103 protein-coding genes and 5 pseudogenes (1 of these 108 running past the window's edge) are annotated in these 112,803 nt (G+C 62.2%); 55 read left to right on the forward strand and 53 right to left on the reverse strand.

From position 1 onward, the window contains the following. Positions 1–8: 8 nt before the first annotated feature. Positions 9–242, reverse strand: coding sequence for a type II toxin-antitoxin system Phd/YefM family antitoxin (locus J5M73_RS10600; RefSeq protein ID WP_221178206.1), 234 nt, complete (start codon positions 240–242; stop codon positions 9–11). A 276-nt stretch (positions 243–518) separates the two neighbouring features. Between J5M73_RS10600 and J5M73_RS10605 the strand changes: the two genes are divergently transcribed. Further along, positions 519–905 carry a cytochrome c family protein gene (locus J5M73_RS10605; protein ID WP_115581395.1) on the forward strand — a complete coding sequence of 129 codons (387 nt, stop codon included), beginning with the start codon at positions 519–521 and terminating at the stop codon, positions 903–905. A gap of 31 nt (positions 906–936) precedes the next feature. Next, positions 937–2,067 carry a hypothetical protein gene (locus J5M73_RS10610; RefSeq protein ID WP_207815549.1) on the forward strand — a complete coding sequence of 377 codons (1,131 nt, stop codon included), beginning with the start codon at positions 937–939 and terminating at the stop codon, positions 2,065–2,067. Positions 2,068–2,137: 70 nt separating this feature from the next. On the opposite strand, the gene J5M73_RS10615 is transcribed toward J5M73_RS10610, so the two are convergent. Together J5M73_RS10615 and J5M73_RS10620 are read right to left on the reverse strand one after the other, a co-directional pair. Then, on the reverse strand, positions 2,138–2,833 hold the full coding sequence (locus tag J5M73_RS10615; protein ID WP_207815553.1) for a tetratricopeptide repeat protein: 696 nt from the start codon (positions 2,831–2,833) through the stop codon (positions 2,138–2,140). Positions 2,834–2,838: 5 nt separating this feature from the next. Then, entirely contained in the window at positions 2,839–3,504 is a 666-nt protein-coding gene (locus J5M73_RS10620) for a hypothetical protein (RefSeq protein WP_243433756.1), read from the reverse strand. A gap of 136 nt (positions 3,505–3,640) precedes the next feature. On the opposite strand from J5M73_RS10620, the gene J5M73_RS10625 reads away from it, so the two are divergent. Beyond that, positions 3,641–4,489 carry a hypothetical protein gene (locus J5M73_RS10625; RefSeq protein ID WP_207815555.1) on the forward strand — a complete coding sequence of 283 codons (849 nt, stop codon included), beginning with the start codon at positions 3,641–3,643 and terminating at the stop codon, positions 4,487–4,489. Positions 4,490–4,569: 80 nt separating this feature from the next. Here the strand turns inward: J5M73_RS10625 and J5M73_RS10630 are convergent, their stop codons facing one another. The 3 genes from J5M73_RS10630 to J5M73_RS10640 all read right to left on the reverse strand — a co-directional run bounded on the left by J5M73_RS10630 (position 4,570) and on the right by J5M73_RS10640 (position 7,206). After that, positions 4,570–5,853, reverse strand: a complete 1,284-nt coding sequence (locus tag J5M73_RS10630) for an OprD family porin (protein WP_207166918.1) — start codon at positions 5,851–5,853, stop codon at positions 4,570–4,572. A 240-nt stretch (positions 5,854–6,093) separates the two neighbouring features. After that, complete coding sequence (locus J5M73_RS10635; RefSeq protein ID WP_207166917.1) at positions 6,094–6,483, reverse strand: nuclear transport factor 2 family protein; 390 nt, start codon at positions 6,481–6,483, stop codon at positions 6,094–6,096. 27 nt (positions 6,484–6,510) lie between these two features. After that, complete coding sequence (locus tag J5M73_RS10640) at positions 6,511–7,206, reverse strand: DsbA family protein (protein WP_207815561.1); 696 nt, start codon at positions 7,204–7,206, stop codon at positions 6,511–6,513. 262 nt (positions 7,207–7,468) lie between these two features. On the opposite strand from J5M73_RS10640, the gene J5M73_RS10645 reads away from it, so the two are divergent. Further along, complete coding sequence (locus J5M73_RS10645; RefSeq protein ID WP_102862686.1) at positions 7,469–9,568, forward strand: TonB-dependent siderophore receptor; 2,100 nt, start codon at positions 7,469–7,471, stop codon at positions 9,566–9,568. 59 nt (positions 9,569–9,627) lie between these two features. Here the strand turns inward: J5M73_RS10645 and J5M73_RS10650 are convergent, their stop codons facing one another. The 4 genes from J5M73_RS10650 to J5M73_RS10665 form a co-directional block, all read right to left on the reverse strand. Then, entirely contained in the window at positions 9,628–9,828 is a 201-nt protein-coding gene (locus J5M73_RS10650) for a hypothetical protein (RefSeq protein ID WP_102862685.1), read from the reverse strand. A gap of 247 nt (positions 9,829–10,075) precedes the next feature. Beyond that, the gene (gene aguA / locus J5M73_RS10655; protein ID WP_115581389.1) at positions 10,076–11,182 is read right to left on the reverse strand and encodes an agmatine deiminase; all 1,107 of its coding nucleotides are present in this window, start codon (positions 11,180–11,182) and stop codon (positions 10,076–10,078) included. A 5-nt stretch (positions 11,183–11,187) separates the two neighbouring features. Continuing rightward, positions 11,188–12,066, reverse strand: a complete 879-nt coding sequence (gene aguB, locus J5M73_RS10660; RefSeq protein WP_102862683.1) for an N-carbamoylputrescine amidase — start codon at positions 12,064–12,066, stop codon at positions 11,188–11,190. A 270-nt stretch (positions 12,067–12,336) separates the two neighbouring features. Then, the gene (locus tag J5M73_RS10665) at positions 12,337–15,255 is read right to left on the reverse strand and encodes an aminotransferase (protein WP_207815563.1); all 2,919 of its coding nucleotides are present in this window, start codon (positions 15,253–15,255) and stop codon (positions 12,337–12,339) included. A gap of 241 nt (positions 15,256–15,496) precedes the next feature. Between J5M73_RS10665 and rfbB the strand changes: the two genes are divergently transcribed. The 7 genes from rfbB (at position 15,497) to J5M73_RS10700 (ending at position 22,688) form a co-directional block, all read left to right on the forward strand. Next, a complete protein-coding gene (gene rfbB / locus J5M73_RS10670) occupies positions 15,497–16,579 on the forward strand; it encodes a dTDP-glucose 4,6-dehydratase (RefSeq protein WP_102862681.1) in 1,083 nt (360 codons plus the stop codon). Further along, positions 16,576–17,451, forward strand: a complete 876-nt coding sequence (rfbA, locus tag J5M73_RS10675) for a glucose-1-phosphate thymidylyltransferase RfbA (protein ID WP_102882165.1) — start codon at positions 16,576–16,578, stop codon at positions 17,449–17,451. Before rfbB ends, rfbA begins: the two co-directional genes overlap by 4 nt. After that, a complete protein-coding gene (gene rfbC, locus J5M73_RS10680) occupies positions 17,448–17,993 on the forward strand; it encodes a dTDP-4-dehydrorhamnose 3,5-epimerase (RefSeq protein WP_102862679.1) in 546 nt (181 codons plus the stop codon). The genes rfbA and rfbC overlap by 4 nt, the downstream gene beginning before the upstream one ends. Beyond that, positions 17,990–18,871 carry a dTDP-4-dehydrorhamnose reductase gene (rfbD, locus tag J5M73_RS10685; protein ID WP_102862678.1) on the forward strand — a complete coding sequence of 294 codons (882 nt, stop codon included), beginning with the start codon at positions 17,990–17,992 and terminating at the stop codon, positions 18,869–18,871. Before rfbC ends, rfbD begins: the two co-directional genes overlap by 4 nt. Positions 18,872–18,905: 34 nt before the next feature. Next, positions 18,906–20,714 (forward strand): ATP-binding protein, encoded by a 1,809-nt coding sequence (locus tag J5M73_RS10690; protein WP_102862677.1) that lies wholly within the window; start codon positions 18,906–18,908, stop codon positions 20,712–20,714. 74 nt (positions 20,715–20,788) lie between these two features. Further along, the gene (locus tag J5M73_RS10695; protein WP_115581385.1) at positions 20,789–22,195 is read left to right on the forward strand and encodes a sigma-54 dependent transcriptional regulator; all 1,407 of its coding nucleotides are present in this window, start codon (positions 20,789–20,791) and stop codon (positions 22,193–22,195) included. Positions 22,196–22,232: 37 nt separating this feature from the next. Next, the gene (locus J5M73_RS10700; RefSeq protein WP_207815564.1) at positions 22,233–22,688 is read left to right on the forward strand and encodes a thioesterase domain-containing protein; all 456 of its coding nucleotides are present in this window, start codon (positions 22,233–22,235) and stop codon (positions 22,686–22,688) included. 142 nt (positions 22,689–22,830) lie between these two features. On the opposite strand, the gene cysQ is transcribed toward J5M73_RS10700, so the two are convergent. Continuing rightward, on the reverse strand, positions 22,831–23,658 hold the full coding sequence (cysQ, locus tag J5M73_RS10705; protein ID WP_102863054.1) for a 3'(2'),5'-bisphosphate nucleotidase CysQ: 828 nt from the start codon (positions 23,656–23,658) through the stop codon (positions 22,831–22,833). Between the two features lie 11 nt (positions 23,659–23,669). Then, on the reverse strand, positions 23,670–24,236 hold the full coding sequence (gene nudE / locus J5M73_RS10710; protein ID WP_102862674.1) for an ADP compounds hydrolase NudE: 567 nt from the start codon (positions 24,234–24,236) through the stop codon (positions 23,670–23,672). A 65-nt stretch (positions 24,237–24,301) separates the two neighbouring features. On the opposite strand from nudE, the gene yrfG reads away from it, so the two are divergent. Further along, positions 24,302–24,964: a GMP/IMP nucleotidase gene (gene yrfG / locus J5M73_RS10715; protein ID WP_102862673.1), complete on the forward strand. Its 663-nt coding sequence runs from the start codon at positions 24,302–24,304 to the stop codon at positions 24,962–24,964. Between the two features lie 61 nt (positions 24,965–25,025). Here the strand turns inward: yrfG and lysM are convergent, their stop codons facing one another. Continuing rightward, entirely contained in the window at positions 25,026–25,466 is a 441-nt protein-coding gene (lysM, locus tag J5M73_RS10720; RefSeq protein ID WP_207815565.1) for a peptidoglycan-binding protein LysM, read from the reverse strand. A gap of 136 nt (positions 25,467–25,602) precedes the next feature. On the opposite strand from lysM, the gene J5M73_RS10725 reads away from it, so the two are divergent. The 4 genes and pseudogenes from J5M73_RS10725 (at position 25,603) to J5M73_RS10735 (ending at position 29,894) form a co-directional block, all read left to right on the forward strand. Beyond that, on the forward strand, positions 25,603–26,490 hold the full coding sequence (locus tag J5M73_RS10725; protein WP_102862671.1) for a LysR family transcriptional regulator: 888 nt from the start codon (positions 25,603–25,605) through the stop codon (positions 26,488–26,490). A gap of 166 nt (positions 26,491–26,656) precedes the next feature. Beyond that, positions 26,657–26,764: pseudogene (locus J5M73_RS32160) on the forward strand (sulfurtransferase FdhD); the annotation flags it as partial. A 4-nt stretch (positions 26,765–26,768) separates the two neighbouring features. After that, on the forward strand, positions 26,769–29,117 hold the full coding sequence (locus J5M73_RS10730; RefSeq protein ID WP_207815569.1) for an FdhF/YdeP family oxidoreductase: 2,349 nt from the start codon (positions 26,769–26,771) through the stop codon (positions 29,115–29,117). Positions 29,118–29,420: 303 nt separating this feature from the next. Beyond that, a complete protein-coding gene (locus J5M73_RS10735; protein WP_102862669.1) occupies positions 29,421–29,894 on the forward strand; it encodes a YMGG-like glycine zipper-containing protein in 474 nt (157 codons plus the stop codon). A 180-nt stretch (positions 29,895–30,074) separates the two neighbouring features. Here J5M73_RS10735 and J5M73_RS10740 read toward each other — a convergent pair whose 3' ends face one another. The 4 genes from J5M73_RS10740 to J5M73_RS10755 all read right to left on the reverse strand — a co-directional run bounded on the left by J5M73_RS10740 (position 30,075) and on the right by J5M73_RS10755 (position 35,098). Continuing rightward, the gene (locus J5M73_RS10740; RefSeq protein ID WP_102862668.1) at positions 30,075–30,509 is read right to left on the reverse strand and encodes a thioesterase family protein; all 435 of its coding nucleotides are present in this window, start codon (positions 30,507–30,509) and stop codon (positions 30,075–30,077) included. Between the two features lie 112 nt (positions 30,510–30,621). Then, entirely contained in the window at positions 30,622–32,556 is a 1,935-nt protein-coding gene (locus tag J5M73_RS10745; protein WP_207815578.1) for an ATP-dependent DNA helicase RecQ, read from the reverse strand. Between the two features lie 171 nt (positions 32,557–32,727). Then, positions 32,728–33,858, reverse strand: coding sequence for a polysaccharide deacetylase family protein (locus tag J5M73_RS10750; RefSeq protein WP_115581380.1), 1,131 nt, complete (start codon positions 33,856–33,858; stop codon positions 32,728–32,730). Between the two features lie 67 nt (positions 33,859–33,925). After that, positions 33,926–35,098, reverse strand: a complete 1,173-nt coding sequence (locus J5M73_RS10755) for a tetratricopeptide repeat protein (RefSeq protein WP_207815580.1) — start codon at positions 35,096–35,098, stop codon at positions 33,926–33,928. Between the two features lie 233 nt (positions 35,099–35,331). On the opposite strand from J5M73_RS10755, the gene J5M73_RS10760 reads away from it, so the two are divergent. The 6 genes and pseudogenes from J5M73_RS10760 (at position 35,332) to J5M73_RS10785 (ending at position 41,085) form a co-directional block, all read left to right on the forward strand. Then, a complete protein-coding gene (locus J5M73_RS10760; RefSeq protein ID WP_110651152.1) occupies positions 35,332–35,685 on the forward strand; it encodes a DUF1493 family protein in 354 nt (117 codons plus the stop codon). Further along, a pseudogene (locus J5M73_RS10765) lies at positions 35,686–35,991 on the forward strand (HipA domain-containing protein); the annotation flags it as partial. It lies immediately after the preceding gene. 62 nt (positions 35,992–36,053) lie between these two features. Then, positions 36,054–36,908: a DMT family transporter gene (locus tag J5M73_RS10770; RefSeq protein ID WP_207815708.1), complete on the forward strand. Its 855-nt coding sequence runs from the start codon at positions 36,054–36,056 to the stop codon at positions 36,906–36,908. 402 nt (positions 36,909–37,310) lie between these two features. Beyond that, on the forward strand, positions 37,311–37,568 hold the full coding sequence (locus J5M73_RS10775; RefSeq protein WP_102862661.1) for a hypothetical protein: 258 nt from the start codon (positions 37,311–37,313) through the stop codon (positions 37,566–37,568). A gap of 385 nt (positions 37,569–37,953) precedes the next feature. Then, positions 37,954–38,892, forward strand: coding sequence for a DUF1837 domain-containing protein (locus J5M73_RS10780; protein ID WP_207815582.1), 939 nt, complete (start codon positions 37,954–37,956; stop codon positions 38,890–38,892). A gap of 3 nt (positions 38,893–38,895) precedes the next feature. Further along, positions 38,896–41,085, forward strand: a complete 2,190-nt coding sequence (locus tag J5M73_RS10785) for a DEAD/DEAH box helicase (protein WP_102862659.1) — start codon at positions 38,896–38,898, stop codon at positions 41,083–41,085. 71 nt (positions 41,086–41,156) lie between these two features. Here J5M73_RS10785 and J5M73_RS10790 read toward each other — a convergent pair whose 3' ends face one another. Both J5M73_RS10790 and hslO read right to left on the reverse strand, forming a co-directional pair. Continuing rightward, complete coding sequence (locus J5M73_RS10790; protein WP_060837041.1) at positions 41,157–42,701, reverse strand: phosphoenolpyruvate carboxykinase; 1,545 nt, start codon at positions 42,699–42,701, stop codon at positions 41,157–41,159. 179 nt (positions 42,702–42,880) lie between these two features. Next, the gene (hslO, locus tag J5M73_RS10795; RefSeq protein ID WP_016966988.1) at positions 42,881–43,783 is read right to left on the reverse strand and encodes an Hsp33 family molecular chaperone HslO; all 903 of its coding nucleotides are present in this window, start codon (positions 43,781–43,783) and stop codon (positions 42,881–42,883) included. Between the two features lie 99 nt (positions 43,784–43,882). Here hslO and J5M73_RS10800 point away from each other — a divergent pair, with 99 nt between their 5' ends. Next, positions 43,883–44,695, forward strand: coding sequence for a phosphatase PAP2 family protein (locus tag J5M73_RS10800; protein ID WP_102862658.1), 813 nt, complete (start codon positions 43,883–43,885; stop codon positions 44,693–44,695). A gap of 77 nt (positions 44,696–44,772) precedes the next feature. Here J5M73_RS10800 and J5M73_RS10805 read toward each other — a convergent pair whose 3' ends face one another. Then, the gene (locus J5M73_RS10805; RefSeq protein ID WP_016966989.1) at positions 44,773–45,177 is read right to left on the reverse strand and encodes a S4 domain-containing protein; all 405 of its coding nucleotides are present in this window, start codon (positions 45,175–45,177) and stop codon (positions 44,773–44,775) included. Between the two features lie 115 nt (positions 45,178–45,292). On the opposite strand from J5M73_RS10805, the gene J5M73_RS10810 reads away from it, so the two are divergent. From J5M73_RS10810 to rimK, 3 genes are read left to right on the forward strand one after another with little or no spacing between them, the layout of a single operon-like run. Beyond that, on the forward strand, positions 45,293–46,072 hold the full coding sequence (locus tag J5M73_RS10810) for an EAL domain-containing protein (protein WP_207815584.1): 780 nt from the start codon (positions 45,293–45,295) through the stop codon (positions 46,070–46,072). Between the two features lie 17 nt (positions 46,073–46,089). Continuing rightward, positions 46,090–46,572 (forward strand): ATP-dependent zinc protease, encoded by a 483-nt coding sequence (locus J5M73_RS10815; protein WP_007931742.1) that lies wholly within the window; start codon positions 46,090–46,092, stop codon positions 46,570–46,572. Then, positions 46,569–47,474, forward strand: a complete 906-nt coding sequence (rimK, locus tag J5M73_RS10820; protein ID WP_007931744.1) for a 30S ribosomal protein S6--L-glutamate ligase — start codon at positions 46,569–46,571, stop codon at positions 47,472–47,474. Before J5M73_RS10815 ends, rimK begins: the two co-directional genes overlap by 4 nt. A 129-nt stretch (positions 47,475–47,603) precedes the next feature. Here the strand turns inward: rimK and J5M73_RS10825 are convergent, their stop codons facing one another. Both J5M73_RS10825 and ompR read right to left on the reverse strand, forming a co-directional pair. Beyond that, positions 47,604–48,917 (reverse strand): ATP-binding protein, encoded by a 1,314-nt coding sequence (locus J5M73_RS10825; protein ID WP_016966991.1) that lies wholly within the window; start codon positions 48,915–48,917, stop codon positions 47,604–47,606. A gap of 105 nt (positions 48,918–49,022) precedes the next feature. Further along, on the reverse strand, positions 49,023–49,763 hold the full coding sequence (gene ompR / locus J5M73_RS10830) for a two-component system response regulator OmpR (protein WP_016966992.1): 741 nt from the start codon (positions 49,761–49,763) through the stop codon (positions 49,023–49,025). Positions 49,764–50,125: 362 nt separating this feature from the next. On the opposite strand from ompR, the gene J5M73_RS10835 reads away from it, so the two are divergent. The 7 genes from J5M73_RS10835 (at position 50,126) to tauD (ending at position 58,649) form a co-directional block, all read left to right on the forward strand. Next, entirely contained in the window at positions 50,126–52,450 is a 2,325-nt protein-coding gene (locus J5M73_RS10835; protein ID WP_115581375.1) for a Tex family protein, read from the forward strand. Further along, positions 52,450–52,833, forward strand: a complete 384-nt coding sequence (locus J5M73_RS10840; protein ID WP_011058654.1) for a PaaI family thioesterase — start codon at positions 52,450–52,452, stop codon at positions 52,831–52,833. The genes J5M73_RS10835 and J5M73_RS10840 overlap by 1 nt, the downstream gene beginning before the upstream one ends. Positions 52,834–53,048: 215 nt before the next feature. Continuing rightward, complete coding sequence (gene gshA / locus J5M73_RS10845) at positions 53,049–54,632, forward strand: glutamate--cysteine ligase (protein ID WP_102862654.1); 1,584 nt, start codon at positions 53,049–53,051, stop codon at positions 54,630–54,632. Positions 54,633–54,911: 279 nt separating this feature from the next. Continuing rightward, positions 54,912–55,889: a taurine ABC transporter substrate-binding protein gene (gene tauA, locus J5M73_RS10850; RefSeq protein ID WP_102862653.1), complete on the forward strand. Its 978-nt coding sequence runs from the start codon at positions 54,912–54,914 to the stop codon at positions 55,887–55,889. A gap of 27 nt (positions 55,890–55,916) precedes the next feature. After that, a complete protein-coding gene (gene tauB, locus J5M73_RS10855; RefSeq protein ID WP_102862652.1) occupies positions 55,917–56,711 on the forward strand; it encodes a taurine ABC transporter ATP-binding subunit in 795 nt (264 codons plus the stop codon). Further along, on the forward strand, positions 56,708–57,547 hold the full coding sequence (tauC, locus tag J5M73_RS10860) for a taurine ABC transporter permease TauC (RefSeq protein WP_207815586.1): 840 nt from the start codon (positions 56,708–56,710) through the stop codon (positions 57,545–57,547). The genes tauB and tauC overlap by 4 nt, the downstream gene beginning before the upstream one ends. 262 nt (positions 57,548–57,809) lie before the next feature. Further along, complete coding sequence (gene tauD, locus J5M73_RS10865; RefSeq protein ID WP_102862650.1) at positions 57,810–58,649, forward strand: taurine dioxygenase; 840 nt, start codon at positions 57,810–57,812, stop codon at positions 58,647–58,649. A 60-nt stretch (positions 58,650–58,709) separates the two neighbouring features. Here tauD and lpdA read toward each other — a convergent pair whose 3' ends face one another. Genes lpdA through J5M73_RS10905 form a run of 8 tightly spaced genes read right to left on the reverse strand, consistent with a single transcriptional unit; the run spans position 58,710 to position 67,418 of the window. Further along, entirely contained in the window at positions 58,710–60,164 is a 1,455-nt protein-coding gene (lpdA, locus tag J5M73_RS10870) for a dihydrolipoyl dehydrogenase (protein ID WP_102862649.1), read from the reverse strand. Then, entirely contained in the window at positions 60,161–61,087 is a 927-nt protein-coding gene (locus J5M73_RS10875) for an alpha/beta fold hydrolase (protein ID WP_180988552.1), read from the reverse strand. Before J5M73_RS10875 ends, lpdA begins: the two co-directional genes overlap by 4 nt. Positions 61,088–61,123: 36 nt before the next feature. Then, positions 61,124–61,321, reverse strand: a complete 198-nt coding sequence (locus tag J5M73_RS10880; protein ID WP_102862648.1) for a rubredoxin — start codon at positions 61,319–61,321, stop codon at positions 61,124–61,126. A 37-nt stretch (positions 61,322–61,358) separates the two neighbouring features. Continuing rightward, positions 61,359–63,338 carry an alpha/beta fold hydrolase gene (locus J5M73_RS10885; protein ID WP_102862647.1) on the reverse strand — a complete coding sequence of 660 codons (1,980 nt, stop codon included), beginning with the start codon at positions 63,336–63,338 and terminating at the stop codon, positions 61,359–61,361. A gap of 18 nt (positions 63,339–63,356) precedes the next feature. Then, positions 63,357–63,677: an acyl carrier protein gene (locus tag J5M73_RS10890; RefSeq protein WP_102862646.1), complete on the reverse strand. Its 321-nt coding sequence runs from the start codon at positions 63,675–63,677 to the stop codon at positions 63,357–63,359. Between the two features lie 51 nt (positions 63,678–63,728). After that, positions 63,729–64,685 (reverse strand): acyl-CoA desaturase, encoded by a 957-nt coding sequence (locus J5M73_RS10895; RefSeq protein ID WP_207815587.1) that lies wholly within the window; start codon positions 64,683–64,685, stop codon positions 63,729–63,731. A 31-nt stretch (positions 64,686–64,716) separates the two neighbouring features. Then, positions 64,717–65,625, reverse strand: coding sequence for a fatty acid desaturase (locus J5M73_RS10900; RefSeq protein ID WP_207815591.1), 909 nt, complete (start codon positions 65,623–65,625; stop codon positions 64,717–64,719). Next, on the reverse strand, positions 65,622–67,418 hold the full coding sequence (locus tag J5M73_RS10905) for a fatty acyl-AMP ligase (protein WP_242553896.1): 1,797 nt from the start codon (positions 67,416–67,418) through the stop codon (positions 65,622–65,624). The genes J5M73_RS10900 and J5M73_RS10905 overlap by 4 nt, the downstream gene beginning before the upstream one ends. Before the next feature lie 367 nt (positions 67,419–67,785). Between J5M73_RS10905 and J5M73_RS10910 the strand changes: the two genes are divergently transcribed. Further along, the gene (locus J5M73_RS10910) at positions 67,786–68,832 is read left to right on the forward strand and encodes a helix-turn-helix domain-containing protein (protein ID WP_243433758.1); all 1,047 of its coding nucleotides are present in this window, start codon (positions 67,786–67,788) and stop codon (positions 68,830–68,832) included. Positions 68,833–68,851: 19 nt separating this feature from the next. Here J5M73_RS10910 and J5M73_RS10915 read toward each other — a convergent pair whose 3' ends face one another. Continuing rightward, entirely contained in the window at positions 68,852–70,447 is a 1,596-nt protein-coding gene (locus J5M73_RS10915; RefSeq protein WP_207815594.1) for a DHA2 family efflux MFS transporter permease subunit, read from the reverse strand. Positions 70,448–70,524: 77 nt separating this feature from the next. Between J5M73_RS10915 and J5M73_RS10920 the strand changes: the two genes are divergently transcribed. Further along, positions 70,525–71,724, forward strand: coding sequence for an HlyD family secretion protein (locus J5M73_RS10920; protein WP_102862640.1), 1,200 nt, complete (start codon positions 70,525–70,527; stop codon positions 71,722–71,724). A 105-nt stretch (positions 71,725–71,829) separates the two neighbouring features. On the opposite strand, the gene mgrA is transcribed toward J5M73_RS10920, so the two are convergent. The 3 genes and pseudogenes from mgrA to J5M73_RS31850 all read right to left on the reverse strand — a co-directional run. Next, positions 71,830–72,867 (reverse strand): L-glyceraldehyde 3-phosphate reductase, encoded by a 1,038-nt coding sequence (gene mgrA / locus J5M73_RS10925; protein WP_207815598.1) that lies wholly within the window; start codon positions 72,865–72,867, stop codon positions 71,830–71,832. Positions 72,868–72,902: 35 nt separating this feature from the next. Continuing rightward, positions 72,903–73,896: pseudogene (locus J5M73_RS31845) on the reverse strand (LLM class flavin-dependent oxidoreductase). Positions 73,897–73,943: 47 nt separating this feature from the next. Beyond that, a pseudogene (locus tag J5M73_RS31850) lies at positions 73,944–74,048 on the reverse strand (LysR family transcriptional regulator); the annotation flags it as partial. A gap of 174 nt (positions 74,049–74,222) precedes the next feature. Here J5M73_RS31850 and J5M73_RS10930 point away from each other — a divergent pair. After that, on the forward strand, positions 74,223–74,480 hold the full coding sequence (locus J5M73_RS10930) for a hypothetical protein (RefSeq protein ID WP_102862638.1): 258 nt from the start codon (positions 74,223–74,225) through the stop codon (positions 74,478–74,480). A 9-nt stretch (positions 74,481–74,489) separates the two neighbouring features. Here the strand turns inward: J5M73_RS10930 and betT are convergent, their stop codons facing one another. Together betT and epsC are read right to left on the reverse strand one after the other, a co-directional pair. After that, on the reverse strand, positions 74,490–76,451 hold the full coding sequence (gene betT / locus J5M73_RS10935; protein WP_162884165.1) for a choline transporter BetT: 1,962 nt from the start codon (positions 76,449–76,451) through the stop codon (positions 74,490–74,492). 488 nt (positions 76,452–76,939) lie between these two features. Next, positions 76,940–77,866, reverse strand: a complete 927-nt coding sequence (gene epsC / locus J5M73_RS10940; RefSeq protein WP_102862636.1) for a serine O-acetyltransferase EpsC — start codon at positions 77,864–77,866, stop codon at positions 76,940–76,942. 189 nt (positions 77,867–78,055) lie between these two features. Between epsC and J5M73_RS10945 the strand changes: the two genes are divergently transcribed. From J5M73_RS10945 to J5M73_RS11000, 12 genes are all read left to right on the forward strand, one after another. Next, positions 78,056–79,051: a D-cysteine desulfhydrase gene (locus J5M73_RS10945; protein WP_102862635.1), complete on the forward strand. Its 996-nt coding sequence runs from the start codon at positions 78,056–78,058 to the stop codon at positions 79,049–79,051. Positions 79,052–79,369: 318 nt separating this feature from the next. Beyond that, positions 79,370–80,167 (forward strand): cystine ABC transporter substrate-binding protein, encoded by a 798-nt coding sequence (gene tcyJ / locus J5M73_RS10950; protein ID WP_102862634.1) that lies wholly within the window; start codon positions 79,370–79,372, stop codon positions 80,165–80,167. Further along, positions 80,167–80,832, forward strand: a complete 666-nt coding sequence (gene tcyL / locus J5M73_RS10955; RefSeq protein WP_092318582.1) for a cystine ABC transporter permease — start codon at positions 80,167–80,169, stop codon at positions 80,830–80,832. Before tcyJ ends, tcyL begins: the two co-directional genes overlap by 1 nt. A gap of 4 nt (positions 80,833–80,836) precedes the next feature. After that, positions 80,837–81,589, forward strand: coding sequence for an L-cystine ABC transporter ATP-binding protein TcyN (gene tcyN / locus J5M73_RS10960; RefSeq protein ID WP_102862633.1), 753 nt, complete (start codon positions 80,837–80,839; stop codon positions 81,587–81,589). A gap of 55 nt (positions 81,590–81,644) precedes the next feature. Next, on the forward strand, positions 81,645–82,031 hold the full coding sequence (locus J5M73_RS10965) for a DUF2750 domain-containing protein (protein WP_060842165.1): 387 nt from the start codon (positions 81,645–81,647) through the stop codon (positions 82,029–82,031). 373 nt (positions 82,032–82,404) lie between these two features. After that, the gene (locus tag J5M73_RS10970) at positions 82,405–83,646 is read left to right on the forward strand and encodes an SfnB family sulfur acquisition oxidoreductase (RefSeq protein WP_207166899.1); all 1,242 of its coding nucleotides are present in this window, start codon (positions 82,405–82,407) and stop codon (positions 83,644–83,646) included. 39 nt (positions 83,647–83,685) lie between these two features. Then, on the forward strand, positions 83,686–84,885 hold the full coding sequence (locus J5M73_RS10975; RefSeq protein ID WP_207166898.1) for an SfnB family sulfur acquisition oxidoreductase: 1,200 nt from the start codon (positions 83,686–83,688) through the stop codon (positions 84,883–84,885). Next, a complete protein-coding gene (locus tag J5M73_RS10980) occupies positions 84,885–86,252 on the forward strand; it encodes an LLM class flavin-dependent oxidoreductase (protein WP_207166897.1) in 1,368 nt (455 codons plus the stop codon). The genes J5M73_RS10975 and J5M73_RS10980 overlap by 1 nt, the downstream gene beginning before the upstream one ends. A 210-nt stretch (positions 86,253–86,462) precedes the next feature. Then, a complete protein-coding gene (locus tag J5M73_RS10985; protein ID WP_207815600.1) occupies positions 86,463–87,272 on the forward strand; it encodes a MetQ/NlpA family ABC transporter substrate-binding protein in 810 nt (269 codons plus the stop codon). 1 nt (position 87,273) lies between these two features. Further along, on the forward strand, positions 87,274–88,398 hold the full coding sequence (locus tag J5M73_RS10990; RefSeq protein ID WP_207815609.1) for an ATP-binding cassette domain-containing protein: 1,125 nt from the start codon (positions 87,274–87,276) through the stop codon (positions 88,396–88,398). Continuing rightward, complete coding sequence (locus J5M73_RS10995) at positions 88,388–89,032, forward strand: methionine ABC transporter permease (protein ID WP_207815610.1); 645 nt, start codon at positions 88,388–88,390, stop codon at positions 89,030–89,032. The genes J5M73_RS10990 and J5M73_RS10995 overlap by 11 nt, the downstream gene beginning before the upstream one ends. Positions 89,033–89,196: 164 nt before the next feature. After that, positions 89,197–89,823: a class I SAM-dependent methyltransferase gene (locus tag J5M73_RS11000; protein WP_207815613.1), complete on the forward strand. Its 627-nt coding sequence runs from the start codon at positions 89,197–89,199 to the stop codon at positions 89,821–89,823. 99 nt (positions 89,824–89,922) lie between these two features. Here J5M73_RS11000 and J5M73_RS11005 read toward each other — a convergent pair whose 3' ends face one another. From J5M73_RS11005 to J5M73_RS11015, 3 genes are read right to left on the reverse strand one after another with little or no spacing between them, the layout of a single operon-like run. Beyond that, positions 89,923–93,003 carry an efflux RND transporter permease subunit gene (locus J5M73_RS11005; protein WP_102862625.1) on the reverse strand — a complete coding sequence of 1,027 codons (3,081 nt, stop codon included), beginning with the start codon at positions 93,001–93,003 and terminating at the stop codon, positions 89,923–89,925. Next, positions 93,000–94,070 carry an efflux RND transporter periplasmic adaptor subunit gene (locus J5M73_RS11010; RefSeq protein WP_102862624.1) on the reverse strand — a complete coding sequence of 357 codons (1,071 nt, stop codon included), beginning with the start codon at positions 94,068–94,070 and terminating at the stop codon, positions 93,000–93,002. Before J5M73_RS11010 ends, J5M73_RS11005 begins: the two co-directional genes overlap by 4 nt. Continuing rightward, positions 94,067–95,161 carry an efflux RND transporter periplasmic adaptor subunit gene (locus tag J5M73_RS11015; protein WP_102882724.1) on the reverse strand — a complete coding sequence of 365 codons (1,095 nt, stop codon included), beginning with the start codon at positions 95,159–95,161 and terminating at the stop codon, positions 94,067–94,069. Before J5M73_RS11015 ends, J5M73_RS11010 begins: the two co-directional genes overlap by 4 nt. Positions 95,162–95,433: 272 nt before the next feature. Between J5M73_RS11015 and J5M73_RS11020 the strand changes: the two genes are divergently transcribed. After that, positions 95,434–96,594 carry an AAA family ATPase gene (locus tag J5M73_RS11020; protein WP_207815615.1) on the forward strand — a complete coding sequence of 387 codons (1,161 nt, stop codon included), beginning with the start codon at positions 95,434–95,436 and terminating at the stop codon, positions 96,592–96,594. A 114-nt stretch (positions 96,595–96,708) separates the two neighbouring features. Here the strand turns inward: J5M73_RS11020 and J5M73_RS11025 are convergent, their stop codons facing one another. The 7 genes from J5M73_RS11025 to J5M73_RS11055 form a co-directional block, all read right to left on the reverse strand. Next, positions 96,709–97,593: a transporter substrate-binding domain-containing protein gene (locus J5M73_RS11025; RefSeq protein WP_060837002.1), complete on the reverse strand. Its 885-nt coding sequence runs from the start codon at positions 97,591–97,593 to the stop codon at positions 96,709–96,711. Next, the gene (locus tag J5M73_RS11030) at positions 97,590–98,372 is read right to left on the reverse strand and encodes an amino acid ABC transporter ATP-binding protein (RefSeq protein ID WP_102862621.1); all 783 of its coding nucleotides are present in this window, start codon (positions 98,370–98,372) and stop codon (positions 97,590–97,592) included. The genes J5M73_RS11025 and J5M73_RS11030 overlap by 4 nt, the downstream gene beginning before the upstream one ends. Then, positions 98,369–99,028, reverse strand: coding sequence for an amino acid ABC transporter permease (locus tag J5M73_RS11035; protein ID WP_011058612.1), 660 nt, complete (start codon positions 99,026–99,028; stop codon positions 98,369–98,371). The genes J5M73_RS11030 and J5M73_RS11035 overlap by 4 nt, the downstream gene beginning before the upstream one ends. After that, positions 99,009–99,674, reverse strand: a complete 666-nt coding sequence (locus tag J5M73_RS11040; protein WP_207815617.1) for an amino acid ABC transporter permease — start codon at positions 99,672–99,674, stop codon at positions 99,009–99,011. Before J5M73_RS11040 ends, J5M73_RS11035 begins: the two co-directional genes overlap by 20 nt. A gap of 566 nt (positions 99,675–100,240) precedes the next feature. Next, positions 100,241–101,023, reverse strand: coding sequence for a MetQ/NlpA family ABC transporter substrate-binding protein (locus tag J5M73_RS11045; protein ID WP_102862619.1), 783 nt, complete (start codon positions 101,021–101,023; stop codon positions 100,241–100,243). 303 nt (positions 101,024–101,326) lie between these two features. Continuing rightward, on the reverse strand, positions 101,327–102,247 hold the full coding sequence (locus J5M73_RS11050) for a sigma 54-interacting transcriptional regulator (RefSeq protein ID WP_102862618.1): 921 nt from the start codon (positions 102,245–102,247) through the stop codon (positions 101,327–101,329). A 58-nt stretch (positions 102,248–102,305) separates the two neighbouring features. Continuing rightward, positions 102,306–102,887 carry an alpha/beta hydrolase gene (locus J5M73_RS11055; RefSeq protein WP_102862617.1) on the reverse strand — a complete coding sequence of 194 codons (582 nt, stop codon included), beginning with the start codon at positions 102,885–102,887 and terminating at the stop codon, positions 102,306–102,308. Between the two features lie 281 nt (positions 102,888–103,168). Here J5M73_RS11055 and J5M73_RS11060 point away from each other — a divergent pair, with 281 nt between their 5' ends. Beyond that, positions 103,169–104,143, forward strand: coding sequence for a TerC family protein (locus J5M73_RS11060; protein WP_102862616.1), 975 nt, complete (start codon positions 103,169–103,171; stop codon positions 104,141–104,143). A gap of 102 nt (positions 104,144–104,245) precedes the next feature. On the opposite strand, the gene J5M73_RS11065 is transcribed toward J5M73_RS11060, so the two are convergent. The 5 genes from J5M73_RS11065 to J5M73_RS11085 form a co-directional block, all read right to left on the reverse strand. Continuing rightward, positions 104,246–104,647, reverse strand: a complete 402-nt coding sequence (locus J5M73_RS11065; protein ID WP_102862615.1) for a biopolymer transporter ExbD — start codon at positions 104,645–104,647, stop codon at positions 104,246–104,248. A 1-nt stretch (position 104,648) separates the two neighbouring features. Next, positions 104,649–105,374 (reverse strand): MotA/TolQ/ExbB proton channel family protein, encoded by a 726-nt coding sequence (locus J5M73_RS11070; RefSeq protein WP_102862614.1) that lies wholly within the window; start codon positions 105,372–105,374, stop codon positions 104,649–104,651. A gap of 55 nt (positions 105,375–105,429) precedes the next feature. Then, on the reverse strand, positions 105,430–106,251 hold the full coding sequence (locus J5M73_RS11075) for an energy transducer TonB (protein WP_207815620.1): 822 nt from the start codon (positions 106,249–106,251) through the stop codon (positions 105,430–105,432). Between the two features lie 419 nt (positions 106,252–106,670). Next, complete coding sequence (locus tag J5M73_RS11080; RefSeq protein WP_016963092.1) at positions 106,671–106,994, reverse strand: hypothetical protein; 324 nt, start codon at positions 106,992–106,994, stop codon at positions 106,671–106,673. Positions 106,995–107,173: 179 nt separating this feature from the next. Beyond that, positions 107,174–108,046 (reverse strand): LysR substrate-binding domain-containing protein, encoded by an 873-nt coding sequence (locus tag J5M73_RS11085; protein ID WP_102862612.1) that lies wholly within the window; start codon positions 108,044–108,046, stop codon positions 107,174–107,176. Positions 108,047–108,154: 108 nt separating this feature from the next. Between J5M73_RS11085 and J5M73_RS11090 the strand changes: the two genes are divergently transcribed. From J5M73_RS11090 to J5M73_RS11105, 4 genes are all read left to right on the forward strand, one after another. Next, positions 108,155–108,817: an ankyrin repeat domain-containing protein gene (locus J5M73_RS11090; RefSeq protein ID WP_115581359.1), complete on the forward strand. Its 663-nt coding sequence runs from the start codon at positions 108,155–108,157 to the stop codon at positions 108,815–108,817. 28 nt (positions 108,818–108,845) lie between these two features. Further along, positions 108,846–109,307 (forward strand): nucleoside deaminase, encoded by a 462-nt coding sequence (locus J5M73_RS11095; RefSeq protein WP_207815622.1) that lies wholly within the window; start codon positions 108,846–108,848, stop codon positions 109,305–109,307. After that, the gene (locus tag J5M73_RS11100) at positions 109,294–110,499 is read left to right on the forward strand and encodes a CynX/NimT family MFS transporter (RefSeq protein ID WP_207815624.1); all 1,206 of its coding nucleotides are present in this window, start codon (positions 109,294–109,296) and stop codon (positions 110,497–110,499) included. Before J5M73_RS11095 ends, J5M73_RS11100 begins: the two co-directional genes overlap by 14 nt. A gap of 151 nt (positions 110,500–110,650) precedes the next feature. Next, complete coding sequence (locus J5M73_RS11105) at positions 110,651–111,127, forward strand: DUF6392 family protein (RefSeq protein ID WP_207815626.1); 477 nt, start codon at positions 110,651–110,653, stop codon at positions 111,125–111,127. A 148-nt stretch (positions 111,128–111,275) separates the two neighbouring features. Here J5M73_RS11105 and J5M73_RS11110 read toward each other — a convergent pair. Together J5M73_RS11110 and J5M73_RS11115 are read right to left on the reverse strand one after the other, a co-directional pair. Further along, positions 111,276–112,208, reverse strand: a pseudogene (locus J5M73_RS11110) (type II toxin-antitoxin system HipA family toxin); the annotation flags it as partial. Beyond that, a complete protein-coding gene (locus J5M73_RS11115) occupies positions 112,208–112,459 on the reverse strand; it encodes a helix-turn-helix domain-containing protein (protein ID WP_016963101.1) in 252 nt (83 codons plus the stop codon). The gene J5M73_RS11115 and the pseudogene J5M73_RS11110, both read right to left, overlap by 1 nt. Before the next feature lie 305 nt (positions 112,460–112,764). On the opposite strand from J5M73_RS11115, the gene J5M73_RS11120 reads away from it, so the two are divergent. Next, positions 112,765–112,803, forward strand: the beginning of a protein-coding gene (locus J5M73_RS11120; protein WP_060842147.1) for a hypothetical protein. It continues 540 nt past the right edge of the window; the window shows 39 of its 579 coding nt (coding positions 1–39); it begins with the start codon at positions 112,765–112,767; its stop codon lies off the right edge, out of view.

The following is a 112,803-nucleotide window of genomic DNA, read 5'->3' on the forward strand; positions in this document are numbered from 1 at the left end:
ACTATTGCCTACTTGAAGCGAGCCTCCATGTCCTCAAGGCTCACTGTGTTCTGTTCGTCCAAAGTGGACAGGCGCTCAATGGCCAAACGCTCAGCGCGAAGATCTTCGAGTTCGTCCTGCAAAGCTTGGTAGGCGTCTACACCCACCAGCACAGCTGCTGGCTCGTTATCCTTGAAAATCACCAAATGAGTGACTTCACCGCTCGTAACTTCCTTCAGTTTCGCGCTAAAGCCTCGAACCATCGCTGTAGCGGACACTGCCTGCTCAGCTCGGTCTAGGAGTGCACTCATGCTCTATTGCCTCGATTCATCACTCAGTTCGTTCGTCTTTGTCAGTTCATTATCAGTCGGTATTGCGGCACGCGCACCCTCAATATACGCAATATTATGCATACAACAATACACATCAAAAAAATAACGATGAACGGAACCACATGTGAACCTAACTGTTTTGGCTATCCATCTGCACCGCACTTCATGCTCCAATACCCGCCGATCCCCGTTGTACACAGGCCGCCCATGAAGTCCATTTCCCTATCGATCCTGACCCTGTTGCTCCACTCCCTGCTGTTCAGCGCTCCGGCCCTGGCCGGCGACGCCGAGGCCGGTGGCAAGCTGTTCAAGCGCTTGTGCAGCGGCTGCCACAATATAGGGCCTTCGGTGCGCAGTTCGTTCGGGCCGCAGCTCAACGGCATCATCGATCGCCCGGCAGGCAGTGCCACGGACTATCAATACTCAACGGCCATGAAGTCGTCGGGCATCGTCTGGACCCGGGACAAGCTCATCCAGTACCTGGAAGATCCAAAAGCCGTGGTGCCCGGTACACGGATGATTTTCTGGGGGCTGAGCGATGAAGAAAAAATCGATAATCTGCTGGCCTATCTGCAGACCTTCCCTTCCCCCTGATCCGAGCTCGTTTGCCTACAAGGATGTTTTGATGAAATTTGCTCTGCCGTCGCTCGTCGTCACGGGCCTGGCCCTGGCTGCGTGCATGTCCCAGGTGCAGGCCGCCGGTTTTGACTGCGCCAAAGCCTCGACCCTGGTGGAAAAAACCGTCTGCGACACGCCGACCCTGTCCGCCAAAGACGATGAGTTGAACCGCCGTTATCAGGCGCTCAAGCACCTGCAGGTGTTTCGCCTGTTGCAAACCCAGTGGCTGCGGGAAGTGCGCGACACCTGCATCGACAGCGACTGCCTGGAGTCCGCCTACCGGGCCCAGGTGAAGATGCTCGGGCTGTTGCCGATCCCTCCGGCGCCCGGCAAGGACGAGCTGCTGCCCATGGATCCCACCCGTCAGTACCGCCTGCAGGACCCTGATGACTGGCAGCGCTTCACCCTGGCCAGGTTCACCGCCGCCCCGCCCCAGGGCGATCAGCAGATCGTCGACGCCCAGGTGCTGGAGGGCGTGCTGCATGTGGTGCTGTTCGTCGGTCAGTACCAGAAGGGGCAGGAAGGCTATGTCGGCACCCTCTACGAATACGCCGATGACCAGCCCGGCCTGCACCCCATCGCTCGGGATATCGGTTTTGTCGGCTGGGCCCTGCCGGGGGCCAACGATCAGGGCCAGCGCTTCGCCGGGATCGTTGACGGGGTGTTTTACTACCGCCAGCGCAGCGGCGGCGAGCTGCAGCAGGGCATGCGCTATCGCCTGGGCTCGCGCAGTGCTCCCGAAGCCAGCCAGCAGGTGTTCCAATCGCTCTCCAACACCCTGCGCCATGCCCGGGCGCGGGTCGGCCAGGATCTGAATCAGGAGAACTACAGCCTGTCCCTGGACTACGACCGGCAGAGCAATAACACCTACTCCGAGAACGTCACCGAGCACAATGAGGTCGAGGCCGGCTGGAGCATCGTCAATCCCACCTGGAGCGAAACCCGCCCGGTGATGTACTTCGATAACGAAGGGCCGCGGGCCTGTATCTGGCGGGTCGACGTGCAGCACAAGGTGCTGTCCAAGATCGTCCCGGAGCATGAAGCGATTTCAGCCCGTCCTGTGGATATCCATGGCCGTGAGGCGGTGGTGTACCTGGAAGGCGATCAGCTGAAGTTCGCGATCAATCCGGATGACTGATGGGCAAGGTTGCTGAACAAAAAGGCTCGCCAAACGGCGAGCCTTTTTCATTGCGTCGGCAAGGCTCTGCTCAGGGCAGGCTGATCTGGTATTCGGCCAGCTTGGCCTGGTGCTGCGGTTCGACGTACTTCTGGTCCACCCGCTTGGCGAACTGGGTAAAGTCGGCGCGGGCATCGTCGGTCAGGCCCAGTTTTTCGTAGGCCAAACCACGATGGTAGAAGGCCCAGGCATAGTCCGGCTGCTTTTGCAGACCGGCGCTATAGGCTTCAGCCGCCTCACGGTATTGCCCCAGGTCGTAGAGGGCCTGGCCCAGGTGGTAGTAGGTCGGCATGTTGAAGCCGCTGCCCTTGCCCGCCTCGCCCAGGTTGGCGTCGAGGTTGGACTGCACCAGTTGCAGGGCCTTTTGCGGGTTGCCCGACTCACGATAGAGACGGCTCAGGTCCAGCACCGCACGGGCATCGGGTTTGGGCCCCAGTTCGATGGATTTTTCCTTGGCGCTGATGGCTTCCGGGTAACGCTTGAAGCTAGCGTAGGCGTCGGACTTCAGCCAGTACACCAGGCTCTGCATCGGCTTGGACAGTTGGTTTTTCGACAGGCACAGGTCGGCCTCTTGCAGCACCACATCGAACTTCTCGGCCTTGGAGGCCTGGCCCACCAGGCGGCAATGGGCGTAGTTGATCTGGTCCTGGCTCTGCAGGCTGGCACAGCCAGTGACGGCAAGGGCACACACAAGCAGGATCGACCCGCGTACAGACAATGAAGGCATGTTGTTCAATCCAGCAGGTGAGCGTTGAGGTCAGGGCGATAGACCTGCAGCAGTGGCGCGGTAACCGTGCCCTGCAGGCTGCAGAAGATCGTGGTGCGACCTGAGATCGGCGCGCTGGCGATGCCTTTGTCGATGCTCAATACCCGCTCGACGAAACCGAACGGCGTGGCCACGCCGCCGCCGACCAGACCTTCGGTGCGCCAGCTGTCGATAGGGTCGCCCACCCGGCGGATCTCCACCCGGACCATGGCGCTGCGGTCTGCCTTCAGGCGGTGGTTGTCCACCAGCAGAGGTTTGAGCGCTGCGGCCACTTCACGGGGCTCACCCTCGGCAATAAACCCCCAGAACAGCAGGTTACCCACCGACTTCAGCGACTGGGCTTCGTTGTAGTAGCCCAGCAAGCGCACGCCGTTGACCAGCAGCGGCTGTTCGAACGCCTGGTAGCGGCCGCCTTCCTGCAAGGGGTTCAGGATCTTGGGCGCACTCACCGCACCGTACTTGGCCACGGTCAAGGTCGCGGCCGGCAGTTGGGCGGTGTTCAGGCTCTGGAAAAACTGCGCATCGCAGCGTGAGAACTGGCTGAGCAACTGCTCGGATGCAGTCGCTGGCTGGCCGTGGGCGATGCTGGCGACGCTCAGCAGGCACAGGCCGGATAACAGGGTACGGAACATCGAAATCATCCGTGACAGGAAGGAGCCGCGGACTGTAGCAAGATTGATATCGACCAACCACTCGCCGAAAATCCCGGTGCCCCGTGACCAGGCCATTCATGGCCAGACCTGCCTGCCCCCCAAGGACCACCCGCAGATGGAACTGTCAGAACGACTACTGAAAATCCTCAAGAACAACCCCAGCTGGATCGGGCGGGTGTATGAGTCATTCATCATTTCGGCGATCAAGGACTTCGAGCGCAACAATCCGCCGGCCCATAGCCCTGACTTTAAGCCAGAGACCAACCGTAGGCCTTACGGTTACCTGCACAACAAGCTGTTTGACCCGGTCAGCGAAGACAATGGCGAAAGCGATGTGGCGGATATTTACTTTGGCTATCCGCAACCGCTCCTGGATTCGTGCAAGGTCACCACTGACCCCCTGACCGAAGACACAGACTGGTTCTGCCGAACCACCTGGAACGGCTGGGCGGTGGAGGTCAAAACCAAGCTCGTCGACAAGACAGAGCGACCTCTTCGTCACCTGGCCTATGCCAACGAACTGAAAACTGCGCTGCCGGTGTCTCCCAAGGCAGCCTGGATGCAGACCCGCAATGGCAAGGAATTAGCCAGTAATCAACTCAAACGACGCTGGGCAGACCTCTACGTTTATATCCTCTACCAACTCGACGACGGTATTCCGGACTTCACGGGCGCTACCGGCACCTACATCATGGTGATCCCGACCTTCATCTTGAATGAAGCATTGAAAGACACTGGCGAAAACGCGGAGACCATACAGCTCAACAAGCTCATGAAGGTTCTGGCCCCTCACCACCTGCGCTACTTCACCTACCTGACGGAACACATTCCAGGGAAAATGCTTCATCTCGCCAGCGAACATTGGCAAGAAATGTTTGCCTACAAGCGCGAAGGCGACGCCTTGAAAAGACAGTGGTACGAAAACATCCACCTGCCCTCTCTGGCAAAACCCCGCAAGCGATAACCGAACATGAAAAAGCCCCGAACCAGTCGGGGCTTTTTTGCACGGCAACCACCCAGAGTCAGGTGGTGATCAAGCGCTCATCAGAACACGTTGATCGGGTAGTCGACGAACACGCGCAGTTCGTTGCCACCTTTGTTGTACTCATACGACTTCTGCGACACACGCAGAACCGAGCTGCGCACTTTGATGCTCAGGTCCTTGGCCGGGCCGCTCTGCACCACGTACTTGAGCTGGTTGAAGATTTCTCGCTCGCTGCCACCCGTGCTGTTGACGGTGGTGATGTTGTCGCCACGCACGTAGGCCACGTTGTAGGTCAGGCCCGGTACGCCGAAGGCGCCGAAGTCCAGACCGTAGCCCAGTTGCCAGCTGCGTTCGTCTTCCGCGTTGAAGTCGGACCAGTAGGAGTTGGCCAGGTAGATGGTGTTGCCGCCATCACCCACATAGCCGGACTTCTGATAACCGCCATAGGCGTAGCCCAGGTGGCTGTCGCCGGTGCTGCGCTGATGGGCGACGGTGAACGAGTGCGGGCCAGTGGCGAAGGTAGCCGCCAGGCTCCAGATCTTGTTGTCCTGGCCGCCGGCGTTGAGGCCCTTGGCGAAGGATTTGTCCAGCTTGGTGCGGTAACCGTTGAAGTCCAGGGTCAGGGACTGTTCGGTGGCCAGTGGGAACACGTAGTTCAGGTTCACGTATTGTTTCTTCAGCACGTCTTCGACGTCGGAAGCGTACAGCGCGCCCTTGAACTGTTCGGTGAACTGGTAGCTACCGCCCAATACGTTGATCGACTTCAGACCGCCACTGTCACGGCCTTCGGCGCTCTTGCGCGATTCGGCGGTGAAGTGACCGGCGTTCAGCTCCAGGCCCTTGATCTCCTTGGAGGTGATCAGGGTGCCGGTGTAGCTTTCCGGCAGCAGACGCGAGCTGTCGTAGTTGAGTACCGGCAGGGCCGGCATCTGGTCACCGTAGGTCAGCACAGTGTTGGACAGGCGGAACTTGACCGCCGCACCGAACTTGCTCAGGTCATCGGCGGCGTTGCCGCTGTCGCCTTGCTTGAAGAAGTCGATACCGCCAGCGCCGCTGCGGCCCTTGCCGCCGTCCAGGCGCAGTGCGTACAGGCCGAAGGCGTCAACGCCCACGCCCACGGTGCCCTGGGTGAAACCCGAGGAGAAGGTGCCGATGGCAGCCTGGCCCCACTCGGCCTTGTCCTTGTTACCGTCTTTGTAGTCACGGTTGATGTAGGCGTTGCGCAGCAGCACTTTCAGGCTGCTGTCTTCGACAAAACCCTTGGCATCGGCCTGGCCGTCGGCCATGGCCTGTGTAGCGCTCAGAATCCCCAGTGCAATCAAGCAGATCCGCTGTTTCGACATTTTATTTTCCTTATTACGGTTTGATGACGCGCTGTGAGCTCTTTCGGCTATGGCGTTTGAACGCTCTTCTACCGTCGAAACAAAAAAGCCCGACCGCGGGTGATCGCGACGGGCCTTTTATTATTCTTAAATATGGCTCTTGGCCACAGGCGTTGGGGGCGAATCCTATCTGCGCCCTGAACAACGTGTCAATTTCGTGAATCGTCTTTGAATAGCTGAAAATATTCTAAGAACTGCGGGCTAGAGCATTGCCAGCTGCACGCTATGGCTGTCGACGAATTGTTCGAAGTGGGTGACTTTGCCGTTTTTGAGGGTCCACAAATGGGCCACTCGCACATCGATCGGCTTGCCCGAGGCCTTGTAGATGCCTTGGTAGTTGCCATAGGCGAACACCTTGTCGCCCTGGGCCACATAGTCTTCCACCTTGAAGGTGAAGTCCTGCCATTCCGAGCCCAGGCGCTTGAAAACATGCTCCAGCACCGCCTCGAAACCGACGTAGGTGCCGGCATAGGGAAAGCCCGCCGCTTCGGTCCAACGCGCATCCGGGGCCAGGGCCGCAGCGGTGTTGCGCGCATTTTCCTGGGAGTTGGCACCTTCATAGGTGCTTTTGATCAACGCTAGGTTATCCATGGGTGACTCCACGCAGGTCAGGTGAGATCAAAGCGCACAACCGTCCAGGCCACAGGCCTGGAGCGCGCCATCTTGAGGGGCATTAGTGGCGCCCTGGGAAGCCTTCAACCACTGCGCGAAGGCCTCGGGCTTGCCCAGCCAGGGGCTGATGTCGAGCAACTGATAGCGACCGTCCCGCTCCAGCGCCAGGGTTGGGAAACCCTGGCCGCCAACTTTGGCCAGCAGCGCCCGGCTGCTCTTTATATGCTCGTCCAGCTCAAGGGCCACCGCCTGATCGTAGGCGACGGCGAACGGTTGTGGAGCAAACCCCAAGGTCTGCGCCAGTTCCAGCAGGACGTCGCGATCAGCAATCCGCCGGCCCTCCAGGTAATGAGCCGTCTGCAGGCGCCCCAGCAATTCCAGTCCACGACCGCCCTGGGCCTCGGCGGCCAATACAGCAGCGATCGGCGGTGCCGAGTCGAACACCGCCGAGTGGTCACGCAGCAAGCCCTCGAAATAGGCCTCGCCAAAAGGTTGCCCTGTGTACTCGGCGATGCGTCGGTCATGGGGCATGACGTAATCACGCAACTGCGGCGACACCGGCTGGCGGTTGCGACCGGTCATCATGCCACCGGCATGGGCCACCACCGGCACCACTGCCTGGGCAGCCTGGACCAGTGGCTTGGCGCCATAGCACCAACCGCACAGCGGGTCATAAATGTAGTGAAGGGTGGCCGAGGACATAAGGGACTCCAACAGGATCTTGAGTATTCGATGGCCCGCAGACTATGCCCCGCACGCCAGGGGAAAAACCTCGAAATGGCTTTTAGTCTGTTGCTGTATCCGGTCGAATCAGTCTGTTTAGCCTGTGTATGCGGGCAGATACGGCGCCGACACAATTAGAAACAATAGAGCAAAGGAACTTTTAGCGAATAATTAACATAAGTAAATAGCACGCATTATCATTCGCGCCCCTTGACTCACCTTCCTTTCGGATGCGCTTCAGATGCCTGCCCATTTCCGCCTTACGCCCCTGTCACTGGGACTCTGCACCCTGCTGACCGCCGGTTTTGCCTGTGCTGCCAGCACCACCCTGCCAACGACCTCCATCAGCGCCGAAGCCGAGGCCGACCCCGACGATCCCCGGGTCAAGGAAGTCAGCACCGCGACCCGCACCGCCACCGCTGCGCGCTATGTGCCCCAGGCCATCGACACGATCAAGACCGCCAACGTCCTGGACTACGGCCACAACGATCTGGGCAGCGCCCTGAGCGGCATTCCCAACGTCAGCAGCGGCTCCGACACCCGCTTCGACAGCCTGCGGATTCGGGGTTTCGATGCCAGCAACGACTTCTACCTGGACGGCATCCGCGACGACAGCCAGTACGTGCGCGACCTGCACAACATCGAGCGCATCGAAGTGCTCAAGGGCCCGGCGGCCGTGCTCTACGGCCGTGGCAGCCAGGGTGGCATCGTCAACCGGGTGAGCAAGCTGCCGGAGTTCGGCCGCCGCTCCAGCGTCGAAGTCCAGGGCGGTAGCCAGGACCTGCGCAGCCTGTACGCCGACCTCAGTGCCGATCCGACAGAGAACCTCAGCCTGCGCCTGAACCTGGGCAACCAGGACCAGAACAGTTTCCGCGACGGCGTCAGTGGCAATCGCCAGCTGTTCGCACCGTCCATGAGCTGGCAACTGACCCCGGAGCTGAACTGGCTGGTGCAGTACGAATACAGCCGCTACAACCGCACCCCGGACCGCGGCATCACCAGCCTCAACGGACGCCCGGCGAACGTCGGCCGGGAAACCACCTACGGCGACCACCGCGACTACATCGACGACAAATCCCAGTCCTTGCGCTCCAAGCTGACCTACGAGCTCAACGACAGCTGGCAACTGCGCCACACCCTGGCCGTGTTCAAGCTCGACAGTGACTTCGACAACACCTACCAGACCGGCTACAACGCCAACACCGGCAAAGTGCAGCGCCAGCGCTGGCAGCAGGATCTGAAGACGCGCAACATCTACAACAACACTGAGCTGGAAGGCCGCTTCGACACCTTTGGCCTGGAACACCGCCTGCTCACCGGCATCGAGATCGGCAGCCAGCGCCGCGACCCGATCCTCTACAACGCCGCCACCACAGGCCCCGGCAGCCAGGCGGTTCCCGCCGTGGATCTGTACAACCCCAATCCCTACCAGAGCCACACCGGCCGCATGCAGGTCTCCAGCAACAACCACACCGAGGTCGAAAGCCGAGCGCTCTACGTGCAGGACCAACTGCGCCTGAACGAGCAATGGCAATTGCTCGCCGGCCTGCGCTACGACAACTTCGATGTCGAGACCACCAACCGCCGCACCGGGGTTTCCGATAGCCGCAACAGCCACAGTGTCAGCCCGCGTCTAGGGGCAGTCTGGACGCCACTGGAGCACCACTCGTTCTATGCCTCGTGGAGCAAATCGTTCTCACCGGTGGGTGGCGGCCTGATCGGTATCACCCCGAACGCCGCCGGTAACGGCAACGACCTGAGCCCGGAGCTGACCCGGCAGAAGGAAGTCGGGGTCAAGAGCGATTGGCTGGACGAGCGCCTGAGTACCACCCTGGCCGTGTACGAACTGGAGCTCTACAACCGTCGCACCACCGATCCGCTGGATCGCAACATCATCCTGATGACCGGCCTGCAACGCTCCCGGGGTATCGAGTTGACTGCCAACGGCAAGCTCGTCGGCAACTGGTACTTGCGCGGCGGCATCGGCCTGCAGGACGCGGTGGTGGTCAAGGACAACAACGGTTTCGAAGACAAGCGCGTGAACAACGTGGCCAAGCGCAATGGCAGTCTGTTCATCACCTGGAAACCGGAACTGGGCTGGTACGCCGAGACCGGCCTGACCCTGGTGGGCGACCGCTACGCCGATGGCGCCAACACCGTGGTGCTGCCGGGCTACGGCCGTTGGGACGCCCTGGCCGGCTACCGGCACAAGGACTGGGACGTTCGCGCGGCGCTGAACAACATCGCTGACCGCGAGTACTACAGCTCCGCCACCAGTGCCTTCCAGATCCAGCCGGGGGAGCCCCGTAGCCTGGTGGTCACTGGCAACTACCGCTTCTAAACGACCGGCCAAAAAAAAGCGCTGCCATCCCGGCAGCGCTTTTTACAATCCGTCGTTTTCTATCCTTTCACCACATCCCACAGTGCCTGCAGTTCCGCCTCGCTGAGCAATCCAGCGGGGTAACGCTCAACGATGATCCGGCGCGGATCAGGTTCCCTGATCTGACGCGTTCCATTGGACTTCAACCATTGCGCCAGAACCTGCAGCGACTCGTTATTCATTGCCAAGGGATGGGGTGCCCGCTCGCTGACCATATTCATTCCAGCGCTCTCTCCTGGTATCTGAGCGGCCTAACTTATCCAAGGTTTATGACAGAACAACAAAAGTTCCACCTGTCTCAGAATCACCACGAAGCAGATACAAGAGCTATGCCAAAGTGCCAGGTGGCTCGACGTACGGCCATGAAAAAGCCCGCAACCCAACTGGGCTGCGGGCTTGCTGAAAAGCACCCGGTGCGGAATCGGTCCGACGCCGTCAAACAGGCAACACCATCTGTTACAACGGCACTCAAATTCGCTGCGGCGCGGGCTGCTGTTGGGTAAGGCAATGGATATTGCCGCCACCCAGTAACAGTTCGCGCCCCGGCACCATTACCACTTCATGCTTGGGAAACAATTCCTGGAGGATGGCCTTGGCCGGGGCGTCCATCGGGTCGTCAAAACTCGGCGCAATGATCCCGCCGTTGACGATCAGGAAGTTCACGTAGGAACCCGCCAGGCGCACGGAGGGATTTCGCTCCTGGCTGCCTTGCACGGCATCGACACCGGCGCATTCCTCTTCGGTGGCATACAAGGGACCGGGAATCGGCATCTTGTGCACCTTGAAAGTGCGGCCCTTGGCGTCGCGGGTGTTTTCCAGCACCTGCATGGCCGCTCGGCAGCGGGGGTAGTTCGGGTCCTGGGGATCGTCGGTCCAGGCCAGCAGCACTTCGCCCGGGCGCACGTAGCAGCAGAAGTTATCCACATGGCCGTCGGTTTCATCGTTGTACAGGCCATCCGGCAGCCAGACGATCTGCTCCACCGCCAGGTGCTCGCGCAACACCGCCTCGATCTGCTCACGGGACAGATGCGGGTTGCGGTTGTGATTGAGCAAGCATTCCTCGGTGGTGATCAGCGTGCCTTCGCCGTCGACGTGAATCGAACCGCCCTCGAGCACGAAGCCTTCGGTGCGGTACTCCTGGCAACGCTCGATCTCCAGCACCTTGCTGGCCACCTGCTCGTCACGGTTCCACGGCGCATAGAGGCCGCCTTCGAAGCCGCCCCAGGCGTTGAAGCCCCAGTGCACACCACGCACTTCGCCGCTGTGGTTGATGACGAAGGTCGGACCGGTGTCGCGGACCCAGGCGTCGTCGCTGGACATCTCCACCACGCGGATGTTGGGTACGTCCAGCCGCGCCCGGGCGTTTTCATACTGGCCCGCGGAGACGGCCACGGTCACCGGTTCGAAGCGGGCAATGGCCTTGGCCACCGCCGCGTGGGCGGCCTGGGCCGGCTTGCCGCCCAGGCGCCAGTTGTCCGGACGCTCGGGCCAGATCATCCAGGTCTGGGTCTGGGTCGCCCATTCGGCCGGCATGTAGAAACCGTCGGCGCGCGGCGTGCTGTGCAAAGTGCTCATAGTGTTCAGGACTCCAGGGAACCGTCGAGGGTTTTCAGCGCGCCATAGAGGTTCGGACGACGGTCACGGAAACTGCCCCAGGCGCTGCGGATGTGCTCGAGCTCGTCGAGGTCGAAGCTGTGCACAAGGATACCTTCTTCGGTTTGGTTGAGCTCCTGAACCTTCTCGCCGAACTGATTGGCGATAAAGGACGAACCGTAGAAGGTGATGTCGTAACCGTCCTGCTCTTCGTTGCCGATGCGGTTGCTGGCGATCAACGGCATCAGGTTGGCCCCGGCATGCCCCTGTTGCACTCGCTGCCAGTGGTCGCGGGAGGAAATGCTCTGATCATGGGGCTCGCTGCCGATGGCGGTCGGGTAGAAGAGGATTTCCGCGCCTTGCAACGCCATGCTGCGGGCGCACTCGGGGAACCACTGGTCCCAGCAGATGCCCACGCCGATCTTCGCGTAGCGGGTGTTCCACACCTTGAAGCCGGTATCGCCCGGGTTGAAGTAGTACTTCTCGTGGTAGCCGGGGCCGTCCGGGATATGGCTTTTCCGATAAATCCCCAGGTTGCTGCCATCGGCATCGATGATCGCGATGCTGTTGAATCGCGCACGCCCCGCCAGCTCGTAGAAGCTGATGGGCAGCACCACTTGCAACTCCCGGGCAACTTTCTGGAAGTGCGCGATGGCGACGTTGCTATCGACCGTGGTGGCCAGTTGCAGGTAGTCCGGGTTGGGCTTCTGGCAAAAATACGGGGCCTCGAACAATTCCTGGATCAGGATGATCTGCGCACCTTTGGCGGCGGCTTCACGGACCAGTTTTTCGGCGGTTTCCAGGTTGGCCTCAAGGTCCCAGGAACAAGCCATCTGGGTAGCGGCGACGGTAACGATTCGGCTCATGGAACAACTCCCGGGCAATGGACGCGGTCGATGACAACGGATTAGGAAAAGGACGGGGCACGACAAGGTCGCGCCTGACGACGGCCACTTTATATCCGATAAATATCGACTTTAAAAGCCACAGAATTCTTAAGCGCGCAAAATATCCGGCAAAATACCGATAACAATCGAATAGGCATAAACACATTCGCCGGCAAGCCGGCCCCCACAGAAAGGTGTAGGAGCCGGCTTGCCGGCGAATGGAGATGAACGCAAGCGAACGACGATCCCTTACAGATCTTCGCCCAGCACCTTGTCCAGCATGTCGACGAAGAAATCCACGCTCTGCCGGCTGGTGACCATCGGCGGCTTGATCTTGAGGATGTTCAGGTGATCGCCGGTGGGCTGCATGAAGATCCCCAGTTCCCGCAGGCGATCGCACAGCAGGGTGGTCTCCTCGGTGGCCGGTTCCAGGGTCTGGTGATTGCGGATCAGCTCCAGCCCCAGGTAGAAACCGGAGCCATGCACCGCACCCACCAGGGGATGCAGATCCTTGAGCGCCTCCAGGCGTTGCCTGAAATGTTCACCCACCACCCGTGCGTTCTCCCAGAGGCCCTCCTCCTGCATCACATCCAGCACGGCGATGCCGATGCGGCAACTGACCGGGCTGCCACCGGATGAAGAGAAGAAATAGCCCTCGGCCTCCAGCGCCTCGGCAATCTCGCGACGGGTGATCACCGCCCCAAGGGGCTGACCGTTGCCCATGCCCTTGGCCATGGTGATGATGTCCGGCACCACGCCCTGCTCTTCAAAGCCCCAGAAGAACTTGCCCATGCGGCCATAGCCCACCTGGACCTCATCGGCGATGCACACGCCACCCCGGGCCCGAACCCGTTCGTAGACTGCCTGCAGATAACCCGGCGGCAGCGAGATGCCCCCGGCATTGCCGTACACGGGCTCACAGATGAACCCGGCCAACTGACGATGCTGCGCCTCCAGCTTGTGCAACTGCTGGTCGACGCTGCGCAGGTACTGCGGTGTGCTGTCCTGGCCGCGGAACTCGCCGCGATAGGTGTTGGGCGCCGTCACCGGGTGCACCCAGTCGGGACGGCTGGTGAGGGCCTGGGGATTGTCGGCGATGGAGGTCGACACCGCGTCGGCCGCCACCGACCAGCCGTGATAGGCCTCCAGCACGCTGAGCATGTCGCGCCCGCCGCTGTAGGCCCAGGCCAGGCGGATCGCCAGGTCATTGGCCTCGGTGCCGCTGTTGACCAGGAACACCCGGTCCATGGAATCCGGCGCCAGGGCCAGCAGGCGCTCGGAGAATTCGGCGATCGCCGCATAGTGAAAACGCGAGTTGGTATTGAGCAGCGACCATTGGCGCGCCGCCTCGGCGGCCATGCGTGGGTGACCGTGGCCGAGCACCGCGACGTTGTTGAGCATGTCCAGATAGGACCGCCCTTGCATGTCGATCAGGTGATTGCGCCAGCCGCGCTCGATCCGCGGCGGGTCGACGTAGTAGTGCTTTTGCGAGCGGGCAAAGCTGGCATCGCGTCGCTCCAGCAGGGTCTGCGGGTCCAGCTCCGGCTCGGCATCACAGGCCAGCCCCAGCAGCGCGGCCGGAGAGGGGCACAAGGCCTGCCAGGCTGGCGCGCGGGAAGGGGTACAGAACAGCGGCGGATCCAGCTCGGCCGCTCGACACAACTGCACCTTGAGCCGACCGTCGGCTACCACGGCCCCCAGCACCTGCCCCTTGACCAGGGCCGCCCCCGGGTGCAACGACGGCTCGACGCCCCACAAGCGCACGCTCAACGCCGGGCCATCCAGGCGCAGCAGGCCGTTCTCGGCACGGTGCAGCACACCGGCGAACGGTGCTTCTACCGGCGTGCCTGCCGGTACTTGCAACTGCACATGCAACGGGCAGGTTTGCGGCTCCAGGGCGCTGTCGGGGCAGGTCCGCGACAAGCGGTACTGGCCATAGCGACTGGCGGCCAGGCCATGGGCAACAGCGGCTTCGGCCAACAGACGATCATCAATCCCCGGCTGCTCCCAATTGCCGGCTTCGAAGTGCGGGCTGAGCACTCCCAGGTCGATCAGGGCGAACTCGCGCCCTACCAGGCTCGGCAGCAGCGGGACAAAGCCGTCACTGCCAATGGCCGGCAGCGACTCCCCGACAGCGCTGAGAATGGCCGCTTCCATGAACTCGAAAGACACGGAGCTGGCGACCCGGAAAATCTCCCACTCGTGGTGCAAATTGGCGCGGCTGTAGGCGTTGCCCGGATCGATGCTGACCTGCTGCTCGCCACTGAGCACCAGCACCGCGGCGCGGGCCACGATCAATGGCCAGAGCGCCAGCAGCTCGGCCCGTTGCAGCGGGTTGACCTGGTGATAGGCCTGGATCGCCGGCAGGATGCGCAGCGGATCGCCCTCGGCGTGATGCAGCAGTGCGGCGCACGTCACCGACAGATCGGTGATGCGCCAGGTACGGATCAGGTCGCCGAAATCGATCACCCCCTGCAACTGCCAACGGCGCGCGGCATCCCGCTGCCAGACCACGTTGTCGTCGGTGATGTCCATGTGGATCGCCTGCACCGGCAATTGCTCCTGCAAGAGCTGCAGCCGACGTTCGGCGCGCTGCGCGGTGTCAGCGATCAAGGCCCGTTGCTGCGGGTCCTGGATGACTGGCAACAAATGCCCGATCAGCGCCTGGGCATGCCGGGCATCCCATTGCAGGGTGCGTTCGAGCCCCGGATGCTGGAAACCTTCCAAAGCCAGGTCCATCTGCCCGCAGAGCCGGCCCAGGCCCGCCACCAGCTCGTTCCCCAGGTGCGGCAGGTGGGTCAGGGAGCGACCCTCTATATAGTCGAGCAACCGCACGTGCAGCACTTGCCCGGCAATCTCCAGGGACAGCAGGTCCGCACCGTTTTTGGCCGGAATCACCCTGGGCACTCGCAGATCGGGGTATTGCTGCAGGTGCTTGAGGCCCGCGTGCTGCGCTTGCAACTCCAGGGCCGAGTAGTCGCCACGGCAGATCTTCAGGACAAAGCGGCCCTGGGGACTGTCGAGGCGATAGTTGAGGTCCTGCTGGCTGCCCAGAGACTGCAAGGTGCCTTGCAGACCGTAATGGGTTTCCAGCAGCTCCAGCGCTTGCTGTGCAGTGACCTGTGGGCTGGGCAGACTGGCGCGGTGGATCAAGGTGGCGAGCAACATGCAACGATCCCTGGAATTGTTATAAGCCGCTTATATCGCCATTGCCCAAGGCGTTACGCAAGCCCAAAGAACGGGAAACAGACAGGCACCGCCCCCGCCTCAACCCTGCACTTTGCGAAATTTCCGACCGTTCGCGGTGAAATCGACTGATGGCGCCTCTTGCACCTCAGGCGTCATGTCGACAAGCTATGCTGCATTTTTTGCAGTAAATGATCGTTTTCAAGGACACAGGCCCTCCAACATGCGCATTCTCGTCACCGGCGGAGCCGGATTCATCGGCTCGGCTCTGGTCCGCCATCTGATCCAGCACACAGAACACGAAGTGCTGAACCTCGACAAACTGACCTACGCAGGCAACCTGGAATCGCTGCACAGCATCGCCAGCAACAGCCGCTACGAATTCGTCAAGGCTGATATCGTCGACCAGGCCACCGTCAGTGCGGTGCTCGCACGCTTCCAGCCCCACGCGATCATGCACCTGGCAGCCGAGTCCCATGTCGACCGCTCCATCGACGGGCCGTCCGACTTCATCCAGACCAATATCGTCGGCACCTACAGCCTGCTGGAGGCAACCCGCGCTTACTGGCACAAACTGCCCGAAGCGGAAAAGGCCGCTTTGCGCTTCCACCATATTTCCACCGACGAGGTCTATGGCGACCTGCATGGCGTCGACGACCTGTTCACCGAAACCACGCCCTACGCCCCCAGTTCGCCTTACTCCGCCAGCAAGGCTGCGTCCGACCATCTGGTCCGCGCCTGGCAGCGTACCTACGGCCTGCCGGTGCTGATCACCAACTGCTCCAACAACTATGGCCCGTTCCACTTTCCCGAGAAGTTGATCCCTCTGGTGATTCTCAACGCCCTCGCAGGCAAGCCGCTGCCGGTCTATGGCAATGGCCAGCAAGTGCGCGACTGGCTGTACGTCGAGGATCACGCTCGCGCGCTGTACAAGGTGGTGACCGAGGGTGTGGTCGGCGAGACTTACAACATCGGCGGCCATAACGAGCAGAAGAACATCGACGTGGTACGCGGCATCTGCAGCCTGCTGGAAGAGCTGGCCCCGCAAAAACCCCAGGGCGTTGCCCACTACGCCGACCTGATCACCTTCGTCCAGGACCGCCCGGGCCACGACCTGCGCTACGCCATCGATGCCGGCAAGATCGAGCGGGAACTGGGCTGGGTGCCAGAAGAAACCTTCACCAGCGGACTGCGCAAGACTGTGCAGTGGTACCTGGAAAACCTCGAGTGGTGCCGTCGAGTACAGGACGGCAGCTACCAGGGCGAACGCCTGGGTTCCACCGACATCAAGGATCTGATTGCATGATTAAAGGCATTGTTCTGGCGGGCGGCTCCGGCACCCGTCTGCACCCCATCACCCTCGGTGTCTCCAAGCAACTGCTGCCGATCTACGACAAGCCGATGATCTATTACCCGATCTCGGTACTGATGCTGGCCGGCATCCAGGACATCCTGATCATCTCCACCCCCCAGGACTTGCCGCAGTACCGCAACCTGCTGGGTGATGGCAGCCAGTTCGGCGTGCGCTTCAGCTACGCCGAACAACCTTCACCGGATGGCCTGGCCCAGGCGTTCCTGATCGGCGAAGAGTTCATCGGCAATGACCCGGTGTGCCTGATCCTGGGCGACAACATCTTCCACGGACAGTACTTCGGCGAACAGCTGTGCGCTGCCGCCAAGCGCAATTCCGGCGCTACGGTGTTCGGTTACTGGGTCAAGGACCCGGAGCGCTTCGGGGTGATCGACTTCGACAGCGAAGGCCGCGCCCTGTCTATCGAAGAGAAACCCAAGAAACCGAAATCCAGCTACGCGGTCACCGGCCTGTACTTCTATGACAACGACGTGGTGCAGATCGCCAAGGCAGTCAAGCCGTCGCCCCGTGGCGAACTGGAGATCACCGACGTCAACAACGCCTACCTCAAGCGTGGCGATCTGCATGTGGAGCGCTTTGGCCGGGGCTTTGCCTGGCTCGACACCGGCACCCACGATAGCCTGCTGGAGGCCTCGCAGTACGTGCAGACCATCGAGCACCGTCAGGGTTTGAAGGTCGCCTGTCTGGAGGAAATCGCCTACCAGAACCAATGGATCAGCCGTGAGCATCTGCTGGAGCGCGCCGCCTACTTTGGCAAGACCGGCTATGGCCAGTACCTCTTCACCCTGGCCGGGGAGACGCAATGAAGGTCATCCCCACCGACCTGCCCGGCGTGCTGATCATCGAGCCCAAGGTGTTCGGCGACGAGCGTGGGTTTTTCTACGAGAGTTTCAATGCCAAGGCCTTCGCCGACGCCACCGGCCTGAACCAGCCGTTTGTCCAGGACAACCATTCACGCTCGGCCAGGAACGTCCTGCGCGGCTTGCACTACCAGATCGAACATAGCCAAGGGAAACTCGTGCGGGTCATTGCCGGTGAGGTGCTGGATGTGGCCGTGGACATTCGCCGTGGTTCGCCCAACTTTGGCCGCTGGGCCAGCGTCCGCCTGTCCGCCGAGAACAATCGTCAACTGTGGATACCCGAAGGTTTTGCCCATGGTTTCGTAGTGCTCAGCGACTTCGCCGAGTTCCTCTATAAAACCACCGATTACTACACGCCATCCGCTGAGCGCTGCATTCGCTGGGACGACCCGACCCTGGCAATCGATTGGCAGTTGCAGGAGCCGCCAACGCTCTCCGCCAAGGACCAGAATGGCAAAAGTCTGAAAGAAGCCGATCTGTTCCCATGAGCACTCCCCTGAAAATCCTCATCAGCGGCCAGCACGGCCAGGTTTCCCGCGAGCTGCAGCAGCGGCTCGGCGACCTGGGCGAACTGGTGGTCCTTGGTCGAGACCAACTGGACCTGAGCCACCCGGAACAGATTCGCCAGCAGGTCCGCGCCATTGCTCCGCATCTGATCATCAACGCCGCCGCCCACACCGCCGTCGATCAGGCCGAAAGCGAGCCGGAGCTGGCCTTTGCGATCAACGCCACGGCCCCCGGGATCTTCGCCGAGGAAGCCCGGGCACTGGGTGTGCCACTGATTCACTACTCCACCGACTACGTGTTCGATGGCCGCAAGGACACGCCCTACGTAGAGGAAGACGAGCCCAATCCGTTGGGGGTCTACGGCCAGAGCAAGCTGGCGGGCGAACGGGCCATCAACCTGGTACAGGGCCAGCACCTGATCCTGCGCACCAGCTGGGTCTATTCCAGCCATGGCAAGAACTTCCTGCTGACCATGCAGCGCCTGCTGCAGGAACGACCCGAGCTGCGGGTGGTGGCCGACCAGATCGGCGCGCCCACCTGGGCCGGCACCATCGCCAACAGCACGCGCGCCCTGATCGAACGCTGGCAGTCCGGGAATCAAGGCGCCTGGGGCACCTACCACCTCACCGCCCACGGCGAGACCTCCTGGTTCGGTTTCGCCCAGGCCATCGGCGAACAGTTGCTGGCCCTGGACAAGCCTTGCGCGGTGCTCGAAGCCATCCCCTCCAGTGCTTACCCGACCCCGGCTCCCCGGCCGCTGAACTCACGCCTGGACTGCAGCCGCCTGGCTCGCGAATGGGGCGTGACCCAGCCGGACTGGCGCAGCGCACTGCGCGAGTGTCTTGCCGAGCAGGGCTAGGCATAATGCGCCTGTATCCACAGGCGCCCTTTCCATGACCGCACCTCTTCCCCGTCGTCCCCGCTGGCGCAGCCTGGCCCTGCTGGCCCTGTGCCTGGCGCCGTTGCTGTGGCCGCTGGAGCACTTGGCCGAGCGCTACTATCGCAACGAGCTGACCAGCCAGAATCGCCAGACCCTCGACCTCTACGTGGCCAACCTGCTGGGCACCCTGCACCGCTACGAAGTGCTGCCGCAGATCCTCGGCGACCTGCCGGCACTGCGGGCGGTGCTGGGGGCCCCGGACGACGGCGTGACCCAGGGCAACGCCAACCGCCTGCTGAAAAACATCAGCGCCCAGACCGGCGCCGAAGTCATGTACCTGATGGACACCAACGGCAAGACCCTGGCGGCCTCCAACTGGGACAAGCACGACAGTTTCGTCGGGCGCAATTTCGCCTTCCGCCCCTATTTCAGCGAAGCCATGGCCGGACGCCTGGGACGGTTCTTCGGCCTGGGCACCACCTCGGCCAAGCGTGGCTACTTCTTCGCCGCTGCAGTGCGCGACGGCGAACGGATGCTGGGCGTGCTGGTGGTCAAGGTGGACTTGGACCATACCGAAAGCCTGTGGGGCAAGACCCCGGAACAATTGCTGCTGACCGACCACAATGGTGTGGTGATCCTCACCTCGCGCCCTGAATGGCGCTTTCGTGCGACCCGGCCACTGAGCGACGAGGAACGCCAGGCCATCGTCGCCATCCAGCCCTACCCAACCCGGGATCCGCGCCCACTGAACCTCAATCCCGATGCCTGGCTGACCCAGACCCAGCAGATCGAGGAAACCCGCTGGAGCGTCAGCATCCTCGCCCCGCGCACCCTGATCGATCGCCCGGTGCGCACCGTGGTGGCGGTCGGCGCCGCTGCGCTGCTGGTGCTGATGCTGCTGCTCGGCCTGATGATGCAGCGCCGCCGCCACTACCTGGAGCGGATCGCCTTCGAAGCCAAGGCCCGGCGTGAGCTGGAAAGGCGCGTAGCCGAACGCACCAGCGATCTGGAGAGCCTCAACCGGCGCTTGAAACAGGAAGTGCTGGAACGCGAAACCGCCCAACAGGAACTGGTGCGCGCCCAGGACAATCTGGTCCAGGCCGGCAAGCTCTCGGCCCTGGGCACCATGTCGGCGAGCATCAGTCACGAACTCAACCAGCCCCTGGCCGCCATCCGCAGCTACGCGGAAAACGCCGAAGTGCTGCTGGACCACCAACGCACCGATGACGCCCGGGGCAACCTCAAGCTGATCAGCGAACTGACCGGGCGCATGGCCTCGATCATCGCTCACCTGCGGGCCTTCGCCCGGCGCGATCACCACGCCCCGGAAAGCGTCGCCCTGCAACCGGCCCTGGACGATGCCCTGGCCCTGCTGGCCAAGCGTCGCCGGGCCATGGAAGTGGAACTGATCCGCGACCTGCCAGCCGCTACCCTGTGGGTCGAGGCCGGGGAAACCCGCCTGCGCCAGGTCCTCGGCAACCTGCTGGCCAACGCCCTCGACGCCCTGACCGAAAAGGGCCCGCCGCGCAAACTCTGGCTGAGTGCCGAGTCCACCGCCACAGGCGTCAATCTGTACATCCGCGACAACGGCCCGGGCTTCTGCATGGAGGCGCTGGGCCGCGCTGGCGAGCCGTTCTACACCACCAAGACACGGACCCAGGGCCTGGGCCTGGGCCTGGCGATCTGCGACACCCTGATGCGCGCCTTCGGCGGTGAGCTGTCGTTCGCCAACCACCGTGAAGGCGGCGCCCTGATAACCCTGCGCCTGCGTGCCGGGGCCCCCGGCGTCAGCCTGCAGCCCTCCGAGGACCGCGGGGTATGACGCGCAGCGGCAATCACCTAGCAACCACGCCCGGCCCGGCGTTGCCGGCCACGACACGACCTGGAAATTGAGCGATGACCCGTCCCGACAGCCTCGACCCTCAGTTGCAAGTGGTGTTGATCGACGACGATCCGCACCTGCGCCAGGCCCTGAGCCAGACCCTGGACCTGGCCGGGCTCAAGGTGCTGTCCCTGGCCCAGGCCCAGGGCCTGGCGCCGCGCCTGGAGCGGGACTGGCCGGGGGTGGTGGTCAGCGACATCCGCATGCCCGGCATGGATGGACTGGAACTGCTCAACCAGCTGCACGCCCAGGATCCGGAACTGCCGGTGCTGCTGATCACCGGTCACGGCGATGTGCCCCTGGCGGTGCAGGCGATGCGCGCCGGTGCCTATGACTTTCTGGAAAAGCCCTTCGCCAGCGATGCCCTGCTCGATAGTGTGCGCCGCGCCCTGGACTGGCGGCGCCTGGTGCTGGACAACCGCAGCCTGCGCCTGGCCCTCAGCGACCGCCAGGAACTGAGCGCGAGGCTGGTGGGCCAGTCAGCGCCGATGCTGCGCCTGCGCCAGCAGATCGGCGCCCTGGCGGCGACCCGCGCCGATGTGCTGATCCTGGGTGAAACCGGCGCCGGCAAAGAAGTGGTAGCCCGCGCCCTGCATGACCTCTCGGGGCGGCGCAACGGGCCATTTGTGGCCATCAATGCGGGCGCTCTGGCCGAGTCGGTGGTGGAAAGCGAACTGTTCGGCCACGAACCGGGGGCCTTCACCGGCGCGCAGAAACGCCGCATCGGCAAGTTCGAATTCGCCAACGGCGGCACCCTGTTCCTCGACGAAATCGAAAGCATGAGCCTGGATGTCCAGGTCAAGCTGCTGCGCCTGCTGCAGGAGCGGGTGGTGGAACGCCTGGGGGGCAACCAGCTGATCCCCCTGGACATCCGCATCATCGCCGCGACCAAGGAAGACCTGCGCCAGGCCGCGGACCAGGGCCGCTTCCGCGCCGACCTCTACTACCGCCTGAACGTGGCCCCGTTGCGCATTCCACCGCTACGCGAGCGAGGCGAGGACATACTGATGCTGTTCCAGCACTTTGCCGACGAGGCCAGTACCCGCCACGGCCTGCCACCCCAGGAACTGCAACCCGGGCATCGTGCCCTGCTGTTGCGGCATCGCTGGCCGGGCAACGTGCGGGAACTGCAGAACGCTGCTGAGCGCTTCGCGCTGGGTCTGGAACTGGCCCTGGACAACAGCGAGCCGGAGCAGGCTGCCATCGCCTCCCCGACGTTGATTGCCGGCGGTCTGAGCGAACAGGTGGAACACTTCGAAAAGAGCCTGATCGCCGCCGAACTGACGCAACCCCACAGTTCGATGCGTAGCCTTGCCGAAGCCCTGGGCATTCCGCGCAAGACCCTGCACGACAAGCTGCGCAAACACGGCCTGAGCTTCGCCGACAGCGGTGCCAGCCAGCCCGGCGATGAGTCCGAATGAACCGCACCATCCACCCTTCCACCCTTGAGGCCCGTGCATGAACCGCGACAGTCGCTACCTGGAATCCATCCTCCACCACGACATTCCCCTGACCCGGGACATGGGCCTGAAGGTGCTCGACTGGCAGGCGCAGCAACTGCGCCTGCAACTGCCGCTGGAGGCCAACGTCAACCACAAGAGCACCATGTTCGGCGGCAGCCTGTACTGCGGTGCGGTGCTGGCCGGTTGGGGCTGGCTGCATTTGCGGCTCAAGGAAGAAGGGATAGATGACGGGCATATCGTCATCCAGGAAGGCCAGATCAGCTACCCGCTGCCGGTCACCGGCGATGCCGTGGCCATCTGCTCGGCACCGGAAGACAAGGTCTGGAAGAAATTCCTTGCGATGTACCAGCGCCACGGTCGTGCCCGCCTGACCTTGCACAGCCGTGTGGTCAACGTCGGCAGCGAAGACGACGCCGTACGCTTTGCCGGTCAGTACGTCCTGCACCGCTGACCCGTTTCGGAACCTGCTCAACTCTGTAGGAGCTGGCTTGCCAGCGAAGAGGCCGGAAATTCTTGCACAGGGCTCAAGGGCCCCTTCGCCGGCCAGCCGGCTCCTACACAAAAGGTGGCAGAGGCAAGTCGCCGTGGGGCGATCAGGCGCGGGCCAGCTCCAGCAGTTTGCCGCGCCACGCCGCCTTGGCCGGTAGCGCCAGGAAGAAGCCGTTGAGCAACGACTCCCGGGGGGGATAGCAGAACGGCGCACCGGCAAGATCCAGCACTTCGCCACCCGCCCCTTCGAGTACACCCTGGGCCGCCGCGGTGTCCCATTGGGAAGTCGGCGCCAGGCGCGGATAACAGTCGGCTGCGCCTTCGGCCAGCAGGCAGAATTTCAGCGAGCTGCCGATATTGGCCAATTGCAATTCACCCAGGGCCGCGCTCAAGCCACCCAACAAGCGCTCCTGCTCCGGGCTCGAATGGCGCCGACTGGCCACCACGGTAAAGGCCTCGCCAACACCTGGCTGTTCACGCACCTGGATCGCTTGCGGCGCTTGCCCCTGATCCACACGCCAGGCGCCAAGGCCAGCACCACCGAGATAACAACGGCCATTGGTGGGCATCGACACCACGCCAAACACCACCCGCCCCTGTTCGATCAGGGCGATGTTGACGGTGAACTCTTCACTGCCGGAAATGAACTCCTTGGTACCGTCCAGCGGGTCCACCAGCCACCAGCGCTGCCAACCGGCGCGAGTGGCCTGGGGAATGTCGGCATCTTCTTCGGACAGCACCGGGATGCTCGGGTCCAACGCCGTCAGGCCAGCCACGATCAAGTGATGGGCCGCAAGGTCGGCGGCGGTCACCGGCGACTCGTCAGCCTTGTGGTTGACCGCCACGTCGGCGCGCCAGAACGGCAGGATCGCCTCGCCAGCGCGCAAGGCCAGCTCGGCCACCGGTGCCAATAAAGGATGGGGAAAATTCATCGAAGTCATGCTCATGCTGGAAAGGCTCCGCGCTGGCTCAGCAGGTCGCGGGTCAGGTACAGCGCGGCCAGGGCCCGGCCTTCGCTGAATTGAGGATTCTGCGCCAGGCTGGCCAGCTCACGCAGGTTGACCTTGTCGACCCGCATCGGCTCCGGCTCATCGCCCTCCAGGCGCTCTTCATACAAATCGGTGGCCAACACCACCTGGATCTTCTGGCTCATGTAGCCCGGGGACAGCGACAGCTCGGTCAGATGCTCCAGTTGCCGCGCGCCAAACCCGGCTTCCTCCTTGAGTTCACGCTCGGCCGCCGCCAGCACATCTTCACCCGGCTCGATCAGGCCCTTGGGCAGTGACAGCTCGTAGGCGTCGGTGCCGCCGCAATACTCCTCCACCAGCACCGCATGCTCGGCATCGAGCATGGCCACGATCATCACCGCGCCATAACCGGCCCCTTTGCCCACCAGGCGCTCATAGGTGCGCTCGACGCCATTGGAAAACCGCAACTGCACCTCTTCGACACAGAACAGACGACTGGTGGCGACGATCTCGCGGGCGAGTACAGTGGGTTTCTGGCGCATAGCGGGCTCCTTGGCGATAGCGGGTTACTATACAGACTGTTTTCTTACCGCTGGAGAAGTGTTCAATGGCCCTGCTGCCCTGGTGCGATATCGATACCGTCCTGCTGGATATGGACGGCACCCTGCTGGACCTGCACTACGACAACCACTTCTGGATGGAACACTTGCCCCAGCGTTACGCCGAATTGCACGGGGTCAGCCGGACCATGGCCGAGCTGGAACTGCAACCGCTGTTCGAACGCAACGCCGGCCAGTTGCAGTGGTATTGCCTGGATTTCTGGAGTACCGAGCTCAAACTCTCGGTGCGTGAACTGAAGCTGGAGACGGCTCACCTGATCGCCCTGCGACCGGATGCCGACACCTTTCTCGCGGCGATCAAGAAGGCCGGCAAGCGGGTGATCCTGATCACCAACGCTCATCGTGATTCCTTGTCATTGAAGTTGGAACGGATCGAGCTGGCGCCTTACTTCGAGCGCCTGATCAGTTCCCACGACTACGGGTTCCCCAAGGAGAATCCACAGTTCTGGGATGCACTGCAGGCCGATATTCAGTTCGATCCGGCCCGCAGCCTGTTTATCGACGACACCCTGCCGATTCTGCGCAGCGCGCGGGATTTCGGCGTAGCGCAGTTGCTCGCGGTGAGCCAGCCAGACAGCCGCAAAGGGCCGAAGGATACGGCGGAGTTCGCGGCGGTGGGAGATTACCGGGAATTGATCGAAGGGCTGTGAAAGCCTTCGCGGGCGATCCCGCTCCGGCACTGGGAGCGGCATCGCCGGCGAAGAGGGTCGATCATTCAGGGATGCGCAACACCTGGCCCGGGTAGATCTTGTCCGGGTGGGACAGCAGCGGCTTGTTGGCCTCGAAGATCTTGTTGTACTTGTTGGCGTCACCGTATTGCACCTTGGCGATGGCGCTCAGGGTATCGCCCTTCTTCACAGTGACGAACACCGCAGAAACCACCACGGGACCGATCACCGTAATCTGGTCCTCGACACTGCTGACACCGGCGATGTTGCCCAGGGCCAGAAGGATTTTTTCCTTCTCTTCCTGGCTCGCCACTTCACCGCTGACGATCACCTTGTCGCCTTCCACCGTGGCGTGAACATTGGGATTGCCCAGGCCGACCTTTTCGATGTGCTCCTTGAGCTGCTCGCTGGCATTGGCATTGCCCGGGGTCAGCAGGTCGATCAGTTTTTCACCGGCTTCTTTCACAAAGCTGAAAATGCTCATGTCGCACACTCCTTGGTTGATAGATCCAGACGCGAAAGACTAGACCAGCCTGGAACAATGAGGTTCCCGGGCGACCAGTGACCCAAGGCCCGGCCACCACGGTAGAATCCCGGCCTTTTGCCGCTCCGGAGCGAAGATGGACCTCAAGCAGCTGAAATTCCTCATCGCCCTCGACGAAACCCGCCACTTCGGCCAGGCTGCCGCGCGCTGTCATATCACCCAGCCAACCCTGTCCATGCGCCTGCGCAGCCTCGAGGAAGAACTCGACCTGCCCCTGGTCAACCGCGGCCAGCGCTTCGAAGGCTTTACCGCTCCTGGCGAACGGGTGCTGGCCTGGGCCCGGAGCGTCATGACCGCCTATGACGGCTTGCTGGCCGAGGCCGCCGCGTGCCGGGGCAATCTGGTGGGCACCCTGCGCCTGGGAGTGGTGCCGCTGTCGAGCTTCGACCCTCTGCCGTTGATGCAGCGCCTGCATGCCGAACACCCAAACCTGCGCTTCGAACTCTCGTCACTGAGCTCGGAGCAGATCCTCGAACAGTTGGCGAGCAATCGTCTGGACCTGGGCGTGTCCTACCTGGATCGCCTGGACAGCGAGCACTTCGACTTCCTGACCCTGGACCCGACCCACATGGGCCTGCTCTATGACCAGCGGTATTTCAGCTTCGGCGAACAGCCCCTGAGCTGGGAGGCGCTGATCGAGTTGCCCCTGGGCCTGCTCACCAGCGGCATGCACTTTCGCCAGTCCATCGACCACCACTTCCACATTCGCGGGCTGCAGCCGCAACCGGTACTGCAGACCGACGCCGTCCATCAATTACTGCGCATGGTCCACGGCGGCCTGTGCTGCGCAGTGATGCCCCTGGACAGCGGCCTGGAGATCGTCACCGAACACTTGCGCCTGCATCCCATCGCCGACGCCCAGACCCTGGCCCGCCTGGGCCTGATCATGCGCCGCAGCGCGCCGCGCTCAGCCCTGGCACAAGCCTGCTTTACCCTCTACCAGGAATCCTTCAGCCCTTCTTGATCGACGCCATCTATCAATAGATCAGTACTAGCAATTAGACGCGACACAATGCCGCGCTTAGTCTTGGGACCCGATGGCCGCTGGTCCCTCATTCAATGCCAGCCCCGGCAACTCCCGCCCTCGCGCTCGGCGCCAGCCAGACCCACAGACGCCTTGAGCGCCCGCCAGCGCAGACACCCGCCAGGCCGGGCAATGGCCGCGTCATCACCGCCTCAACCTTGTCCACCTGCCGCAGAACCGTGCGCCGCGGGTCCACAGCCCCGCGATGGAGAACCCCTGTGAGTACACACAACCAAGCCGATCAGACACCCGTTGCCCGCTACAAGCCTTACAAGGGCCCGGCCGGTGGCTGGGGTGCCCTGATCAGCGTGGCCCAGGCCTGGCTGACCAGCGACAACGCCCTGAAGAACATCCGCATGATGCTCAAGACCAACCAGAACGGCGGCTTCGACTGCCCGGGCTGCGCCTGGGGCGATTCGCCGGAAAGCGGCATGGTCAAGTTTTGCGAGAACGGCGCCAAGGCGGTGAACTGGGAAGCCACCAAGCGCCGGGTGGACGCGGCCTTCTTCGCCAAGCACAGCGTCACCTCCCTGCTGGAACAAAGTGATTACTGGCTGGAGTACCAGGGCCGGCTGACCGAGCCGATGCGCTACAACGCCGAAACCGACCGCTACCAACCCATCAGCTGGGAAAACGCCTTCAGCCTGATCGCCCAGCACCTGAACGACCTGCCCAGCCCGGACATGGCCGAGTTCTATACCTCGGGCCGGGCCAGCAACGAAGCGGCGTACCTGTATCAACTGTTCGTCCGCGCCTACGGCACCAACAACTTCCCCGACTGTTCGAACATGTGCCACGAAGCCAGCGGCGTAGCCCTGGCGCAAAGCGTCGGGGTCGGCAAAGGCACCGTGACCTTCGACGACTTCGAACATGCGGACGCGATTTTCGTCTGGGGCCAGAACCCCGGCACCAACCACCCGCGGATGCTCGAACCGCTGCGCGAAGCGGTGAAACGCGGCGCCCAAGTGGTGTGTATCAACCCGCTGAAAGAGCGTGGCCTGGAACGCTTCCAGCACCCGCAGAACCCGCTCGAAATGCTCACCAACGGCAATCGCCCGACCAACACCGCCTACTTCCGCCCGGCCCTGGGCGGCGACATGGCGCTGTTGCGCGGCATGGCCAAGTTCCTCCTGCAGTGGGAGCGTGATGCGCAGAAAGCCGGCGCAGAATCAGTGTTCGACCACGACTTCCTCAATGCCCACACCGCCCACGTCCTCGATTACCTGGGCACCCTCGACGACACCCCTTGGGAGCAGATTGTCGAGCAGTCCGGCCTGACCCTGGTGGAAATCGAGCAGGCAGCGCGCATGTACGCCAAGGGCAAGAACGTGATCATGTGCTGGGCCATGGGCATCACCCAGCACCGCCACTCGGTGCCGACCATCCAGGAAATCGCCAACCTGATGCTGCTGCGCGGCAACGTCGGCAAGCCCGGCGCCGGGCTGTGCCCAGTGCGCGGCCACAGCAACGTACAGGGCGACCGCACCATGGGCATCAACGAGCGCCCGCCGGTGGCCTTCCTCGATGCCCTGGAGCGGCGCTTCCAGTTCAAGGTCCCTCGGGACAACGGCCACAACGTGGTCGAGGCGATCCACGCCATGCTCGAAGGCCGCTCCAAGGTGTTCATCGGCCTGGGCGGCAACTTTGCCCAGGCCACCCCGGACAGCCCGCGGACCTTCCAGGCCCTGAGCAATTGCGACCTCACCGTGCAGATCAGCACCAAGCTCAACCGCAGCCACCTGGCCCACGGCAAGGACGCGCTGATCCTGCCGTGCCTGGGTCGCACCGACATCGACCTGCAGGCCGGCGGCCCGCAAGCGGTGACCGTGGAAGACTCCTTCAGCATGGTCCACGCCTCCAACGGCCAATTGCAGCCACTGTCGTCGCAGATGCGCTCCGAGCCGTGGATCGTTGCGGGCATGGCTGCCGCGACCCTGGGCAGCCAGCCGGTGGACTGGAACTGGCTGGCGGCGGATTACGGGCGTATCCGCGACCTGATCGCCGACACCATTCCCGGCTTCAAGGACTTCAATGAACGACTCAAGCACCCGGGCGGTTTCTACCTGGGCAACAGCGCCGGTTCGCGCCAGTGGAACACCCCTTCGGGTCGGGCCAATTTCCGCGCCAACCTGCTGCCCAAGGACCTGATCCACGAACGCACCCGGGCCACCGGTCAACTGCCGGACCTGATCCTGCAATCGATGCGCTCCCACGACCAGTACAACACCACCATCTACGGCCTCGATGACCGCTACCGCGGGGTCAAGGGCCAGCGCGACGTGCTGTTCGCCAACGAAGCGGACATCATCCGCCTGGGCTTCAAGCCGGGGCAGAAAGCCGACATCGTTTCCCTGTGGGATGACGGCCGCGAGCGTCGAGTCAAGGGCTTCACCTTGCTGGCCTTCGACATCCCGGCCGGCCAGGCTGCCGCCTACTACCCGGAAGTGAACCCGCTGGTGCCCCTGGAAAGCACCGGCGACGGCAGCCACACCCCGACGTCCAAGTTCATCGCCATCCGTCTGGAAGCGGCCAGCGACAACGGCCTGATCATGGCTCGCTCGGCCTGATTCCTGGCTTGAGGGCCTCTTTGCTGGCAAGCCAGCGCCTACCGTTAGCGCGTGAATCGTAGGCGCCGGCTTGCCTGCGGTTCAAAGCCGCTGCACAGCCTTGAACCGCAGGCACAAAAAAGGCCGCTTTGTTAACAAAGCGGCCATTGCGAAGTAGCTAAAGACCGGCGAAATTCACTTAAGTTCCGCAATAAAAACAGTAAGTTACGAGATTGTGTACAACTCGTGCTATTCGTCGGATTTCGTTTGTAAGCGGCGTGGTCCGGCCTCAGGATCGCGCCGTCATCCCTTTGAGGCTCCTGTATGAAGTTCTCCTCGATTCTCTTGTTGTCCCTTGGCCTGGTCAGCGGCGTTGCCTCTGCCGGTGGCACCGTTGAAGCCGGTGTGGGCGGCGCATTGGGTGGGGTTCTAGGCTCGGTGGTCGGTCAGCAGATCGGCGGCAACACCGGTTCGGCCATTGGTGCGGCCCTGGGCGGTGCCGGCGGTAGCGCGGTGGGTGCGGACAAACGCAGCCGTGGCCAGGCAGCCATCGGTGGCGCCCTGGGCGCAGCCGGCGGCAACGTGGTGGGCCGCAGCATGGGCGGCAATACCGGCAGCCTGATCGGCGCCGCGGCAGGCGGTGGCGCCGGCGGTGCCCTGGGCAACTACATGGGCAACGAAAGCGCCCGGGAAGATCGCGACTACCGTGGCCGCGATGACCGCCGCTACTACCGCGACGGCCACCGTGGCCGTGGTCATGCCTACGGGCATCGCAAGCACCGTCACTATCGCGACTGACCCCCCGCCCTGTAGCCGCTGCCGCAGGCTGCGCACGAGGCCTCAGGCCTCGCCAAGCCAGGTGCTGCGGTGGGTCAGTTGCCCCGTGGATTGAGGTTTGGCGCCTCCTGCGCAGCTGATCGCAGCCTTCGGCAGCGGCTACAAGTGCCAGTGCCGGGGGTTGAGATCGAGTATCGAAGTTCACGCCAGCAGCAGGCGCTCCAGAGCCGCTCGCAATGCGGGCGGAATCGGCACCGGCTGGTTCGACCGCCGATCCACGAATACATGGACGAAACGCCCCGCCGCACAGGCATCCGCCTCTCCCGCCTTGAACACCGCCAGTTCGTACTGCACCGAACTGTTGCCCAGCTTGCCGACCCGCAGGCCGATCTCGATACGTTCGGGAAAGGCGATGGACGCAAAGTAGTCGCAGGCCGAGCTGACCACGAATCCCACCACCTCGCCATCATGGATATCCAGCCCGCCCTGTTCGATCAGGTAGGTGTTCACCGCCGTGTCGAAGAAGCTGTAGTAGGTGACGTTATTCACATGGCCGTAGACGTCGTTGTCGTGCCAGCGGGTGATGATCGGCTGGAAGTGGCGATAGTCGCCACGTTGCGGCATAGGCTCGGACATCGGGGCTCTCTCCCTTGGATTGAAGGCCGGGCGATCGGTTGATCGCCCGGCATTTCACCGCAGACAGCCAAGCCTGGGCAAACCCTTTTGCGTCCATTGCGCCGGTGGCTTGTCAGGCGGCCAGATGAGCCTCGCACCACTCCCGCACGGCGGCGTAAGGGTAATCCTCCAGTGCCGCGAAACCGGGAATGCTGCGGGCCTTGAGCTTGGTGAACAAAGGCACGCTGATGCCGCAGAGAAAACGCGTCAGCCGCTCTGCTCCCGGCACATCGCCGGTGTGCTGCTGATGCCTGTGGATAAAATCGCCGCACAACCCGTTGAAGTTTTTATCCACAAGCGCGGGCAACACGGGTGGCTCCGGCAGTCGTGCCACCTGGCCGTGACAGACCGAGCAATGCCCACAACGCTGGGGCGCCTGATCGTCACCAAAATACTGCGCCAGGCGGTGCCCCAGGCACTGCTCGGTGGCGAACAGGTCGAGCATGGCGTGAATCCGCGCTATTTCGCTGCCCTCGTGCCGGGTGAAATAAGCATGCAGATCAGTGCTCAAGGCAGCGGCATCGAAGTCGGTTTGCAGCAGGCTGTAGACCTCGGTCATCTGCTTGCTTTCCAGCTCCACCCAACCCTTCTCCTGGAAGTAATCCAGGGCCTTGACCACCCGGGTGCGCGGCGCCTGGTACTGCTCGTAGAGCGCGTCGAAGTTCACCGTGGCCCAGGTCCGGGCCCGGCTGGAGGTGTTGATGATGGCCTGGACAAAGTCCCGGCGCTCGCCTTCGAAACGCGCCAGCAAGGCCTCGGGTTCCAGCAGCAACTTGAAGCGGTACTCGGCGAAGTAGGCATAGCGTGGGGCGATCAGGCCCCGCAGTTCCAACTGCACCAGCAGGGTCTTGAGCGGCAACTGGCGAACGTTGCTCTGGTCCGCCAGGGGCCCGAGCAGGAACTCCCACTGTCCGTCCGGCACCGACGCCTGCAACTCATCCAGCACGCAGCGGATGCCGCTCAGCTCCGGGGTGTCGCCATAGACGAAGTTCTCCAGCACGTTGAGGCTGTCGCGGTTGGCCAGCACCAGGCAGTCCGAAGGCTGGCCGTCGCGCCCGGCGCGGCCGATTTCCTGGCTGTAGTTCTCGATGGACTTGGGCAGATCAAAGTGCACCACGTTACGGATGTCGCTCTTGTCGATGCCCATGCCGAAGGCGATTGTCGCGACGATGCAGTTACTGCGCCCTTCCATGAACCGGCGCTGGATCGACTCACGCTGCTCGTGGGGCAGACCGGCGTGGTAGGCCTCGGCGGCGATGCCCTGGTGACTCAAGTGCTCGGCGATCTGCTCGGCGGTCTTTTGCAGGGTCACGTAGACAATGCTCGGCTGCCCGGCCCGCTCACCCATCCACTGCACCAGGCGCCGGCGCTTGTCCGCGCCGCGCACCGGCTCCACCAGCAGGTTGAGGTTGGGCCGGTAGAAGCCGGTGGTCACCACGTCAGCGGCATCAATGGCGAACTTGGCCTGCATGTCGGCGATCACCTTGGGCGTCGCCGTGGCCGTCAGCAGCAGGGCCTGGGGAATGTTGAACTGGCGCTGGTAGTCCGGCAGTTTCAGGTAGTCGGGACGGAAGTTGTGGCCCCATTCGGAAATGCAGTGAGCCTCATCCACCACCAGCAGGGAGATGGGCACCTGCTGCAAAAAGTTGCGGAAGCGCTCGTTCTTCAAACGCTCCACCGAGATCATCAGGATCTTCAGTTCACCGGAGCGGGCCCGAGCCATGACGTCATTGGCTGCATCACGGCTCTGGGCCGAATCGATGCTGGCGGCGGCAACGCCATGACGCTGGAGAAAGGCCAACTGATCCTGCATCAACGCCAGCAGCGGCGAGACCACCAGGGTCAGGTGCGGCAGCAGCAAGGCCGGCAATTGGTAGCACAGGGACTTGCCGGAGCCGGTGGGAAAGATCGCCGCCGCCGAGCGCCCAGCCAGCACCGCACTGACTGCGGCCTCCTGGCCCGGACGAAACTGTGGATAACCGAAGACCTGTTCGAGGGTGCTGTGCATAAGGGTCACTCCTTTGACCGCTGACCTGTCCTTGAAGACTAGCGGCACAGGTCGGCGGTTCGAGAAAAGGTCGCGGGAAAACAGATACCGGATGATACCGGGCGGGAGCACTTTCACCGGTAAGCCGGCTCCTACCCAGGAGTCGGCTTACCGACGATAGGGAGCCTGGGCCTAGCGCAAGGTTCGGCAGTCCAGCCATTGCACACCATTGTGCCGATTGGCCTCAAGCAGTGCCGGCACCGCCTGGGCGGCCTTGGCGTGGGTGTCATGGAACAGGATGATGCCGCGCCGCCAGAGCAGCATCAGGGTCTGCACCCGCTGGGCTGCGGCTGCGGCGCTGACCTTTTTGCTCCAGTCCTGGGAGTCGATGTTCCACAGCATCAGTTGCAGCCCCTGGGCCTTGAAGAAGTCGGCACTGTCAGCGCGTCGCTGCCCATAGGGCGGACGAAACAGCGGCTGGTATTCATCCGCCAGAGTGCGATTGGCCAGGTTTGCGCTGTGGATCACCGAATGCTGCCACTCGCTCCACGAGGCGTGGGACTTGTGTTCCCAACCGTGTACACCCACACACTGGCCATCGTACAACTGGCGCATCTGCCCTGCCGAAGATTGACTCAGGCGCGCCTGAAACGAGTCCCCCAGAACAAAGAACAGGCTATGCAGATCCTTGGATCGCAGCACATCGATCAGTTGATCGGTATGCCCACCCCGCAGGCTCGGCCCGTCATCGAAGGTCAGCAGGAACTCCCGGTCCGCCAGCTCGTCCCCCAGGCGTTCCGTCGGCCCCATGCGCTGGATCTCGCTGCTGACCACGGTGAACAGCGCCGCCAGGCGCAGTTGCTCATTCAGGTACAGCTGATGAAACCGGGTGCTGGCCTCGGCCCACGCCCCATAAGTGGATTTACTCTCCCCGGTAAAACTGGCCACCAGTTGCCGCAGCTCACCGAGATTGCGTACAGGGAGGCAGAACGGCGTACCTTCACAGTCCCGGCTGGCCAAGCGGTAGTTGTTCAACAGCAACTCCCAGAAGCGCTGGCGCACCTGATTCACTGACTTCAGATCCAGTTGCCTGACTCCTAGCCGCTGCTTCAAGGCCTGTTCATCCAAGGCTTCGCTGGCCAGCAGCGCTTTGCCGAACATCAGAATCTCGCCCCGTGAGGCGGTGTCGAATTCCGCGGTGCTGGTCAGGGCATTCGGCCAGCCACTGCGGTCGATGGTGGCGAACACCTGCGGCCCGGCCGCCCGGGCCACGCCGCTGGACAGACACAGCGCCAGCAGCCAGGGGAGAACACCAATTCGCATACCAACCTCCATAAATGCACAACGCGCCACTGTCGGCGCGTTGTGGAGATAACTTCTGCCTGTGTGATCAGCGGTTTTGCAGCCGCTCTATGGCCTTGTCGTACACCGGGTTGGCCTTCTGCTCCCGGGCCTTTTGGTAGTGCTCAAGCGCCGTGGCCAACTGCCCGGCGTCCTCGTAGATGCGCGCCATGTCGTAGTAGGCACTGGCGCGAATGGTCGATGCGGCCGGGCCACTGGCCAGGGCGATGGCCTTGCGGTCCGCGACTATGGCGTCGTCGGGGCGGCTGTTCTTGCGATTGGCCAGGGCCAGGTTGCTGTAGGCCTGGGCAAAGCCCGGCTCCAGCTCGATGGCTTCGCTGTAGAAGATCCGCGCCCCGCCGAAATCGCCCTTGCGGTAAGACTCCTCGCCCTTGAGGTTGAGGCTCTTGGCATCCACCGGCCCGAAGTCCGCACCCACCACTTCATCGATGGACTTGGCATTTTCCAGCAGCGGGTCGAGCACGCTCATGACCGATTCCGGCTCCTCGCTGCCTAGCAGCAGCCGATCGATATCCTGCAGGCGGCCATCGGCGGTCAGGCGAAACACCACCCACAGATTGCCCTTGCGGTTCTGCGGCACGCGGTAGCTGCGGATCAGCGCAGCGCCTTTATAGACAAAGACCCGAGCCTGACTGCGGCCCAGGCGCAACGCTTCGTAGGTGGTGCTGTTGGTGAAGTCGTGCACGGCAAAAACGTAGGCGTCGCCCGGCACACGCTGGTCGATGGTGATGGTCTCCGGCCGGCTGCTGTCGCTGCTGTCCGATTCCAGACGAGCTCCGGGTCCCTTGCCGGTGGCGAAGTACAACAGTTTGTGGGGATAACTCAGGTGGGCATCGAGGTCCTCCCCCGGCGCGCTCCAGCTCAGCACTATCCGCAGGCTTTCCGGGTTGTCCAGCACCGGGCTCAGGGCGTAGTTGAGCCCCTGGCAAGGACACTTGACCCGCAGGTCGGCGTAACCGGCCTTACGGATCAACAGCTCACTGGCCGGCGAATCGGCCACCTGGGCCGCCAGGGTGACCCGGCCCTGGGCATCGGTGCTACCTGCTACCTGAGTCGCGCCCTGTTGCAGCTGCACCTGGACATCGGCCAGTGGCGCGCCCTTGGCCACCGCGTCCAGCACTTGAATCGACAGGGCCTGAGCCTGTACCGAACCCGCCAGCATCCCTAGCCACAACAGCGCCGCGAGGCGAAAAAAAGCCATAACAAAATCCCTGTAGATAAGGATGACCGGGCCTCTGCCCCGGCCCACCAGCCAGCGGCGAACCATACACAGTTTTGCCCGCCAATGCTCGGTCCAACCAGGGAAATACCGGGCAAAAAAACAGTGCCGATCTCTCGAAATGGCCCGCTGGCGCAACCACTTGGTGACTTGCAACTCAGCCGGAGAATCACCGTACACTGCACCTTCTCAAACGCCGCAAGTGAACTCCGATCATGCAACTGGCCCCCGGCTTTCCCGACGACGCCACCATGCGCCAACTGCTGCAGTTGCTGCATGAAGAAATCGGCCTGCCCGAACGCAAGACCCTGCGCCTGAGCACCGCCATCAACCTCGACCTGGGCTGCGACGGCGCCGACGCCCGGCATTTGCTGCAGGCCCTGGAAGAGCAGTTCGTGATCGATTTTGTCGACTTCGACAGCTATCGCTACTTCCAGCCAGAAGGCTTCGACCCATTCCAGAAACGCCGGGCCAAGGGCCGGGGCGACAAGGTGCCGCTGACCATCGGCATGCTGTACCAGGCGATCAGGCAACAACGCTGGGACACCCAGGTGCTGGAAGCGCTCTAACTGCGCAACCATGGCTTCATGCTCGAACCCGGGCGCGGCTGGCGCCTGTCCCCGGCCTACGACGTGAACCCCTGCGCCCAGGCCAGCGGGCTGAAACTCAACATCAGCGAAGCCGACAATGCGCTGGACCTTGATCTGGCACGGGAAGTAGCGGCATATTTCCGCCTCGGTCGTGCCGAGGCAGAAGGCATCATCGAACACTGCCAGAGCGTGGTTCGCCAATGGCCCACCCTGGCCCAGGCCCTGGGGCTGTCCCGGCGTGAACAAGAACGCATGGCGCCGGCGTTTCGACTCGCACAGCAGTAAACAGCACGGCCGTTGGACTCCTCCAACCCGTCAATCGACAAGGACAGTCAGTGGACGTATTGATGGGCTTGCTCGCCGCCCTGCTCTGGGGCGGCACCGATTTTCTCGTGGGGCTCAACGTCCGCGCCGTGGGCGTGAAACGGGCAGTGTTCTTCAGCCAGAGCCTGGGGTTCACCCTGATGAGCCTGCTGCTGGTGATCTTTCCCGCCATCCTCTACAAGGCCCTGGCCGCGCCCGCGCAAGTCTGGCTGATGGGCGTGCTCGCCGCGGCCTTTACCGTCTCCGGCGCCCTGGCCCTGGGCAAGGCCTTCGCCCTGGGCAAAGCCTCCATCGTCGCCCCATTGGTGACCTCCTACGGCGTGGTCACCACCCTGCTGTCCTGGGCCAGTGGCGAACAGATCAGCCTGCTGCAACTCATGTGCATCCTGTTGTGCGTGATCGGCGTCATCCTCTCCAGCCTGCACTCGGACAGCAAACTGCCCCACAGCACCGCCGCCGGCCGCTCGATCTTCTTCGCCCTGCTCTCGGCCGTTCTGTATGGCACCAGCTTCTGGCTGCAGGGCCGCTACACCCTGCCGCAACTGGGGCCGATCAGCATGCTCTGGCTGGGTTACGCGGTGGGCAGCGCAGTAATGCTGCTGATGGTGCTCAAAGTCGCGGACGGGCTGAAGATCCCGCCGCTGAAGAACTGCGGCCTGCTGGCCTCCACCAGCCTGATGAACCTGGGCGCGTTCTTCGCCTTTTCCTGGGGCGCCATGAGCGGCTCGGTGTCGGTGGTGACGGTGATCAGCACCCTGTCCGGCGGCATCGCCGCGGTGCTGGGCTATGTGTTCTTCAAGGAGCGGCTGACGGCGGTGCAAGTGACCGGCGTGGTGCTGGTGCTGCTGGGGGCGTTGGTGTTGCACCTGAAGACGTGAGGCGAACGGCTATTCGCAGCCCATAAAAGACATGCCCTACAGAGTGCGTCGAATTGGGCTGATGGAGCCCCCTGAGCGATCGAACCTATAGTTCGGACATCGCTGAAAATTTCAGCGAGCGGGTTTGGTCACCCGACAACAGCACACATAACTGTCATGATGCGCACCGCCATCTCTATGGCTGTGTAGCGCAATGCTATGGCGGCTGTGTGTGGGACGCCCTAGGGCGTGCCGGTTGCTGTTCCGGTTGACCAACCCGCGCACAGTCCGCCACCTATCGTTTGGTCACGATGCTGGCGGTTACTTAACAGCAAAGTGGGTAATCGACATGTCCAATAAAACTTCTGTCACTCCGTCAGCGCGACCGTACATATTCACTTCAGCTGTCTCAGGAGGTGAGCAATGGATCGCTATCTAGCCCTCAAGAGCAATTTTACGGATACACCGGTACTTTTTATCGATAGCCATGCCTGTAGGGTGGACATCCAAACCTGTGCGCAACAGCGCCTAAAAGCAACCGCCGACCTGCTTGAAACACTGACGTGCCTCAGCTTTTATCAGGCTGATCCCAAAGACATCACTCACATCGTTAACGCCCTGTATCTTCTGGCACAAGATGCATGCGATTTACTGGAAACAGCACAGCTAGAAATGTGTTGAGAGCCTAATAGCCCCGCGCTACGGTGCGGGGCCCTACCCAGTCATAAAAGCCAAATATTGGTGCTATCTAACACGCCCTCTCTCACAAGAATTACCTATCTCTTCCTACTAAATCCTTCCTTCTACCAAAGTCTGGTCCGCGCTTTGTCGCCAGACGCTGGCAAAACGACATCCCCTGGGTTTAATCTCTACCTCGGCATGCAGTATTAGTAAGCCATACTGAAGGCAAAATCAGTCAAGGAAGAGAAAACTGTGATAACACACCAAGTCGAAGCTTTTTATCCGAGATTGGTTCATATAAAAATAATTAATGAACAATCTATTTGTCGAGAAAAAAACCCAGATATAGACATCAAGAAAATCAAATTAAAAAGAAGACCTAAAAATGTCTAGACCCTTTAAATCCAACGGAGTCATTGAAGAGTTTTTTTCAGAAAACAACCTACGATGCTACATCGTAGGTTATGACTTAGAGGACCACGGCGGACAGTCTTATCGGTGGAAACCTCTGGTGAAAACAATAATATCAGCCATTCATGAGTTTGCATTTGGCTTACATGAAAGCGCTATAACCGATAATACAGAAACTGTCGAAAAAGTGGTGGAAGCCGCAAAATCAATATACAAAATAGAAAATTTCGAGAATGTAAAAAATATATATCTAAACGGAAAACATATAGCTGACGACATTGAAGACAAATATCTTAGACGAGGAGAGTTCGGAGAACTTATACTACACCTTCTTCTTAGGGACTATCATCAAACAATCCCGCTGTTGTCAAAAATATATTTCAAAGACTCTTACGGATTTACTGTGCACGGTTTCGACTCTGTACATATAAACCCCAACACAAAAACACTATGGCTTGGGGAGTCAAAGCTTTATATAGACCCAGTACTAGGTGTAAAAGCGCTAATAGAAGACCTTAAAGAACACATCACATCCGACTACTTGAATTCAGAATTCAATATAATCACAAAAAAGACAAAACACTTTGACTTCCACCCAGATGTTAATTACTGGACAGAAAAACTATCAACAAGTGAAAAACTTAAAACAAGATTAAATAGCATCGTAATCCCTATGCTTTGCACATATAGCTCGAAGTCATTTGCAAATCATAACGATGATGAACTAGAGATTTTCAAAAAAGATTTAACAGCTGAGATAAATACGCTCCAACAAGTTTTTTTAGAAAAAAATGATCACCCACTAAGAGAAAAAATCAACATTCTCCTGATGTTTTTTCCAGTCAAATGCAAAAATGAACTGGTCAAAAGGCTTCACACAAAACTGTCGCTATTACAAGCAGTCGGAGATTAAGACATGGACGTCGCAGACTTAGTTAGTCATATCGAAAAAAAAGAAACATTTAACTTTGACGAAACCTTCCACATATACAAAGAATGCTCAATCCTATTATCAAGAAATAACGACAACAACGAGCTAATACTAGCAACTATTGAGCACAGAGAAAAATTCTCTAACAAACTAGATGACATATTAACGGATTTAATAGAAGCCTATGGGTTATACCCATATCTAAAACGCGAAAATCTTAGTCCAACCTCTACGCATTCAGAAATTAGAGAGGCCTATCATAAATCTGATACAGGAACCAACCTAAGTTTTCATGAGGCCCAGAAACTAATATTTGAAAAAATAAAAAAGTCGAAAAAAAACTTAATAGTCAGCGCTCCGACAAGTTTTGGAAAAAGCCTTCTTATTGAAGAGATTGTTGCTTCAAATAATTACAAAAATATAATCATAATCCAACCAACACTAGCACTGCTTGACGAGACCAGAAAAAAACTATCCAAATACAGAGAAGTGTACAAGACGATTGTACGAACCACACAGGAACCGTCAGCCACTTTAGGAAACATTTTTCTTCTTACAGCAGAACGCGTTAACGAATATCAATATTTCAATCAAGTAGATTTCTTGATAATCGATGAGTTTTATAAGCTCAGTGCACAGAGAGATGACGAACGTTCAGACTCACTGAACAATGCCTTTCATCACATATTGAAAGAATTCAATTGCAGATTCTATTTACTCGGCCCAAATATAGATGGAATCTCTCAGGGCTTTGAAGAAAAGTACAATGCTGAATTCATTAAAACTGATTTTAAACTCGTAAGAAATATAGAAATAGATATATATAAAGACCACATAGGCAAGTTTGGAAGCAGGGGTGCTAAGAAACTATATAAAGAAGAGACCCTATACGAATTACTAGACAAGCTTTCAAAAAATCAAAATATAATCTACTGCTCATCCCCCCGTAAAGCTCGCCAACTATCATATGGCTTCTACAAACACCTGCTACTCAAAAAAACAACACAAAAAGAAGAGCTAAGTATAATCCCTTGGATACAGCAAAATGTCTCAGAGAAATGGTCACTTATAGAGTTCTTAAGGTATGGCATTGCCTTTCATGATGGCGCACTTCAAAAACATATAACGTCCTCTATCATCGACTACTTTGAAGAGGGCGCTATAAACTTTTTATTCTGCACAGCAACAATCATAGAGGGAGTAAATACAAGTGCGAGGAATGTGATTTACTTCGACGATAAAAAAGGTGACAACCCCATCGATTATTTTGATTATTCAAACATCAAAGGTCGGGCAGGCCGGATGATGAAACATTACAGTGGCTACATCTATAATTTCAGCCCGCCGCCAAGCAAGCAAGAAACTTTTGTAGACATCCCGTTCTACGAGCAAAGTCCAATTTCAAATGAAGTACTAATCCAGCTAGATGACAATGAAGTCATAGATAAAAATAGCGAACAGTACATAAATCTTAAAAAAATAGACCCTTCCGAACTAAATATATTCAAAGAAAATCAAATACATATAAAAGGACAGCAATTCGTTTTAAATAGACTCAGAGAGGAACTAGCTAGTAATTATGAGCTTATAAACTGGACAACATACCCTAGCAAAGCCCAGCTAGAATATACATTAGGTATGGCTTATGATTTTCTTGCTCAAGAACATGAAAAAAGCCGAACAATGTCCAAGAAGAGACTCATAACTCTTACATCTATTTATAGCTTCCATGAGTCCATATTTCCAATAATAGAAAATATATACAACTTTGAGTTAACAAGAGCCAAAGAGGATGCGTCAAAACAAGAAATCTGGGATGCTGCAATTAGAGATGGCTTTCAAATATTAAGGCACTGGCTAAAATACAAAGTACCGAAATGGCTGATCGTTATGAATAGCCTTCAAACATATATTTGTTCAGAACGAGGCTGGAAGCCCGGCAACTATCTTCACTTTGCAAGTCAAATAGAAAACGATTTTCTAAGAGGTAACCTTTCTATTCTTGATGAGTATGGAATCCCAAAATCCGCAATTGAAAAACTCAGTAAATACATTCCAGAAAATGCAAACGAAGAAAGTGTCATAAATATAATTAAAAAATCAGCATGCTATAAAAATAGTGAGTTCCTTACATACGAAAAAGAAAAAATAATTGGTGTAGTTGGCACGTCTTAACTTTCTTTCTGTCCTTTAACTCATACAAAAAAGCCGCCCCGAGGGGCGGCTTTTTCATGGCAGGCCGAAGCTTACAGCTTTGGACCTGCAGCCTTGATCGCGTCGCTCACGTCGAACTTCTTGAAGTTCTCGATGAACAGGCCGGCCAGGGCCTTGGCGGCTTCGTCGTAGGCGGCTTTGTCAGCCCAGGTGTTGCGTGGGTTGAGCAGGCCGGTTTCGACGCCCGGTACGGCTTTCGGCACGTCCAGGTTGACGATGTCCAGGTGCTCGGTCTCGGCACCGATCAGCGCGCCGCTCTGGATCGCTGCAATCACGCCACGGGTGGTGGGGATGTTGAAGCGTTTGCCGACGCCGTAGCCACCGCCGGTCCAGCCGGTGTTGACCAGGTAGACCTTGGAGCCGAAGCCGCGGATGCGCTTGATCAGCAGCTCGGCGTATTCGCCCGCCGGACGCGGGAAGAACGGGGCGCCGAAGCAGGTGGAGAAGGTCGACTTGATGCCCGAGCCCGAACCCATTTCAGTCGAACCCACCAGCGCGGTGTAGCCGGACAGGAAGTGGTAGGCGGCTTGTTCTTCGCTGAGGATCGACACCGGTGGCAGTACGCCGGTCAGGTCGCAGGTCAGGAAGATCACGGCGTTAGGCTCGCCACCGAGGTTCTTCGGTGCACGTTTTTCGATCAGCTCGCGCGGGTAGGCGGCGCGGCTGTTCTGGGTCAGGCTGTCGTCGGCGTAGTCGGCTTTCTTGGTGACCGGGTCGATCACCACGTTTTCCAGTACGGCGCCGTGCTGGATGGCTTTCCAGATCACCGGCTCGTTCTTTTCCGACAGGTCGATGCACTTGGCATAGCAACCGCCTTCGATGTTGAACACCACGCCCACGCCCCAGCCGTGTTCGTCGTCACCGATCAGGTAACGGCTTTCGTCGGCCGACAGGGTGGTCTTGCCGGTGCCCGACAGACCGAAGAACAGGGTCACGTCGCCGTCTTCGCCCATGTTGGCGGCGCAGTGCATCGGCAGCACGTCGGCAGCCGGCAGCAGGAAGTTCTGCACGGAGAACAGGGCTTTCTTCATCTCACCGGCGTAGCGCATGCCGGCGATCAGCACTTTCTTGGCCGCGAAGTTGAGGATCACGGTGCCGTCGGAGTTGGTGCCGTCGCGCTCAGGCTCGCAAACGAAGTTTGGCGCGTTGAGGATCTGCCATTCGTCTTTGCCACCGGCGTTGTACTGCTCGGGGTTGATGAACAGGCAACGGCCGAACAGGTTGTGCCAGGCAGTCTCGGTGGTCATTTTCACTGGCAGGTAGTGCGCCGGATCGGAACCTACATGCACGTGGGAAACAAAACGCTCGCGCTCGCCCAGGTAGGCTTCAACGCGGTCCCAAAGGGCGTCGAACTTGGCCGCCGGGAACTTGCGGTTGATCGGGCCCCAGGCTATAGCGTCCTGGGTGGTGGGCTCTTCAACGATGAAACGGTCCACTGGCGAACGGCCGGTACGATGACCGGTGCGAACCACCAGAGCGCCGGTATCGGCCAGTTCGCCCTCACCGCGGTTCAGGGCTTCTTTGACCAGATCATCCACACTCAGATCGGTGTACACGGCGTTATTGGCTTGCGTCATGAGGTTCCCCGTCGGCCATTGGCCGAGTGCTCCAAACGTTTTGTAGTAGAAACTCGCGCACTACTACCGCGAAAAAAGTGCGCCGGATTATGCCAGAAAAGCCCAAAAATAGTAGGGTCCTCCCGTCAGTACGGCGTAATTCCGGCGTTTGCCAGGTGATTTACCTGCGCTGAACCGTTTTAGTGACGAGTATCTGACGGCGTGTCGACGCCCGCACCAGCAAACAATTGCGTGATATCGGCGGCATCGAACAGATAACGCTCGTTGCAGAACTGGCAATCGATCTCGATGCTGCCGCCATGTTCCACCACCAGCTCCTGAGCATCTTCGAGCCCCAGGCTGACCAGCGCATTGCCCGAACGCTCGCGGGAGCAGCTGCAGCGGAAGCGCAGCGGTTGCACGTCGAACAAGCGCACGGCTTCTTCGTGGTACAGGCGGTGCAGCACGGTTTCGTTGTCCAGGCTCAGCAGTTCATCGGCGGTCAGGGTGCTGGCCAGGGCGGTGAGGTGCTGCCAGTTGGCTTCGCGCTCTTCCGGATCGCGCAGGCGGTCGGCAGGCAGTTGTTGCAGGAGCAGGCCGCGGGCATTGCGGCCGTCGGCGTAGAGCCAGAAACGGGTGCCGGTCTGTTGCGACATGACGAAGTAGTTGGTGAAGCATTCGGCCAGGGTGGCGCCGTCCAGGTCGACGATGCCCTGGTAACGCTGGCCCTGGGTCGGGTCCACGGTCAGGGCGAGGACGCCGTTGGGCATCATGTCGGCAAGGGTCGCGTCAGGGGCGATCTGCGACGCGTCGTAGCGGGCCAGGCCGCGGATCTCGCGGTTGCTGGAGCACTCGATCATCAGCAACGGCACCGGGCCTTCGGAGCGGGCCTGGAGAATCAGCAAGCCATCGAACTTCAAGGTGCCAACCAGCAACGATGCCGCCGCCATCAGCTCGCCGAGCAGTTGTGCCACCGGCTCGGGATAGGCGTGTTTGGCAAGGACTTCAGCGTAACTGCGCTCCAGCGCCACCAGCTCGCCGCGGGCGTCGCTCTCATCAAAGATGAAGCGTTGAGTGAAGTCGGTATCCGGCAAATCAGTCATAGGTCTGGGTATCTGAATGATGACAAAAAGGTTACAAGCACCGAAAATTGCGGTTTTGCACCATGAAGGTGCAGTTTTTGCGGTGATTGGAGATATTTTATGAACAATCCGGGTTTGTTCCAAGCAAGGTGGAACCTCGGCAAGCTGGTTCTGTGCAATTTACTCCCTTTGGCCCTGCTGGGATTCTGGTTGTGGCCGACCGGACAGATGTACTGCCTGATGTTCGACGAGTGGCTGTTCCGTCACCTCAACACTCCCCTTGCAACCAACTCCACCTGGCTGCACATCTGGGCCGTGGCCAGCCTGCGCCCCTTCGATATCGTGGTGGGCCTGATCATGCTCGGCCTGCTGATTCGCGGTGATTGGGTGTTCAAGGCGGTGGACGTGCGCCGGGCGTTTTTCGGCTTCCTGTCGATCCTGATTCTTATGGTGGTGATTCGCGCGCTGTTTTCCAAGTTGGTGGCGCTGATGAATTGGCAACACAACAGCCCGTCCATGGTGCTCGAAGGCGCCGTGCACATGAGCGACTACTTCCCAGGCTGGGAGAAGACCTGGGAACTCAAGGACCGCTCCAGCCAGAGCTTCCCCGGCGACCACGCTTCGGTGCTACTGATCTGGGGCCTGTTCATGGGCATGTTCAGCCGCAGCGTCGGCCAGTTCCTGATCGTCTGGGGCCTGACCCTGCTGTTCATGATGCCGCGCCTGGTGGCGGGCGCGCACTGGGGCCAGGACGACTACATCGGCGGAGTGCTGTTGGCGGTGCTGGCCCTGGGCTGGGGCTACTACACGCCGTATGCGGCGCGGATGTCGAACTTCCTGCTGCGCCTGACACACCCGCTATTCAAACTGATGACCCGGATGCCGGTGCTCTCGCGCATGAGTGTGGTCCGCTCCAGCAGCCTGCTGCGCTGATCAGACCTGTAGGAGCCGGCTTGCCGGCGAATGGACCCGTGAAGGACGCCTTCGCCGGCAAGCCGGCTCCTACGCTTTCACTCGTGACTGCTGCCGTGGAATTTGAATAGATCACGGCGCTGCTTCTTGCTCGGTTTGCCGTCGGTGCTGACCCCCAGGGCGCCAGCCTTGCGCTGGGCTGCCGCGGTTTCACGCTTGGCGATGCTGGCTTCGGTTTCCGTGTAGAGCGTCTGCGCTTCGGGCGCGCCACGACGGACGATGGAAAGTGCCTGGACCACCACGGTGCGCTCGTCGAAGCCGGCGCGAATCTGATACTCGTCGCCTACCCGCGGCTCCTTGCCCGGCTTGCAGCGCTCGCCACGGTGATGCACCTTGCCGCTTTCAATAGCCGCCTTGGCCAGGGCGCGGGTCTTGTAGAAGCGCGCCGCCCACAGCCATTTATCCAGACGAACCTTGTCCTCTTCTTCCTGCTTGTGCGCCACTGGAATTCCTCTTGCTGAAAAATGTCGCAACTGTACGGCCCGCCTACGGGCTCTCATAAATCCTGTCACTCACCTAAAATAACCCAGGTTGCGTCCTGACACGCGAGGAGTCCCCGTGACTGATTTCCCCACTTCCCTGACCTCGCCGGACAAGCGCTGCGAAGGCTGCCAAAAAAGCCCGCCACTGGGTTTCGATTTTTCCTTCGCCTATCAACCCATAGTCGATCTGCGCGACCGTTCGATCTTTGCCCATGAAGCCCTGGTGCGCGGGGTCAATGGCGAAGGCGCCCACACCGTGCTGGACAAGGTCGACGACAGCAACCGCTATCGTTTCGACCAGCGCTGCCGGACCCTGGCCATCACCACGGCCGCGCAGATGGGGATGCAAAGCCACCTGTCGATCAACTTCATGCCCAACGCCGTGTACCGTCCGGAACTGTGCATCCGCACGACCCTGGAAGCCGCCCGCGCCCAGCACTTTCCCCTGGACCGGCTGATTTTCGAAACCCTGGAAAGCCAGCACGTAGATAACAGTCGCCATTTGACCCATATTCTGCGTGAATACCGCGAATTCGGCTTCAAGACCGCCATCGATGACTTCGGCGCGGGGTACTCGGGGCTGAACCTGCTGGCGAATTTCCAACCCGACCTGATCAAGCTCGACATGGCGCTGATTCGCGATGTCGACCAGGATCGCGTACGCCAGGCGATCGTTCGCGGGATTGTCACAATCTGTGCGGAGTTGGGCGTTACAGTCATTGCCGAAGGCATTGAAAGCGCTGGTGAACGGGACTTTCTCAGCGACTGTGGAATTTATCTGATGCAGGGTTACTGGTTCGCCAAACCTGCATTCAAAGCCCTGGCCGAGGTCCCGGTCGCGGCCTGGAAAAGCTAATTGCGGATTTCCCCTATTTGAAGACTTTTGACCATTTGACCGTTGTCGGTCTGCGCGAGTGGGTGGCGCTTCCTGATCTGGGAGTGGCCGGCCTGCGCGCCAAGATCGATACCGGAGCCAGTACCTCCAGCCTGCATGCCACCGAGATCGAGCCCTTCGAGCGCGACGGTGAACAGTGGGTGCGTTTCAATGCCCATCTGGGCAGCGTGGTGCAGTTGCGTCACCGGCGTTGCGAAGCGCCGCTGGTGGCGATGAAGACCATTAAAAGCTCCAACGGCCAGGCTCAGGTGCGCTATGTGATCAGCACCACCCTGGCCCTGGGCGATCGCGTATGGCGGGTGGAATTCACCCTCGCCTGCCGCAAGGCCATGCGCTATCGCCTGCTGCTGGGTTCCAAGGCGCTGATCGACGGCCAGTTGGTGGTCAATCCGGGCATCAAATACGTACAAGACAAACCGGTGTTCCCGGTATCCACTACCTCTGCCACAGGTGTTGCATGAAGATCGCTGTGCTGTCGCGTAACCCGCGTCTGTATTCCACTCGTCGTCTGGTCGAAGCCGGCACCGAGCGTGGCCATGAAATGGTAGTGGTCGACACCCTGCGCGCCTACATGAACATCGCCAGCCACAAGCCGCAGATCCACTACCGCGGCAAGCCCCTGGAAGGCTTCGATGCGGTGATCCCGCGGATCGGTGCCTCGGTGACCTTCTATGGCTGCGCGGTGCTGCGCCAGTTCGAAATGATGGGCGTCTTCCCGCTCAACGAGTCGGTGGCCATCGCCCGCTCCCGGGACAAACTGCGCTCGCTGCAGTTGCTGTCGCGGCGTGGCATCGGCCTGCCAGTGACCGGCTTTGCCCACTCGCCAGACGATATTCCCGACCTGATCGAAATGGTCAACGGCGCGCCCCTGGTGATCAAGGTACTGGAAGGCACCCAGGGCATCGGCGTGGTGCTGTGTGAAACCGCCACCGCAGCGGAATCGGTGATCGAGGCCTTCATGGGCCTGAAGCAGAACATCATGGTCCAGGAGTACATCAAGGAAGCCGGCGGCGCCGACATTCGCTGCTTCGTGGTGGGCGACAAAGTGATCGCGGCGATGAAGCGCCAGGCCAAACCGGGTGAGTTCCGCTCCAACCTGCATCGCGGCGGCAGCGCCAGCCTGATCAAGATCACCCCGGAAGAACGCATGACCGCACTGCGGGCGGCCAAGGTCATGGGCCTGAGCGTGGCGGGGGTGGATATCCTGCGCTCCAATCACGGGCCGCTGGTGATGGAAGTCAATTCCTCGCCAGGCCTGGAAGGCATCGAGACCACCACCGGCAAGAATGTGGCAGGGATCATCATCGAACACATCGAGAAAAATGGCGGGCCGAACATGACCCGGACCAAGGGTAAGGGCTAAGGGGTACGCTCGATCGGCGGCCCCTGTAGCCACTGCCGCAGGCTGTGACCGGCTGCGCAGCAGTCGCGCTTGCGGGCCGCGCAAGGGCCTTCGGCCCTTATCGCAGCCTGCGGCAGCGGCTACAGGTGTTCAGTCCGCATCGCGTGGCAGCAACAAGCCCAAAGGCAAGCGCACTCGCGCTTCGAGGCCGCCATCGGGACGGTTGCGCAGTTCGACGTTGCCGCCGTGCATGGCGGCAATCCGCTTGACGATGGCCAGGCCCAGGCCGGTGCCCTTGCCACCCCGGGCACGGTCGCCACGGGTGAAGGGGTTGAAGATCGCTTCCAGCTCAGAAGGGTCGATCCCCGCGCCGCGGTCCATCACACTCAGCACCACATACGGCGCATTGGTGTCACCGGACACATAGGCCGCCACTTCGACATCCGTTCCCGCGTGATTCAAGGCGTTGCCAATCAGGTTGTTGAGCAGGCGCTTCATCGATACCCGACGCAGCGGGAACGGCTGGATCGGCTCCAGGCGCAGGTGCACCCGTTCCTGGTTCTGGTTGTAGGGCGCGGCCACCTCACGCACCAGATCGCTCAAGTCCACTTCTTCCACCGACTCGTCGCGGCCGTCGCGGATGAAGGCCAGGAACTGATCGAGAATGGCGTCCATGTCCTCGATATCCCGCACCATGTCGTCGGTCAGGTCGGTGTGCGCGCCCATCAACTCCAGCGACAGGCGCAGGCGGGTCAGCGGCGTGCGCAGGTCGTGGGACACCCCCGCCAGCATCAGTTCCCGTTCACGCCCGGCCTGCTCCACATCCTCGGCCATCTGGTTGAAGGCGCGGTACACCTCGGTCATCTCGCTCGGCGTATCGCTGATCGGCAGGCGCACGCTGCGCCCCTGACCCAGTTGCCGGGCGGCGTAGACGAGGCGCTTGAGCGGTTGGTTGAGCTGGCTGACGAAGATCCACGCCGAGGCGGTGGATAACAGGCCGATGGCCAGGAACCAGCCCAGCACGCTCCAGATCTTCTGCCCCCGCAGCGGATGCGGATACAGCGGCACCTTGAGCCAGCCATCCCCCAGGCTCGGGGCACGTACCCAGAGCGCCGGCGGTGCATGCATGCGCAGGCGCACTTCGGTGTCGGCGCCCAACTCGGCCTGCATCTGCCGCTGGTAGATCTCGCTGTAGGGCCAGTGCTGCTCGCCGGCCGGCACGCCGCTGCCCACCACCTTGATCAGCCCGGCGGCTTCGGCGATCTGGTCGCGGTTGGATTCGTCGGCGGCCCAGTAGGCGCGCAGGGTCAGGGCCACGCCGTGGCTGTATTGCCGGTCCACCAGCACGTCCTCGTTCATCAACAGATAAACCAGGGTCAACGCCTTGGAAAACAGCACCACGATCAGCACCAGCCACAGGGTGCGGGAGAAGAAACTCTGGGGGAACCACAGCGGGGTTTTCATAACAGCCAATACACACTTTGCAGGAGCGGCTCGCGCTCGCGGAGTGGCAGAATGCGAACGCCCGGGTCGTTACCGGCCCGGGCGTTTGCTCCTACAAATCACCTATCACTTGGTCGCGGTGCCATCCGGCACGAAGACATAACCCACGCCCCAGACGGTCTGGATATAACGCGGCTTGGAAGGGTCGGGCTCGATCATCCGCCGCAGGCGGGAAATCTGCACGTCGATGGAACGCTCCAGGGCATCCCACTCGCGGCCACGGGCCAGGTTCATCAGTTTGTCGCGGGTCAGCGGCTGGCGGGCATTCATCACCAGGGCCTTGAGTACCGCGAACTCACCGGTGGTGAGCATGTGCACTTCATCGCCACGCTTGAGCTCGCGGGTAGCCAGGGACAGTTCGTAGTCACCGAAGGTCACGCTTTCGTCTTCGCTGCCCGGCGCACCCGGCACCGGAGCCGACTGACGACGCAGCACGGCCTTGACCCGGGCCATCAGTTCGTCAGGGTTGAACGGCTTGGCCAGGTAATCGTCAGCACCCAGTTCCAGGCCCTTGATGCGGCTCAGCTCGTCGCCCTTGGCGGTGAGCATGATGATCGGAATCTGGTTGTTGGCACTGCGCAGTCGGCGGCAGGCGGTCAAGCCGTCTTCGCCGGGCAGCATCAGGTCGAGGACCACCAGGTTGAACACTTCGCGACCCAACAGACGGTCCATTTGCTCGGTGTTCGGTACCGCGCGGGCACGGTAGCCCTTGCTGACGAAAAAACGCTCCAGCAGGCTGCTCAGCCCCGGATCGTCGTCAACAATAAGAATTTTTTCGCCTTCAGCAGTTTGTGCAGTGCTGCTCATTGGATGCTCCTCTAATCTCGGTGCGCATTATGGCGTAGCTGCCGTTATACGCACCGTGTGCATTGTTAGCAGATTTTTCCTCTATCGCCAGCAAACCCGCTGTCGGCCTGAGGCCGGCGATCACCCCGAAGACCGTAACGCTGGGTATAATGCGCCGCCTTTTGTGTTGGGCAATATCTGATCAGTACGCCTGCGGCCGGTTTTTTTTATTTGCCTGGGCCGGCAGTATTTTTTCGATTTCACGGGTCAACAGCCAGCCTTTTGATCCAGGTGGCGGCGCATGCCAGGCCGCTCAACCAGACCCGCCGGGCCTCAACTTCCGTGCCCGCGGGCCTGCTTTCACACATTTGTCAGGTGGTTTTATGGACAGCATCAACAGCCGCATTGCCGAGGAACTCGGCGTACGCCCACAACAGGTCGAAGCGGCCGTCGCTCTATTGGATGAAGGCTCCACCGTGCCCTTCATCGCCCGTTACCGGAAAGAGGTCACCGGCAGCCTCGATGACACCCAACTGCGTCATCTGGAAGAGCGCCTGCGCTACCTGCGAGAACTCGACGAACGGCGGATCAGCATCCTGGCCAGCATCGAAGAGCAGGGCAAGCTGACCCCGGAGCTGGCTCGCGACATCAAGCTGGCCGACACCAAGACCCGCCTCGAAGACCTGTACCTGCCTTATAAGCAGAAGCGCCGCACCAAGGGCCAGATCGCCCTGGAAGCCGGCCTCGGCGAACTGGCGGATGGCCTGTTCAACGACCCAAGCCTGACTCCGGAAGCCGAAGCCGCGCGCTTCGTCGACGCCGACAAAGGCGTGGCCGACGTCAAGGCCGCCCTGGAAGGCGCCAAGTACATCCTCATGGAGCGCTTCGCCGAAGACGCGGGTTTGCTGGACAAGCTGCGCAACTTCCTCAAGCAGGAAGCCACCCTCAGCGCCCGCGTGGTGGCTGGCAAGGAAGAGGAAGGCGCCAAGTTCCGCGACTACTTCGAACATGACGAACCGCTGAAAAGCATGCCGTCGCACCGCGCCCTGGCGATTTTCCGCGGCCGCAACGAAGGCATTCTCAGCTCCGCGCTGAAAGTCGGTGACGAGCTGCCGGGCACCATGCACCCCTGCGAAGGCATGATCGGCCAGCACGTGGGCATCCAGAACCAGAACCGTGCCGCCGACAAATGGCTGGGTGAAGTGGTGCGCTGGACCTGGAAGGTCAAGCTCTACACCCACCTGGAAACCGACCTGCTGGGCGAATTGCGCGACAACGCGGAAACCGAGGCGATCAACGTCTTCGCCCACAACCTGCACGACCTGCTGCTGGCCGCTCCGGCCGGCCCGCGCGCCACCCTGGGCCTGGACCCGGGCCTGCGCACCGGCTGCAAGGTGGCGGTGGTGGATGCCACCGGCAAGCTGCTGGATCACGCCACGGTCTACCCCCACGTGCCGCACAACAAGTGGGACCAGACCCTGGGCATCCTGGCCGCGCTGTGCGCCAAGCACTCGGTGGACCTGATCGCCATCGGCAACGGCACCGCCAGCCGCGAGACCGACAAGCTGGCCGCCGAACTGATCAAAAAATACCCGGCCATGAAGATGACCAAGGTCATGGTTTCCGAAGCCGGTGCATCGGTGTACTCGGCCTCGGAGCTGGCGGCCAAGGAATTCCCGGACCTGGACGTGTCGATCCGTGGCGCCGTATCCATCGCCCGCCGCCTGCAGGACCCCCTGGCGGAACTGGTGAAGATCGATCCGAAATCCATCGGTGTCGGCCAGTACCAGCACGACGTCTCGCAACTGAAACTGGCCCGCGGCCTGGACGCCGTGGTCGAGGACTGCGTGAACGCCGTCGGCGTCGACGTCAACACCGCTTCCGTGGCCCTGCTGGCGCGGATCTCCGGCCTGAATGCGACCCTGGCGCAGAACATCGTCAGCCACCGCGACGAACACGGCGCGTTCAAGACCCGCGCCGCGCTGAAAAAGGTCGCCCGCCTGGGTGAGAAAACCTTCGAACAGGCCGCCGGCTTCCTGCGCGTCATGAATGGCGACAACCCGCTGGACGCCTCGGCGGTCCACCCGGAAGCCTACCCGCTGGTGCAGCGCATCGCCGCCGACACCGGCCGCGACATTCGCTCGTTGATTGGCGACAGCGGCTTCCTCAAGCGCCTGGACCCGAAAAAGTTCACCGACGAAACCTTCGGCCTGCCCACCGTCACCGACATCCTCCAGGAACTGGACAAGCCCGGCCGCGACCCGCGTCCGGAGTTCAAGACCGCCGAGTTCCAGGACGGTGTGGAAGACCTCAAGGACCTGCAACTGGGGATGATCCTCGAAGGCGTGGTGACCAACGTCACCAACTTCGGTGCCTTCGTCGACATCGGCGTGCACCAGGACGGCCTGGTGCACATCTCGGCGCTGTCGGAGAAGTTCATCAAGGACCCGCGTGAAGCGGTGAAGGCCGGTGACGTGGTCAAGGTCAAGGTCATGGAAGTCGACATTCCGCGCAAACGCGTGGGCCTGTCGATGCGCATGAGCGACACCCCGGGCGAGAAGATCGATGGCGCCCGTGGTTCCCGTCCAGGCTCGGCGCCGCGCTCCTCTCAGGGCAACGCACCACGCAAGGAAACCACCGCGGCCGCTCCGAGCAACAACGCCATGGCCTCGCTGTTCGCCAACGCCAAGCAGTTGAAGAAACGCTGATGCAGATCCCTGCCGGCCTGACCGAAAGCGCCTTCAGCCAATTGCTCGGCTGCCGTCTGCAACGCCTGGAAACCGGCGAGGCGGACGTCGCCCTGGAGCTGACCCCACAACTGCGCAATCGCGGGCAAAAGCTGCACGGCGGGGCGATCTTCAGCCTGGTGGACATTGCCATGGGGCTGGCCTGTTCCAGCACCCACGGCTTTGACCAGCAGAGCGCCACCATCGAGTGCAAGATCAACTACATCCGCGCCGTAGCCGAGGGTGAAGTGCTGTGCCGGGCCAAGGTGATCCACCCCGGCCGGCGCACCCTGGTGGTGGAAGCGGACGTGATCCAGGGCGACAAACTGGTCGCAAAAGCACAAGGCACCTTCGCCGTCCTATAGCTCCCTGTCATGAATTTGGGTTAATTTCGGCGCTGCGAAAGCGGCGTCGGAGTTTTTTGCCTGCGCTAAAGCCAGATTCAGGGATGAAGGATTGGCGTTTTCAAGCGAGTCGGCTTGACTCAAAAACCAGGCGAAAACGCCAGTTTTAACTTCACCCTTGTAGACCGTCCTGCCCACCCCCATATTGGGGCGACTGACGCGTGAAGGAATCCAACTTGAGCGAACTTCTCAACCGCCGCCTGGCTCTGCTCGGCGAGCGCGCTAACCTCTCCCTGCTCGAGCAGTGCCTGCACGGTATCGAACGTGAATGCCTGCGTGTTACCGGCGAAGGCCGCCTGGCACAGACCCCGCACCCGGAAGAACTGGGTTCCGCGCTGACCAACGAACAGATCACCACCGACTATTCCGAGTCGCTGCTGGAGTTCATCACCCCGGCCCTCACGGACCCGGCGGACACCCTGGCCAGCCTCGACAAGATTCATCGTTTCGCCTACAGCAAGCTCGGCAACGAGTACCTGTGGAGTCCATCGATGCCGTGCCCGTTGCCGGCCGAGGAAGACATCCCGATCGCCTATTACGGCACCTCCAACATCGGTCAGCTCAAGTACGTGTACCGCAAGGGCCTGGCCCTGCGCTACGGCAAGACCATGCAGTGCATTGCCGGAATCCACTACAACTTTTCCCTACCGGAACAGCTGTGGCCGCTGCTCAAGCAAGCCGAAGGCTTCGTCGGCAGCGACCGGGACTACCAGTCTTCGGCCTATATCGCGCTGATCCGCAATTTCCGCCGCTACAGCTGGCTGTTGATGTACCTGTTCGGTGCTTCGCCGGCCCTGGACGCGGGCTTCCTGCGCGGCCGCTCGCACCAGCTGGAGCAACTGGACGCCGAGACCCTGTACCTGCCCTACGCCACCAGCCTGCGCATGAGCGACCTGGGCTACCAGAGCCAGGCCCAGGCCGGCCTGACCCCTTGCTACAACGATCTGAACAGCTACACCGACAGCCTGCGCAAGGCCGTGGCCACGCCCTACGCGCCTTACGTGGCGGTCGGTACCCACAAGGATGGCGAGTGGGTGCAACTGAACACCAACATCCTGCAGATCGAAAACGAGTACTACTCCAACATCCGTCCCAAACGCGTGACCTACACCGGTGAGCGGCCGATCCAGGCGCTGATGGCCCGGGGCATCCAGTACGTCGAAGTGCGTTGCCTGGACATCAACCCGTTCCTGCCCCTGGGCATCGACCTGCAGGAAGCGCGCTTCCTCGACGCCTTCCTGCTGTACTGCGCGCTCAACGACAGCCCGCTGTTCGAGAACAACGAGTGCGGCAACGCCACCTCCAACTTCCTCGCCGTGGTCAAGGAAGGCCGGCGTCCGGGCCTGCAACTGCAGCGCCAGGGCCAGCCGGTGGAGATGAAGGAATGGGCCGCCGAACTGCTGGAGCAGATCGCGCCACTGGCTGCCCTGCTCGACCAGAGCCACGGCAGCAACGTGCACAGCAAGGCCCTGGACGCCCAGCTGGCCAAGGTCAAGGATTCGTCCCTGACCCCATCGGCCCAGGTGCTGGCGGCCATGAGCGAGCACAAGGAAAGCTTCAGCCAGTTCTCCCTGCGCCAGAGCCAGGTGCATGCCGAGCACTTCCGCAGCCAGGCCCTGAGCAAGGAAGAGCAAGCCGCCTTCGAAGACGCGGCGCGCAAATCCCTGGAGCAGCAGACCGAGCTTGAGCAAAACGAAGTGGGTGATTTCGACGTGTTCGTCGGCGCCTACCAGGCCAGCATCCTGGCCATCAGCAACTAGGGCCATGGCGAGGGTGCCTGCTCCCGCTAGGTCGGCCGGCCTTCCGCGGCGCAGCCCCTCCCAAACCGGGCGACCGGGTATTCCTGCATAAGCGCGTGGCCTGAGCTGGGGGCCGCGTTGCAGCCCGGCGAGAGCCGGCGCCCTCGCCATAACACTTGTCTGGCTACGGCCACGAATTTCACCTCATAAGCTAATGCAAATAAGTTATTTATTTCTGCATTCTTAGATCATTTAGTCTCCTCCCACGCCGATCACCGGCCGCCTATGAGGAGCCCCCCCATGAAACTGCATTTCCCCCTTCGCCTCCTGGCGGCCGCGTCCCTGGCCGCTGCGAGTTTCTTTGCCCAGGCGGCTGACGTCACCGTCGCCTACCAGACCACCGTCGATCCGGCCAAGGTCGCGCAAGCCGACGGCAGCTACGAAAAAGCCACCCAGGCCAAGATCAACTGGCGCAAATTCGACAACGGCGCCGACGTCATCGCCGCCATCGCTTCCGGCGATGTGCAGATCGGCTACCTGGGCTCCAGCCCGCTGACCGCCGCCATCACCCGCAAGGTGCCGGTGCAAACCTTCCTCATCGCCACCCAGATCGGCGCCGCTGAAGCCCTGGTGGCCCGCGACGGTTCCGCGATCAACAGCCCTCAGGACCTGATCGGTAAAAAAGTCGCCGTGCCCTTCGTTTCCACCGGCCACTACAGCCTGCTGGCGGCGCTGAAGCACTGGAACATCGACCCCTCGAAAGTGCAGATCCTCAACCTCGCGCCACCGGCGATCATCGCCGCCTGGAAGCGCGGCGATATCGACGCCACCTACGTCTGGGACCCGGCCCTGGGCGTGGCCAAGGAAAACGGCAAGGTGCTGATCACCTCCGGCGAGCTGGCCAAGTTCGGCGCGCCGACCTTCGACGCCTGGATCGTGCGCAAGGATTTCGCCGAGAAGCACCCGGAAATCGTCACGGCCTTTGCCAAGGTGACCCTGGAGGCCTACGCCCAGTACCGCAAGGACCCACAAGCCTGGCTGGCCAACCAGGGCAACGTCGACAAGCTGGTCAAGCTCTCCGGGGCCAAGGCCAGCGATATCCCGCTGCTGCTGCAAGGCAACGTCTACCCACTGGCCGCCGACCAGGTGCTCAGCCTCGGCGCCCCGACCACCAAGGCCATCACCGACACCGCGGTGTTCCTCAAGGAGCAAGGCAAGGTCGAAGCGGTGCTGCCGGACTACGCCCCCTACGTCAGTGCCAAGTTCATCCCTGAATAACCCGCGACCGGACAGGAGATAGCCGTCATGGCCTTGCTACAACTGGAGCGCATCAGCGCACAGTACCCCGGCGCCGCCGAACCGGTGCTGGCGGATATTTCCCTGACCCTGGGGCCACAGCAACTGCTGGTCGCCCTGGGTCCCTCCGGCAGCGGCAAGACCTCGCTGCTGAACCTGATTGCCGGGTTCGTCGACCCCAGCGCCGGGCGCATCAGCCTCGACGGCGTGCCGGTCAAGGGCCCCAGCGCCGAACGTGGCGTGGTGTTCCAGGACGACGCCCTGCTGCCCTGGCAGGACGTGCTGGGCAACGTCGCCTTCGGCCTGGAACTGGCCGGCGTCGCCCGGGACCTGCGTGAAGCCCGGGCGCGGGAGATGCTTGCCCTGGTGGACCTGGCCGGCTTCGACAAGCGCCGCATCTGGCAACTCTCCGGTGGACAGAAACAGCGCGTGGGCCTGGCCCGCGCCCTGGCTGCCGACCCGCGCGTGCTGTTGATGGATGAACCCTTCGGCGCCCTGGATGCCTTCACCCGCGAGCAGATGCAGGAGCTGTTGCTGCAAGTCTGGCGGCGCACCGCCAAACCGGTATTCCTGATCACCCACGACATCGAGGAAGCAGTGTTCCTGGCCACCGACCTGATCCTCCTGGCGCCCAACCCGGGGCAGATCGTCGAGCGCCTGAACCTGGACTTCGGCCAGCGCTACGCCGCCGGCGAATCGGCGCGGGCGATCAAGTCCGACCCGTTGTTCATCGAAACCCGCGAACACGTGCTGTCCCGGGTGTTCTCCCAACGCAGCGCCACCCAGCAGCAGGAGCGCCCATGAGCAGCTACGAGATTCCCGCCACCACCACCCGCGATGCCAAGCCGAAAGCGCCCCAGCCAGTGCGTCGTAGCCTGAGCACCCGCTGGATCAGCGTGCTGACCCTGATCACCCTGCTGGCCCTGTGGTGGGCAGTCACCGCCAGCGGCCTGATCGAACCGCTGTTCCTGCCACCGCCTGCCGCCGTACTGCAAAAAGGCTGGTTGCTGGCCACCAGCGGCTACATGGATTCCACCCTCTGGCAGCACCTGGCGGCGAGCCTGGAGCGCATCGGCCTGGCCCTGGGCTTTGCCGTGCTGACGGCGATTCCGGTGGGCATCGCCATTGGCGCCAACCGCATTGCCCGCGGCGTGCTCGACCCGTTGATCGAGTTCTACCGGCCGATTCCGCCCCTGGCCTACCTGCCGCTGATCGTCATCTGGTGCGGCATTGGCGAGCTGTCCAAGGTGCTGCTGATCTACCTGGCGATCTTCGCCCCGATCGCCATTGCCACCGCCACCGGCGTGCGCACCGTCGACCCGGCCAAGCTGCGCGCCGCGCAGTCTTTGGGCGCCACCCGGGCCCAGCTGATTCGCCACGTGATCCTGCCCAGCGCCCTGCCGGACATTCTCACCGGCGTGCGCATCGGCCTGGGCGTGGGCTGGTCGACCCTGGTGGCGGCGGAGCTGATTGCCGCCACCAGCGGCCTGGGCTTCATGGTGCAATCCGCGGCGCAGTTCCTGGTCACCGATGTGGTGCTACTGGGGATACTGGTGATTGCCCTGATCGCCTTCGCCATGGAGATGGGCCTGCGCGCCCTGCAACGCAAGCTGGTGCCCTGGCACGGCCAATCCCACTGACCTGCCTGCCCCGCACGCGGTTCACCTGTAGCCGCTGCCGAGCCCTGGCGAGGCTGGGACCGAGCGCGTAGCGCTCGCAGCAATCGATGAGGAAGACCTCGTTGCATGGGTTTGCATCTACTGCGCCGCCGTTCGCAGCCTCGCCAAGGCTCGACAGCGGCTACAGGGTCACGACACCACCAGCGCAACCGTTTTTTTAGTTTGATGCCGATAAACCGAATCCGACCACGCCGAGCGTTCGGCGCCGTACAAGAGAACCACCATGAGCCTGACCATCACCCCTTTAAGCTCCGCCCTCGGCGCCCAGATCAGTGGCGTCGATATCAGCCAGCCGCTCAGCGTCGAACAGCGCGACGCCATCGAGCAGGCGCTGCTCAAGCATCAGGTACTGTTCTTCCGCGACCAGCCAATCACCCCACAGCAACAGGCGCGCTTCGCCGCCCACTTCGGTGACCTGCACATTCACCCGATCTACCCCAATGTGCCGGAGCAGCCGGAAATACTGATCCTCGACACCGCTGAAACCGACGTGCGTGACAACGCCATCTGGCACACCGACGTGACCTTCCTGCCAACCCCGGCCCTGGGCGCGGTGCTCAGCGCCAAGCTGCTGCCGCCGTTCGGCGGCGACACGTTGTGGGCCAGCGGCATCGCCGCCTACGAGGCGCTGTCCGAGCCCATGAAGAACCTGCTGCAGGGCCTGACCGCCACCCACGAGTTCATCAAGTCCTTCCCTCTGGAACGCTTCGGCAACACCCCCGAAGACCTGGCGCGCTGGGAGGAAGCCCGGCGCAAGAACCCGCCGCTGTCGCACCCGGTGATCCGTACCCATCCGGTGAGCGGGCGCCAGTCGCTGTTCGTCAACGACGGCTTCACCACCAAGATCAACGAACTGTCCGAGAGCGAAAGCGCGGCCATCCTCAAGCTGCTGTTTGCCCACGCCACCCGCCCGGAGTTCACCATCCGCTGGCGCTGGCAGGAAAACGACGTGGCGTTCTGGGACAACCGTGTGACCCAGCACTACGCCGTAGACGACTACCGTCCACAGCGCCGGGTGATGCAGCGCGCGACCATTCTTGGGGATGTGCCGTTCTTTCGCTGAAACGCGGGGAGATGCAGCAGGCCCCGGCCCCGCTGGATGAGCGAAGCCGGGGACCGCGGGCTATTTGACGCTGGAGGGAGCTTTCTTCTTGCGATTGCCGATATGAATCGCCTGGCCATTCACCGACAAGGCGGCTTCATGCAGGGCTTCGGACAGGGTCGGGTGGGAGAACACCATCATTCCCAGGTCTTCGGCGCTGGTGCCGAACTCCATGCCGATCGCGCCTTCCTGGACCAGTTCCGCAGCGCCCGGGCCGATCACATGCACCCCAAGTACCCGGTCGGTGCTGGCATCGGCAATGACCTTGACCAACCCGGCGGTGTCGTTGGCTGCCATGGCGCGGCTGCTGGCGGAGAACGGGAAGGTGCCGATGTTCAGCTCGATGCCCTGGGCCTTGAGGGCCTGCTCGGTCTGGCCAACCCAGGCGATTTCCGGGTGGGTGTAGATCACTGACGGGATCAGCTCGTAATTGAGCGGATGGTGATGCCCGGCAAGGCTCTCGGCCACCATCACCCCCTCCTCCGACGCCTTGTGCGCCAGCATCGGGCCACGCACCACGTCGCCAATGGCGAACACCCCAGGCACGCTGGTCAGGCACTGGCCATCGACATGAATAAAGCCACGCTCGTCCAACTGCACCCCGCTGTCGGCGGCCAGCAGATCGGTGGTCAGGGGCCGGCGCCCCACGGCGACGATCAGGCGGTCGAAGGTCTGCTGCTTGTCCTCGCCGCCCTCGCTGAGGCTGACCTTGACGCTGTCGCCTTGCACTTCGGACGCCGTCACCCGGGCCCCCAGGCGGATATCCAGGCCTTGCTTGCCAAAGATCTTCTGCGCCTCCTTGGCGATCTGCACGTCCACCGCCGGCAGGAAGCTGTCGAGGGCTTCGAGCACCGTCACTTCGGCGCCCAGGCGGGCCCAGACCGAGCCCAGTTCCAGGCCGATGACGCCAGCGCCGATCACCCCGAGGCGTTTGGGCACGCGGGTGAATTCCAGGGCTCCGGTGGAGTCGACGATCACCTTGTCCGTCAGCGGCGCTGCGGCGATATCGATGGGCCGTGAGCCGGGGGCGAGGATGATGCTGGGGGCGCTGATGCGCTGGGTGCTGCCGTCGGCCGCGGTGACTTCCACTTCCTTGTTGGCCAGCAACTTGCCGTGACCTTCCAGCAGGGCCACGCCATTGGCCTTGAACAGCGAGGCGATGCCGCCGTTGAAATTGCGCACCACGTTGTCCTTGCGCGCCAGCATGGCCGGCACATCCATCTGCGGATTGCGGATGCCAATGCCGTGCACTTCAAAACCGTTGCGCGCCTCGTAATAGTGATGAGAGCTGTCCAGCAATGCCTTGGAAGGAATACAGCCCACATTGAGGCAGGTGCCACCCAGGGCGGTCTTGCCGTCCTTGCCCTTGTAGCGCTCGATACAGACCGTCTTCAGTCCCAGCTGCGCCGCCCGGATCGCCGCGACATAGCCACCAGGACCCGCGCCGATCACGATCACATCGTATTGTTCACTCATAGATTGCCGTCCTTTGCACAGACAAACTCGACCACAGCCCCCATGGTCGCCCTGTCCTTGAGAATTTTCAGGTGGCCAAGCCCGCGGGTTTGCAGGACTTGCCGGTGACGCAAGCCTTCAGCGAAGGATTGCAGGTCATCTGCCGGGACTTCCTGATCCTGCTGGTCATGCACCAGCAGCACCGGGATATCCACCTGGTGGCCATAACGACTGACCGCCAGGCTGCGCATGTCCTTCTGATAGCGTTGCTCAACCAGAAGTTGCATGCGTTGTCTGACGTCATCGTTGATCCACAGAAAAGCCGCAAAACGCCGAACGACGTTTTCGATGTCGGCCGGCGCAGCCACCAGCACCGCCCGCTCGAAGCCCTTGCCGACCGGGGTGCTCAAGGCATACCCGGCGGCAGCCCCGCCCAGGGAGTGCCCGATCACCGTGTCGAACGGCCCCAGCTGTTGCTGCACCTGATCCAGCATGCTGACGAAGGTCGGCAGCGACGCTTGCCGACCGCCGCTGCCGCCATGGCCGATGCAGTCGAAGGACAGCACTTCACAGCCCTCCTCCAGCAACAGTGGAATCAGGTACTGCCACTGGGTACTGGCGCCACTCCAGCCATGCACCAGCACCACCCGGCGCCGGACCTGCTGCGGGGTCCAGCAAAAACAACGCAGCCGCCCTTCCTCGGTTTCCAGGTCCTGCACCGTGGCGCTGGGCAGCGTCAGCGGAAAATGCTGGCGCAGCCGTTGTGGCGTGGTGAACAGCTTCAGCGCGCGCGTCGCAGCACGCCGAGGAAGCAGCCGCGACTCCATCCAGAAGCTGCAACGCAGCAGCCCCAGAACCCCGTTGTAAATGCCCTTGAAGAGCATTTTCTTGAAGCTGCTACGCCGGCCCTTGGCGGGTGCCGACGCTTGCTCTTGGGTCGCCATCTTGCTTCCTCATCGACTACAGGGTTCAGCGCTGGATTACAGCTTCACCATGTTGAAATCCAACTTGCTCACGCCGCATTCCGGACAGGTCCAGTCTTCGGCAATGTCATCCCAGGCAGTGCCCGGAGGCACCCCCGAATCGGGATCGCCCAGCCGTTGATCGTAGATCCAGCCGCAGATCAGGCACATCCACAGGCCGGACTCGGTCACGGCGCTTTCAGCATAGGTCGTCATGGGTGGTTAACCATCGTCAAAAGATTGTGCGTTGTGCTCATGCGCTGGCCTGAGCAACTTCGGCCACCTTGATGTTCTGTACAAGGAACTGGGCCACCTGCTCCAGCACCGCGGCATCGGAGAGAATGCGCACATGGCCGAGCCCGGACACTGGCTCCAGCTTCGCCCAAGGCATCAGCGTGGTGATCTGCTGCGCTTCGCAGAACGGCACGATCGGGTCGTTGAGGTCGTGCAGCACCAGGGTCGGCAACTGCAGGCCGTTGCCCAGGGCCGGGATGTCCCAGTGCTGGACCGGCACGCCGTTACGCTTCCACAGCTCACGGTGCATGGCCTGGACCACCGCCGGCTTGAGCTTGAGGTAACCGTTGGCCCAGCGCTGGATCACCACCGGCAGGTTGGCCGGCGAGCCCAGCAGGCACAGGGCCTTGATCCGATGGGTCTCGGCCAGTTCCGCCAGGGCCCCGGTGGCGGCGATACCGCCCAGGGAGTGGGCGACGATTCCCACCACGTCACCCAGGGCGACGATGGCTGCTTTCACCGCGTCCTTGAACTCGGTCATGGTGCTCAGGGAGCCCGGCGAGATGCCGTGGGCCGGTGCATCGAAGGTCGCGACCTTGAAGCCTTGGCGCTGCAGGACGCGAGTGAAGGAGTACAGGCTGCGACTGTCTGCGCCCCAGCCATGGACCAGGAGGATGGTCTGGTCGCCCGTGCCCCATTGATAGCCGTGGGGAACGCCGGCGATGCCCTTGATATGGAAACGCTGGGCGCCCAGGGGGCTCATTTCCTTGTCAGGTTGCTTGATGTACTCCCGGGTGTAGCCGAACAGATCCGTGGCCTTGGCACCGGCGCTGTCCACCGAGAGCGACCCCAGAATGCCCATGTAGCTGCGCAGCAGCTGCTGCTTCAGGGTCAGAGGACTGTTGGCCGCCTTGGCGCCCGGCGTGCTCTGCCCCTCGGCGGCCTGGGCCGGCCGGTCAAAGGACTCATAGAAGCCATTGACCGGGTCGTACAGGTGACAATTGCGCGCCACGTGCCAGACATCCTGCACGGTCATGGGTTTTTCCCTGACCATCCCTGGGAAGGCGCTCTTCAACGCTGCCTGGGCTTCGGGCAGGTTGTAGTGGGGAATGATCGGCGCCACGTGGTGCGCGGTGTGCACCGAAATGTAGTGGGTCAGGAACAGCAGCCACTTGGGGTACATGTAGTCAGTGGTCAGCAGCAGTCGGCTGCTGTTGAAGCTCCAGTGCTCCTTGGTCAGGAACGGAGTCTCGTCGCTGATGTGGTGCATCATGGTGGTCAGGCTGAACCAGGCATGGGTCGCCAGCCACGGGGCAACGAAGTACAGGAACAGCCCGGTGAAGCCGGTGAAGTACACCAGGGTCGGCAGGTAGATCAGCGCAGCCACCACCATGAACAGGATCGAACGACGCACTTCGTTGCGCGCTTCGAGCTTGTGGAACATCGACGGACGGAAGCCCGAGTGGCGCTGGTAGTTGACCGTGCCCAGCCAGAACAGCCAGGTGCGGGTGCTGCTGTAGACCAGCTTGTCCCACCAGGGCATGGCGTCGTATTGCACGCGCAGTACCGGGCGCCAGTCGACGTCCATTTCCAGGTTGTTGGTGTTGGCGTGGTGCATGTTGTGCATGTGGCGCCAGCCGTGGAACGGGTAGAGCAACGGCAGCAAGGCGATATGCCCGAGAATGTGGTTGAAGCTGCGATTGCGCGAGAACGAGTTGTGCCCGCAATCGTGTGCCACACAGAACAGGCCCCAGCCGCCCAGGCCGGCCACCAGCCATAGCGGCAGGTAGAACATCCAGTGCACGTGGGCGACCGCCACTATCGCACCGATGTAGAGCATGTAGCTGACGACGAAGCTGAGCATTCCGCGCCAGACCCGTGGCTGATACAGGTGCTTGGGGATTGCGTCCGTCAGACGCAGGCCTTCGATCTCCTGTGAGCGTCGGAGCAGGTCATTGAATTTATCGTTTTTTTGCGAAGGCATCTGTGCAATGGCCATGGCCAAACTCCTGCGAAGTCAAACTTCGGATGTGGTCAGTTCATTGGCCAGGTATTTGGACAAGTCATCGATGCTGGAGTATTCGAACAGCAAGGCCGGGGACAGGCGCTGTTCCATGAACTTCTCCAGGTCGCCCGCCACTTTCACCGCCACCAGCGAGTCAAGGCCGTAGGACTCGAAGCTGCGGGCGGTATCGACCTGGGACGGGTCGATCTTCAGCAGCGTGCCCATCTTCTGCACCAGCCAATGCTTGATGCTCTCTTCGTTGAGTTCGACCGCCGCCTGTTTTTTCTCCGAGAAGCTCAGAGTGCTCAGCAAATTGGAAATGAAGTTGGACATAGGATCTTCCTTGATGAGTAGGGTGGTTTACAGATCAGACGATCCCGTTGTTCAGGATGCGGCCTGACGCTTACGGACTTTGTCGATCATTGCCTGGGACGGTGAACGCAGGTCTGAGACCAGTCTCAGCTTGCCCATTAACGCCAGTGTCCAGCCCGACAAGTCGGGCTCCCACCAATGCACGCCATGCCGGTACCAGGCAGGGAATGCGTGGTGATTGTTTTGCAGCCCCTCGCCAAAGGTGAGGAACGCGACAATCCAGTTGTTGGTGCTCTGGTCGTGGGTCACGAACGGCCGGGCGCCATAGCGGTGGCAGATGGAGCCCACGCACCAGGCCGCCTGGTTGGCCACGAAGATCCGTGCCAGGCCGCCGAAGATCAGGCCGCTCCAGGCACCGGACCAGCTCTGGGTGACCAGGCCGCCGATGATCCCCGGCAACATCACGCCCAGGGCGACCCAGAACAGGTAGGTCTGGTTGTAGAAGAACAGCCGACGGTCACGCAGGATGTCGGGGGCAAAGAAGTTCCAGCTCGACATGTCCGGCGCCAGCATCCACGGCATGTGCGCATGCCACAGGCCCTTGGCGCGCTCCAGGCGGCTCTGGCCCATGAGGTTGGGCGAATGCGGATCACCGTGCTGGTCGCTGTAGGTGTGATGCCGGCGATGGGTGGTGACCCAGAACAGGATCGGCCCCTGGGCCGCCATGGAGCCGGCGATCAGCATCAGGCTGCTCATCAGACGCGAGGTCTTGAACGCGCGATGGGCCAGGTAGCGGTGATAGCCCATGGAGACGCCGAACATCTGGATCGCGTAGAACACCCCGAAGAGGATGAAGTCCAGGGCGTGCACCTGACCGGTGACCCACAAACGGATCGCCTCGAAGGCACCGAACAGGGGTACCAGCATCACCGCCAGCGCAATGCGTGCCTTGGTTCTGGCGGCTGCCGGACTCAGCTGCGCGACCCCGCTGATCTCTGGAGTCGCAGTGGTTGTGAGGATCTCGTCCATGAATAGCTTCCTGTGAGGTAAGGACCGGCAATCAGCTTTCTGTAGGTTCTGCAGCAACCGGCGCACCAGGACGCTTCACGTCCCAAGCCAGGCCGCACAAGGCCAGCAACTCGATGAACCAGCCACCGATATCCAGCTGCCAGGGCTTGAGCCCGGCGTGGGCCAGCGCCGGAAAGGCGTGGTGGTTGTTGTGCCAGCCACCACCGACCGTTGGAATCGCCAGCCAGAACACGTTGCGGCTGGTGTCCCGGGTCGGGTGGTCACGGCCACCGACCCGATGGGCGAAGGAGTTGATGCACCAGGTGGCGTGGTCCACCAGGAAGATCCGCACAAAGCCACCCCACAGCAGGCCACTCAGGGCGCCTTCCCAGCGTCGGGTAATCAACCCGCACACCAGGGTCGGAAGCAGCAGGCCGAGGATGATCCACAGGTAGTAGCGCTGGTTGATCTGCATGATCAGCCGGTCGCGAATCAGGTCGGGAACGAACTGGCTCCAATTCTGCTTTCTCAGGCTGAACAGCCAGCCCAGGTGGGCGTGCCACCAGCCTTGGATATTGCCGACAAAGCCTTCCTTGAGCGGACGCGGCGAGTGCGGGTCGCCTTCCTTGTCGGTGAAGGCGTGATGCTGGCGGTGGGTGGCCGCCCAGAACAGGATCGGGCCCTGGGCTGCCATCGAACCGGCGATACCGAAAAACGCAGTGATCACCGGGCCGGCCTTGAACGCATGGTGGGAAAAGAAGCGGTGCATCCCCACTTCCACCCCCAGGGCGGTCAGCAGGTACATGCTGGCCAGTGCACCAAACTCCAGCCAGCCAATGCCCTGCTGCCAGGCCAGGACCAGTGCGACCAGGGTGCCCACCGCCGGCACACCGACGGTCAGCCAGGCCAGTTGACGCTCGCGATGACCGGTACGGTCGATATGAGGATTCATGGCCGTCATGACAGAGCATCCGTAGGGGTTTTAAGAGGTTGTGCCGAGGCCGCTGCGGCCGAACGTCCGGCGCCGTAGCGCGCCAGGCTGTCGTTGAGCAGGGCCTGCCGGGTGGCCTGGCGCTGGACCTTGCCGCTGGTGGTCAGCGGGATGCCGCCCATGGGCGCCAGATGAATACGTGCCGGGGACACGCCAAACTGGCTGACCAGGGTGCTGGTGATCAGCTGGCGCAGTTGTTCCTGCTGGGCTTCGTCGAGTTTTTCGCTGCGCTTGATCTCGACCACGATCGCCAACTGCTCCTGCTGGCCGTTATCCACGCCCACCGCCACGCAACCATTGCTGCGGATGCGCGGGTCCGCACTCTCGACCGCCAGTTCCAGGTCCTGGGGATACAGGTTGCGACCGGCAATGATGATCAGATCCTTGAGGCGGCCGGTGACGAACAGCTCATCCCGATACAAGGCCCCCAGGTCGCCGGTGCGCATGAAATGTCCGTCGACGCCCGGCAACTGGGCGCGGAACACTTGCTCGCTCAGCGCCTCCTTGCCCCAGTAACCGGCACCCACGTTGTCGCCCTGGACCCAGATCTCGCCGATCTGGCCGTCGGCGACCGGCAGCAGGCTGACGGGATCGACAATCGCCAGGCGCAAGCCCGGGGCCACCCGCCCGCTGCTGACCAGTGGCAAGGCGAACCCATCTTCGGCGTCGACAATGGCCAAGGTTCCAATGGCGAGCTGGTCCCGATCCACCTGGGTATTGAATGCCGGTTGGTCATGGGGTTTGCCCGAGACCAGCACCGTCGCCTCGGCCAGTCCATAGCAGGGGCCCAGGGCCACAGGGTTGAAGCCGGCGGCGGCGAAGCGCTCGGAGAAGCGCGCCAGGGTGCTTTGCCGGACCGGTTCGGCCCCACAGTAGATGGCCTTGAGCTTGCTCAGGTCGAGGGCTGCCAGCTCGTCATCGGTGATGTTTTCAACACACAGATCAAAGGCGAAGTTCGGCGCGATGGTGACGTCGGCGCCATACCTGGACACCGCATCCAGCCAGCGCAATGGCCGCTGGACAAAATGCCCGGGGCTGATGAGCACGGTCGGAAAGGCGTCGTAGATCGGCTGCAATATGCCGCCCATCAGGCCCATGTCGTGATAGGGCGGCAGCCAGCTGCAACCGACGCGGTCCTTGGCCTTGCCCATCCACTGGCTGGCGCTGCGGCAATTGCTGTAGAGGTTGGCGTGGGTCAGCATCACGCCCTTGGGCGCGGAGGTAGAACCTGAGGTGTATTGCAGCAGGGCCAATTGACCAGGGGTCACAGCCTGCGCCTGCCAAGGTGCATTCTCCGTGGCCAGCTCTTGCGGATCGACCCATTGCGGCGCGGGTACATCATCCTGCAACAAGGCGTTGACCCGTTCCTGGGAGCGCATGAAACGCGAGCTGGTCAGCACGATTTGCGGATGGGCGTCGGCGCAGATCAACGCCAGGCGCTCCAGGCCTCGGGTCCCCACCGGCGGGAAAGCGGGAATCGCCACCGCACCGGCCAGGAACAGTCCGAACAGGGAAACGATGTAGTCGATACCGGTCTCGAACAGCATCAGCACCCGTTTTCCCCGGGGCTCGAAAATCTGCAGCGCCGCGGCCAATCGTTGACTACGCTGCCACAGTTCGGCGTAGCTGATGGCCGCCGCCTCTTGCTCGCCATCGAGCAAGTGGATAAAGGCGGTTGCATCAGGTTGAAGCCAGGCGCGATAAGCCAGTACTTCCGTAACCGAACTTAAACATTCGATTCCCAGGGTGCCGGCCAGCGACAAATCATCAACTGCTAAATGCGCTGAGAAGGTCTGATTAACATCATTTAGATAATCACGAGGCACGGCGTAGTTCATTCAAAATCCTTTTTAAATGGAGAGCCATATATTGACCTAATGGTCGTTTATTATTTTCAGCACTAAGGAACCGAACAAACACCCCTAACAAGGGGAGCTCTAACTAGGCAGTAGACAAGATGTCATTTTATTGACAGGGCGAAGCATTCACTTAATGAATGCCTATTTTCTTATATGTCCCACTGGGAATAGCGTGGGCAGAGAAAGTTAGATTTGGACGCGTTGAGAAGTCTGCCACCAGCTTGTATATTTTGCTAATGCACAAATGGACACTTACAGGGAGAAAATGGACATGGATGTGCTCACGTTGATCGCGCTGGAAGGAGCCATGGGGTCAAGTGTGGCGATCACCTTGGATGTGCTGCGTACTGCCAACCAGATCGCCGAAGTCATGGGACGCCCCACCATTACCTGGAAAATCATCGGCAGCAGTGAATCCGTACGAATGCGCAATGGCATGCGCCTGGATGCACTGCCACTGGACAGCGCCCAGACCATTGAGGGCAGCATGCTGGTCATCCCGGGGCTGGGGCTGGAAAACACCCAGGAGCTGGATTTCTTTGGCTGTCGCCGGGAAAAGAGGCAGCCGGGCCTCAGTCAGTCCACCGAGCTCATTGCCCGGCTCGGGCACAACGACATCCGCAAGCTGAGCAAGCTGGTGCAAGAACACCACCTGCGCGGGCGACAGACTGCGGCGTCCTGCTCGGCGGTTTTCGTCCTGGGGGAGGCAGGGATTCTCGAGGGCCGCACCGTCACCACCCACTGGCAACTGTACGAGACCTTCAAGCAGCGTTATCCCGAGGCGATACTCGACACAAAGCGCATGCTTATTCATGACGGAAATATGATTACTGCTGGCGCAGGCATGTCGCAAATGGATCTGATGCTTTATGTACTGCGCAATAAGATGGGTAATCAAATTGCCGAGCTGACCATGCGCTATCTGCTGATAGATGATCGGCCTGCGCAATATCACTACATGGCCCTATCCAACTTAAAAACAGAAAATCGCGAAGTGCTGATGCTGGAAAAGTTTATCGAGGACTGCCTGCCCAACGTTCCTCCATTGAGCACCATTGCCGAGCACTTGCGCATCACCGAGAAGACCTTATCGCGCAGAATCCGTAGCGCCACGGGTAAGCCGCCCATGGCCTTCATTCAGAAAGTTCGCCTGCAACATGTTCAAAGCTTATTGGAAACTACCAACATGAGCATTGAAGAAGTTGCCTTCAAAGTAGGCTATTCCGACGCGACGGCACTACGTCGATTGATGTGGAAAAACATGGGCTGCACGCCGAGCCAGTTGCGCAAGGCCAGGTCCGGCCCGCCGATCATCTGATCAGCGCGCGCTGGAGCCATCACTTGTCATCCTCGGCCGTGCCTGGCGCAGCCGGGGGAACCTTGCACAGCGGCACCAGCAGCAGCGCCACCACGAACATCATCGCCATCAGGCGGAATACATCGCCAAACGCCAGGGTCAAGGCTTCACGCCCCACCAATCTGCCGAGAATGCCCTGGGCCATGAGGAATGCGTGGCTGGAGTCAGGCGTATCGGCGGCGATCTTCAGGACCAACTGCCCCATCAGTTCCTGGGCCGCAACAGCCTTGGCACCCAAAGACTCCGACAGACGCAGCCCCTGGGTTCGGGCGTCGTCCTGCAGCCAGGTGTTGACCGTTGCAATGCCAATGGCGCCCCCCAGGTTGCGCATCAGGTTGAACAGGCCGGAGGCCTGACGCAATTCCACGCCCTGGAATGAACTCAAGGCCATGTTCACACTGGGAACGATGCAGAGCATCAGGAACAGGCCGCGGGCAACTTGAGGAACCAGCAGCTCATCGAATCCCCAGTTGGACGTGACCCGGGAGGTCAGCCACAAGCTCAGCGCCAGGCCCAGAAAGCCCACCGAAATGATCAAGCGTCGATCAACCTTCTCCGAAGCCCGGGCGGCAATGATCGTACTCACCAGTTGCCCGATTCCCACGACGAAAACGGTGGTGCCGATTTCCAGGCTGTCGAAACCCCGCACTCGTCCGAGAAACACCGGGACCAGATAAGTCGAGGAATACAGGCCGAAGCCAATCACCAGGTTCAGCAGGCAGGCGATGGAAAAGGTCCGATCGCGAAAGGGCACCAACGACACAATCGGGTTATTCGAATACAGCGAACGCTCGATAAACAAACCAAAGGAGACAACGGAAACCCAGGCGGCAATGACAATCCCGCTATCGCTGAACCAGTCCTTGCGCGGCCCCTCTTCCAGCACGTACTCGAAGCAGCCCAGTGCCAGGGCCATGGCCACGAAGTGCAGCCAGTCGATCCGCCGCAACATCGACAGATCGGGGCGATCCACATCGATCAGCAGCGCCGCACCAATGCAGATCAACAGCCCCGGCAGCACGTTGATAAAGAAGATCCAGCGCCAGTCCAGGTAGAAGGTCACCAGCCCGCCCACCGTGGGGCCCAGCGTCGGCGCCAGCACCGCTGTCATGCCGAGGATGGCCGGGACCATCGCCCGCTGCTTGCCCTCGAATAGCACGAAACCCACGGCAAACACCGTAGGCACCATGGCCCCGCCAGCGAAGCCTTGCAGGGCCCGCAATACAATCATCGACTCGATGTTCCAGGCCATCCCGCAGCCAATGCTGAACAAGGTAAAAAATGCCGCACTGACAGAGAACAGCCAGCGGGTGGAAATCGCCTGGGCGAGGAATGCCGAGAAGGGAATCATGATCAGTTCGGCGATCAGATAGGCGGTCTGCACCCAGCTCACTTCATCAGGGCCGGCACTGAGTCCAGCCTGCACATCGTTCAGGGATGCCGCCACGATCTGGATATCGATCAACGCCATGAACATGCCAAAGGCCATGATGGTGAAGACCAGAAACTTGCGTCGGGTGGACTGTTGACCAGGCTGGACGCCCGCGTCAGGGAGGTCGGATACGCTTGTCGTCACGGTAGGTACTTCCCTGTAGTATTGCGACCGCCATATGAATATTATGATCGTAATTCAAAACAGCATGGAGCTTCAACATGGAGCAGAGCACCCAGACTCAGAACGCCATCCTGCAAGCCACGCAAGAGACGGAAAAGCCGCGCAAGCGCTCCAAACGGCCTCTGATCGCTGGTGCCATTGCCATGACCTTGGTGGCGGTCGGAGTGGCCTGGGTGCTGATGGCGCCTTCAACCGAAGCCACCGACGACGCCTACATCGCCGCCGATGCCACCTCCGTCGCACCACGGGTTCATGGCCTGGTGACCGAAGTCCTGGTCAAGGACCACCAGACTGTGACGGCCGGACAGCCCCTGGTGCGCATCAACAGCGAAGAGTTCGATAGCCGAGTCGCCCTGGCCGAAGGCGATCTCGCCGACAATCAAGCCCAGGTCGCCCTGGCTGAAGCAGCCCTGACGATCCAGGATGCCGAACAGCGCCTGGCCAACGCTCGGGTGCTGGCGGCGCGCACCTCAATCCGCACCAACCAGGCCGAGTCCAAGCGCGCAGGGGCGGAACGTAACCGTTTCGACACCCTGGTCACTACCGGTGCTGTGGCGCGCAACGAAGTCGAGAAATACAGCACTCAGGCGATCTCGGCAGAACAAGGTCTCGCCTATGCCCAAGCCATGCTGCAAGTGGCGGAAAACGACCTTGCTGTCACTTCAGCCCAACGCGAACGCTTGCAGGCGCAGCTGCAAATGGCCAAGGCCAAGGTGGTGACGGCGAAAGCCCGACTGGAGCTGGCGCAACAGGACCTGCGACACACCACTATCTATGCGCCGATGGATGGCACCGTGGGCAATCGGCAGATTCAAGTGGGGGACTATGTACAACCGGGCTCACGCCTGCTGACCCTGGTGCCGCTGCATGACCTTTATGTATTGGCCAACTTCAAGGAAACCCAGACTCAGCACATGTACCCAGGCCAATCCACCCGTATCAAGATCGATGCCTTGCCGGGCGTGAGTATCGCCGGCACCGTGGAAAGCCTGGCACCGGGTTCAGGTTCGACCTTCGCCCTGCTGCCCTTTGAACCGGGAACCGGCAACTTCACCAAGATCGTGCAGCGGGTGCCGGTGCGCATTCGCTTCAACGCCGACCAACCGGGCCTCGAGCGTCTGCGGCCGGGTCTGTCGGTGACCGCCAAAGTCGATCTGGGAGACTCTCAGGAGCGCGCAGTGGCCAGCACCCAGACCTCGCTGAAAGTCAGCACCAACACACCCGCCCCGGCGCACTGACAGGGCCGGCAGCAGCTTCACCCTGCGCCCCACTACAGACGCCCAGACAGCCCCCGACAGATAACTCTGTTGAGGGCTGTTTGCTCAATGCAGATCCTGAAGGACCTACTCTGCCGTCGATGGCCTTTCCCACAGGTTGATCCGCCCCTCTTTGGCGAAATGATCGATTTCCGCCAGCTCCTCCACGGTAAAACTCAAGTTCTGCAACGCCCCGACATTCTCGATGATCTGCTCCGGCCGGCTCGCGCCAATCAGCGCCGACGTCACCCGCGGGTCGCGCAGGGTCCACGCCAGGGCCAACTGCGCCAGGCTCTGGCCGCGATTCCTGGCGATCTCGTTGAGGGCCCGCACATGGGCGATATTGGCCTCGGACAAATGAGCGGCCTGCAACGAACCACCGCCCGGACGATTGACTCGCGCATCCTCGGGAATGCCATTGAGGTACTTGTCGGTTAGCAGCCCCTGGGCCAGCGGCGTAAAGGCGATGACCCCGACCCCAAGCTCGTCGGTGGTATCCAGCAAGTCCTTCTCCACCCAGCGGTTGAGCATGTTGTAGGCCGGCTGATGGATCAGCAACGGCACCTTCCACTCCATGAGCAGCGCGGCGATTTCCCGGGTTTTCACCCCGGAGTAGGAAGAAATGCCGATGTACAGCGCCTTGCCCTGCTGCACCGCGCTGGCCAGGGCGCTGGCGGTTTCCTCCAGCGGGGTATCCGGGTCGAAACGATGGGAATAAAAGATATCCACATAGCCCAGGCCCAGGCGCTGCAGGCTCTGGTCCAGGCTGGCCAGCACATACTTGCGCGAGCCTCCGCCCTGGCCGTAAGGCCCTGGCCACATGTCCCAACCGGCCTTGCTGGAGATGATCAACTCATCGCGATAGGCCTTGAAGTCTTCCCGCAGCAGCCGGCCGAAGTTGATCTCGGCACTGCCATAGGGCGGTCCATAGTTATTGGCCAGGTCGAAGTGATTGATGCCCAGGTCGAAAGCCGTGCGCAGCAAGGCGCGTTGGGTATCGATGGGCGTGCTGTCGCCAAAGTTGTGCCAAAGCCCCAGGGACAGCGCCGGCAGCACCAGGCCACTGCGTCCGACACGGCGATAGGGAATGGAGTCGTAGCGATTTTCGGCAGCTAGATAAGTCATCGAATCCTCTTTGGGTTGGGGTCAATCTGGAAGGGTTAACCTCGGCACACACATTGCCGGCCTAACTCACCGGCACACCACCGTGGGTACGGCCCTTCATACTCTGCTCTGAACAATCCGCGCCACTGCAGTTCCGGATTCTCCTGCGCCGCAAAATCCTGCAACCCTGCCGGACGATGCGATACCCACTGCCGGAAGGACTCAAATTTTTCCCGGGCACGACGCTGCGGTCAGCCATGAAAACGAACGCGCCAAGTATAATTTTCATGGATTACATACTAAATTCGTACTACCCGAGACACCCTTTCAGGCCGGCGTAAAGTCCTGGGCGCAGGCCCGGGAGGACCGCACAGTGAACACCACCTCAGCGGTTTGCACCGCCAGATCGCGCCCGTTCTCAAAGACCCGGACTAGACAATCACGGGATAACCCTGGGATGGCCGCGCCACATTCAACGGCCCTTTGATTGGGAAGATTGCCGCGAAACTGCCCAGTAAATGCGTTAGTTGCGGGTTATCGTACTGACCACTCATCCTATCCCGGACACAGGCATCGCCCTGCCATTTGCCCCAAAGCCCGGTCACAGACTGATAGAACTTCCGTGCCCGACGATGAGGTTCGACATGTTGCTCACGACCGAAATTCGCGCTTCGACGGCATTGTCGGAATTCACCCGACCCACCCCTTCCGCCGCCTGAAAGAAGGACCTTTATGCCTCTCTACGTACTACGTAGCACGGTACGTTATAGTTCTTAGCATTAGTGGCAATACGCCCCGTTCGCTCGATCACGGCCGCCAAGGCCCAGCGCACAACCAAGGGTTCGAAGAAGGTGGAGCGGGCCATGCGCTCGGCAATGGAGTCTGTGGCGCTTGCCAGGCGATCTGCGCCAATTCTTTATAGACCGCAAAATCCAGTCTTGCCTGGGCCAGCACATCTGCATGACGCCAGGCAGCAAGGTGCTGATCGACAGCCATAAGAAAGGTCCCGAGCTTGTTTGACGGGGGGGAACTGAGCACGGATGACTCCATGCTCATGCTGCAAAAGGGACAACCCCAAAGCCCGCCGCAAGAGCCGGTCGATGCGCTCCGAGCTCGTCCAGGCTGCGCGGCTCACCGTGATGCGCCAAATAGCTCGGGCTGGCGCAGGTCACCTGCTGCCAATTCGCCACCCGTCGGGGCAATCAGCGAGGGCGGCCGCAGCTTCCTGGCAAGCCCGGCGGCGGCCTGGGTCAACGGACAGATTCTGCAGGCCAATGGCGGGCGGGTTTGACGCCTATGCTCGAAACACAAGCCCGTAAATCCATTCACCGGCAAGCGGTACGCCGCCTGGCCGCTCCTGCAAGGAGATGCCCATCATGCACACCACCATCATCATCACCTTCGGCCTGATCCTGCTGGCGCTGGTGCTGTTTATCGGCGAACGACTGGGCTTTGCCCGACAGACATTGAGCTATGGATTTACTGGGCTGTGGCTGGCGTTGACGGTGATCAACGGCGCGGTGGGGATGGTCACCGCCCATCAGCCCCTGAGATCGGAACTGATGGTCGGAAGCCTGGTGTTTGCCGTGCCAGTGCTGGCCCTGGTGCTCTACCTGCTGTTCACCAGGGCCTGAGCGCCTGGCTCAGCGCACCAGATGCAGGAACTGCATGTGGCGTTCGTACTGGTCGAGGATGTCGTTGATGATCTGTTCCTTGCTGTAGCCCATCAGATCGTAATCCTGACTGCCCTCGGCCAGGTGCACCTCGGCCCGGTAGTAGCGGCGGTTGCGCAGCTCTTTGGGGCCCATACCGCCACGGGCGAAGGACGGGGTGAAGTAGCCGCGCATCTGCACCTGGTAGATGAACGGGTGCTGGTCGCCATGACCGATTTCCAGGCTCACGCTGTCGTTGGCCGGGTCGGGCTGGGTCACCACGTTCAGGCCCTTCTCGGCGAACACCGCGGTCACCTCTTCGATGGCCGGGCGCACCGTCTGGTCAAGGAAGCGATACACCTCATCCCGGGACGGGAAGTGCACCGCCTGGCTCAGGCGCTGGCGCCAGCCGCCCTTGCCGCGCCGCGAAGGCGCCACCGGGGCCAGGGAATGCAGCTGGGCAATGCGCCGCTGCGACTCCAGGTAGAACGCCTTGTGCAGCCCCCACATCATCAACAGCAGAATCAGCGAGAACGGCAGCGAGGTCAGCACCACCGCCGACTTCAGCGAGTCGATGCTGCCAGCGAACAGCAACGCGCTGGTGACCAGCGCGGTCATCGCGCCCCAGAACACCCGCAGCCATTTCGGCCCGTCTTCATCGGCGTTGCCGCCCCGGGCCGACAGGGTCGAGAGCACCACGGTGCCGGAGTCCGCCGAGGTGACGAAGAACACGAAGCTGATGAACACCGTGACCGCGATCACGGTCTTGCTCCAGGGGTAGGTTTCCAGCAGCAGGTAGAGGGTCATCGACGGGTTCTCGATGGCCGACAGGCCCAGGGCGCTCATGCCGTGGTTGAGCACCTGGTCGATGGCGCTGTTACCGAAGATCGACATCCACGCCAGGGTGAAGCCCAGGGGAATCAGCAGCACGCCGAAGACGAACTCACGAATGGTCCGGCCCCGGGAAATCCGTGCGATGAACAGCCCCACGAAGGGCGACCAGGCAATCCACCAGGCCCAGTAGAACACCGTCCAGCCGCCCAGCCAGTCGCTGGGTTTGTTATAGGCGTAGACGTCGAAACTCTTGACCGGCAAGGCACCCAGGTAATCCCCCAGGTTCTGGATCAGGGTGTTGAGCAGGTGCTGGGTCGGACCGGCGAACAGCACGAACAGCAGCAGCGCCACCGCCAGCAGCATGTTGATGTCGGACATCACCCGCACGCCCTTGTCGACTCCGGACACCGCAACAATGATCGCCGCGCCCATCATCAGGGTGATCAGGCCAACCTGAATCCACTGGGTGTGAGCGATGCCGAACAGGTAGTCGAGGCCGGAGTTCAGGTGCAGCACACCAAAGCCCATGTCGGCACCCAGGCCGAACACCGTGGCGATGATGCCGAAACCGTCCACCGCGTAGCCGATGGGGCCGTTGATGCGCTTGCCAATCAGCGGATACAGCGCCGAACGCAGGGCCAGCGGCAGGTTATGCCGGTAGGCGAAGTAGGCCAGGGCCATGCCGACGAAGGCGAACACCCCCCAGCCGTGCAGGCCCCAGTGCAGGAACAGCAACTGCATGCCCTGGCGCGCCGCCTCGGCAGTGCCGGCCTCGCCCTGGGGCGGTTGCAGCATGTGGGTCAGGGGTTCGGAAACGCAGAAGAAGAACAGGGTGATGCTGATCCCGGCGGCGAACAGCATGCCGGCCCAGGACAGGTAACTGAACTCGGGTTCGTCGTGGTCGGCACCGAGCTTGATCTTGCCGTAGCCGGACAAGGCGGTGACCACCACGAAGACCAGGTACAGGGTCATCGCCAGCATGTAGTACCAGCCGACCGTATTGGCCGCCCAGTTTTGCGCCGCAAGGAGCCAGGCGCCGGCCTGTTCGGGCATGGAAATCACCACCACGCCGAAGATCAGGATAAAGCTCGCGGCGAAGTAGAACACCGGAGGGTTCATGCGAATCAGAGTATTCGCGGAGCTGGATGGCGCACTCATGAACGGTGCACCTCGAAGGGATGAAACACGGCTGAAATGTACGGACTCAGCAAAGGCAAGCCTCCTGTTGTGAGCGGGCAGCGAACCACCGGTTTAACTTGAACGAGCGTTCAAGTTAAACATGGATAGGCGGTCGAGGACTAATCGCAGGGCTCAGCGGTACTGTTCAGTACGCTAGCTCAGGGAAGGGTATGACGGATGACGAACGGAATCGTTCAGCAGAAAAAACGCCGCAGGCTGTGTGTGGCGGTTGATCGTCAAGCAAGGTCCTGCGGACCTTTTCGCAGCCTCGCAGGCTCGGCAGCGGCTACAAGAGGCCGGTGCGGCGGGAGGCATGGGCGCCTCTGTAGCCGCTGCCGCAGGCTGCGAACGAGCCGCAGGCTCGCCGGCGATCTCACCACCGCCGAGGCCCCTGCGGTGCCTGCGGCAGCGGCTACAGAAGGCCAGTCCTACTTTTGCGAGCCGTCGTCGTGCTGCAGGTTGGCCTGGGTCAGGTTGCAACCGGCCGGCACGCTGCGGGTCAGCCAGACGTTGCCGCCAATGGTCGAACCCTTGCCGATGGTGATGCGCCCGAGAATGGTCGCGCCGGCATAGATCACCACGTCGTCCTCGACGATCGGGTGACGCGGGTGGCCCTTCTGCAACTGGCCGTCTTCGTCCGCCGGGAAGCGCTTGGCCCCCAGGGTCACCGCCTGGTAGATGCGCACCCGCTCGCCGATGATCGCGGTCTCGCCGATCACCACACCCGTGCCGTGATCGATGAAGAAGCTGCGGCCGATCTGCGCCCCGGGGTGAATGTCGATGCCGGTGGCCGAGTGGGCGATTTCCGAACTGATCCGCGCCAGCAGCGGCAGACCGGCGCGATACAGATGGTGCGCCAGGCGGTGGTGGATCACCGCCAGGATGCCGGGGTAGCACAGCAGCACTTCATCCACGCTGCGGGCCGCCGGATCACCGTGGTAGGCCGCGAGCACGTCGGTGTCCAGCAACACCCGCAGGCCCGGCAGGGCCAGGGCGAAGTCCTGGATCAGGCGGATCGCCTTGGCGTTGACTTCGGCATCCGCCTCGCCGTTCTGCCGCGCCACATAACGCAGCTCCAGGCGCGCCTGGGCCAGCAAGGCATTGAGCGCCGCGTCCAGGGTGTGGCCAACGTAAAAGTCTTCACTCTCTTCGCGCAAATCCACAGGCCCCAGGCGCATGGGGAACAGCGCACCGCACAGGGCTTCAAGGATCTCTGCCATGGCCGCTCGCGACGGCAGTTCGCGCCCGCCCTGCTCACCACTGACCCGACCGTTGCGGCTACGCCACTGATCACGGGCATCACGCAGTTGGCCAACGATGGTCTGCAATTGCCAATGGCTGGAACGCTCGCTCACGATAAGACTCCTTACTCGGGCGGCCGGACAATCGGGCCGCGCAAACGGCGATCACTTTACGCCCCACCAGGGCGAGGTTTAAGAACTAATTGTTCGGCTCACAGCACTTTTTCGCATAAGCGATTGACGGTTGCCCGGGCAAATATCGCTGCCTATAGTCCTTGCACCTTCCCTGTTCCGTGCGGACTCATGATCAAACAACAGCTTGCCCGCTTTAATCGTCTGGACCTGCTCGGGTCTACCACCGCCCTGGAAAAACTCGAACGCCTGTCGACCTGGATCGGGCGCGATATCTACGTCAAACGCGACGACACCACGCCTCTGGCCATGGGCGGCAACAAGCTGCGCAAGCTCGAATACCTGGCCGCCGACGCCCTGGCCCAGGGCGCCGACACCCTGATCACCGCCGGGGCCATCCAGTCCAACCACGTGCGCCAGACCGCGGCCCTGGCCGCCAAGCTGGGGCTGGGTTGCGTGGCCCTGCTGGAAAACCCCATCGGCACCGAAGACCCCAGCTACCTGGGCAACGGCAACCGCCTGCTGCTGGACCTGTTCGACGCCAAGGTCGAGTTGGTGGAGAACCTCGACCAGGCCGATGAACAGTTGCACGCCCTCGCCGCGCGCCTGCGCAGCAACGGCAAGAACCCCTACCTGGTGCCCATCGGCGGCTCCAATGCCCTGGGTGCCCTGGGTTACGTGCGGGCCGGCCTGGAGCTGGCGCAACAGATCGAAGACAGCGGCCTGGAATTCGCCGCGGTGGTACTGGCCTCCGGCAGCGCCGGCACCCACAGCGGCCTGGCCCTGGCCTTGAGCGAAGTGCTGCCACAGTTGCCGGTGATCGGCGTGACCGTCTCGCGCAGCGACGAGGATCAGCGGCCCAAGGTCCAGGGCCTGGCCGAACGCACTGCCGAACTGCTGGGGGTGAACCTGCCGGCGGCGTTCAACGTGCAACTGTGGGACGAATACTTCGCCCCTCGCTACGGCGAACCCAATGCCGGCACCCTGGCCGCGGTCAAGTTGCTGGCCAGCCAGGAAGGCCTGTTACTCGACCCGGTGTACACCGGCAAAGCCATGGCCGGCCTGCTGGACGGCATCGGTCGCCAGCGTTTCAACGATGGCCCGATCATCTTCCTGCACACCGGTGGCGCCCCGGCCCTGTTCGCCTACCCCGGCGCCTTCGCGTAGGAAGTGAAGTCTTGTCTAGGAGCCGGCTTGCTGGCGAAGAGGCCCGCAAGCCTTGCGTCGACCTCGACGACGCCTTCGCTGGCAAGCCAGCTCCTACGAGGAAGGGGATTGCTCGCGGACAACCAAACCAAAAAGAATAACAAAGTGAATTTATATTATTTTTAAACCTATAAAAGTCGCCTTATAGTCGCGCCGCAGGCCGATTTGCCCAAAGACGCATACGCTGCATTAAGGCAGGATAAGGCGTCACGCTCGGCTCACCGATTGGCCTGCATCTCCCACCCGCATCGTGCATAAGAAAACTCACAGGGGCTTGTCATGAATTTTTCCGTACTGCGTCGCAATCTGCTGATCGGCACACTGGGCCTGGCCCTCGGTGCCGGACTGATGGGACAAGCGGTTGCCGGCGAGCAACTGCAGAAGATCAAGGATGCGGGCGTGATCAACGTTGGCCTGGAAGGCACGTATCCACCGTTCAGCTTCGTCGACGAAAACGGCAAGCTGGCCGGCTTCGAAGTGGAATTCTCCGAAGCCCTGGCGAACAAGCTCGGGGTCAAGGTCAAGCTGCAGCCAACCAAGTGGGACGGCATCCTCGCGGCCCTGGAATCCAAGCGCCTGGACGCGGTGATCAACCAGGTGACCATCTCTGAAGAGCGCAAGAAAAAGTACGATTTTTCCACCCCCTACACCGTCTCCGGGATCCAGGCCCTGACCCAGAAAAAGGATGAAGGCAAGTTCAAGACGGCCGCCGACCTGGGTGGCCACAAGGTCGGCGTGGGCCTGGGCACCAACTACGAGCAATGGCTCAAGGACAACGTCCCCAACGCCATCATCAAGACCTACGACGATGATCCGACCAAGTACCAGGACCTGCGCGTAGGCCGTATCGACGCCATTCTGGTGGACCGTCTGGCCGCCTTCGAGCTGATCAAGAAAACCAAGGACACCCTGGTGGTCTCCGGCGAGCCCTTCTCCCGCCAGGAAGCCGGTGTGGCCCTGCGCAAGGGCGAACCCGAGCTGCTGGCCGCGGTGAACAAGGCGATCGAGGAACTGCGGGCCGATGGCACGCTGAAAAAACTCTCGGAGAAATACTTCAACGCTGACGTCACCCAATAATGGAAGCAGGCCTGCAACTGGCGCTGGATTCAGCGCCATTTCTCCTCAAGGGCGCGTATTACACGGTCATCCTCAGCCTCGGCGGCATGTTCTTCGGGCTGCTGCTGGGCTTTGGCCTGGCCTTGATGCGCCTGTCGCGCTTCAAGCTGGTGAGCTGGATTGCCCGGGTCTACGTGTCGTTCTTTCGCGGTACACCGCTGTTGGTGCAGCTGTTCGTGATCTATTACGGCCTGCCGCAACTGGGGCTGGAACTGGACCCGTTGCCCGCCGCGCTGATCGGCTTTTCCCTGAACATGGCGGCCTACGCCTGTGAAATCCTCAGGGCCGCCATCGGCTCCATCGAACGCGGTCAATGGGAAGCCGCCGCCAGCATCGGCATGACCCGGGCCCAGACCCTGCGCCGGGCGATCCTGCCGCAAGCCATGCGCACCGCCCTGCCGCCGCTGGGCAACAGTTTCATCTCTCTGGTCAAGGACACCGCCCTGGCCGCCACCATCCAGGTGCCGGAACTGTTCCGCCAGGCGCAACTGATCACCGCCCGTACCTTCGAAATTTTCACCATGTATCTTGCCGCCGCGCTGATCTACTGGATTCTCGCCAGCGTGCTCGCGCACCTGCAGAACCGTCTGGAACAGCGGGTCAATCGACACGACCAGGAGTCTTGAAACCATGATCGTGGTGGAAAAACTGACCAAGCAGTTCAAGGGCCAGACGGTGCTCAATGGCATCGACCTGCAGGTCAAGGAAGGCGAAGTGATTGCCATCATCGGCCCCAGTGGCTCGGGCAAGACCACCTTCCTGCGCTGCCTGAACTTTCTTGAAGAACCGACCAGCGGACGCATCCGCATCGGCGACATCGCCATCGACAGCAACATCCCCCTGAACCAGCAACAAAGCCGGATCCGCCAGTTGCGCCAGCAAGTGGGTTTCGTGTTCCAGAACTTCAACCTGTTCCCCCACCGCACCGCCCTGGAGAACGTCATCGAAGGCCCGCTGGTGGTGAAGAAGACCCCACGGGAACAGGCTGTTGCCCTGGGTCGTGCGCTGCTGGCCAAGGTCGGCCTGGCGGGCAAGGAAGACAGCTACCCCAGGCGCCTGTCCGGTGGCCAGCAGCAACGGGTGGCGATCGCCCGGGCCCTGGCCATGGAACCGCGAGTGATCCTGTTCGACGAGCCGACCTCGGCCCTGGACCCGGAACTGGTGGGCGAAGTCCTGGCCACCATCCGCAGCCTGGCCGAAGAGAAACGCACCATGATCATCGTCACCCACGAAATGGGCTTCGCCCGGGACGTGGCCAACCGGGTGATCTTCTTCGACAAGGGGGTGATCGTCGAACAGGGCGAAGCCAAGGCGCTGTTCGCCAACCCCCAGCACGAGCGCACCCGCCAGTTCCTCAGCAAGTTTCTCCACCCCGGCACATGAAGCTTGAAACTCCCCTAGCCGGCTGCCCGCTCCCCTTCCAGGCCATGGAGGCCTGATGCTGGCGCCGCAGAAAATCCATAACCTGCTCCGGCTCTCGCCCCAGGCGCGGTGTGACTACCTGATTCGCAAGGTGGCGGATTTCCAGGTCATCTGGGGGCTGTTCGCTGACGGCTGGGCCACCGCCGGCTCCGCCCAGGCCAGCGCCATCGCCATCGCCTTCTGGCCAGAGGCGGAGTTCGCCGCCTGGTGCGCCCACGGCCCATGGCACGGCTTTGAACCCAAGCCCATTGAGCTGGGCCATTTCCTCTCCCACTGGCTGCCTGGCATGCAGCGCGACGCCAGGCTCTGCCTGGTGTTTGCGGATGCGGACGGACAAGGCCTGTTGCTGCCCCCCGAGTCACTGCTGCAATCGCTCACCCACGAGCTGGATCAGTACCAGTAACGCCTGCGGCGGCGCCTGAACGCTCAGCGCCGATCGCCTCACTTCGCGTGCTTGCATCCCCCTGCCCGTGTTCTTTTGCACCGACGAAAAATGCTCGCCGGCGTCTGCCGCACACCGCGCCAGCCCGCAGCCACTGGGCCGCAACCGGCCATCCTGCCGTATACGTAAAGCCCTTCTATTAATATTCCTAAAAGTTAGTTTATTTAATTTTTATACGCGATTAGGGTATATGCACCGGACCACCGGACATTCTTGATTCTGATTTCGCCGCATGACGCGGCCTATCCAAAAGATGTGAGGTAGGTATGGTTCGGAACACAATCACCCCAGTGCAGATCGCCAGGGCATTGCGTGCAGCCAAGGAGTGGCGCTGATGTCCAGTCTGGTTGAAGCACAGGTCCAGAGCGATCTGGATATTGCCCCCCTTTTGTTGCCCGCACGGGTTCTGCGCAACGACGCCGAAGCCCTGCAAGCCGCCCATGAACTGGCCGACGCGGCCCGCCAGCAGGCCGCCCAACGCGACCGCCAGCGCAAGCTGCCCTGGGCGCAGATCGAACAATTCACCCGCAGCGGCCTGGGCAGTATTTCCATCCCCCGCGCCTACGGCGGGCCACAGGTGTCCTTCGTCACCCTGGCCGAAGTCTTCGCGATTATTTCCGCGGCCGATCCGGCCCTGGGGCAGATCCCGCAGAACCAGTTCGGCATCCTCGGCCTGATTCTCGGCTGCGGCAGCGAGCGGCAGAAGAAACAGCTGCTGCAGAGCGTCCTGGAAGGCTGGCGCATCGGCAATGCCGGCCCGGAGCGCGGCACCAAGAACACCCTGGAACTCAAGGCGCGGATCACCAAAGACGCCGACGGCCATGTGATCAATGGCCAGAAGTTCTACTCCACCGGCGCCCTGTTCGCCCACTGGGTAGCGGTCAAGGCACTCAACGAGGAAGGCCGCCAGGTGCTGGCCTTCGTCCGCCGTGGCACCCCAGGCTTGCGCATCGTCGACGACTGGTCCGGCTTCGGCCAACGCACCACTGCCAGCGGCACCATCCTGCTCAACGATGTGCGGGTCGAGTCCGAGCTGGTGCTGGACAACTGGCGGATCAACGAGTCGCCGAATATCCAGGGCGCGGTGTCGCAACTGATCCAGGCCGCCATCGATGCCGGCATCGCCCGGGAAGCCGTGGCCGACGCTATCCGCTTCGTGCGTGAACGGGCCCGCCCGTGGATCGACGCCAACGTCGAGCGCGCCAGCGACGACCTGTATGTGATCGCCGAGATCGGCAAGCTGCAGATCGAACTCCACGCCGCCGAGGCCCTGCTGCGCAGGGCCGGGCAAGTGCTGGATCAGGTCAGCGCGGCACCGATCACCGCCGAGTCCGCCGCCCGCGCCTCCATCGCCGTGGCCGAAGCCAAGGTGCTGACCACCGAGATCTCGCTGCTGGCCAGCGAAAAGCTTTTCGAGCTGGCCGGCAGCCGCGCCACCCTCGCCGAATTCAACCTCGACCGCCACTGGCGCAATGCCCGGGTGCACACCCTGCACGACCCGGTGCGCTGGAAGTACCACGCCGTCGGCGCCTACCACCTGAACGGCACGCTGCCGGCCCGGCATTCCTGGATTTAATCGCCCAGAACGCTTTTGACCAGATCTCTGGAGAAACACATGTCTCTTGCTCAACACGTCGCGGTCATCACCAGCGACGAACAAGCCCTGATTGTCGCCAGCGACCTGGCGGAAGACTTCAAGCGCGACAGCGCCCTGCGCGACCGTGAACGGCGCCTGCCCCATCCCGAGCTGGAAGCCTTCAGCCGCTCCGGCCTGTGGGGCATCAGCGTGCCCAAGGAATACGGCGGCGCCGGAGTGTCCAACCTCACCCTGGCCAAGGTCATCGCCCTGATCGCCGAGGCCGACGCCTCCCTGGGGCAGATCCCGCAGAACCATTTCTACGCCCTGGAAGTGCTGCGGGTGAACGGCAGCGAGCCGCAGAAACAACGGCTGTACGCCGAGGTCCTGGCCGGCCGCCGCTTCGGCAACGCCCTGGCCGAGCTGGGCACCAAGACCGCCCACGACCGCACCACCCGCCTGAGCCGCGACAGCAGCGGCCAGGGCTACCGCATCGACGGGCGCAAGTTCTACGCCACTGGCGCCATCTACGCCCAGCGCATCCCCACCTCGGTGGTGGATGAGCACGGCGTGCAGCAACTGGCCTTCGTCCCCGCCGACGCCCAGGGCCTGAGCGTAATCGACGACTGGAGCGGCTTCGGCCAGCGCACCACCGGCAGCGGCTCGGTGCTGTTTGAAAACGTCGCGGTGGACGAGGCCGACGTGGTGCCGTTCCAGAGCGCCTTCGAACGCCCGACCCCGGTCGGTCCCCTGGCGCAGATCCTCCACGCCGCCATCGACACCGGCATCGCCCGCGCCGCCTACCAAGACGCCCTGCGCTTCGTGCGCACCAAGACCCGGCCCTGGATCGACTCCGGCACCGACAAGGCCACCGACGACCCGCTGACCCTCAAGAGCTTCGGCCAGCTGAGCATCCGCCTGCACGCCACCGAAGCCCTGCTGGAGCGCGCCGGGGAGTTCCTCGACCGGGCCCAGGCCGAGACCAACGCCGACACCGTGGCCGCCGCCTCCATCGCCGTGGCCGAGGTCCGCGCCCTGAGCACGGAAATCTCCCTGGCCGCCGGCAGCACCCTGTTCGAACTGGCAGGCAGCCAGGCGACCCTGGCCGAGCACGGCCTGGACCGCCACTGGCGCAACGCCCGGGTGCACACCCTGCACGACCCGGTGCGCTGGAAGTACCACGCGGTGGGCAACTACTACCTCAACCAGCAGAACCCGCCACTGCGGGGGACCATCTGATGGCCGCTGCAGAAACCGCCAAGAAGAAGATCCTGCTCAACGCCTTCAACATGAACTGCGTCGGGCACATCAACCACGGTCTGTGGACCCACCCGCGGGACAACTCGACCCAGTACAAGACCCTCGAGTACTGGACCGAACTGGCCCAGCTGCTGGAGCGCGGGCTGTTCGACGGGCTGTTCATCGCCGACATCGTCGGGGTCTACGACGTCTACCAGAACTCGGTGGACGTGACCCTCAAGGAGTCGATCCAGCTGCCGGTCAACGACCCGCTGCTGCTGGTCTCGGCCATGGCGGCAGTGACCAAGAACCTGGGCTTCGGCCTCACCGCCAACCTCACCTACGAGGCGCCCTACCTGTTCGCCCGGCGCCTTTCCACCCTCGACCACCTGAGCCGTGGCCGGGTCGGCTGGAACATCGTCACCGGCTACCTGGACAGCGCCGCCCAGGCCATGGGCCTGAAGCAGCAGATCGAGCACGACCGTCGCTACGACCAGGCCGACGAGTACCTGGAGGTGCTGTACAAGCTCTGGGAAGGCAGCTGGGAAGACGACGCGGTGCTTGATGACCGCGAGCAGCGCATCTATGCCCAGCCGGACAAAGTGCACAAGGTCGAGCACCAGGGCGAGTTCTATCAGGTCAGCGGTTATCACCTGTGCGAGCCGTCACCGCAGCGCACCCCGGTGCTGTTCCAGGCCGGCAGCTCGGACCGCGGCCTGCTGTTCGCCGGGCGCCACGCCGAGTGCGTGTTCATCAGTGGGCAGAACAAGGCCGCGACCAAGGCCCAGGTGGACAAGGTCCGCGCCAGCGCCGTGGCCGCCGGGCGCAATCCCGAGGACATCAAGGTGTTCATGGGCCTCAACGTGATCGTTGGCCAGACCGAGGAACTGGCCTGGCAGAAGCACGCCGAGTACCGCCGCTACGCCAGCGCCGAGGCCGGGGTGGCGCATTTTTCCGCGTCCACCGCGATCGACTTCTCCCAATACGAGATCGACGAACCTATCCAGTACGTGAAGAGCAACGCCATCCAGTCGGCCACCAAGCACCTGCAGAACAACGACTGGACCCGGCGCAAGCTGCTGGAACAGCACGCCCTGGGCGGCCGCTACTTCACCGTGGTCGGCTCGCCGCAGCAGGTGGCCGACGAGCTGGAATCCTGGATCGCCGAAACCGGCCTGGACGGCTTCAACCTGACCCGCATCGTCACCCCGGAAAGCTACGTCGACTTCATCGATCTGGTGATCCCCGAACTGCAACGCCGTGGCTCCTACAAGACCGCCTACGACGACGGCACCCTGCGGGAAAAACTGTTCCACGAAGGCCGCAAACTGCCGCAACGACACACCGGCGCGGCCTACCGCCGCTGACCACCCTGTGACGAGGGAGCTTGCTCTCGCTGGCTTGCGCAGCAAGCCCAAACCCGGACGACGCGGTATGCCTGCAACACCGTGGCGCCTGGGTCCAGGGCCGCGATGCGGCCCAGCGGGAGCAAGCGCCCTCGCCACAGACAGCGGTCTTCGCCACACCCAAACGCAATTGTTCAACCTCCTCATTCGGATTGACTGGAAGTAACCACCATGAAAACCACGCTCCTGCGCCACCCGGTCAAAGCCCTGGCCCTCGCCCTCGGTCTGTTCAGCAGCGCCGTGTTCGCCGCCGACGAACCGCTCAAGGTCGGCACCACCGCCGCCTTCGCCATTCCCCTGGAGGCCGCCGTGGAAGAGGCCGGCAAGCAGGGCCTGAAGGTGCAGCTGGTGGAGTTCACCGACTGGATCGCGCCCAACGTCAGCCTGGCCGCCGGCGACATCGACGTGAACTACTTCCAGCACATCCCCTTCCTGGAAAACGCCAAGGCCGCCGCCGGTTTCGATCTGGTGCCCTTCGCCCCGGGCATCATCAACAACGTCGGCCTGTACTCGAAGAAATACAAAAGCTTCGCCGAGCTGCCCGAAGGCGCCAGCGTGGCCATCGCCAACGACCCGATCAACAGCGGACGCGGCCTGCAACTGCTGGCCAAGGCCGGGCTGATCACCCTCAAGCCGGGCGTGGGCTACAAGGCCACCGAAGACGACATCGTCAGCAACCCGAAGCAGATCAAGATCCTCCAGGTCGAAGCCGTGCAACTGGTGCGCGCCTATGACGACGCCGACCTGGTCCAGGGCTACCCGGCCTACATCCGTCTGGCCAAGACCTTCGACGCCGGCTCGGCGCTGCTGTTCGACGGCCTGGACCACAAGGAGTACGTGATCCAGTTCGTGATCCAGCCCAAGAGCAAGAACGACCCGCGGCTGATCAAGTTCGTCGATATCTACCAACACTCGCCAGCCGTTCGGGCCGCCCTGGATAAAGCCCACGGCAAGCTCTACCAAGCCGGCTGGGAAGGTTGAGATGAGTGTCGCGACGCTGCAGCGCAAGCTGCCGGAAACTGCGCCAAAGAGCGCCGAGCAGACCGAGCTGCACCCCGAGCTGAACCGCGCCCAGGTGCGCTTCATCGGCCTGGGCAAGACCTACCAGGGCCAGCAGGGCCCGGTGCAGGCCCTGCACGGCATCGACCTTTCGATCCAGCGCGGCGAGGTGTTCGGCATCATCGGCCGCAGCGGCGCCGGCAAATCGTCGCTGATCCGCACCATCAACCGCCTGGAGCAACCCAGCAGCGGCCGGGTGCTGATCGATCAGGTGGACATCGGCGATTTCGACGAAGACCGCCTGGTGGCCCTGCGCCGACGCATCGGCATGATCTTCCAGCACTTCAACCTGATGTCGGCCAAGACCGTGTGGCACAACGTCGAGCTGCCGCTGAAGGTGGCCGGGGTGCCCAAGGCCGAGCGCCAGCGCAAGGTCCGCGAACTGCTGGAGCTGGTGGGCCTCAAGGACAAGCACCAGGCCTACCCGGCGCAACTGTCCGGCGGCCAGAAGCAGCGGGTGGGCATCGCCCGGGCCCTGGTCCACGATCCCGAGATCCTGCTGTGCGACGAAGCCACCTCGGCCCTGGACCCGGAAACCACCCAGTCGATCCTCGCCCTGCTCAAAGAGATCAACCAGCGCCTGGGCCTGACCATCATCCTCATCACCCACGAGATGGCGGTGATCCGCGAGATCTGCGACCGGGTGGTGGTGCTGGAGCACGGGCGCATCGTCGAACAGGGGCCGGTCTGGGAAGTCTTCGGCCACCCGCAACACGAGGTCAGCAAGACCCTGCTGGCGCCCCTGCAGCACGGCCTGCCGCCCGAGCTGCAAAGCCGTTTGCGCAGTCATCCCGAATCGTCCGAGGCGGCGCTGGTGCTGAGCCTGCGCTTTACCGGCAGCCAGCGTGAGGAGCCGGACCTGGCGGCGCTGTTCGGCGCCCTGGGCGGCCGCGTGCGCCTGCTGCAAGGTGGCGTCGAACGCATCCAGGGCCACGCCCTGGGGCAACTGCTGCTGGCCGTCCAGGGCTCGCCCCTGGGGGCGGCGGAACTGCACCAGCGCGCCGGGCAATGGGCACAGCAAGTGGAGGTACTGGGCTATGTGGTTTGATCGCTTGTTGCAGGGCATTCTCGACACCCTGCTGATGGTCGGCGTGTCCTCGCTGATCGCCCTGCTGGCGGGGATTCCCCTGGCGGTGATCCTGGTCACCAGCGGCAAGGGCGGGATCTACGAGGCGCCGCACCTGAACCGGGCCCTGGGTGCTTTCGTGAACCTGTTCCGCTCGATCCCGTTCCTGATCCTGATGGTGGCGCTGATCCCCTTTACCCGGCTGATCGTCGGCACCACCTACGGTGTGTGGGCGGCGGTGGTGCCGCTGACCATCGCCGCCACGCCGTTCTTTGCGCGCATCGCCGAAGTGAGCCTGCGGGAAGTCGATCACGGCCTGATCGAAGCGGCCCAGGCCATGGGCTGCCGACGCTGGCACATTGTCTGGCACGTGCTGCTGCCGGAAGCGCTGCCGGGCATCGTCGGCGGTTTCACCATCACCCTGGTGACCATGATCAACTCCTCGGCCATGGCCGGGGCGATTGGCGCGGGCGGGCTGGGGGACATTGCCTACCGCTACGGTTACCAGCGTTTCGACAGCCAGATCATGCTCACGGTGATCGTGCTGCTGGTGATCCTGGTGGCGGCGATCCAGTTGGGCGGCGACCGTTTGGCGCGGGTGCTGAACAAGCGCTAGTGGCACCCCGTGTAGCCGCTGCCGCAGGCTGCGACAAGGTCCGCAGGACCTTCCAAGGCCCTCAAGAGCGGCGTCTCCTGCGGAGCCGTTCGCAGCCTTCGGCAGCGGCTACAGGGTGCATGGGGTATATTCGGGCCATTCCTCTTCACGCCATGCAGCCCGCCATGAAACTTGCTCCAGACGACCTAGACACCATCACCGCCACCACCCTCGGCCACTACCAGCAGGTGGCCGAAGACTTTCGTGAAGGCACCCGCGACCACGACGTCAGCCAGAACATCGACGCGCTGCTGCGGCATATCCAGGGCCCGGCGCCCTTCAGCGTGCTGGATTTTGGCTGCGGCCCGGGGCGCGACTTGCAAACCTTCACCCGCCTGGGCCATATCGCCATCGGCCTCGACGGCTGCGAGCGCTTTGCCCAGATGGCCCGGGACGACAGCGGCTGCGAAGTCTGGCAGCAGGACTTTCTCAAGCTTGACCTGCCCGCGGAGCACTTCGACGGCATCTTCGCCAACGCGGTGCTGTTTCACATTCCCCGCCAGGAACTGCCGCGGGTGCTCAAGCAACTGCATGCCAGCCTCAAGGACGGTGGCGTGCTGTTCAGCTCCAACCCACGCGGCGACAACCAGGAAGGCTGGAACGGCCCGCGCTACGGTGCCTACCACGACCTCGCAAGCTGGCAGGCGTTGCTGACCGAGGCAGGCTTTGTCGAGCTGGAGCATTACTACCGCCCCGCCGGTCTGCCCCGGGAACAGCAACCCTGGCTGGCCAGCGTCTGGCGCAAAGCCTGAGCCCCCCGCCACACTTCCCCCATAGAAGCCGGCTTGCCGGCGAAGGCGGTTCCAGATCAGGCGCCCGCCTCTCGGGCCTCTTCGCTGGCAAGCCAGCTCCTACAGGGCTGTGGGGCCAGGAGTGTCTTTGCTGGGCTCCTTGATTTTGTACCAGGCCACGTACAGCGCCGGGAGGAACAGCAGGGTCAGCAAGGTGGCAACGATGATGCCGCCAATCATGGCGTAGGCCATCGGCCCCCAGAACACTTCCCGGGCAATCGGGATCATCCCCAGGCTGGCCGCGGCGGCGGTCAGCAGGATAGGTCGACGCCGATGGTGGGTGGCTTCCAGTACCGCGTCCCAGGGGTGATAACCCTCGCGCTCGTATTCGTCGATCTGGGTCACCAGGATCACCGAGTTGCGGATGATGATGCCGATCAGCGCAAGAATCCCGAGGATCGCCACAAAGCCCATGGGCGTGCCGGTGGGCACCAGGGCCAGGACCACGCCAATCAGCCCCAGGGGCGCGACGCTGGCCACCAGGAACAGCTTCTGCACGCTGTGCAACTGGATCATCAGGAAGGTCGCCATGAGGAACAGCATCAGCGGCACCACCTTGGCAATCGGACCCTGGGCCTTGCTGCTTTCCTCCACGGTGCCGCCGGTGGCCACCGAGTAGCCGGCAGGCAACTGCGCGGCAAACTGGTCGATGTCCGGCTGCAATTGCTTGACCAGGTCGGTGGGCTGGATCGCGTCGCGCACCGCCGCCTTGATGGTGATGGTGGGTTTGCGGTCGCGGCGCCACACCAGCGGCTGCTCCAGCTCGTAGCCCACCGTGGCGAAGGCCAGCAGCGGAATCGAGGTGCCATTGGGGGTGACGATCTGCAGGTTCTGCAGGGTTTCCGGTGAGTCGCGCTCACTGTCGTCGGCGCGGCCGACCACGTTGATCAGGTAGATGTCGTCATGCACCTGGGTCACGGTGGAACCGCTGACGATGCTGTTCATCAGCCGCGCCACATCTTCCGAGGACAGCCCCAGTTGCCGCGCCTTGTCCTGGGCGATGTCGATGCGCAGCACTTTGCCGGGCTCGTTCCAGTCGTAGATGATCTCGCCGATGTGCGGGTTCCGGTCCAGTTCGGTGGCCAGGTCGATGGCGTGCTTGCGCACCTGGTCGATGTCCTTGCCGCTGACCCGGTACTGGATCGGCCGTCCCACCGGCGGGCCCATTTCCAGGGCCTGCACATAGCTGCCGATGCCGACGAAGTCTTCGCGCAGGCGCTTGCGCAAACGCTCGGTCAGGGCCGTGCGCTGCTCCAGGCCCTTGCTGACGATCACCAGCTGGGCGTAGTACGGATTCTGCAGTTGCTGGTCCAGGGGCAGGTAGAAACGGATCGCGCCTTCGCCGATGTAAGTGCTCCAGCGCTCAATGTCCGGGTCGTCCTTGAGGGTCGCTTCCAACCGATCCACGGCCATGCGGGTCTCGTCGATCGAGGCGTTCTGCGGCAGGTTGAGGTCCACCAGGATCTCCGGCCGGTCGGAAGACGGAAAGAACTGGTTCTGCACAAAACGCATGCCGAACACCGACGCGGCAAACAGCAGCACGGTGATGCCAATCGCCCACCAGCGGTTGCGCATGGCCCACAGCAGGCCGCCATTGAAGGCGCGACCCACGCGCCCCGGCTCCTCGGAGTGGGGTTTGACGTTGGTGCTGAGGATGTGGATGCCGATCACCGGGGCAAACAGCACCGCGACGATCCACGACACCAGCATGGCCACGGCGATCACCGCGAACAGGGTGAAGGTGTACTCACCAGCGGAGCTGGCGTTGAGGCCAATGGGCACGAAGCCGGCCACGGTCACCAGGGTCCCGGTGAGCATCGGGAAGGCGGTGGAGGTGTAGGCAAAGGTCGCCGCCTGCTCCTTGCTCTCGCCCTTCTCCAGGCGCGTGACCATCATTTCCACGGTGATCATGGCGTCGTCCACCAGCAGCCCCAGGGCGATGATCAAGGCCCCCAGGGAGATCCGCTGCATGGTGATGCCGCTGTACTCCATGAACACGAAGACCATGGCCAGCACCAGCGGAATCGAGCAGGCCACCACCAGCCCGGCGCGCATCCCAAGGCTGATGAAGCTCACCACCAGGACGATGATCACCGCCTCGAACAAGGCGCTGGTGAAACCGCCCACCGCTTCCTGCACCACCTCGGCCTGATCCGAGACCTTGTGCACGCCGATGCCGATCGGCAGGTCGGCGGTCAGCTCATTCATGCGCGCATGCAGGGCCTTGCCGAATTCCTGGATGTTGCCGCCCTTCTTCATGGCAATGGCCAGGCCGATGGCCGGCTGGCCGTTGAAACGGAACAGCGGTGTGGCAGGGTCGACGTAGCCGCGACTGATGTCGGCGATGTCGGCCAGGCGATAGAAGCGGTCGTTGAGGCGCAGGTTGACCGTGGCCAGGTCCTTCTCCGAGGCGAACTGCCCCGAGGTGCGCACCGAGATCCGCTCCGGCCCGGCCTCGATCACCCCGGCCGGGGTCACCGCGTTCTGCGCTTGCAGGCTTTGCAGGACCTGGCGCTGGTCGATGCCCAGGGCCGCCAGCTTGCGCGTGGAGAAGTTGAGGTAGATGACTTCGTCCTGCTCACCGACCATCTCCACCTTGCCCAGGTTCGGCACTTCGCGGATCTCGGCGCGCACCTGCTCCACGTAGTCACGCAGTTGGCGCATGCTCAGGCCGTCGGCGGTGAAGGCGTAGATCGAACCGAACACATCGCCGAACTCATCGTTGAAACCCGGGCCCTGCAAGCCCTGGGGGAAATCGCCGCGGATGTCGTTGATCTTCTTGCGCACCTGATACCAGATCTCGGGAATGTCCTTGGCACTGGTGGTGTCGCGCAGGTTGACGAACACCGTCGACTCGCCGGGGCGGGTATAGCTTTTCACGTAGTCGAGCGAGTCCAGCTCTTCGAGTTTTTTCTCGATGCGGTCGGTGACCTGCTTCAGGGTTTCTTCCTGGGTCGCGCCGGGCCAGCGAGTCTGGATGACCATGGTCTTGATGGTGAAGGACGGGTCTTCCTCACGCCCCAGGTTCAGGTAGGAAAACACCCCCATCAGCAGCGCAACAAACATCAGGTACCAGACGAAGGACTGATGCTTGATCGCCCACTCGGACAGGTTGAAGCTCCCTTTGCTGTCAGGCGTCATTGTGCGCGGCCCTCATCGACTTTGACTTTCTGCCCCGGCTTGAGGCTGTTGACCCCGGCGCTGACGATGCGCTCGCCGGGCTTGACCCCCTGGCTGATCAGCGCCGAATCGCTGTCGCGGCTGAGCACTTTGATCTCCCGGGGGGCGACGGTCTGGCTCTGCGGGTCGATGACCCAGATCCGGGTCTGGCCATCCACCTCTTGCAGGGCCGTCAGGGGCAACTCGGTGCGCGGTTCGATGGCCGAGCTCAGGGTCACGCTGATGGCGGTGCCCAGGCGAAAGGCCTCGGGAGTGTCCTTGAGGGTCAGGCGGGCGCGACGGGTACGGGTCGCGCTCTGGGCCTGGGGCTCGATCTCGCGCACGGTGGCCGTGGTGCTGATGCTCGGGTCGAGCTGGGCCGCGACCTTGAACTCCACGTCCGCCGGCAGTTGATCCACCAGGGTCGCCGGCAGGTCGATCACCGCTTCCTTGATCTGCGGCCGGGCCAGGGTCACCACTTGCTGGCCGGCGGTCACCACCTGCCCGGCTTCAGCGTTCCAGGCGGTGACCACGCCGCCGTGATCGCTGCGCAGTTGGCTGTAGTTGAGCTGGTCCTGGGCCTGGCGCACGGCCGCCTTGGCCTGAGCCAGGGAAGCGCCGGTGGTCTTCAAGTCGGTCTGGGCAATGTCCAGTTGCGCCTGGGCGCCGACCCCACGGTCGAACAGCTCCTGCTGGCGCCGGGCATTGGCCTGGGCGTTGATCCACTGCGCCTCGACCTTGGCCAGGTCGCCCTGGGCGGCCCGCAGTTGGTTCTGCTGGTCGGTGGGATCGAGGGTCGCCAGCAAGTCCCCGGGCCCCACTTCGGCACCGACATCCACATTGCGGCTGGCAATCCGCCCCGGCACCCGAAAGCCCAGGTTGGTTTCAAAACGGGCCTGGATGTTGCCGGCAAAGCGCCCGAGGCTTTCCTCCGATTGCGGCGCCACCTGGATCGACAGCACCGGACGCACCGGCTCCGGCGCCGGTTCTTCCTTGGAGCAGCCCAGCAGCAAGAGGCTGGCCCATAACAACGGCAGCAGGCGCTTCATGGTTGTGCTCCCTGTTCCTTGGTCGGCCCGGCAATCTCGACCAACATCCCCGGGTGCAACAACTGCCCCCCGGCCACCACCACGTTCTCGCCGCCCTTGAGGCCGTCGCTGATGATCACCTGGCCGGTCAGGTAACGCCCGACCTTGACGCTGTGCAGCACGGTCTTGCCGTCCTCGCCCACCAGCCACACCGCCGGTTCGCTGAGGTTCTTGGTCAAGGCCGACCAAGGCAGCACCACCGTGGCCTTGCCGTGGGCGCGGGCGGTGGCACTGACCACCGAGCCCAGGTCCATGCCCGCCGGCAGCGAATCGAGCACCACCTTGACCTGCACCGTACCGCTCTGGGCCGAGACCACCGGGGTCACCTCGCGGACCTTGCCGGTGGTGGTGACCTTGGGGTTGTCCAGCAGGCTGACGTGGATGGTTTCCTGGCCCGGCGGCTGCATCAGCAGCGATTCGTAGACGTTGAACACCGCGTCGCGCTCGCCGTCCCGAGCCAGGCTGAAGATCGGCATGGTGGCCTGCACCACCTGGCCGACCTCGGCCTGACGCGCGGTGATCACCCCCGGCGCCTCGGCCACCAGTTCGGTGTAGCTCAACTGCTCGCGGGCATTGGCCAACTGTGCCTGGGCCGCGCTCAAGGCGCTCTGGCTACTGCGCAGGGCGGCCTGGGCCGAATCGTATTCGCTCTGGCTGGTGTAGCCCTTGGGCAGGAGCTTCTGCTGGCGGACGAAGGCTGCGCTGGCCTGCTTGACCCGCGCCTGTTCGGCAAACACCGCGGCAGCGGCGGAATCGACGTTGGTCTGCAAGTCCTTGGGGTCGAGCCGGGCCAGTACCTGCTGGGCGGAAACCCGGTCGCCGACATCCACCAGACGCTGGATGATCTTGCCGCCAACGCGGAACGACAACTCGGTCTGCACCCGGGCCTGGACGTCACCGGTGAGGGTCACCGACGGGGCAAAATCGCTGCTCTGCACTTGCTGGATACGCACCCGCGGGCGTTCCTTCTCGGTCGGCTTTTCCGCTCCGCAGCCGCCGAGCAGCGCCAGCAGGCTCAGCCCCACTATCCACCTCGATTTGAGACCAGCCATGCAGGCTCCTTGTGCTTGATCGTCGCGCCAGTGACGTTACGACTGTGAGCTTAGAACAGGGTTCAACCCTTGCACGCAGGTCTCATAAGCAGGGCTTTCGTAGCGAGGGCGCCCGCTCCCGCTCGGCCGACCGACGCCCCTGGGCGCCGTAGTCGCCAGCCTTGCAGCGCACCCTGTCCGGGCAAACACAGCAGCGGTTTCGGAGCCGGCGGCGAGCAAGCTCCCGCTCTACAAATCAGGCACACTGCGCACCACGCAACAGGAGACCCGGCATGCTCAAGACCCTGGCGGTGGCCAATTACCGCTCCATCAACAAACTGGTGATGCCCCTCGGCCGACTGAACCTGATCACCGGCGCCAATGGCAGCGGCAAGTCCAATCTGTACCGGGCCCTGCGCCTGCTGGCAGAGACCGCCCAGGGCGGCGTGGTCAATGCCCTGGCCAAGGAAGGCGGGTTGGAATCGACCTTCTGGGCCGGGCCGGAAAACCTCAGCCGACGCATGCGCAACGGCGAGGTGCCGATCGAGGCCAGCGTGCGCTCTTCCAGCAAGCGCCTGCGCCTGGGCTTTGCCGGAGAAGACTTCAGCTACGCCATCGCCCTGGGTCTGCCGGAGCCCAGTCACTCGGCGTTTGCCCTGGACCCGCAGATCAAGAAGGAATGCATCTGGTCCGGGCCGCTCTACCGCCCCGCCAGTCTGCTGGTGGACCGTGCCGGCCCGTTGATCCGCGCGCGCCAGGGCCGCAGCTGGGACGTGCTGGCCCAACACACGCCGGACTTCGACAGCCTGTTCGATCAAGTGGGCAGCCTGCGCGGCTCGCCGGAAGTGCTGCAGATGCGCGAGTTCATTCGTCGCTGGCGTTTCTACGATCACTTTCGCAGCGACAGCGAAGCCCCGGTGCGCCAGCCGCAACTGGGCACCCGCACGCCGGTGCTGCATCACGATGGCCGCGACCTGGCGGCGGCGTTGCAGACCATTCGCGAGATCGGCGACCCCGAGGCGCTGCAGGCGGCCATCAGCGACGCCTTCCCCGGCGCGCGGCTGAACATCGCCCCGCTGCAGGGTGGACGCTTCGCCATCGAGTTCTATCAGGAGGGGTTATTGCGACCGCTGTCGGCCGCGGAACTGTCGGACGGCACCTTGCGCTACCTGTTGCTGGTAGCGGCCTTGCTGACTCCGCGGCCGCCAAGCCTGATGGTGCTCAACGAACCGGAGACCAGCCTGCACCCGGACCTGTTGCCGGCCCTGGCGCGTTTGATCATCAGGGCTTCAGAGCAGTGCCAGGTGTGGGTGGTGTCCCACGCCCGGCGCCTGATCGCGGCCTTGCAGGAAGACCCCGAATGCAACTGCATCGTGCTGGAGAAAGAGCTGGGCCAGACCGGCATCGTCGGCCAGCGCATGCTCGACGAACCGGCCTGGTACTGGCCCGACTGAAAATCGCGCCTCCCACACCCTGTAGCCGCTGCCGAAGGCTGCGATAAGGTCCGCAGGACCTTCCGAGGCCCTCAAGAGCGGCTACACAGTGGATTCAGCAGCCGACAGTACGCCTCAGCCCTGCCATTTGCCGCCTTCGACAATCACGCTCTCAGGCGGGGTGTCGTCGCTCAGCTCTTTGCGCACGTACTGGTCATACAGCTTGAGCAGGTACTTTTCTTCGCCCAGCTTGGCCAGCTCGGCATTCACCCAGTCCCGCAGTTCGAGGTTGCCCTTCTTCACCGCCGGGGCAATCGGTGCCTGCTCGCCCAGGGTCTGGGGCAATACGCGGTAGCCCGGGTTCTGCTTGGACCAGCTGAACAGAATCAGGTTGTCCTGGGCGTAGGCGTCGCCACGGCCATTGGCCAGGGCTTGCAGGGACTCGGTGTTCTTCTCGAACTTGAGCAGTTTCCAGTCCGGGTGGTTCTGGGTCAGCCAGATGTCTGCGGTGGTGCCGGTGGTGACGATGGTGGTGCGGCTTGCCAGGTCATCCAGGCTCTTCACCGGGCTGCCTTCGGGCACCAGGGCCTGCACCGCCACCTTGAGGTTGGGGTTGGTGAATTCCACCGCTTGCTTGCGCTCCGGGGTCACGGTCATGTTGGCCAGGATCAGGTCGACCTTGTCGCTCTGCAGGAAGGGAATGCGGCTGGCCGGTTCCACGGCGACGAACTCCACCTTGTTCTCGTCCCCCAACAGGTCCTTGGCGAACTGGCGGCCGATGTCGGTATCGAAGCCCACATAGCGCCCGGTTTCATCGACGAAACCGAACGGCGGCTTGTCGGTGAACACGCCGACGATCAGCTTGTCCCGAGCCTTGATCTTGTCCAGGTAACCGGCCGCCGGCGCGGCGCTGGCAGCGGTGGCCGCAGGCTTGGGTGCATCATTGGATTTATCGCAGCCGGCCAGCAGGGCCAGACCGAACAGCGGCAGTAACAACAGCGAAGACTTGGCAGTTTTCATAAGAGCTCCAGTTCCTTTTTAGGGGCTTTCTTGGGCAGTGCTTCAACGAACGAGAACTTCTCCAGGAACTGCTGCGCGCGTGCGCTCTGCGGGTTGGTGAAGAAAGCCTCGGGGGTGTTCTGTTCCACGATGCGCCCGCCATCCATGAACACGATGCGGTCGGCCACGGCCCGGGCGAAGGCCATTTCATGGGTAACGATCAACAGGGTCATGCCGTCCCGGGCCAGGCCCTGGATCACCTGCAGCACTTCCTTGACCATCTCCGGATCAAGGGCCGCGGTGACCTCATCGAACAGCATCACCTGGGGGTTCATGCACAACGAGCGGACGATGGCGATGCGTTGCTGCTGGCCGCCGGACAGCTGCCGGGGAAAGGCCTCGCGCTTGTCCAAGAGGCCCACCCGCTCCAGCAACGCTTCGGCCTGGGCCCGGGCTTCGCGGGGCTCGCGCTTTTGCACCTTGAGCGGCCCGAGGAGGAGGTTGTCCAGCACGTTCATGTGGGGGAACAGGTGATAGCTCTGGAACACCATGCCGATCTGCTGGCGCACCTGGCGCCAGTCGGTGTCGGGGCTGAGCAGCTCGCGCCCGGCGAAACGCAGATGGCCGCTGTGGGCGCTTTCCAGGCCGTTGAGGCAACGCAGCAGAGTGCTCTTGCCGCAGCCGCTGGGGCCGAGGATGACGATCACCTCCCCCGCCGCCACGCGCAGGTCGACCTCCTTGAGCACCTGCTGCGGGCCGAAGAACTTGTTGAAACCCTGGAACTCGATCAATGCGCTCATGCTTGCGTCCAGCGCCGCTCCAGCACGCGGGAGGCGGCCGACAGCGGGTAGCAGATAAAGAAGAAAAACAGGAACAGAACGCCATAGATCAGCACCGATTCGTAGGTGCGCTCGATGATCTGCTGGCCGACCTTGATCACGTCCACCACGCCGATCAGCACCGCCAGGGAGCTGGTCTTGATGATTCGCGTGTAGACGTTGATGGTCGGCGGCGTCATGCGCTTCAGCGCCTGGGGCAGCAAGACGTAGCCGTATAGCTGGGCACCGGAGAGGCCGATGGACAAGCCCGCTTCACGCTGGCCCCGGGGCAGGGATTGCAGGGCCCCGCGCACCACCTCGCCGACTTCGCTGGCGCCCCACAGCGACAGCACCAGCACCGCGCAGGTGAAGCTGGGAATGCTGAGGCCGAAGAAGATCGGAAAGCCGAAGAACAGCAGGTACAACCAGACCAGCACCGGGATCGCCCGGAACAGCTCCAGGTAGATTCGCAACGGTACATCCAGCACCTTGCGTTGCAGGCTGCGCAGCACGCCGTAGAGCACCCCGCCCAGGGTGCTGAAGGCAATGCTCAACAGCGAAATCGACAAAGTCTGCGCAGCGCCCCGGGCCAGTTGCGGCAAGGACACCAGCAACAGCTCAAGACCCGAACTGGCCATGTTGCAACCTCCTTTCCAGACGGCTGAGCAACAGCGACAGCGGCAAGAACAACAGCACGCAGATCAGCGTCAGCACCGCGAGCATTTCGTAGGTCTTGTAGTACAGGGCGATGTAGCTCTTGGTGGTGTAGAGAATCTCCGGCACCGCCACCGCCGAAACCACGGTGGTTTCCTTGAGCAGGAAAATGAAATTGGCGAACAGCGACGGCAGGCTGAGGATCCCGGCCTGGGGCAGGATCACGTAACGCAGCGACTGCCACTGCGACAGGCCTATGGAGCGCCCCGATTCCAGCTGCGCCTGGGGCACGGCTTCGACCCCGGCGCGCAGCACTTCGGTGAGGTAGGCGCCGCCGAGAAAGGTCATGGTGATGATCGCCGCGGCAAAACCCGAGACCTTGATCCCCAGGGCCGGCAAGGCGAAGTAGACGAAGAACAGCTGGATCAACAACGGCGTGTTGCGCGCCAGTTCCACGTACAGGCCAATCAGGCGGTGCAGGTAAGGGGTGCGAAACACCAGGACAGTGGCGTTGATCAGGGCTACCAGCAGCGAGGTGCCGATGGCGATCAGGCCGACCTGCAGGGTCACTCCCACGGCTTTGAGAAAGGCCGGCAGGGTGCTGAGGATAAACGCGTAATCGAGGGTCATGAATCATCCTGAACGCCGCTGGGGTACAGCGACGGTGGGGCAGTCCGTGGGGCAGTGGGTAACCGCCCGGCTGCCGCGACTTTATAGCTATAAAAAGCAGAATTTAAATACCGTTAGAGCATATTGATATCACCCAAAAACCTAACCCGCGGATTTGCCGGGCTGGCGCCGGGCTACTACCTTTTCAACCGGGTCGAACGGAGCTTTCGCGCCCGCACCTCCACTGGACGCTACCCCCCTCAAGGACGACCACCATGGCCGATACAAAGCCCCCGCAACCCCTGCCCCCCCATGAACTGATGAAGTGGCTGACGGCGTTGTGCCGCGCCACCCAAGCCACCGCCAAAAGCGCTCCACTTGTGTAAGAGCTGGCTTGTGTAGGAGCTGGCTTGCCAGCGAAGGCGCCCTTCAGGTTCGTACCCGGCCTGAGGAGCTCTTCGCCGGCAAACGCAACGCCGCCCGGCCGGCTCCTGCGGCTTTTGCGGACGCAATAAAAAACGCCGACGCTGTGATAGCCGTCGGCGTTCAAACCTTGAAGGGGTTTGTCGCTTCAGTAGCCTAGTTCATCAGAACGCCGGCAGTACCGCGCCGCTGTATTTCTTCTCGATGAAGGTTTTGACCTCTGGGCTGGTCAGGGCCTTGGCCAGCTTCTGGATCGCCGCGCTGTCCTTGTTGTCCGGACGGGCCACCAGGTAGTTCACGTAAGGCGAATCGGCGCCTTCGATGACCAGCGCATCCTTGGCCGGGTTCAGGCCCGCTTCCAGGGCGTAGTTGGTGTTGATCATGTCCAGGTCAACCTGATCCAGGACCCGTGGCAGCATGGCCGACTCAAGCTCCTTGAACTTGAAGTTGTGCGGGTTCTTGGCGATGTCCTTGGGCGTGGACACAGCGTTCTTCGGGTCCTTGAGCTCGATCAGACCGGCCTTGTGCAGCAGGATCAGGGCCCGGCCGCTGTTGCTGCCTTCGTTGGGGATGGCAATGGTGGCGCCATCTTTCAGCTCGGCCAGGGACTTGACCTTCTTCGAGTAGCCGCCGAAGGGTTCGACGTGCACACCGATCACGGTTTCCAGGTGAGTGCCCTTGCCCTCGTTGAAGTTCTTCAGGTACGGCAGGGTCTGGAAGTAGTTGGCGTCCAGACGCTTCTGATCGACCTGTACGTTGGGTTGCACGTAGTCGGTGAAGACCTTGATCTCCAGGTCCACGCCTTCCTTGGCCAGGGTTGGCTTGATCAGCTCGAGAATCTCGGCGTGGGGCACCGGAGTCGCGGCAACCACCAGCTTCTCGCCGGCCTGGGCAATACCGGCGCTCAGGGCTGCCGCCAGTGCGGTGAACAACAGAACTTTTTTCATGCAAGGTCCTTAGGTGTCGGGATCGACGACGGCTTCAAATGAGGTGCTTATAAGGGTGCCAGTGATGTGCCACTGCTGGCGTGAAGCGGACAATACCGAGATTTTTTATTCCCGAACAATATCTTTTATTCACGTTCATATTCCATTTTGTTCATACATCCCGCCCCACCACCGCCCCTGTAGCCGCTGCCGCAGGCTGCGAACGACGACGCAGTCGGCGCCAGGGGTTCCGTGGCTATCCAGCAGGATCGTGGTGAACGGTTTTGCGTCTGCTGCGCAGCCGGTCGCAGCCTGCGGCAGCGGCTACACCGCCAGCAGGCGCTTGAGGGCCTGGCGATCCGCGTCTGAATCGCTCTCGGCGATCTGCCGCAGCAGCAGCTCGATCTGCTCCAGCGGCGAGCGCGTCGGCGGCAGGTTGAGGTGCTCGGGAAGGATTTCCTCGCCGCTGCTGACCAGCAGCGCAAAGTGAATGACGTTCTCCAGCTCCCGGGTATTGCCCGGCCAGCTGTGGCGCTCCAGGGCCTGTTGCGCGGCTTCGCTGATCAGCGGCACCGGCAGGTCCAGGCGCTGGCTGTAGATCCCCAGGAAATACTCGGCCAGGGACTCGATATCCCCGACCCGCTCGCGCAGCGCCGGCAGCTCCAACTGGCCCTCGCTGAGGTAGCGGTACAGGCGCTCATGAAACTTGCCCGCCGCCACCGCCTGGGCCAGGTCGATGCTGGTGGCCGCCACCAGGCGCACATCCACCGGGCTCGGTTGCTGGGCGCCGACCCGGGTCACTTCGTGGTTCTCCAGGGCTGCCAGCAGCTTGGTCTGAATCGGCAGCGGCAAGTCGCCGATCTCGTCCAGGTACAGGGTTCCACCATTGGCCGAACCGAACCAGCCGGCCCGGCTGCTGGCGGAGCCGCTGAAGCTGCCGGCGGCGTAGCCGAACAGTTCGGCGTCGGCGTAGGTGGGGCTGATGGCGCCGCAGTTGACCGAGACAAACAGCCCGCTGCGGTCGCTGGCGCGGTGGATGTGTCGGGCCAGCAGCTCCTTGCCGGTGCCGGTTTCACCACGGATCAGCACCGAGATCGCACGGGGCGCCAGTTGCTCCAGCTCTTCACGCAGTTGTCGCGAACGTGGATCGACGAACACCAGCGCCTTGGCGCGGATGCTCAGGGGGCTTTTTTCCGCATCGGGAAAGGTCAGCAGCGGCTGGCCGAAAGGGGTGTGAGGACTCATGGCAGACTCCCGCCCAAAACCGCCTGAGGACGGGGGCGTTTAAACAGGGAAAATACGGTCAGGCACGACGCAGGGCGTGTTGTTCCATGCGGTTCTGCAGGCGATAGAGATAGGCGAATCCCTGCTCCCAGCGCTGGTGGCCGGACTTGACGTTGATATGCCCGGCTCCCGCCAGAATCCCGGCTTCGGCGCCCCAGTCACGGGCCAGTTCCAGGGCACGCGGCGCGCTGACGGCGCTGTCGTTGTCCGAACTCACCACCTGGCTGGGGAACGGCAACAGGTCCCGGGGAATCGGCGCGAAATTGCGCAGCGCCGGGGCACAGGCCGCACGTTCGACATCCGCCGGCGCCACCAGCAGCGCACCGCGCACCTGGCGCAGCGCTGCCGCGGGCGCGCGCGCCGCCCAGTGGGCCACGGTGATGCAACCCAGGCTGTGGGCAATCAGGATCACCGGCGTGTCGTCGATGGCGATGGCTTCGGCCAGGGCCGCCACCCAGTCTTCACGGCGCGGCGTCAGCCAATCGGCCTGCTCCACCCGCGCACTGTTGGGCAGGCTGTTCTGCCAATGGGTTTGCCAATGATCTTCTGGCGATCCTTGCCAGCCCGGCACAATCAAGTAGCGAATGGATTCGTTGCGCATGGGGAACTCTCCTGCTGCGTGTCTGTTCCCGGACGAGTATAGGGAGGGGATTTATATTCGTTAAGGAATAAGAAGCTATTTATTAATACCCAAAAAGAATATAAGGCCTGCCTCCTTCAATCCTTTTGCCTGCGCGCAAACAATTCGTCGGCATCGAACTATCGGCCAAAAATATACGACTTTTTCTTGAGCAAACCGGCTGGCTAGGATGAGAACCATCCGCCCCCGGGGTGCGTCATTCCAAGACTGTCACGGGGGATAAACCTCAACTCATTTGAGGCATGGCCGCGATGAACATCGGTGAACCTTGGATGTGGGCTGCTTTCATCGTCTTCGTCATCGCCGTACTGGCGCTTGACCTGTTTGTCTTCGGTGGGCGCAAGGCCCATCGGGTTTCGGCCCGGGAGGCACTGGCCTGGGTCATAGCCTGGGCCAGCCTGGCATTGGTCTTCGCCGGTCTGCTCTGGTGGTATCTGAACGATACGCTGGGTGCGCAAATCGCCCAGCGCAAAACCCTTGAGTTCCTCACCGGCTACCTGATCGAACAGTCACTGTCGATCGACAACATGTTCGTCTTCGTGATGATCTTCAGCTATTTCGCCGTACCGCCGCCATTGCAGCGGCGCGTGCTGCTGTACGGCGTACTCGGCGCCATCGTCATGCGTGCAGCGATGATTCTCGCCGGCGTCTGGCTGGTACAGGAGTTCGCCTGGCTGCTCTACGTCTTCGGAGTCCTGCTGGTCGTCACGGGCATCAAGATGCTGATCTTTGCCGAGCAACAACCCGACCTCGACAAAAACCCGATACTGCGCTGGATGCGCAAGCACTTGCGCGTCACCCAGGAGTTTCACGGCGAGCGTTTTTTTGTCATCCAGAATGGCCTGCGCTGGGCAACGCCGATGTTCCTGGTGCTGGTGCTGATCGAGGCCAGCGACCTGATTTTTGCGGTCGATAGCATCCCGGCGATTTTCGCCGTGACCACCGATCCCTTCATCGTGTTCACCTCCAACATATTCGCCATCATGGGCCTGCGCGCCTTGTACTTCCTGCTCGCGGACATGGCTGAGCGGTTCCATCTGCTCAAGTACGGGCTGGCCATAGTGCTGGTGTTTATCGGAAGCAAAATGCTGGCCGCGCCCTGGTTCCATATACCGGTCCATTGGTCGCTGGCCATCGTCGGCGGCATCATCCTCAGTGCGGTGGTACTGAGCCTGACGCTGACAAGGGACAGAACACGCATCGCTGGCAAACCATGAGGCCTCAGGCACGCCCAGGAATACGCTAAAAGCGTCTGGCAAAAAAAAGGCCGCACCCTGCCAAGGAGACGGCCTGAAAAGTCGTGGCTTTGTTGCTCGGTTTCAGCGCGCGGTAATCACCGACAGCTTGGTGATGCCCGCACGCTCGATGGACGCCATGGCCCGGGCCACTTCCCCGTAATTGACGCCATCGTCGGCCTGCAGCTGGACCCGCACTTGCGGGTCCTTGGCCTTGGCCGCCTGCAAGTTGGTTTCCAGCAGCTCCGGCTGGATCTCGTCCTTGTTGATAAAGAGTTTGCCGGCGCCGTCGATGCTCACCACCAGCGGGTCCTTCTGCTCCACCGGAGCCACGGCCTCGGTCTTGGGCAGGTTGATCGGGATGGCGTTGGTCAGCAGCGGCGCGGTGACGATGAACACCACCAGCAGCACCAGCATCACGTCCACCAAGGGCGTGACGTTGATCTCGCTCAGCACCTCATCGCTGTCTTGAGTGGAGAAGGCCATATCAGGACGCCTCCTGCACTTTTTGCAGGCTGCCCTGGGCCGCAGCCTTGTGCACGCTCGGGTGGATCAGCACGCGGAAGGAGTTCTTCTGCGCCAGGCTGTAGAAGTCGTGGGCAAAGTCGTCCAGGTCAGCGGCGGTGAGCTTCAGGCGCCGCAGGAAGTAGTTGTAGACCAGCACCGCCGGCACCGCGACGGCGATCCCCACGCCGGTGGCCACCAGGGCCGCGCCGATGGGACCGGCCACGGTTTCCAGGCTCGCCGAGCCCGCCGCGCTGATGCCTTTCAGGGCTTCCATGATCCCCCACACGGTGCCGAACAGGCCGATGAAGGGCGAGGTGCTGCCGATACTGGCGACCACCGCCAGGCCGGTTTCCAGGGAGCGGCGCTCGCGCACGATCTGCTGGCGCAGGGCACGTTCGAGGCGGTCCTGGTGGTTGATTGCCTGGCTCAGGTCCGCCGCATGGGGGGCGTCGCCGACCTGGATCGCCGCATAGCCGGCCTGGGCCACCCGGGCCGCCGCGCCGGGCTGGGTTTCACTCAGGGGAGCGGCGGAGTCGAGGCTGGACGCTGCCCAGAACTGATTGTGGAACTTGCGATCCTGGGACTTGAGGCGGGCGAACTGCACGCCCTTGACCAGGGCCAGGCCCCAGGTGGCGACGGAGAAGACCACCAACAGCCAGATCACCGCGCTTTCGATGGATTCCAGTGGAGATGCCAGTAACGTCATGATGTGTTCCCTCTGTGTAAGCGTTTAGCGCGTGTGGGTTGATCGGCCTTGCGGCTCAATGAATCTTGAAGTCGATGGGGACGCTGACCCAGCCGTCCTGGGCCACGTCGCCCTGCTTGGCCGGGACGAAGCTCCAGCGCTTGACCGCGGCCAGGGCCGCATCGTCGAGCTGCTGGCGACCGCTGCTCTTCTGGATCTGAATCTCTCCGGGCTTGCCGCTGGCCAGCACATGCACCCGCAGCAGCACCGTGCCTTCCCAGCCCCGGCGCTGAGCCAGGGACGGGTATTCCGGCGCCGGGTTCTTCAGGTACGCGGCGCTGGCTGAAGCCGGGGTCACGGGGGCCGGAGCCGGTGGCGCGGGCGCTGCCGGGGCGGCTACCGGCGCCGCAGGTTGCGGCGCCGCCGGGGTCTGCTGCACCGGTTTGGGCGCGGGTTTCGGCTCGGGCTTGGGCACCGGCTTGGGCTTGGGCTTGGGTTTGGGCACCGGCTTGGGCGGTGGCGGCTTGACCGCCAGCTCGTCCTCCACCGGAGGCGGCGGCTCCACCACCGGCTGTACCGGCACAGGCGGAGGCGGCTCGACCACGGGCGGTGCGGGGTGCGAGAACTCGATGGTCATGGGCGGGATTTCCGGCGGCACGATGGGCAGCACCGGGGTCGGTTTCTGGCTCAGCCAGTAGATCACTGCACCGTGCAAGACCAGAGCCGCGACGCCCAGGAGAATCGCCTCACGACGCCGCAATACCCCCTTGGGCGTCCGTTGCAGACGCAGTTGGCCCAGCGGCGAGCGGTGGGGCCGGCCGAGGTCGACCAACTCGCCGCTCGGTGCCTGGCGCCACAGCACCTCATGTGCACTGGCGGCGGTCTGGACATTGCCCATGGATTCACTCCCTACGATCTTTTGAAAAATCCGGCACCAGTGCTTGAACAACCCCCCACGCAACGGTGCCGCAGGGTCAATGATCAGTGCCCCGCTCTTATCTCTTAAAGTAATCTTTCAAGTTATAGATAGATTGAAACGGAATATTGAATTCACCCGGAACAGCTCAGGCCACGTGATTCAAGGGCTGTAGCCAAGAGGAAAAAACGCCATGCCTTGCAGGCATTGAAAATATTCCCGCAAAGCATCGAAACAGGCCTGTTAGTGCAGAGAAACAATAGAACCCCATCGCACTCGAAACTAACTTCAGCCCCCATGTACTTAATTAACTTTACCAGCGGACACGACAAAGCCGCTGAACCGGCACGCCACCTTATATAAGGCAGCGCGTATTCAGCGGCTGTTTATTATCGAGCTTGTTATTGCTTGACGAACTCACCGCTCAGGCCGACCACATCGCCGCTGAAGTTGCTGCGGGCACCGGAGGCGCGCAACCGGGAATAATTGTGATCGGGTGAGAACAGCGCCCAGGCCTGGTAACCGTAGCCATCGTTGTAGCCGGAAACATTGATGATGGTCGGCTGTCCGGTGCTGTTCTGGAAGTGGTAATGCCCGGCGACGCTGTACTTGACCCCAGCCTGGGTCAACTCACCGCTGAACGAACCGTTGGAGTCGTTGCCGTCGGTCACGACCAGACGGGCGTCAGCGTTGGAGTTTACATAGGTTCCATTGATGCTCGACATAATGCGGGTTTCCTTATGCAGTTGAATGTTTCGTCCAATGAAGCAAGTTCCTCCTGGAACTCACAAACCCAGCATGGTCGGCGTTTATAACTCTGTCCAAAACAAACTTGAGCAACAACTAATTAAATAGCTATAGCCTGCAATCGGCTCTCTATAAGTTATGACAGAAACAAGAACACTTATAACTTCCCGGTGGTTTCAACTTGCGGCTTGACACTGGCCACTGTTCGCAACTGCTCCTGTAATGCCTTGCCAGCCCGACTCAGGCCACTGCCGGCGTACAACGCCAGGCGCACGCCCTGGATATCCGGCAAACCGCTGGCGGCATCGAGAATCCGATGCCCCTTGCCCAGCACCCGCACCGGCAACAGGCTGATGCCCAGGCCCGCCGCCACTGCCGAACAGACGCTGGCCAGGCTGGCACTGGAATAGGCGATGCGCCACGGCCAGCCGCCGACTTCCAGGTGGTGAAGCATTTCCTGGCGATACAAACCTCCCACCGGGAACGCCACCAGCGGCAGCGGATCGCGGCCCAAGGCCGGCTGGCGCAGACTGTCGACCCAGCACAAAGGCTCGGGCCAGGAGTCCACGCAGTCATCGCTGTGGCCCATCTGCTTGACCAGCAACAGGTCGAACTCGCCACGGCGGAATTGGCGCAGCAATTCCGGTCCCAGACCACTGGTGACCTCCAGGCGCACCGCCGGATAATCCAGGCCAAAGCGCGAGAGCATCGGCATCAGGCGCTCGGCGGCAAAGTCTTCCGGCACCCCCAGGCGCAGCACTTCCTCGCCGCGCTGGTTGATCAATACGTCGCTGGCCTCCTCATGCAGAGCCAGGATGCGCCGGGCATAGGCCAGCAGGCGCTCGCCCTCCACCGTGGCCACCACCCGGCGCTGATCGCGGTCAAGCAACTGGCAGCCCAGGCTTTCCTCCAGGCGCCGCACCTGCTGGCTCACGGTGGACTGGGTCAAGTGCAGGCGCTCGGCCGCGCGGGTGAAGTTCTGGCAGTCGGCAACCGCCACGAAACTGCGCAGCAACACGGGATCGAACATCGCTCATCACCATTCTGATAGCCACTGATTGGCATGATTATATTTAATTTCAGAATACCCAAGGGCTTCACCATACTCCCCGTTCACCAGCAGGAACGGGAGGTTCCCATGCCGCTCAAGCGGTCCTTCAAACGCGGCCTGATGGCCATAGGTCTGTTAACGGCGGGGGTGGTCATGGCCAACGACAACTCGCTGCTGGATGCAGTACGCAAGGGTCGGTTACAGCAGGTGCAGCAACTGATCCAGCAAGGCGCATCCCTCGACGAGCGTGGCCTGGACGGCAGCAGCCCGCTGCTGCTGGCCACCCGCGATAACCGTATCGACATCGCCCGCGCGCTGATCGAAGCCGGGGCCGACGTCAACCGCAAGAACCTGATCCAGGACAGCCCCTACCTGCTGGCCGGCGCCAGCGGCCACAACGAGATCCTCAAGCTGACCCTGGCCCACGGCGCCGACCTCAAGAGCACCAACCGCTACGGCGGTACTGCCCTGATCCCGGCCTGCGAGCGCGGCCACGTGGAAACCGTGCGCCTGCTGATCGAAGCCGGCGTCGACCTGAACCACGTCAACCACCTGGGCTGGACCTGCCTGATGGAAGCCATCGTGCTGTCCGACGGCGGGCCGGCGCACCAGCAGATCGTCGCCCAGTTGATTGCCGCCGGTGCCGACCTGAACCTGCCGGATCGTGCTGGCATCAGCCCGCTGCAACAGGCCGAGCGCCGTGGCCAGAGCGCCATTGCCAAGCTACTGCGCGATGCCGGCGCGGCGTAACCCCTGCACCCCTTTGAAGGAGCCCTCCATGCACGACGATCAGCACTACCTGCAACAGGCCATGGCACTGGCCCGACGCAATGTCGAACAGGGCGGTCGCCCGTTCGGCGCGCTGCTGGTGCGCAAAGGCCGGGTGCTGGCCGAGGCGGTGAATGAAATCCACCTCAGCCAGGACCCCACCGCCCACGCCGAAATGCTCGCCATCCGCGCCGCCAGCCAGCAACTGGGCCCACGCCTGGACGACTGCGTGATCTACGCCAGCGGCCAGCCCTGCCCCATGTGCCTGGCCGCCATGTACCTGTGCGGCGTATCCCGCGCCGTGTTCGCTGCCAGCAATGAACAGGCGCAGCCGTTCGGCCTGTCCACCGCGGCCATCTACCAAGAGCTGAGCCAGCCCCTGGAAGCACAGCGCTTGCCGCTGCTGCACCTGCCCCAGGCGGCCATGACCGCCCTGTACCAGGATTGGCAGGCGCGCCATGCCGCGAACTGAATCGGCCTTCAAGACCTTCGCCGGCTGGGCGCTGCTGGTGTGCCTGGGCCTGAACTTGCGACCGATCCTCAGTTCGGTCAGCCCATTGCTCAACGAAATTCGCGGGGCCACCGGCATGAGCTTCCAGAGCAGCGCCTGGCTCACCAGCCTGCCGGTGATCTGCATGGGCCTGGTGGCCTTGCTCGGGGTACGGATCGAAGCCCGACTCGGCGAACGCCGCGGCGTGTCCCTGGGTTTAGTGCTGGTGCTACTGGCCTGCCTGGCGCGGCTGTTCTTCGGCCAGGCCGCGGCCTTGCTCGCCACCGCCCTGCTCGGCGGCGCCGGCGTGGCCTTGATCCAGGCCCTGGTGCCGGCGCTGATCAAGCGCCAGTTTCAACAGCGCGTGGCGCTGGCCATGGGCGTCTACTCGGCCTCGCTGATGGGCGGTGGCGGCATCGCCGCCCTGCTCAGCCCGCAGGTGGCCAGCCACTTCGCCCACTGGCAAATGGGGCTGGGCATCTGGGTGCTGCCGGCCATGGCCGCCCTGCTGCTGTGGCAGTGCCTGCCCCTGGGCGCCGGCCGCCGCAACGGCCTCCCGGTGGCCAGGACCGGGTTCTGGAACAACCGCCGTGCCTGGCTGCTGGCGCTGTATTTCGGTCTGGTGAACTGCGGCTACATGAGCATGGTGGCGTGGCTGCCGGCCTACTACCTGCAGCTGGGTTGGAGCGCTACCCAGAGCGGCTCGCTGCTGGCCTTCATGACGATTTTCCAAGTCACCGCCGCCCTGCTGATGCCCGCCCTGGCCCAGCGCAGCAGCGACCGCCGCCCACTGCTGGGCATCAGCCTCGCGGCCCAGGCCGTGGGGTTTCTCGGGCTGGTGCTGTGGCCCTTGCAGAGCCCGCACCTGTGGGTGGCGCTGATCGGCTTCGGCCTCGGAGCCTGCTTTGCCCTGAGCCTGATCCTGACCCTGGATCACCGCCGCGATCCCCGGGAAGCCGGACAACTGGCGGCCTTTGTCCAGGGCGTGGGTTTTCTGATCAACGCCATCTCACCCTGGCTCAGCGGCTGGCTGCGGCAAGTCACCGGCAGCTTTGCCAGCGCCTGGTGGGTGCTGATCGTCGGTGTCCTGGCGATGCTGCTGTTGACACGAATCTTCAGCCCGGCCAGTTATCAGGCCAGGGCCCAGCTCGACACAGCGCCACAACCGGCCTGACAGCGGTCCTCAAACCAACCGCCTGCCAGCACAGCAGGCGGCTTTCTTTGTCTCACAACAGAACCATTCGTCTTTTCGACCGGCTAAGATCGGCCGCCGACGCCACCCGCGCCAACGAATCCCCCACTCAGCACAGGACAATCGAGAAGACATGGACGCTAAAACGATCAGCCGCTGGGTAAGCAACCTCGGGCTCAGCCATGCAGAACTGATCGCCCGGGGAGAGCGCATCGAGCGTCCGACGGGCAAGCTCTACGACGAATTCGAATGGCTGACCGTGGTCGTCGAGCCCGGCCTGATGCTGGACTTCTGGGAAGAAAGCCTGGCCCTGGAAAAGGTCCTGATCGAACTCATGCCCCTTGAACAGGGGCGCTCGTTCTACAGCGGCGAACTGCCCGCCCCGTTCTCACGCAGCATGACCCACGCCGACATTCGCGAGCTGCTGGGCACGCCCCTACGCTCGGGGGAACGCAGGCCATCAGCCGATGGGCAACGCATGCTCAACGCCTGGGAGAGCTACCGCCTGCCGGAGCACCTGCATCCCAGTGCGCGGGTTGGATTCGTCTATAGCGCCGACATGCAGATCAGAGTCCTGTCGTTTGACTTGCTGGAGCCAAAGCGCGACTGATTCGAGCGCACCGCGTGGCTCTTTAAAATTCGCGGCGATCAGCCAGGCGCCAGAGGAGCGGCGCGAGATCGCCAAGCAAGGTCCTGCGGTCCTTTTCGCAGCCTCGCAGGCTCGGCAGCGGCTACAGGGAACGTGGAGGACGACAGAGATAGGCCGGCGCTAGCCGTGCATCGCGCCGGCCAGGATCGGAATACAACAGCCCGAAGTTCTTCAGGTGGGCATCGCCATTCCCCACCATGCAGCTCAGGCTGACCATGGCAAACAACTGCGCCAGTGAACCCGGCACCTGCTCAGGCGGGCAGAACAGGCGAACGGCCTTGGCAATGGCCGAATAGCTCTTGCTGTATTTCTGCTCCGCACCCAGCCCCATCAACGCCGCCATGTCTTCAAACCCCAGGCAACCGAGCTGCTCGTCCCGGTCGAAGCGGCGCATGACGAACAGTTTGGCGTTATCAGAGAGGTAGAACTCGGGCACCGCCATCCCCGCCTCCCTGGCCACCGACATGCACAGGAACTCGTTGATTGCCAATCCCGGAAACTCGTCCCGGCCGCTCTTGATGATCAACTCTGAGGTGTTCGAGATAAAACGCTGCGACGCGGCGTCATGCCGCTCCGGCACCATCACCTTGGGCTGCACGCCGGATATCCCGGCACGCAGGATGTAGCGGTCCACCAGGTCGGCAAAGATGTCCTCGGCGCCATCCCACGCGAGGATTTCCTGCAGTTTTTCCCCAGGAAACTGCTGTTGCTGCAACAGCCCATCGACTTCGGGCGAGCTCACCGCGACCCGCCCGATCGGCGCGCTGCTGCCAGACAGCGCCAGCAGCAACATCGGGTCAACCTTCACCACCTTGGCCAGGCGGTTGCGCAGTTGCTCCAGCACATAGCCTTCGGGCAGGTTCATCTGAAAGATCGGGTGCAACTCCCGATAACGGTATTCATCCAGCCGCACGGGCATCAGCAGACTGATTGCCGCCTGTGCCCGGGCATCATCGTGATAGCGAAACAGATAATCGCCAGCGCCACGGTGGATTTTCCCGCTCTCACCGGCCGGGGTGGCTACCTGCAGCACCGTGGCCATCAGTCGAACACTCCCTGGATCTCGTCCAATGTGGGCATCGCGGCAGGCACCAGGGTGAATTCACAGTCCAGGGCTCCCAGCACCCGCGCATAGGCCGCCATGCCCACCGACAAGTCGCCCCGCTCGATGGCGATGACCTTCTGCCGGGTCACGCCGGCCAAGGCGGCCAGGCTGGCTTGGGTCAGGCCACGATGCAGGCGGCGCTGGCGAACCTGCTCGCCAAGGCGCGCGGTGATAAGAAGGTAGTCCATGTTCTGTATACGTAACAAAATTGATTAAATGTAACGTATACCTAACATGGCGAAAAATCAAAGGGACGCGGTGGGGGCTCACACTCCGTGGCGGCGGGTGAAAGGCTTCGATAGTGGATATGTACTCCCTGACTGTCTCAAGCACAGGTTTTACGGCCGCTACGCGCCCGAGCGGGAGCAGGCTCCCTCGCCACAACATCATTCCAGGCGGCTAGACGAGAACAATCCCAGAGAAATAAATTATTGTAATTCGATAATTTTTTATCAATAATTCGCCACCCCCCAAGTTTTGCAAGGAATGACGCATGAACCCCCAAATGAATGGCTCAGCCCAATACCGCTTA

Origin of the sequence: Pseudomonas sp. 50_B (assembly GCF_017491625.1) — a bacterium.
Lineage (GTDB): Bacteria > Pseudomonadota > Gammaproteobacteria > Pseudomonadales > Pseudomonadaceae > Aquipseudomonas > Aquipseudomonas danubii.

What these genes read in the sequence shown, in the direction of transcription:
- J5M73_RS11015 (WP_102882724.1), bottom strand. Translation starts at nt 95,161, where the DNA reads ATGGCTGGTCTCAAATCGAGGTGGATAGTGGGGCTGAGCCTGCTGGCG.
- J5M73_RS11065 (WP_102862615.1), bottom strand. Translation starts at nt 104,647, where the DNA reads ATGGCCTTCTCCACTCAAGACAGCGATGAGGTGCTGAGCGAGATCAAC.
- rfbB (WP_102862681.1), top strand. Translation starts at nt 15,497, where the DNA reads ATGCGCATTCTCGTCACCGGCGGAGCCGGATTCATCGGCTCGGCTCTG.
- J5M73_RS10790 (WP_060837041.1), bottom strand. Translation starts at nt 42,701, where the DNA reads ATGACGCAAGCCAATAACGCCGTGTACACCGATCTGAGTGTGGATGAT.
- J5M73_RS11115 (WP_016963101.1), bottom strand. Translation starts at nt 112,459, where the DNA reads ATGGACTACCTTCTTATCACCGCGCGCCTTGGCGAGCAGGTTCGCCAG.
- J5M73_RS10630 (WP_207166918.1), bottom strand. Translation starts at nt 5,853, where the DNA reads ATGTCGAAACAGCGGATCTGCTTGATTGCACTGGGGATTCTGAGCGCT.
- J5M73_RS10975 (WP_207166898.1), top strand. Translation starts at nt 83,686, where the DNA reads ATGTCTCTTGCTCAACACGTCGCGGTCATCACCAGCGACGAACAAGCC.
- J5M73_RS10780 (WP_207815582.1), top strand. Translation starts at nt 37,954, where the DNA reads ATGTCTAGACCCTTTAAATCCAACGGAGTCATTGAAGAGTTTTTTTCA.
- J5M73_RS10895 (WP_207815587.1), bottom strand. Translation starts at nt 64,685, where the DNA reads ATGGACGAGATCCTCACAACCACTGCGACTCCAGAGATCAGCGGGGTC.
- lpdA (WP_102862649.1), bottom strand. Translation starts at nt 60,164, where the DNA reads ATGAGTGAACAATACGATGTGATCGTGATCGGCGCGGGTCCTGGTGGC.
- J5M73_RS11010 (WP_102862624.1), bottom strand. Translation starts at nt 94,070, where the DNA reads ATGAAGCGCCTGCTGCCGTTGTTATGGGCCAGCCTCTTGCTGCTGGGC.
- J5M73_RS10840 (WP_011058654.1), top strand. Translation starts at nt 52,450, where the DNA reads ATGCAGATCCCTGCCGGCCTGACCGAAAGCGCCTTCAGCCAATTGCTC.
- J5M73_RS11020 (WP_207815615.1), top strand. Translation starts at nt 95,434, where the DNA reads ATGCTCAAGACCCTGGCGGTGGCCAATTACCGCTCCATCAACAAACTG.
- J5M73_RS11030 (WP_102862621.1), bottom strand. Translation starts at nt 98,372, where the DNA reads ATGAGCGCATTGATCGAGTTCCAGGGTTTCAACAAGTTCTTCGGCCCG.
- J5M73_RS10700 (WP_207815564.1), top strand. Translation starts at nt 22,233, where the DNA reads ATGAACCGCGACAGTCGCTACCTGGAATCCATCCTCCACCACGACATT.
- J5M73_RS10640 (WP_207815561.1), bottom strand. Translation starts at nt 7,206, where the DNA reads ATGTCCTCGGCCACCCTTCACTACATTTATGACCCGCTGTGCGGTTGG.
- J5M73_RS10890 (WP_102862646.1), bottom strand. Translation starts at nt 63,677, where the DNA reads ATGTCCAACTTCATTTCCAATTTGCTGAGCACTCTGAGCTTCTCGGAG.
- J5M73_RS10610 (WP_207815549.1), top strand. Translation starts at nt 937, where the DNA reads ATGAAATTTGCTCTGCCGTCGCTCGTCGTCACGGGCCTGGCCCTGGCT.
- J5M73_RS10900 (WP_207815591.1), bottom strand. Translation starts at nt 65,625, where the DNA reads ATGACGGCCATGAATCCTCATATCGACCGTACCGGTCATCGCGAGCGT.
- J5M73_RS10945 (WP_102862635.1), top strand. Translation starts at nt 78,056, where the DNA reads ATGATCAAACAACAGCTTGCCCGCTTTAATCGTCTGGACCTGCTCGGG.
- betT (WP_162884165.1), bottom strand. Translation starts at nt 76,451, where the DNA reads ATGAACCCTCCGGTGTTCTACTTCGCCGCGAGCTTTATCCTGATCTTC.
- J5M73_RS11005 (WP_102862625.1), bottom strand. Translation starts at nt 93,003, where the DNA reads ATGACGCCTGACAGCAAAGGGAGCTTCAACCTGTCCGAGTGGGCGATC.
- J5M73_RS11090 (WP_115581359.1), top strand. Translation starts at nt 108,155, where the DNA reads ATGCCGCTCAAGCGGTCCTTCAAACGCGGCCTGATGGCCATAGGTCTG.
- lysM (WP_207815565.1), bottom strand. Translation starts at nt 25,466, where the DNA reads ATGAGCATTTTCAGCTTTGTGAAAGAAGCCGGTGAAAAACTGATCGAC.
- hslO (WP_016966988.1), bottom strand. Translation starts at nt 43,783, where the DNA reads ATGACTGATTTGCCGGATACCGACTTCACTCAACGCTTCATCTTTGAT.
- tcyL (WP_092318582.1), top strand. Translation starts at nt 80,167, where the DNA reads ATGGAAGCAGGCCTGCAACTGGCGCTGGATTCAGCGCCATTTCTCCTC.
- J5M73_RS10760 (WP_110651152.1), top strand. Translation starts at nt 35,332, where the DNA reads ATGCAACTGGCCCCCGGCTTTCCCGACGACGCCACCATGCGCCAACTG.
- J5M73_RS10600 (WP_221178206.1), bottom strand. Translation starts at nt 242, where the DNA reads ATGGTTCGAGGCTTTAGCGCGAAACTGAAGGAAGTTACGAGCGGTGAA.
- J5M73_RS10880 (WP_102862648.1), bottom strand. Translation starts at nt 61,321, where the DNA reads ATGACGACCTATGCTGAAAGCGCCGTGACCGAGTCCGGCCTGTGGATG.
- J5M73_RS10605 (WP_115581395.1), top strand. Translation starts at nt 519, where the DNA reads ATGAAGTCCATTTCCCTATCGATCCTGACCCTGTTGCTCCACTCCCTG.
- tauA (WP_102862653.1), top strand. Translation starts at nt 54,912, where the DNA reads ATGAAACTGCATTTCCCCCTTCGCCTCCTGGCGGCCGCGTCCCTGGCC.
- rfbD (WP_102862678.1), top strand. Translation starts at nt 17,990, where the DNA reads ATGAGCACTCCCCTGAAAATCCTCATCAGCGGCCAGCACGGCCAGGTT.
- J5M73_RS10885 (WP_102862647.1), bottom strand. Translation starts at nt 63,338, where the DNA reads ATGGCCATTGCACAGATGCCTTCGCAAAAAAACGATAAATTCAATGAC.
- J5M73_RS10825 (WP_016966991.1), bottom strand. Translation starts at nt 48,917, where the DNA reads ATGAAAACCCCGCTGTGGTTCCCCCAGAGTTTCTTCTCCCGCACCCTG.
- J5M73_RS11100 (WP_207815624.1), top strand. Translation starts at nt 109,294, where the DNA reads ATGCCGCGAACTGAATCGGCCTTCAAGACCTTCGCCGGCTGGGCGCTG.
- J5M73_RS10740 (WP_102862668.1), bottom strand. Translation starts at nt 30,509, where the DNA reads ATGTCCGAGCCTATGCCGCAACGTGGCGACTATCGCCACTTCCAGCCG.
- J5M73_RS11045 (WP_102862619.1), bottom strand. Translation starts at nt 101,023, where the DNA reads ATGAAAAAAGTTCTGTTGTTCACCGCACTGGCGGCAGCCCTGAGCGCC.
- J5M73_RS11025 (WP_060837002.1), bottom strand. Translation starts at nt 97,593, where the DNA reads ATGAAAACTGCCAAGTCTTCGCTGTTGTTACTGCCGCTGTTCGGTCTG.
- J5M73_RS10930 (WP_102862638.1), top strand. Translation starts at nt 74,223, where the DNA reads ATGCACACCACCATCATCATCACCTTCGGCCTGATCCTGCTGGCGCTG.
- aguA (WP_115581389.1), bottom strand. Translation starts at nt 11,182, where the DNA reads ATGAGCACTTTGCACAGCACGCCGCGCGCCGACGGTTTCTACATGCCG.
- J5M73_RS10650 (WP_102862685.1), bottom strand. Translation starts at nt 9,828, where the DNA reads ATGAATATGGTCAGCGAGCGGGCACCCCATCCCTTGGCAATGAATAAC.
- J5M73_RS11000 (WP_207815613.1), top strand. Translation starts at nt 89,197, where the DNA reads ATGAAACTTGCTCCAGACGACCTAGACACCATCACCGCCACCACCCTC.
- J5M73_RS10910 (WP_243433758.1), top strand. Translation starts at nt 67,786, where the DNA reads ATGGATGTGCTCACGTTGATCGCGCTGGAAGGAGCCATGGGGTCAAGT.
- tcyN (WP_102862633.1), top strand. Translation starts at nt 80,837, where the DNA reads ATGATCGTGGTGGAAAAACTGACCAAGCAGTTCAAGGGCCAGACGGTG.
- J5M73_RS11040 (WP_207815617.1), bottom strand. Translation starts at nt 99,674, where the DNA reads ATGACCCTCGATTACGCGTTTATCCTCAGCACCCTGCCGGCCTTTCTC.
- J5M73_RS10635 (WP_207166917.1), bottom strand. Translation starts at nt 6,483, where the DNA reads ATGGATAACCTAGCGTTGATCAAAAGCACCTATGAAGGTGCCAACTCC.
- J5M73_RS10985 (WP_207815600.1), top strand. Translation starts at nt 86,463, where the DNA reads ATGAAAACCACGCTCCTGCGCCACCCGGTCAAAGCCCTGGCCCTCGCC.
- J5M73_RS10620 (WP_243433756.1), bottom strand. Translation starts at nt 3,504, where the DNA reads ATGTTCCGTACCCTGTTATCCGGCCTGTGCCTGCTGAGCGTCGCCAGC.
- J5M73_RS11080 (WP_016963092.1), bottom strand. Translation starts at nt 106,994, where the DNA reads ATGTCGAGCATCAATGGAACCTATGTAAACTCCAACGCTGACGCCCGT.
- J5M73_RS10695 (WP_115581385.1), top strand. Translation starts at nt 20,789, where the DNA reads ATGACCCGTCCCGACAGCCTCGACCCTCAGTTGCAAGTGGTGTTGATC.
- J5M73_RS10875 (WP_180988552.1), bottom strand. Translation starts at nt 61,087, where the DNA reads ATGGCGACCCAAGAGCAAGCGTCGGCACCCGCCAAGGGCCGGCGTAGC.
- ompR (WP_016966992.1), bottom strand. Translation starts at nt 49,763, where the DNA reads ATGAGCAGCACTGCACAAACTGCTGAAGGCGAAAAAATTCTTATTGTT.
- J5M73_RS11095 (WP_207815622.1), top strand. Translation starts at nt 108,846, where the DNA reads ATGCACGACGATCAGCACTACCTGCAACAGGCCATGGCACTGGCCCGA.
- rfbC (WP_102862679.1), top strand. Translation starts at nt 17,448, where the DNA reads ATGAAGGTCATCCCCACCGACCTGCCCGGCGTGCTGATCATCGAGCCC.
- J5M73_RS10725 (WP_102862671.1), top strand. Translation starts at nt 25,603, where the DNA reads ATGGACCTCAAGCAGCTGAAATTCCTCATCGCCCTCGACGAAACCCGC.
- J5M73_RS11055 (WP_102862617.1), bottom strand. Translation starts at nt 102,887, where the DNA reads ATGCGCAACGAATCCATTCGCTACTTGATTGTGCCGGGCTGGCAAGGA.
- rfbA (WP_102882165.1), top strand. Translation starts at nt 16,576, where the DNA reads ATGATTAAAGGCATTGTTCTGGCGGGCGGCTCCGGCACCCGTCTGCAC.
- J5M73_RS10835 (WP_115581375.1), top strand. Translation starts at nt 50,126, where the DNA reads ATGGACAGCATCAACAGCCGCATTGCCGAGGAACTCGGCGTACGCCCA.
- cysQ (WP_102863054.1), bottom strand. Translation starts at nt 23,658, where the DNA reads ATGAATTTTCCCCATCCTTTATTGGCACCGGTGGCCGAGCTGGCCTTG.
- rimK (WP_007931744.1), top strand. Translation starts at nt 46,569, where the DNA reads ATGAAGATCGCTGTGCTGTCGCGTAACCCGCGTCTGTATTCCACTCGT.
- J5M73_RS11060 (WP_102862616.1), top strand. Translation starts at nt 103,169, where the DNA reads ATGGCCGCGATGAACATCGGTGAACCTTGGATGTGGGCTGCTTTCATC.
- J5M73_RS11070 (WP_102862614.1), bottom strand. Translation starts at nt 105,374, where the DNA reads ATGACGTTACTGGCATCTCCACTGGAATCCATCGAAAGCGCGGTGATC.
- J5M73_RS10920 (WP_102862640.1), top strand. Translation starts at nt 70,525, where the DNA reads ATGGAGCAGAGCACCCAGACTCAGAACGCCATCCTGCAAGCCACGCAA.
- J5M73_RS10770 (WP_207815708.1), top strand. Translation starts at nt 36,054, where the DNA reads ATGGGCTTGCTCGCCGCCCTGCTCTGGGGCGGCACCGATTTTCTCGTG.
- mgrA (WP_207815598.1), bottom strand. Translation starts at nt 72,867, where the DNA reads ATGACTTATCTAGCTGCCGAAAATCGCTACGACTCCATTCCCTATCGC.
- tcyJ (WP_102862634.1), top strand. Translation starts at nt 79,370, where the DNA reads ATGAATTTTTCCGTACTGCGTCGCAATCTGCTGATCGGCACACTGGGC.
- J5M73_RS11075 (WP_207815620.1), bottom strand. Translation starts at nt 106,251, where the DNA reads ATGGGCAATGTCCAGACCGCCGCCAGTGCACATGAGGTGCTGTGGCGC.
- J5M73_RS10980 (WP_207166897.1), top strand. Translation starts at nt 84,885, where the DNA reads ATGGCCGCTGCAGAAACCGCCAAGAAGAAGATCCTGCTCAACGCCTTC.
- tauC (WP_207815586.1), top strand. Translation starts at nt 56,708, where the DNA reads ATGAGCAGCTACGAGATTCCCGCCACCACCACCCGCGATGCCAAGCCG.
- J5M73_RS10645 (WP_102862686.1), top strand. Translation starts at nt 7,469, where the DNA reads ATGCCTGCCCATTTCCGCCTTACGCCCCTGTCACTGGGACTCTGCACC.
- aguB (WP_102862683.1), bottom strand. Translation starts at nt 12,066, where the DNA reads ATGAGCCGAATCGTTACCGTCGCCGCTACCCAGATGGCTTGTTCCTGG.
- J5M73_RS10745 (WP_207815578.1), bottom strand. Translation starts at nt 32,556, where the DNA reads ATGCACAGCACCCTCGAACAGGTCTTCGGTTATCCACAGTTTCGTCCG.
- J5M73_RS11035 (WP_011058612.1), bottom strand. Translation starts at nt 99,028, where the DNA reads ATGGCCAGTTCGGGTCTTGAGCTGTTGCTGGTGTCCTTGCCGCAACTG.
- J5M73_RS10990 (WP_207815609.1), top strand. Translation starts at nt 87,274, where the DNA reads ATGAGTGTCGCGACGCTGCAGCGCAAGCTGCCGGAAACTGCGCCAAAG.
- J5M73_RS10775 (WP_102862661.1), top strand. Translation starts at nt 37,311, where the DNA reads ATGGATCGCTATCTAGCCCTCAAGAGCAATTTTACGGATACACCGGTA.
- yrfG (WP_102862673.1), top strand. Translation starts at nt 24,302, where the DNA reads ATGGCCCTGCTGCCCTGGTGCGATATCGATACCGTCCTGCTGGATATG.
- nudE (WP_102862674.1), bottom strand. Translation starts at nt 24,236, where the DNA reads ATGCGCCAGAAACCCACTGTACTCGCCCGCGAGATCGTCGCCACCAGT.
- J5M73_RS10785 (WP_102862659.1), top strand. Translation starts at nt 38,896, where the DNA reads ATGGACGTCGCAGACTTAGTTAGTCATATCGAAAAAAAAGAAACATTT.
- J5M73_RS10965 (WP_060842165.1), top strand. Translation starts at nt 81,645, where the DNA reads ATGCTGGCGCCGCAGAAAATCCATAACCTGCTCCGGCTCTCGCCCCAG.
- J5M73_RS10755 (WP_207815580.1), bottom strand. Translation starts at nt 35,098, where the DNA reads ATGGCTTTTTTTCGCCTCGCGGCGCTGTTGTGGCTAGGGATGCTGGCG.
- J5M73_RS10665 (WP_207815563.1), bottom strand. Translation starts at nt 15,255, where the DNA reads ATGTTGCTCGCCACCTTGATCCACCGCGCCAGTCTGCCCAGCCCACAG.
- J5M73_RS10735 (WP_102862669.1), top strand. Translation starts at nt 29,421, where the DNA reads ATGAAGTTCTCCTCGATTCTCTTGTTGTCCCTTGGCCTGGTCAGCGGC.
- J5M73_RS10800 (WP_102862658.1), top strand. Translation starts at nt 43,883, where the DNA reads ATGAACAATCCGGGTTTGTTCCAAGCAAGGTGGAACCTCGGCAAGCTG.
- J5M73_RS10625 (WP_207815555.1), top strand. Translation starts at nt 3,641, where the DNA reads ATGGAACTGTCAGAACGACTACTGAAAATCCTCAAGAACAACCCCAGC.
- tauD (WP_102862650.1), top strand. Translation starts at nt 57,810, where the DNA reads ATGAGCCTGACCATCACCCCTTTAAGCTCCGCCCTCGGCGCCCAGATC.
- J5M73_RS10995 (WP_207815610.1), top strand. Translation starts at nt 88,388, where the DNA reads ATGTGGTTTGATCGCTTGTTGCAGGGCATTCTCGACACCCTGCTGATG.
- J5M73_RS10615 (WP_207815553.1), bottom strand. Translation starts at nt 2,833, where the DNA reads ATGCCTTCATTGTCTGTACGCGGGTCGATCCTGCTTGTGTGTGCCCTT.
- J5M73_RS11050 (WP_102862618.1), bottom strand. Translation starts at nt 102,247, where the DNA reads ATGAGTCCTCACACCCCTTTCGGCCAGCCGCTGCTGACCTTTCCCGAT.
- J5M73_RS10690 (WP_102862677.1), top strand. Translation starts at nt 18,906, where the DNA reads ATGACCGCACCTCTTCCCCGTCGTCCCCGCTGGCGCAGCCTGGCCCTG.
- J5M73_RS11085 (WP_102862612.1), bottom strand. Translation starts at nt 108,046, where the DNA reads ATGTTCGATCCCGTGTTGCTGCGCAGTTTCGTGGCGGTTGCCGACTGC.
- J5M73_RS11105 (WP_207815626.1), top strand. Translation starts at nt 110,651, where the DNA reads ATGGACGCTAAAACGATCAGCCGCTGGGTAAGCAACCTCGGGCTCAGC.
- tauB (WP_102862652.1), top strand. Translation starts at nt 55,917, where the DNA reads ATGGCCTTGCTACAACTGGAGCGCATCAGCGCACAGTACCCCGGCGCC.
- J5M73_RS10970 (WP_207166899.1), top strand. Translation starts at nt 82,405, where the DNA reads ATGTCCAGTCTGGTTGAAGCACAGGTCCAGAGCGATCTGGATATTGCC.
- J5M73_RS10750 (WP_115581380.1), bottom strand. Translation starts at nt 33,858, where the DNA reads ATGCGAATTGGTGTTCTCCCCTGGCTGCTGGCGCTGTGTCTGTCCAGC.